The sequence below is a fragment of the Providencia rettgeri genome (genome assembly GCF_013702265.1).
Lineage (GTDB): Bacteria > Pseudomonadota > Gammaproteobacteria > Enterobacterales > Enterobacteriaceae > Providencia > Providencia zhijiangensis.
Window position 1 is genome coordinate 3,746,341 of the sequence record NZ_CP059348.1, and the last position, 115,343, is coordinate 3,861,683.

General features: G+C 43.8%; 100 protein-coding genes, 10 tRNA genes and 3 rRNA genes (1 of these 113 running past the window's edge). 32 read left to right on the forward strand and 81 right to left on the reverse strand.

Annotation, left to right across the window (positions count from 1 at the left end; translation table 11 throughout):
• Positions 1–42: 42 nt before the first annotated feature.
• Positions 43–672, forward strand: coding sequence for a peptide-methionine (S)-S-oxide reductase MsrA (gene msrA, locus H0913_RS17205; RefSeq protein ID WP_154603039.1), 630 nt, complete (start codon positions 43–45; stop codon positions 670–672).
• Positions 673–840: 168 nt separating this feature from the next.
• Positions 841–2,184, forward strand: coding sequence for a hemolysin family protein (locus tag H0913_RS17210; RefSeq protein ID WP_154603040.1), 1,344 nt, complete (start codon positions 841–843; stop codon positions 2,182–2,184).
• Positions 2,185–2,256: 72 nt separating this feature from the next.
• On the opposite strand, the gene H0913_RS17215 is transcribed toward H0913_RS17210, so the two are convergent.
• Positions 2,257–2,463: a DUF1107 domain-containing protein gene (locus H0913_RS17215; protein WP_154603041.1), complete on the reverse strand. Its 207-nt coding sequence runs from the start codon at positions 2,461–2,463 to the stop codon at positions 2,257–2,259.
• Positions 2,464–2,753: 290 nt separating this feature from the next.
• On the opposite strand from H0913_RS17215, the gene H0913_RS17220 reads away from it, so the two are divergent.
• Positions 2,754–3,317: a YtfJ family protein gene (locus H0913_RS17220; protein ID WP_154638086.1), complete on the forward strand. Its 564-nt coding sequence runs from the start codon at positions 2,754–2,756 to the stop codon at positions 3,315–3,317.
• A gap of 242 nt (positions 3,318–3,559) precedes the next feature.
• Here the strand turns inward: H0913_RS17220 and qseC are convergent, their stop codons facing one another.
• The gene (gene qseC, locus H0913_RS17225) at positions 3,560–4,912 is read right to left on the reverse strand and encodes a quorum sensing histidine kinase QseC (RefSeq protein WP_181477673.1); all 1,353 of its coding nucleotides are present in this window, start codon (positions 4,910–4,912) and stop codon (positions 3,560–3,562) included.
• Positions 4,909–5,571: a quorum sensing response regulator transcription factor QseB gene (gene qseB / locus H0913_RS17230; RefSeq protein ID WP_036948983.1), complete on the reverse strand. Its 663-nt coding sequence runs from the start codon at positions 5,569–5,571 to the stop codon at positions 4,909–4,911. The genes qseC and qseB overlap by 4 nt, the downstream gene beginning before the upstream one ends.
• A 177-nt stretch (positions 5,572–5,748) precedes the next feature.
• Here qseB and H0913_RS17235 point away from each other — a divergent pair, with 177 nt between their 5' ends.
• From H0913_RS17235 to mqo, 4 genes are all read left to right on the forward strand, one after another.
• Positions 5,749–6,162 (forward strand): YgiW/YdeI family stress tolerance OB fold protein, encoded by a 414-nt coding sequence (locus tag H0913_RS17235; RefSeq protein ID WP_036948980.1) that lies wholly within the window; start codon positions 5,749–5,751, stop codon positions 6,160–6,162.
• Positions 6,163–6,295: 133 nt separating this feature from the next.
• Positions 6,296–6,889 carry an NUDIX domain-containing protein gene (locus H0913_RS17240; RefSeq protein WP_154603044.1) on the forward strand — a complete coding sequence of 198 codons (594 nt, stop codon included), beginning with the start codon at positions 6,296–6,298 and terminating at the stop codon, positions 6,887–6,889.
• A gap of 490 nt (positions 6,890–7,379) precedes the next feature.
• A complete protein-coding gene (locus H0913_RS17245) occupies positions 7,380–7,769 on the forward strand; it encodes a cupin domain-containing protein (RefSeq protein ID WP_036948974.1) in 390 nt (129 codons plus the stop codon).
• Positions 7,770–7,777: 8 nt separating this feature from the next.
• Positions 7,778–9,271, forward strand: coding sequence for a malate dehydrogenase (quinone) (gene mqo / locus H0913_RS17250; protein WP_154603045.1), 1,494 nt, complete (start codon positions 7,778–7,780; stop codon positions 9,269–9,271).
• A 79-nt stretch (positions 9,272–9,350) separates the two neighbouring features.
• Here the strand turns inward: mqo and cysQ are convergent, their stop codons facing one another.
• Together cysQ and H0913_RS17260 are read right to left on the reverse strand one after the other, a co-directional pair.
• Positions 9,351–10,085: a 3'(2'),5'-bisphosphate nucleotidase CysQ gene (gene cysQ, locus H0913_RS17255; protein ID WP_181477674.1), complete on the reverse strand. Its 735-nt coding sequence runs from the start codon at positions 10,083–10,085 to the stop codon at positions 9,351–9,353.
• Between the two features lie 151 nt (positions 10,086–10,236).
• Complete coding sequence (locus tag H0913_RS17260) at positions 10,237–10,857, reverse strand: peptidylprolyl isomerase (RefSeq protein WP_036949262.1); 621 nt, start codon at positions 10,855–10,857, stop codon at positions 10,237–10,239.
• Between the two features lie 209 nt (positions 10,858–11,066).
• Between H0913_RS17260 and H0913_RS17265 the strand changes: the two genes are divergently transcribed.
• Positions 11,067–11,669, forward strand: coding sequence for a LysM-like peptidoglycan-binding domain-containing protein (locus H0913_RS17265; protein WP_154638085.1), 603 nt, complete (start codon positions 11,067–11,069; stop codon positions 11,667–11,669).
• Positions 11,670–11,838: 169 nt separating this feature from the next.
• Positions 11,839–12,603: a CDP-diacylglycerol diphosphatase gene (locus H0913_RS17270; protein ID WP_154603048.1), complete on the forward strand. Its 765-nt coding sequence runs from the start codon at positions 11,839–11,841 to the stop codon at positions 12,601–12,603.
• A 93-nt stretch (positions 12,604–12,696) separates the two neighbouring features.
• Here the strand turns inward: H0913_RS17270 and rplI are convergent, their stop codons facing one another.
• The 16 genes from rplI to tsaE all read right to left on the reverse strand — a co-directional run bounded on the left by rplI (position 12,697) and on the right by tsaE (position 28,830).
• On the reverse strand, positions 12,697–13,146 hold the full coding sequence (gene rplI / locus H0913_RS17275; protein WP_036948960.1) for a 50S ribosomal protein L9: 450 nt from the start codon (positions 13,144–13,146) through the stop codon (positions 12,697–12,699).
• Between the two features lie 38 nt (positions 13,147–13,184).
• A complete protein-coding gene (gene rpsR / locus H0913_RS17280; RefSeq protein ID WP_000135199.1) occupies positions 13,185–13,412 on the reverse strand; it encodes a 30S ribosomal protein S18 in 228 nt (75 codons plus the stop codon).
• A gap of 4 nt (positions 13,413–13,416) precedes the next feature.
• The gene (gene priB / locus H0913_RS17285) at positions 13,417–13,734 is read right to left on the reverse strand and encodes a primosomal replication protein N (RefSeq protein WP_036948958.1); all 318 of its coding nucleotides are present in this window, start codon (positions 13,732–13,734) and stop codon (positions 13,417–13,419) included.
• An 8-nt stretch (positions 13,735–13,742) separates the two neighbouring features.
• Positions 13,743–14,138, reverse strand: coding sequence for a 30S ribosomal protein S6 (rpsF, locus tag H0913_RS17290; RefSeq protein ID WP_154603049.1), 396 nt, complete (start codon positions 14,136–14,138; stop codon positions 13,743–13,745).
• A gap of 165 nt (positions 14,139–14,303) precedes the next feature.
• Positions 14,304–15,041 (reverse strand): 23S rRNA (guanosine(2251)-2'-O)-methyltransferase RlmB, encoded by a 738-nt coding sequence (rlmB, locus tag H0913_RS17295; protein WP_154603050.1) that lies wholly within the window; start codon positions 15,039–15,041, stop codon positions 14,304–14,306.
• An 83-nt stretch (positions 15,042–15,124) separates the two neighbouring features.
• Positions 15,125–17,605 (reverse strand): ribonuclease R, encoded by a 2,481-nt coding sequence (rnr, locus tag H0913_RS17300; protein ID WP_154603051.1) that lies wholly within the window; start codon positions 17,603–17,605, stop codon positions 15,125–15,127.
• 41 nt (positions 17,606–17,646) lie between these two features.
• On the reverse strand, positions 17,647–18,069 hold the full coding sequence (gene nsrR, locus H0913_RS17305) for a nitric oxide-sensing transcriptional repressor NsrR (protein WP_181477675.1): 423 nt from the start codon (positions 18,067–18,069) through the stop codon (positions 17,647–17,649).
• A gap of 293 nt (positions 18,070–18,362) precedes the next feature.
• On the reverse strand, positions 18,363–19,664 hold the full coding sequence (locus H0913_RS17310) for an adenylosuccinate synthase (protein WP_154603052.1): 1,302 nt from the start codon (positions 19,662–19,664) through the stop codon (positions 18,363–18,365).
• Positions 19,665–19,949: 285 nt separating this feature from the next.
• Entirely contained in the window at positions 19,950–20,951 is a 1,002-nt protein-coding gene (hflC, locus tag H0913_RS17315; RefSeq protein ID WP_154603053.1) for a protease modulator HflC, read from the reverse strand.
• 2 nt (positions 20,952–20,953) lie between these two features.
• Positions 20,954–22,162: an FtsH protease activity modulator HflK gene (gene hflK / locus H0913_RS17320; protein WP_181477676.1), complete on the reverse strand. Its 1,209-nt coding sequence runs from the start codon at positions 22,160–22,162 to the stop codon at positions 20,954–20,956.
• Positions 22,163–22,335: 173 nt separating this feature from the next.
• Positions 22,336–23,616 carry a ribosome rescue GTPase HflX gene (gene hflX / locus H0913_RS17325; RefSeq protein WP_154603055.1) on the reverse strand — a complete coding sequence of 427 codons (1,281 nt, stop codon included), beginning with the start codon at positions 23,614–23,616 and terminating at the stop codon, positions 22,336–22,338.
• A 91-nt stretch (positions 23,617–23,707) separates the two neighbouring features.
• A complete protein-coding gene (hfq, locus tag H0913_RS17330) occupies positions 23,708–24,004 on the reverse strand; it encodes an RNA chaperone Hfq (RefSeq protein WP_006662385.1) in 297 nt (98 codons plus the stop codon).
• Positions 24,005–24,111: 107 nt separating this feature from the next.
• Entirely contained in the window at positions 24,112–25,053 is a 942-nt protein-coding gene (gene miaA / locus H0913_RS17335; RefSeq protein WP_154638083.1) for a tRNA (adenosine(37)-N6)-dimethylallyltransferase MiaA, read from the reverse strand.
• Complete coding sequence (gene mutL / locus H0913_RS17340; RefSeq protein WP_181477677.1) at positions 25,046–27,010, reverse strand: DNA mismatch repair endonuclease MutL; 1,965 nt, start codon at positions 27,008–27,010, stop codon at positions 25,046–25,048. Before mutL ends, miaA begins: the two co-directional genes overlap by 8 nt.
• 12 nt (positions 27,011–27,022) lie before the next feature.
• Complete coding sequence (amiB, locus tag H0913_RS17345) at positions 27,023–28,351, reverse strand: N-acetylmuramoyl-L-alanine amidase AmiB (RefSeq protein ID WP_181477678.1); 1,329 nt, start codon at positions 28,349–28,351, stop codon at positions 27,023–27,025.
• 14 nt (positions 28,352–28,365) lie between these two features.
• Positions 28,366–28,830, reverse strand: coding sequence for a tRNA (adenosine(37)-N6)-threonylcarbamoyltransferase complex ATPase subunit type 1 TsaE (gene tsaE / locus H0913_RS17350; RefSeq protein ID WP_154638081.1), 465 nt, complete (start codon positions 28,828–28,830; stop codon positions 28,366–28,368).
• 214 nt (positions 28,831–29,044) lie between these two features.
• Here tsaE and queG point away from each other — a divergent pair, with 214 nt between their 5' ends.
• Entirely contained in the window at positions 29,045–30,202 is a 1,158-nt protein-coding gene (queG, locus tag H0913_RS17355) for a tRNA epoxyqueuosine(34) reductase QueG (protein WP_181477679.1), read from the forward strand.
• 701 nt (positions 30,203–30,903) lie between these two features.
• Here the strand turns inward: queG and H0913_RS17360 are convergent.
• From H0913_RS17360 to orn, 6 genes are all read right to left on the reverse strand, one after another.
• A tRNA-Gly gene (locus H0913_RS17360) sits at positions 30,904–30,979 on the reverse strand.
• A 40-nt stretch (positions 30,980–31,019) separates the two neighbouring features.
• Positions 31,020–31,095: transfer RNA gene (locus tag H0913_RS17365), tRNA-Gly, on the reverse strand.
• Between the two features lie 40 nt (positions 31,096–31,135).
• Positions 31,136–31,211: transfer RNA gene (locus H0913_RS17370), tRNA-Gly, on the reverse strand.
• A gap of 221 nt (positions 31,212–31,432) precedes the next feature.
• Positions 31,433–31,840, reverse strand: a complete 408-nt coding sequence (vapC, locus tag H0913_RS17375; protein ID WP_154603060.1) for a type II toxin-antitoxin system tRNA(fMet)-specific endonuclease VapC — start codon at positions 31,838–31,840, stop codon at positions 31,433–31,435.
• Positions 31,833–32,075, reverse strand: coding sequence for a type II toxin-antitoxin system VapB family antitoxin (gene vapB, locus H0913_RS17380; protein ID WP_036948919.1), 243 nt, complete (start codon positions 32,073–32,075; stop codon positions 31,833–31,835). Before vapB ends, vapC begins: the two co-directional genes overlap by 8 nt.
• 83 nt (positions 32,076–32,158) lie before the next feature.
• Positions 32,159–32,701, reverse strand: coding sequence for an oligoribonuclease (orn, locus tag H0913_RS17385; RefSeq protein ID WP_036948917.1), 543 nt, complete (start codon positions 32,699–32,701; stop codon positions 32,159–32,161).
• A 137-nt stretch (positions 32,702–32,838) separates the two neighbouring features.
• On the opposite strand from orn, the gene rsgA reads away from it, so the two are divergent.
• From rsgA to H0913_RS17405, 4 genes are all read left to right on the forward strand, one after another.
• Complete coding sequence (gene rsgA, locus H0913_RS17390; protein ID WP_181477680.1) at positions 32,839–33,891, forward strand: small ribosomal subunit biogenesis GTPase RsgA; 1,053 nt, start codon at positions 32,839–32,841, stop codon at positions 33,889–33,891.
• Positions 33,892–34,035: 144 nt separating this feature from the next.
• A complete protein-coding gene (gene asd, locus H0913_RS17395; protein WP_181477681.1) occupies positions 34,036–34,929 on the forward strand; it encodes an archaetidylserine decarboxylase in 894 nt (297 codons plus the stop codon).
• A gap of 49 nt (positions 34,930–34,978) precedes the next feature.
• A complete protein-coding gene (mscM, locus tag H0913_RS17400; protein WP_181477682.1) occupies positions 34,979–38,320 on the forward strand; it encodes a miniconductance mechanosensitive channel MscM in 3,342 nt (1,113 codons plus the stop codon).
• Positions 38,321–38,374: 54 nt separating this feature from the next.
• The gene (locus tag H0913_RS17405) at positions 38,375–38,704 is read left to right on the forward strand and encodes a hypothetical protein (protein ID WP_154603062.1); all 330 of its coding nucleotides are present in this window, start codon (positions 38,375–38,377) and stop codon (positions 38,702–38,704) included.
• Between the two features lie 16 nt (positions 38,705–38,720).
• Here H0913_RS17405 and H0913_RS17410 read toward each other — a convergent pair whose 3' ends face one another.
• The 5 genes from H0913_RS17410 to pldA all read right to left on the reverse strand — a co-directional run bounded on the left by H0913_RS17410 (position 38,721) and on the right by pldA (position 44,430).
• On the reverse strand, positions 38,721–39,518 hold the full coding sequence (locus H0913_RS17410; protein ID WP_154603063.1) for a tetratricopeptide repeat protein: 798 nt from the start codon (positions 39,516–39,518) through the stop codon (positions 38,721–38,723).
• Between the two features lie 262 nt (positions 39,519–39,780).
• On the reverse strand, positions 39,781–40,593 hold the full coding sequence (gene yigL / locus H0913_RS17415; RefSeq protein WP_108478802.1) for a sugar/pyridoxal phosphate phosphatase YigL: 813 nt from the start codon (positions 40,591–40,593) through the stop codon (positions 39,781–39,783).
• A 19-nt stretch (positions 40,594–40,612) separates the two neighbouring features.
• The gene (gene pldB, locus H0913_RS17420) at positions 40,613–41,608 is read right to left on the reverse strand and encodes a lysophospholipase L2 (RefSeq protein WP_154603065.1); all 996 of its coding nucleotides are present in this window, start codon (positions 41,606–41,608) and stop codon (positions 40,613–40,615) included.
• 9 nt (positions 41,609–41,617) lie between these two features.
• Positions 41,618–43,444, reverse strand: a complete 1,827-nt coding sequence (gene recQ, locus H0913_RS17425; RefSeq protein ID WP_132496325.1) for an ATP-dependent DNA helicase RecQ — start codon at positions 43,442–43,444, stop codon at positions 41,618–41,620.
• Between the two features lie 92 nt (positions 43,445–43,536).
• Positions 43,537–44,430 (reverse strand): phospholipase A, encoded by an 894-nt coding sequence (pldA, locus tag H0913_RS17430; protein ID WP_154603066.1) that lies wholly within the window; start codon positions 44,428–44,430, stop codon positions 43,537–43,539.
• A 150-nt stretch (positions 44,431–44,580) separates the two neighbouring features.
• Between pldA and H0913_RS17435 the strand changes: the two genes are divergently transcribed.
• The 6 genes from H0913_RS17435 (at position 44,581) to prfH (ending at position 52,545) form a co-directional block, all read left to right on the forward strand.
• Positions 44,581–45,051: a thioesterase family protein gene (locus tag H0913_RS17435; protein WP_154638075.1), complete on the forward strand. Its 471-nt coding sequence runs from the start codon at positions 44,581–44,583 to the stop codon at positions 45,049–45,051.
• A gap of 167 nt (positions 45,052–45,218) precedes the next feature.
• Positions 45,219–46,112: an EamA family transporter RarD gene (rarD, locus tag H0913_RS17440; RefSeq protein WP_154603067.1), complete on the forward strand. Its 894-nt coding sequence runs from the start codon at positions 45,219–45,221 to the stop codon at positions 46,110–46,112.
• Between the two features lie 682 nt (positions 46,113–46,794).
• Complete coding sequence (locus H0913_RS17445; RefSeq protein WP_132496322.1) at positions 46,795–48,168, forward strand: APC family permease; 1,374 nt, start codon at positions 46,795–46,797, stop codon at positions 48,166–48,168.
• A 95-nt stretch (positions 48,169–48,263) separates the two neighbouring features.
• Positions 48,264–49,985 carry an amidohydrolase gene (locus H0913_RS17450; RefSeq protein WP_181477683.1) on the forward strand — a complete coding sequence of 574 codons (1,722 nt, stop codon included), beginning with the start codon at positions 48,264–48,266 and terminating at the stop codon, positions 49,983–49,985.
• A gap of 815 nt (positions 49,986–50,800) precedes the next feature.
• The gene (locus tag H0913_RS17455; protein ID WP_154638072.1) at positions 50,801–51,934 is read left to right on the forward strand and encodes an RNA ligase RtcB family protein; all 1,134 of its coding nucleotides are present in this window, start codon (positions 50,801–50,803) and stop codon (positions 51,932–51,934) included.
• Positions 51,934–52,545 carry a peptide chain release factor H gene (gene prfH / locus H0913_RS17460; RefSeq protein WP_181477684.1) on the forward strand — a complete coding sequence of 204 codons (612 nt, stop codon included), beginning with the start codon at positions 51,934–51,936 and terminating at the stop codon, positions 52,543–52,545. Before H0913_RS17455 ends, prfH begins: the two co-directional genes overlap by 1 nt.
• Positions 52,546–52,589: 44 nt before the next feature.
• On the opposite strand, the gene H0913_RS17465 is transcribed toward prfH, so the two are convergent.
• From H0913_RS17465 to lptM, 9 genes are all read right to left on the reverse strand, one after another.
• Positions 52,590–53,273 (reverse strand): hypothetical protein, encoded by a 684-nt coding sequence (locus H0913_RS17465; RefSeq protein ID WP_181477685.1) that lies wholly within the window; start codon positions 53,271–53,273, stop codon positions 52,590–52,592.
• 192 nt (positions 53,274–53,465) lie between these two features.
• Positions 53,466–54,050 (reverse strand): 2OG-Fe(II) oxygenase, encoded by a 585-nt coding sequence (locus H0913_RS17470; protein WP_154603073.1) that lies wholly within the window; start codon positions 54,048–54,050, stop codon positions 53,466–53,468.
• 254 nt (positions 54,051–54,304) lie between these two features.
• On the reverse strand, positions 54,305–55,069 hold the full coding sequence (locus H0913_RS17475; RefSeq protein WP_230089132.1) for a hypothetical protein: 765 nt from the start codon (positions 55,067–55,069) through the stop codon (positions 54,305–54,307).
• Between the two features lie 193 nt (positions 55,070–55,262).
• A complete protein-coding gene (gene uvrD / locus H0913_RS17480) occupies positions 55,263–57,425 on the reverse strand; it encodes a DNA helicase II (protein WP_181477686.1) in 2,163 nt (720 codons plus the stop codon).
• Between the two features lie 64 nt (positions 57,426–57,489).
• Positions 57,490–58,206: a 5-amino-6-(5-phospho-D-ribitylamino)uracil phosphatase YigB gene (gene yigB / locus H0913_RS17485; RefSeq protein ID WP_181477687.1), complete on the reverse strand. Its 717-nt coding sequence runs from the start codon at positions 58,204–58,206 to the stop codon at positions 57,490–57,492.
• On the reverse strand, positions 58,206–59,135 hold the full coding sequence (xerC, locus tag H0913_RS17490; protein ID WP_154603077.1) for a tyrosine recombinase XerC: 930 nt from the start codon (positions 59,133–59,135) through the stop codon (positions 58,206–58,208). The genes yigB and xerC overlap by 1 nt, the downstream gene beginning before the upstream one ends.
• Positions 59,117–59,821, reverse strand: coding sequence for a DUF484 family protein (locus H0913_RS17495; RefSeq protein WP_181477688.1), 705 nt, complete (start codon positions 59,819–59,821; stop codon positions 59,117–59,119). The genes xerC and H0913_RS17495 overlap by 19 nt, the downstream gene beginning before the upstream one ends.
• 27 nt (positions 59,822–59,848) lie before the next feature.
• Positions 59,849–60,673, reverse strand: coding sequence for a diaminopimelate epimerase (gene dapF, locus H0913_RS17500; protein ID WP_181478845.1), 825 nt, complete (start codon positions 60,671–60,673; stop codon positions 59,849–59,851).
• Between the two features lie 21 nt (positions 60,674–60,694).
• Positions 60,695–60,874: an LPS translocon maturation chaperone LptM gene (lptM, locus tag H0913_RS17505; protein WP_036948849.1), complete on the reverse strand. Its 180-nt coding sequence runs from the start codon at positions 60,872–60,874 to the stop codon at positions 60,695–60,697.
• 217 nt (positions 60,875–61,091) lie between these two features.
• Here lptM and cyaY point away from each other — a divergent pair, with 217 nt between their 5' ends.
• Positions 61,092–61,409: an iron donor protein CyaY gene (gene cyaY / locus H0913_RS17510; RefSeq protein ID WP_006658190.1), complete on the forward strand. Its 318-nt coding sequence runs from the start codon at positions 61,092–61,094 to the stop codon at positions 61,407–61,409.
• A gap of 66 nt (positions 61,410–61,475) precedes the next feature.
• Here cyaY and H0913_RS17515 read toward each other — a convergent pair whose 3' ends face one another.
• Positions 61,476–64,067, reverse strand: a complete 2,592-nt coding sequence (locus H0913_RS17515; RefSeq protein WP_154603080.1) for a class I adenylate cyclase — start codon at positions 64,065–64,067, stop codon at positions 61,476–61,478.
• A gap of 616 nt (positions 64,068–64,683) precedes the next feature.
• Here H0913_RS17515 and hemC point away from each other — a divergent pair.
• The 5 genes from hemC (at position 64,684) to H0913_RS17540 (ending at position 69,305) form a co-directional block, all read left to right on the forward strand.
• On the forward strand, positions 64,684–65,628 hold the full coding sequence (gene hemC / locus H0913_RS17520; RefSeq protein WP_154603081.1) for a hydroxymethylbilane synthase: 945 nt from the start codon (positions 64,684–64,686) through the stop codon (positions 65,626–65,628).
• The gene (locus H0913_RS17525) at positions 65,625–66,380 is read left to right on the forward strand and encodes a uroporphyrinogen-III synthase (protein WP_154603082.1); all 756 of its coding nucleotides are present in this window, start codon (positions 65,625–65,627) and stop codon (positions 66,378–66,380) included. The genes hemC and H0913_RS17525 overlap by 4 nt, the downstream gene beginning before the upstream one ends.
• Before the next feature lie 3 nt (positions 66,381–66,383).
• Positions 66,384–67,649: a uroporphyrinogen-III C-methyltransferase gene (hemX, locus tag H0913_RS17530; protein ID WP_181477689.1), complete on the forward strand. Its 1,266-nt coding sequence runs from the start codon at positions 66,384–66,386 to the stop codon at positions 67,647–67,649.
• Between the two features lie 2 nt (positions 67,650–67,651).
• Positions 67,652–68,851, forward strand: a complete 1,200-nt coding sequence (hemY, locus tag H0913_RS17535) for a protoheme IX biogenesis protein HemY (protein WP_154603084.1) — start codon at positions 67,652–67,654, stop codon at positions 68,849–68,851.
• A gap of 223 nt (positions 68,852–69,074) precedes the next feature.
• Positions 69,075–69,305 (forward strand): DUF4014 domain-containing protein, encoded by a 231-nt coding sequence (locus tag H0913_RS17540; RefSeq protein ID WP_006658197.1) that lies wholly within the window; start codon positions 69,075–69,077, stop codon positions 69,303–69,305.
• A gap of 799 nt (positions 69,306–70,104) precedes the next feature.
• On the opposite strand, the gene H0913_RS17545 is transcribed toward H0913_RS17540, so the two are convergent.
• From H0913_RS17545 to trxA, 19 genes are all read right to left on the reverse strand, one after another.
• Positions 70,105–70,181: transfer RNA gene (locus H0913_RS17545), tRNA-Pro, on the reverse strand.
• Between the two features lie 43 nt (positions 70,182–70,224).
• Positions 70,225–70,310 (reverse strand) — tRNA-Leu (locus tag H0913_RS17550).
• 16 nt (positions 70,311–70,326) lie between these two features.
• A tRNA-His gene (locus H0913_RS17555) sits at positions 70,327–70,402 on the reverse strand.
• Between the two features lie 79 nt (positions 70,403–70,481).
• Positions 70,482–70,558, reverse strand: a tRNA-Arg gene (locus H0913_RS17560).
• A 164-nt stretch (positions 70,559–70,722) separates the two neighbouring features.
• Positions 70,723–72,102: a bifunctional threonine/serine APC transporter ThrP gene (gene thrP / locus H0913_RS17565; protein ID WP_181478847.1), complete on the reverse strand. Its 1,380-nt coding sequence runs from the start codon at positions 72,100–72,102 to the stop codon at positions 70,723–70,725.
• A gap of 233 nt (positions 72,103–72,335) precedes the next feature.
• Entirely contained in the window at positions 72,336–73,073 is a 738-nt protein-coding gene (gene wecG / locus H0913_RS17570) for a lipopolysaccharide N-acetylmannosaminouronosyltransferase (RefSeq protein WP_036948834.1), read from the reverse strand.
• 10 nt (positions 73,074–73,083) lie between these two features.
• Complete coding sequence (gene wzyE / locus H0913_RS17575; RefSeq protein WP_154603085.1) at positions 73,084–74,439, reverse strand: ECA oligosaccharide polymerase; 1,356 nt, start codon at positions 74,437–74,439, stop codon at positions 73,084–73,086.
• On the reverse strand, positions 74,436–75,518 hold the full coding sequence (locus H0913_RS17580) for a TDP-N-acetylfucosamine:lipid II N-acetylfucosaminyltransferase (RefSeq protein WP_181477690.1): 1,083 nt from the start codon (positions 75,516–75,518) through the stop codon (positions 74,436–74,438). The genes wzyE and H0913_RS17580 overlap by 4 nt, the downstream gene beginning before the upstream one ends.
• Positions 75,515–76,765, reverse strand: coding sequence for a lipid III flippase WzxE (gene wzxE, locus H0913_RS17585; protein WP_181477691.1), 1,251 nt, complete (start codon positions 76,763–76,765; stop codon positions 75,515–75,517). The genes H0913_RS17580 and wzxE overlap by 4 nt, the downstream gene beginning before the upstream one ends.
• Positions 76,765–77,895 carry a dTDP-4-amino-4,6-dideoxygalactose transaminase gene (gene rffA / locus H0913_RS17590; protein WP_181477692.1) on the reverse strand — a complete coding sequence of 377 codons (1,131 nt, stop codon included), beginning with the start codon at positions 77,893–77,895 and terminating at the stop codon, positions 76,765–76,767. Before rffA ends, wzxE begins: the two co-directional genes overlap by 1 nt.
• Positions 77,882–78,622 carry a dTDP-4-amino-4,6-dideoxy-D-galactose acyltransferase gene (rffC, locus tag H0913_RS17595; RefSeq protein ID WP_181477693.1) on the reverse strand — a complete coding sequence of 247 codons (741 nt, stop codon included), beginning with the start codon at positions 78,620–78,622 and terminating at the stop codon, positions 77,882–77,884. Before rffC ends, rffA begins: the two co-directional genes overlap by 14 nt.
• Positions 78,600–79,481 (reverse strand): glucose-1-phosphate thymidylyltransferase RfbA, encoded by an 882-nt coding sequence (rfbA, locus tag H0913_RS17600; protein ID WP_154603089.1) that lies wholly within the window; start codon positions 79,479–79,481, stop codon positions 78,600–78,602. The genes rffC and rfbA overlap by 23 nt, the downstream gene beginning before the upstream one ends.
• Before the next feature lie 8 nt (positions 79,482–79,489).
• Positions 79,490–80,563: a dTDP-glucose 4,6-dehydratase gene (gene rffG, locus H0913_RS17605; protein WP_181477694.1), complete on the reverse strand. Its 1,074-nt coding sequence runs from the start codon at positions 80,561–80,563 to the stop codon at positions 79,490–79,492.
• Positions 80,554–81,816, reverse strand: coding sequence for a UDP-N-acetyl-D-mannosamine dehydrogenase (gene wecC / locus H0913_RS17610; RefSeq protein ID WP_036948818.1), 1,263 nt, complete (start codon positions 81,814–81,816; stop codon positions 80,554–80,556). The genes rffG and wecC overlap by 10 nt, the downstream gene beginning before the upstream one ends.
• Positions 81,813–82,943, reverse strand: coding sequence for a non-hydrolyzing UDP-N-acetylglucosamine 2-epimerase (wecB, locus tag H0913_RS17615; RefSeq protein ID WP_006658208.1), 1,131 nt, complete (start codon positions 82,941–82,943; stop codon positions 81,813–81,815). The genes wecC and wecB overlap by 4 nt, the downstream gene beginning before the upstream one ends.
• A 96-nt stretch (positions 82,944–83,039) precedes the next feature.
• Positions 83,040–84,098 (reverse strand): ECA polysaccharide chain length modulation protein, encoded by a 1,059-nt coding sequence (gene wzzE, locus H0913_RS17620; RefSeq protein ID WP_181477695.1) that lies wholly within the window; start codon positions 84,096–84,098, stop codon positions 83,040–83,042.
• A gap of 29 nt (positions 84,099–84,127) precedes the next feature.
• Entirely contained in the window at positions 84,128–85,213 is a 1,086-nt protein-coding gene (gene wecA / locus H0913_RS17625; RefSeq protein ID WP_181477696.1) for a UDP-N-acetylglucosamine--undecaprenyl-phosphate N-acetylglucosaminephosphotransferase, read from the reverse strand.
• A 517-nt stretch (positions 85,214–85,730) separates the two neighbouring features.
• Entirely contained in the window at positions 85,731–86,990 is a 1,260-nt protein-coding gene (rho, locus tag H0913_RS17630) for a transcription termination factor Rho (protein WP_004915469.1), read from the reverse strand.
• A 581-nt stretch (positions 86,991–87,571) separates the two neighbouring features.
• On the reverse strand, positions 87,572–87,898 hold the full coding sequence (gene trxA, locus H0913_RS17635; protein ID WP_036948804.1) for a thioredoxin TrxA: 327 nt from the start codon (positions 87,896–87,898) through the stop codon (positions 87,572–87,574).
• 117 nt (positions 87,899–88,015) lie between these two features.
• On the opposite strand from trxA, the gene rhlB reads away from it, so the two are divergent.
• Both rhlB and gppA read left to right on the forward strand, forming a co-directional pair.
• Positions 88,016–89,302, forward strand: coding sequence for an ATP-dependent RNA helicase RhlB (rhlB, locus tag H0913_RS17640; RefSeq protein WP_154603091.1), 1,287 nt, complete (start codon positions 88,016–88,018; stop codon positions 89,300–89,302).
• An 11-nt stretch (positions 89,303–89,313) separates the two neighbouring features.
• Positions 89,314–90,816, forward strand: coding sequence for a guanosine-5'-triphosphate,3'-diphosphate diphosphatase (gene gppA / locus H0913_RS17645; protein ID WP_181477697.1), 1,503 nt, complete (start codon positions 89,314–89,316; stop codon positions 90,814–90,816).
• A 66-nt stretch (positions 90,817–90,882) separates the two neighbouring features.
• On the opposite strand, the gene rep is transcribed toward gppA, so the two are convergent.
• Positions 90,883–92,910: a DNA helicase Rep gene (gene rep / locus H0913_RS17650; protein WP_154603093.1), complete on the reverse strand. Its 2,028-nt coding sequence runs from the start codon at positions 92,908–92,910 to the stop codon at positions 90,883–90,885.
• A 384-nt stretch (positions 92,911–93,294) separates the two neighbouring features.
• Entirely contained in the window at positions 93,295–94,770 is a 1,476-nt protein-coding gene (ilvC, locus tag H0913_RS17655; RefSeq protein WP_154638878.1) for a ketol-acid reductoisomerase, read from the reverse strand.
• A 188-nt stretch (positions 94,771–94,958) separates the two neighbouring features.
• On the opposite strand from ilvC, the gene ilvY reads away from it, so the two are divergent.
• Positions 94,959–95,855, forward strand: a complete 897-nt coding sequence (gene ilvY, locus H0913_RS17660) for an HTH-type transcriptional activator IlvY (RefSeq protein ID WP_154603095.1) — start codon at positions 94,959–94,961, stop codon at positions 95,853–95,855.
• Here the strand turns inward: ilvY and ilvA are convergent.
• The 6 genes from ilvA to ilvL all read right to left on the reverse strand — a co-directional run bounded on the left by ilvA (position 95,847) and on the right by ilvL (position 102,421).
• Positions 95,847–97,421, reverse strand: a complete 1,575-nt coding sequence (gene ilvA / locus H0913_RS17665) for a threonine ammonia-lyase, biosynthetic (protein WP_181477698.1) — start codon at positions 97,419–97,421, stop codon at positions 95,847–95,849. The two genes, ilvY and ilvA, sit on opposite strands and share 9 nt — an antisense overlap.
• 2 nt (positions 97,422–97,423) lie before the next feature.
• Positions 97,424–99,274 (reverse strand): dihydroxy-acid dehydratase, encoded by a 1,851-nt coding sequence (gene ilvD, locus H0913_RS17670; protein ID WP_154628884.1) that lies wholly within the window; start codon positions 99,272–99,274, stop codon positions 97,424–97,426.
• A 61-nt stretch (positions 99,275–99,335) separates the two neighbouring features.
• Positions 99,336–100,265, reverse strand: a complete 930-nt coding sequence (locus H0913_RS17675) for a branched-chain amino acid transaminase (protein ID WP_006658220.1) — start codon at positions 100,263–100,265, stop codon at positions 99,336–99,338.
• Between the two features lie 12 nt (positions 100,266–100,277).
• Positions 100,278–100,547: an acetolactate synthase 2 small subunit gene (gene ilvM / locus H0913_RS17680; protein WP_036948778.1), complete on the reverse strand. Its 270-nt coding sequence runs from the start codon at positions 100,545–100,547 to the stop codon at positions 100,278–100,280.
• On the reverse strand, positions 100,544–102,190 hold the full coding sequence (gene ilvG / locus H0913_RS17685) for an acetolactate synthase 2 catalytic subunit (RefSeq protein ID WP_181477699.1): 1,647 nt from the start codon (positions 102,188–102,190) through the stop codon (positions 100,544–100,546). Before ilvG ends, ilvM begins: the two co-directional genes overlap by 4 nt.
• Positions 102,191–102,322: 132 nt before the next feature.
• Positions 102,323–102,421: an ilv operon leader peptide gene (gene ilvL / locus H0913_RS17690; RefSeq protein WP_112837475.1), complete on the reverse strand. Its 99-nt coding sequence runs from the start codon at positions 102,419–102,421 to the stop codon at positions 102,323–102,325.
• Between the two features lie 480 nt (positions 102,422–102,901).
• Here ilvL and H0913_RS17695 point away from each other — a divergent pair, with 480 nt between their 5' ends.
• Entirely contained in the window at positions 102,902–104,428 is a 1,527-nt protein-coding gene (locus H0913_RS17695) for a YifB family Mg chelatase-like AAA ATPase (RefSeq protein ID WP_181477700.1), read from the forward strand.
• A gap of 97 nt (positions 104,429–104,525) precedes the next feature.
• Here H0913_RS17695 and H0913_RS17700 read toward each other — a convergent pair whose 3' ends face one another.
• Positions 104,526–104,864 carry a DUF413 domain-containing protein gene (locus tag H0913_RS17700; protein WP_154603099.1) on the reverse strand — a complete coding sequence of 113 codons (339 nt, stop codon included), beginning with the start codon at positions 104,862–104,864 and terminating at the stop codon, positions 104,526–104,528.
• 111 nt (positions 104,865–104,975) lie between these two features.
• Here H0913_RS17700 and hdfR point away from each other — a divergent pair, with 111 nt between their 5' ends.
• Positions 104,976–105,806, forward strand: a complete 831-nt coding sequence (gene hdfR / locus H0913_RS17705; RefSeq protein ID WP_181478849.1) for an HTH-type transcriptional regulator HdfR — start codon at positions 104,976–104,978, stop codon at positions 105,804–105,806.
• A gap of 281 nt (positions 105,807–106,087) precedes the next feature.
• Here hdfR and H0913_RS17710 read toward each other — a convergent pair.
• The 6 genes from H0913_RS17710 to H0913_RS17735 all read right to left on the reverse strand — a co-directional run bounded on the left by H0913_RS17710 (position 106,088) and on the right by H0913_RS17735 (position 111,397).
• Positions 106,088–106,163 (reverse strand) — tRNA-Trp (locus H0913_RS17710).
• A gap of 8 nt (positions 106,164–106,171) precedes the next feature.
• Positions 106,172–106,248 (reverse strand) — tRNA-Asp (locus H0913_RS17715).
• A gap of 57 nt (positions 106,249–106,305) precedes the next feature.
• Positions 106,306–106,421, reverse strand: a 5S ribosomal RNA gene (gene rrf / locus H0913_RS17720).
• Positions 106,422–106,563: 142 nt separating this feature from the next.
• Positions 106,564–109,469: ribosomal RNA gene (locus H0913_RS17725) — 23S ribosomal RNA — on the reverse strand.
• A gap of 226 nt (positions 109,470–109,695) precedes the next feature.
• Positions 109,696–109,771 (reverse strand) — tRNA-Glu (locus H0913_RS17730).
• An 85-nt stretch (positions 109,772–109,856) separates the two neighbouring features.
• Positions 109,857–111,397, reverse strand: a 16S ribosomal RNA gene (locus H0913_RS17735).
• The 16S, 23S and 5S rRNA genes sit together here with 3 tRNA genes alongside, the layout of an rRNA operon.
• A gap of 572 nt (positions 111,398–111,969) precedes the next feature.
• Here H0913_RS17735 and H0913_RS17740 point away from each other — a divergent pair.
• Positions 111,970–112,515 (forward strand): gamma carbonic anhydrase family protein, encoded by a 546-nt coding sequence (locus H0913_RS17740; protein ID WP_154603120.1) that lies wholly within the window; start codon positions 111,970–111,972, stop codon positions 112,513–112,515.
• Here the strand turns inward: H0913_RS17740 and H0913_RS17745 are convergent.
• The 5 genes in view from H0913_RS17745 to dprA are tightly spaced (at most 31 nt apart) and all read right to left on the reverse strand, a layout consistent with a single transcriptional unit that may run on beyond the window.
• The gene (locus H0913_RS17745; RefSeq protein WP_154603121.1) at positions 112,491–112,751 is read right to left on the reverse strand and encodes a DUF1488 domain-containing protein; all 261 of its coding nucleotides are present in this window, start codon (positions 112,749–112,751) and stop codon (positions 112,491–112,493) included. The two genes, H0913_RS17740 and H0913_RS17745, sit on opposite strands and share 25 nt — an antisense overlap.
• On the reverse strand, positions 112,751–113,566 hold the full coding sequence (gene aroE / locus H0913_RS17750; protein ID WP_181477701.1) for a shikimate dehydrogenase: 816 nt from the start codon (positions 113,564–113,566) through the stop codon (positions 112,751–112,753). The genes H0913_RS17745 and aroE overlap by 1 nt, the downstream gene beginning before the upstream one ends.
• Positions 113,567–113,572: 6 nt before the next feature.
• Positions 113,573–114,142: an L-threonylcarbamoyladenylate synthase type 1 TsaC gene (tsaC, locus tag H0913_RS17755; protein ID WP_154603123.1), complete on the reverse strand. Its 570-nt coding sequence runs from the start codon at positions 114,140–114,142 to the stop codon at positions 113,573–113,575.
• A gap of 9 nt (positions 114,143–114,151) precedes the next feature.
• A complete protein-coding gene (locus tag H0913_RS17760) occupies positions 114,152–114,694 on the reverse strand; it encodes a type I DNA topoisomerase (protein ID WP_154638945.1) in 543 nt (180 codons plus the stop codon).
• Positions 114,695–114,725: 31 nt separating this feature from the next.
• Positions 114,726–115,343 carry the 3' portion of a DNA-processing protein DprA gene (gene dprA / locus H0913_RS17765; RefSeq protein WP_181477702.1) on the reverse strand. The gene runs 462 nt beyond the window's last position, so the window shows 618 of its 1,080 coding nt (coding positions 463–1,080); the start codon falls outside the window, past its right edge; the stop codon is at positions 114,726–114,728.

A 115,343-nucleotide genomic window follows, 5' to 3' on the forward strand; every position in this document is an offset into this window, starting at 1 on the left:
ATTTTTACTTTATTTCTATACTGATTGTATTTAGGAATCGTTATGACTTTTAATCAATTTCAGTCCGATAATGAATTTCAAGCACTTCCGGGCCGCCACACATCAATGGCGTTGTCACCTTACCATGCAGTGACCCATCATTCGATTGAGATTATTCCTAAGAATATGGAAATTGCTTATTTTGCAATGGGTTGCTTCTGGGGTGTGGAACGATTATTTTGGCAACAAACAGGAATTTATACGACATCCGCAGGTTACAGCGGTGGACTCACTCCTAACCCAACCTATGAAGAAGTGTGTACCGGATTAACCGGACATACTGAAGTCGTTCGCGTGGTTTTTGACCCTGAAATCATTTCATTTGCTCAGCTGCTAACACTATTTTGGGAAAACCACGACCCAGCCCAAGGTATGCGCCAAGGTAATGATATTGGTACCCAATATCGCTCAGCAATTTACACCGTGTCAGATGAACAGTATCAACTGGCGATGCAAACCCGTGAAGCTTACCAACTGGCGATGGCTGAAAAACAAGATAATCGCCCGATCACCACCGAAATTCGACCACTCGAAAGCTTCTATTTTGCAGAAGATTATCACCAGCAATATCTGTATAAAAATCCCAACGGCTATTGTGGGCTTGGCGGCATTGGGGTCTGCCTTCCTTCTTGAATAATTTTATAATGACGAATATATAGCCAGATAAAATAGGCTAGTGCTATACTTAGCGCGATACCCCCACCGCGCTAAGGCGCTAATTAATATTGAAATGGAATACCCTTACATTGCCTTTAGGATTTCAAGAAGTGACAATTCACTACCTAGAGGGTTGGATAATTTATGCTAAACAGTTTACTTATCGTACTTTTATTATGTGCAATCAGCGCATTTTTTTCGCTGTCCGAAATTTCATTGGCAGCTTCTCGCCGTATTAAATTGAAGTTAATGGCCGACGAAGGCAACATTAACGCCGCTCGGGTTCTCAAATTACAAGAAATGCCGGGCATGTTCTTCACCGTTGTACAAATTGGCTTAAACGCCGTGGCGATTTTAGCCGGTATTGTAGGTGAATCTGCATTCTCTCCTGCACTGCAAGAGCTATTCATTAAATTCTTATCCCCAGCATGGGCACAGCAAGCTGCTTCCATTGTGTCATTTACCATCGTCACCAGCTTATTTATTCTCGTGGCTGACTTAACGCCAAAACGTATTGGAATGGTAAAACCTGAAGCTATCGCTATACGCATCGTTAACCCAATGCGTTTCTGCTTAGTGGTGTTAAGCCCACTCGTATGGTTCTTTAATGGCTTAGCGAACTTAATTTTTAAACTCTTCAAATTACCCACTGCGCGTAATGAAGACATTACTTCTGATGATATCTTTGCTGTTGTTGAAGCGGGCGCGGTCGCTGGGGTGTTGCGTAAACAAGAGCACGAACTGATTGAAAACGTGTTTGAACTTGAGTCCCGTACCGTTCCATCGGCGATGACACCACGAGAAAACATCATTTTCTTTGATAAAGACGAATCTGAAGAGAGCATCAAACACAAAATCTCCACTCAGCCACATTCGAAATTTTTAGTTTGTGCAGGAGATATCGACCATGTGATTGGTTATGTGGATTCCAAAGAGCTCCTCAACCGCGTATTGAATGGCCAAAGCCTGAGTTTACGTGACGGTGTACATATCCAGAATACCTTAATGCTTCCGGATACTTTATCCCTGTCTGATACCTTAGAAGCCTTTAAAAATAGTGGCGTCGATTTTGCCGTTATCCTGAACGAATATGCCTTAGTGATGGGTGTTATTACCATCAATGATGTGATGATCACCTTAATGGGTGACTTGATCGGGCCGGGACAAGAAGAGCAAATCATTACCCGTGATGAGAATTCATGGCTGGTTGATGGGGGCACGCCAATCGAGGATGTTCAACGTATCCTTGATATCGACGAATTCCCAGATTTCAGCAACTACGAAACCATCGCAGGCTTTATGATGTATCGCTTAAGAAAGATGCCGAAACGCACTGATTATGTGAAATATGCGGGCTACAAATTTGAAGTGGTCGATATTGATAACTACAAGATTGATCAGCTGCTAGTCACGCGTATCACAAACACACCGTCCGCAGTTGTGGTTCAGCCAGGTACTGCGGGTAGTGAAGGTACGTCACAAACCTAAAATAACCACTGATAGCTAATATGAACACGCCACTGTATGTGGCGTTGTTATTCTTAAGGAGATTGAAGGTTGTTAGCCTAACTCAGCTCGCAGTAATACCACTTGTTTGTTCACTTCATTCATCACATTGTAATGAGCTTTATCGGTTACTTTTGGTGGTAAAATCTTCCCATTATTGAATTCGAAAGCCCCAAAATCCTTAATGTAGAGCCTACCTCTGAATAGTGTTTTCACGTATAGAGCAATTTTCGATGGGTTATAATGCTTAAAAATTTTCATTAGAACTGATCTCCATGTTGTTCTGACGATACCTCATTGCATATCGCTCAATAATCATAGACTAGAAAATTTTGTTTTGGTTCGGAAATTGCAATTTTATTCAAAACACTGACACAAAATGACATTGTCAATATACTGTTAAATTACATTTAAACCTCGTATTTATGCTGAATTTTACCAATTTGTTAATTTTCATCTTGCCACTCATCCGATGAGCTATGCTATAACTAGCAGCACCAGAAATCCTCACCCTATACACAACAATGACAATGATTTCTAAAGGTACCTTTATGATAAAAAAACTGCTTTTATTAACCTGCTTGCTAGGTTTATCTTCAACGGGATTTGCCATTAATATTCAATTAAATCAACCTGTACCCGCCGTTACCGTCACAGATAAAGGCGAATTACAGTTAGATAATGCGGGGAAATTCAATTACCAACCGTGGAAAAGCCAGCAACTTGCCGGTAAAGTTCGCACCATTCAACACATCGCAGGGCGCTCTTCGGCCAAAGAGCTTAATGCTCCGCTCATCGAAGCGATTAAACAAGCCAAATTCCCTCACGACAAATACCAAACTACCAGCATTATCAACACGGATGATTCAATTTTTGGTACTGGTGTATTTGTAAAAAACAGCGTGGAAGACAGCAAGAAAGAGTTTCCTTACTCTCAATTTATTGTTGATAGTGATGGTGTGGTGAAGAATGCATGGAGCCTTGCGCCAGAGAGTTCTGCCATTATCATTCTCAACAAGCAAGGTAATGTTTTATTTTATAAAGATGGCGCGCTAACGCCTCAAGAGATTAATAAAGCCATTAGCGTGATTGTCGCCGAGTTAGAAAAGCCGTAATTAACAAGATCATAGTTAACAAGACCAACATTAAAACAAGTAAGAAAAGAGCCATTCCGGCTCTCATTCTCATAAATATAGGCTGTTTTCCTGAGCGTCGACGGCTGTTGACGCTCAGGAATTTGTTTTACCATCATGAGATCCTGCTGAACATAACTGCAAAAATACATCCCAATAAGATGCAAATTCAGCTGATTATTCTGCAACGACCTCATTCAATATTGTGCATAAAATAGACTAAATTATGCATTCCAACGAACAGTGACACAAAAGCCCCCTTCCGTGACATTAGTAAACGTCACGTTGAGATGGTGTAACTGAGCCACGCGTTTAACAATTGATAGTCCTAATCCGCTACCTGTTTTTTCTTGCCCCGGTGGTCGGTAGAAACGCTCCCCTAAACGCGCTAATACTTCAGGGGAAACGCCAGCACCATCATCTTTCACTTCCAGATGATGACGATACAAATTGACTTCAACCTTACCGGCGGCCTTACCATAGCGGATAGCATTGTGAAGAAGGTTTCTTAAGAGTACGGACAATAAAAGTTTTTGCCCCTTAAAAGACGGCGGCGTTTCAACAATCGATATTTTCAACGTTACCTGATTTTGCCGAGCTTCCAGCTCGCTCTCTTTAACGGCTTGCTCAATTAATTCCTGCCAACTCACTTCACTCACATCATCTAACTGATTAGAAGACTCCAAGCGGGATAACGTTAATAACTGATCCACCAGCCGAGTTGCACGATCAATTCCCTCTGAAAGATTAGCCACTGCATGTTGGCGAATTGCCTCGTCACTTCCAGCAATCTGCACCACTTCAGTTTGGACTTTCAGTGCGGCAAGTGGACTACGCAGTTCATGGGCAGCATCAGAGGTAAATTGCCGTTCACGCACAAACATGTGGTTTATTTTGTCGAATAATCCGTTCAGAGAATCTAGGATTGGCTTAGCCTCACTAGGGATCGTGGGCACCACCACTGGGCTCAGTTCCTCCGGCTTCCTCTCTCGCAACTGCTTAGCTACATCCCTCAGGGGTTTTAATGCTCGAGTGAGTAACCATAAAAATACGATTAACATTATCGGCAGCGCCACCAGCCACGGTATGAGCTGAGAAAACATAATGCTGTTAGCCATACTTTGGCGGTATTCCCACTCTTGCCCTACTGCAATAATATATTGATTATCAATAGATTTTAGCCAAACAAAACGCCACTCATCATCACTACCTTTCAACTTGCCTTCACTGAATCCTTCACGATCAAATTGAAATTCAATTTTGCGCCCGTTATCACCATCATTTAGCACCATTTCGCCACTCGGCGTAAAAATCGCAAACGCCAATGCGTCATCGTCTTGGCTTCCCCGATTTTTCCGCAATAACTTTTTGGTTTTACTCAATGATGCTTGAGGCAAGTCGATATCCGTCGGTAACACCGATAAGCGCTTTGCAAATACCATTTGTTGAGTATCAAACAATTCGTTAATGGTTTTATAGGTTTGATACCATGCCAATGAGCTAGCAATTCCCCACGTCATTACAGCGAGGAGCAATAACATCAAAGTCAGTTTGAGCCTTAAGCTGAACGTTTTCATGCTTCATCACCCAGTCGATAACCAACACCATGAACAGTTTGAATAAACTTACTGCCTAATTTGCGGCGTAAATGGTGAATGTGAACTTCAACCGAATTACTGGAGACCTCTTCATCCCAGTTATACAACTTTTCTTCTATCGCACTACGAGACAGCACTTTTTTCGGGTTGTGCAAAAATAATGATAATAGTGCCAGCTCTTTACCCTTTAACTGCACAGGATTTCCTTGGTAAGTGACCGTCATCGCTAAAGGATCCATCTCCACGTCACCATGTACCAACGTGGGTGATAGCTGCCCACTGCGCCGACGGATCAATGCTTGCAAACGCGCCGCAACCTCCGCAAGCGCAAACGGCTTACACAGATAATCATCAGCCCCTTGCTGTAGCCCATTTACCCGTTGTTCAAGGGCATCTCGCGCCGTCAAAATCAAAACAGGCTCATCTCGCCCTTGCTTACGCCAGAACTTCAAAATATCCATACCATCAATATGCGGAAGTGATAAATCCAGCACGACAGCATCATAAGGGGCATCAAACAAAGCCTGTTGACCTTGTTTACCATCCATAAACCAATCAAGGGTAAACCCCAATTGTGTTAGCCCTACTTTTAAGCCATCGCCAATTAACCTGTCATCTTCTATTAATAAAATACGCATATTCAACCTCCGCATCGAATATTGTTATATTTATCTTATTAAATTCATGATGACCAGTGGTGATTGTCCAAATTAAAAATATATTTAATTAATTTGAGTTCTTAAGATCCTGTTAAGATTTACTTGGTTAAATACATCCCATAGACCAAATTTCTGGTTACTTGTGGAGAAACAAAAATGAAAAAATTACCTTTAATCACCTTAATCGCTGCCCTTGCTACCGCCCCTGTTTTTGCTGCTACTGGTGGTTTTTCAGGTCCAGGTGAAGTCGCCAACACCACTAACACTGAAACCATGAAAACCCAAGAAGGTGGTTTTAACGGTCCAAATGCAAGTGAAACAACTGTTGCGAAAGCCCTTGAATTATCTGACAACAGCTGGGTTGTTTTACGCGGTAATCTCGTTAAACAACTGGACAAAAAACATTACGAATTCACCGATGGCACAGGCACCATCACCGTTGAAATTAGCCAAAAACGTTTCAATGGAGTGAACGTCACGCCAAAAGATAAAATCGAAATTCGTGGTGAAGTTGATAAAGACTGGAACTCTAAAGAGATCGACGTTAAACAACTGCAAATCATCAAATAATTAATTTCGACCAAAGGCCAGCAGATTGCCCATTGCTGGCCTTTGGCTATTTAAGTCTGTTCCCTGCCCCCTATTTCCCCTCTCAATTTATAGTGCTAGATTATGCTTACCTTATTTCTTCTCGTACTTATTTATGAAACAGCCTCAAGTTAGGAATATCAGCGAAAAATTACTGTCCGATAACTGGTACATTCTCAAAAAATATACCTATGAATTACAGCGACACGACGGCTCTTGGCAAAAACAAGAGCGAGAAGTGTATGACCGTGGCGATGGCGCTGTCATTTTGCTGTATAACACATCCAAAAATAGCATTATCTTGATCCGTCAATTCCGGATGCCAATGTACGTTTCTGGATATAAACAGTTGCTGATTGAAGCCGCAGCTGGACTACTTGAAGGTTCTTCCCCTGAAGCGAGAATTATTGCTGAAGCCGAAGAAGAAACTGGCTATAAAATCGATAATATTGAAAAGGTGTTTGAAGCCTTTATGAGCCCAGGCTCCGTCACTGAAAAGCTGCATTTTTACATTGCCCAATACAGTGATAAGGACCGCCAAAGTGATGGTGGTGGGCTCGCTGATGAAGGTGAAGATATTGAGGTTATGGAATGGTCATTCCCTGATGCGCTTGCTGCTATCAAAAACGGGGAGATCATGGATGGTAAAACCATTATGCTTATTCAACATCTTGCATTAAACGGAATTCTAAACCCCAAAAATAGTTAATTTTTAAAGGGTGAAAATAGCATTTTTGCCCTTCCACTCTTAATTCGTTCTATATAATCATCATTAAACGATTTCTTTGCTCTTTATTTTTTCTACTCTCTTTTATTTTTCATATTTTATTTAATCATGTTTGATAAATTACATTTTATTACACTTTCCATTACCGAGCATCTAAACTCGATAATAAAAAGAATAAAATAGAGTTTATTCCATCAAAAAAGAATTATCTTTTATCGCTTTGATTTAAATTAAAAAACCAACAAATAAACCCATCTAAAAACAATCATCAATAAAATTAAAAAGCCTATTTTTTTCAATGAAATACTTTCATTTAAAAATATTAACTTTGACCTTGTCACTAAAAAACTTTAGATTTAAAGATAACCTACTTTCTGAATTTCACTATTTTTTCGTTAAGGTAAAAATCGAAACACTGAATATTATCTTAGTTATTAAGCAATATTATTCTTAAGTTAAGGAGCTAAATAAGATGATCCGTTGTATTCGTATGTGGACAGGTGAAGACGGTAACTCTCTGTTTGAAGAAGGCACCATTGAACTGAATGGTGTTGCTCGTGGAGATGACCAAAGCCCTGTCATTGCCGTCAGTGAACTCACCTTTCGCGAAACCGTTTCAGGTGGCTCTTGGGATTGGCACAAAGATCCCGTTCCACGCTATGTTATCACCCTCACCGGTACCTTAGAGTTCGAAACCAAAGATGGCTCCACATTTATTATCAAGCCAGGTGACATTCTGCTTGCTCAAGACAATACAGGAACAGGACATAAATGGCGTTTGATTGGTGATGAACCTTGGAGACGCGCTTATGTGGTGTATCAAGACGGTACAGACTTGTGTTTCACTCCGAATAAAAAATAGGGATTTCCATGACTAAACCCATTGCAGAAAATGTTGATATCGCGCTGATCGGTGCGGGGATCATGAGCGCCACGCTCGGCACATTTCTTAAAGAGCTGGAGCCAAATCTCACTATCGCGATATTCGAAAGATTAAATGATTGTGCCCAAGAAAGTTCCCATCCATGGAATAACGCGGGAACAGGTCACGCGGCAAACTGTGAAATGAACTATACCCCGCCAAATCCTGATGGCACGGTAGATATCAGCAAAGCCCTTGAAGTAAACACTGAATTTGACCTGTCTCGTCAGCTATGGTCTTACTTAGTCACCAAAGGCAAAATCAAAAATCCACGGGACTTTATCCACCCTTGCCCGCACATGAGCTTTGTTTCTGGTGCAGACAACATCAAGTTTTTACAACAACGTTTCCGCCAAATGTCTGCCCATCACTGTTACCACAATATGGAATACAGCGATGACCTAAAACAGATTGATGAGTGGGCGCCATTAGTGGTTGAAGGCCGAGATCCTAATGAAAAAATTGCGGTTACCCGTGTTGTGACTGGGGCTGATGTGGATTACGGTGCCTTAACCCACTTACTGATGGCACAACTGAGCGAGCAGAGTGGATTTTCTCTTCACTATAAACATGAAGTGATTGATGTGACACAGACGCCTGATGGGCGCTGGAATGTGGAAGTGAAGAACCTTCTGACTCACGAAAAAACCATCACGTCCGCAAAATTTGTATTTGTAGGAGCCGGTGGTCGCGCCATTGAGTTACTGCAAAAATCCGGTATTCCTGAAGGTAAAGGCTATGGCGGATTCCCTGTGAGTGGAATTTGGCTACGCTGTGACGATGAAAAAGTGGCGGCTCGCCACCACGCCAAAGTTTACGGAAAAGCCGATAAGGGCTCACCACCGATGTCTGTACCGCATTTAGATACCCGCATCATCGGCGGAAAACGCTCTTTACTGTTTGGACCGTATGCTGGTTTCTCGAGTAAGTTCCTAAAACATGGATCTTATCTGGATCTGTTTGATTCCATCAGACTGAACAATATTGAACCGATGCTTGCCATCGCGAAAGATGATTGGTCATTGGCTGAATATCTTGTGGGACAAGTGCTGCAAACGTCTGCACATCAATTCTCTATGCTGCAAAAATTCTATCCTGATGCGCAGCGTGAAGATTGGAAAGAAGTGGTCGCAGGTCAACGCGTTCAGATCATTAAACCGGATCCAGTGAAAAAAGGCGTATTGGAGTTCGGTACTGAGCTGATTACGAGTGCAGATAAATCGTTCACCGTATTAATGGGCGCATCACCGGGTGCATCGACTGCTGCGTTTATCGCCCTCAACGTACTGAAAACCTGCTTTGCAGATCAACTCTCTGCGGATGGTTGGGAAGCTCGCCTGAAGACTATCATTCCAACTTATGGAATTGATTTAAAACAGGATGCAAAAGCGTGTTTAGATATTCGTACTGCAACAGCTAAAGTGCTGCAATTAGATAACTAAACATTAAGTCATGTTGTTCAAGTCGGGTAAGTGAATCATTAGCTACCCGACTTTTTATTATCTTGCTATTTTCGCTGTCTTAGCGACATTCAAAACCGGAGTTCAAAAAAGACTCTCTCGGTGAATAATCCAGTGTATTTCCCTGCCAATCCACCACGCTCGCCCCTGCCCCTAATGCCACTGCATGTCCCGCTGCTGTATCCCAGATATTAGTCGGTCCAAAACGAGGGTATAACTGCGCGCTACCTTCCGCTACTAAACAGAATTTTAGCGATGAACCTATCTCCGCTGTGCGATGCTCTGGAAGCTTCGCGAGATACGCCATCAATTGGGGGTCTTGATGAGAACGGCTGATCACCACCACAGGCGGCGTCTCAGCTTTGACGTGAATGCGCTGAATTTCCCCGTGCTCTTCTTTCCACGCTTGAGAGCCTTCGGCGTAATACATCAACCCTTTAGCTGGCGCAAAAACCACTCCCATGACTGGAATGCCATTTTCAATTAACGCAATATTGACGGTGAAATCACCATTACGATTAATAAATTCTTTAGTTCCATCCAACGGGTCAATAAGCCAGTAACGTTGCCAGTCACGACGTACAGGCCATTCTGGAGGATCTTCTTCCGAAAGTTGAGGGATATCAGGTGATAAACGTGAAAGCCCCTCTTTGATGATTTGATGGGCCGCAATATCCGCAGCCGTGACAGGGGAATCATCTTGCTTATGTTCAACCTGCAATGGCGCATGCCCATTGTAGATTTTCATGATGGCATCACCCGCCTCTCGGGCAAGTGTACAAAGTTGTTGGCGCATTTTATTTCCCCTAATGACACGAAGCCTTTAAGAGTAACAAGAGCAGAATATTTACGCTAATAAAAAAGCCTCATTAGCTATATCGAAATGGCAAATGACCAAAATGACAAGCTAATAAGGCTATTATTCTTTTCTGTAAGTCAGTCAGAAATTACAAAATTTCCAGTAACTCAACTTCGAAAACAAGAGTGCTGAATGGAGGGATAGATGCACCGGCACCGCGCTCACCGTAAGCTAATTCATGAGGAATGTATAATTCCCATTTTGAACCCACAGGCATTAATGTCAGCGCTTCAATCCAACCTGGGATCACGCCACTCACTGGGAATTCTGCTGGTTGACCGCGCTGTACGGAGCTGTCGAACACAGTACCGTCAATTAAACGGCCTGTATAATGAACGCGAACGCGATCAGAACGCGCTGGGATTGCGCCTTCACCTTGGTTGATCACAGAGAACTGCAAACCAGACTCAGTAGTCGATACGCCGTCTTTCTTCTGGTTCTCATCTAAGAATTTTTGACCTTCTGCAGCCAGTTCTTTTTGACGCTCTTGGCGAACTGCATCTGCACGTTCGTGCATTTCACGCAGTGCTTTATGCAGCGCTTCAACTGGAACTGATGGCATGTTGCCTTCTAAAGAATCAGTCAGACCCGCTAAAATTGCGTCTGGAACTAAGCCTTCTAGTCCTGATTCTAATAATTGCTGTCCAATTTGTAGACCAATGCCATAGCTCGCTTGAGCTTCTACTGAATCAAAGTTTTGGTTTGCCATGAAAATACCCATTTCCATTTTTTGAGAAAAACCAAGGATAGCAGCCCCTTTCCTATGGGTAAACCTAAACCCGATCACGGAAGAATAAAACTGTCTAAATTATTCAGTGTTCTCCTAAATTAGCCTTCAACTTGTTAATTTACGCGTAAATAGTGCTAGTATGCGTTAAAACGTCTGTGATTAATTATTCCTCAAATATAGGAGGGGTCATGTTGAGACTATCCACTTTTCATCGCTATGGAATTGCTATTCTAGCGCTGATCGTTATTGCTGCCTTATTTTGGCCATCTAGCGATAAGCCGAATACCGCGCAGAATAATACGGGCAATATACCGAACCAGCCAATAGTTATCCCACCAACTGCACAGCCAAATCCAATCCCTGATACGGTATTATCGCAGCCAGAACAACCGACAACCAACATCCCAGATACATCAACGTCATTACCAAGTGAGCCTGAAGTTATTCAAGAACCACAAACGTCTCAGCCGACACAGCAGCCAAGTACTAGTGCGCCATCACAGCCGTCAACCACTCCCCCTTCAGCTAATGAATGGCAGAATTATCGCGTTCAAAAAGGGAAAACATTGGCGCAGCTATTTCGTGATAATAACTTGCAGGCGAATGATGCATTTATCATGGCAAAAGTTGAAGGCTCAGAAAAACCCCTTAGCAACTTGCAACAAGGGCAGAAAATCCGATTAAAAGCCAATGGTAAAGGTGAAGTTCAACAGCTGGAAATCACAGCAACCAACGGTCAAACCTATGGCTTTACGCGCTTAAGCGATGGTAGCTATTATCGAACACCTTAGTTTGTCTTTTAACGTCGGGTATTTCATACAATAATCCGACTTTTCTTTTATTTTCAGAATAAAAATTCAATGGAGACGTTATTTGATGACGTCTCTCACCATAAACTACGTATAATCACTGTTCTTTATTACACTTAATGGTTAAACAGGGAAAAGAACAGGAAAATCTATGCAGAAAAACAACAATACCTGCAAAAAGAAGCTCATTAAAATTATTGCCGCCGTAGTTTTACTCCTACTGCTCAGTGTTATTGGCTATATTTCATGGATTAAATACCATGCGGATGGGCTGTGGAATATCATTAGCCAGCAGTGCATTGCTATCAATGATCCCGACCAGCGTAATCCATCTTGCTTGAAAGTGGATTTAGACAATCGCTATGTACTATTTAAAGATAAAAAAGGCCCGGTTCATAATTTGGTGCTACCGACCGATAAAGTCAGCGGTATCGAATCCCCTTTATTACTTGAAGATAATAGCCCTGATTACTTTACGCTTGCCTGGAATGAGCGAGAGAGTGTTAGCCCCGCGGGCCAACCCGCTATTAGCGATGATAAACTCGCCTTAGCGATTAATTCACAATATGGGCGTTCACAAGATCAACTTCATATCCATATTGCTTGCCTAAAACCACAAGTTATTGAGCTAGTTAACCAACATGCGGATGCGATTAAATCTGAATGGCATGTTTTTCCTGTGCCGTTAGAAGGTCATGAATATTGGGTGAAAAAGTTAGATAGCCAACAGAGTCCTTTCAAGCAGTTAAATGAGTATGTTCAAGCACATAATGACAGCATGGGGAACTATGGACTGGCTGTGACGGAGCTGAAAGATGGTTCGATGGTATTATTAGCGAATCGTACGGATGTTTGGCAGTTTAATTTAGGTAGTGCGGGAGAATTGCTGGATTACCAATGTTCAGTTAATCAGTAAGTTTTCCATACCCTAGAAATAAAAAAACACCGGATCCCCGGTGTTTTTTTATTGTGCCACCGCGTTAACAGTGGCAACTATCATCATTATTGATTACTCAGCAACGATGATAACGTTCAGCTCTGCGAAAACATCGCTGTGTAACTGGAAGTGAACTTCGTGGTCACCAGTAGTACGCAGAACGCCGTTTGGCAGGCGAACTTCGCTTTTCGCAACTTTAACGCCAGCCGCAGTGATTGCGTCAGCGATGTCACGAGTACCGATTGAACCGAACAGTTTACCTTCGTCACCAGCTTTAGAAGCCAGAGTAACAGAACCCAGCGCAGTAACAGCTGCTGCACGAGCCTGTGCTGCTGCCAGAACGTCAGCTAATTTAGCTTCCAGTTCAGCGCGGCGAGCTTCGAAGAATTCAACGTTTTTCTTAGTTGCAGGAACAGCTTTGCCCTGTGGTACTAAGAAGTTACGAGCGTAGCCCGATTTAACGTTAACTTGGTCACCCAGGCTACCTAGGTTAGCTACTTTATCAAGCAGAATAACTTGCATTACCTTATCCTCTATTAGTCGTTAATGGACTGTACCAATTACTGATGACGATCAGTGTATGGTAACAGAGACAGGTAGCGAGCGCGCTTGATAGCACGAGCGAGCTGGCGTTGATATTTTGCACGAGTACCGGTGATACGGCTTGGTACAATTTTACCACTTTCAGTGATATAGTTTTTCAGCGTTGCGATATCTTTATAGTCGATCTCTTGAACGCCTTCCGCTGTGAAACGGCAGAACTTGCGACGACGGAAATAACGTGCCATATGGCTAGTCTCCAGAATCTATCAAATCAATCTGCTCGGCATGTAAGACTAATTTACTGATTCCATTACGTCCCTGATGGGTGCTAATGAAACCTGTAACAGTAATCAGACTGCCGACCGTTATACTGTGAGTATGGGTTTGTAAGGCTTGTCCGCTGGCAATGACGGGCATTCTGCACCATGCTTGCCGTGACATTCCAGCTTCCTGTTGTCCAGAACGATGTTCTAAAACAAACTGGCAATGTGGAATGCCGGACGGACTCACTTTTCGAATCAATGCTTTACAGACTGTGCCTGTCAACACTAGACGATTAGTGATCACCTGAGCAATTACTCTTCAGAATCCCCAGTTTCTTCTGCTTCTTCGTCTTGATATTCATCAGACATGTCACGGCCGCGACGTTCGTCTTTGGCTTTGACCATTGGAGAAGCTTCTGTTACTGCGTGTTTTAAGCGCATAACCATGCTGCGGATAACGGCATCGTTGAAGCGGAAGTTAGTTTCCAGCTCATCAATCGCTTCCTGTGGAGCTTCTACGTTCAGCAGAACATAGTGAGCTTTGTGCAGTTTGTTGATTGGGTAAGCCAGTTGACGACGGCCCCAGTCTTCCAGACGGTGAATCTGACCTTGTGCGTTAGTGATAACAGCACTGTAACGCTCGATCATGCCCGGAACCTGTTCGCTTTGGTCAGGATGGACCATAAAAACGATTTCGTAATGACGCATTAGTAGTTGCTCCTTACGGATTATTAGCCTCCTGTCTGGGTTAACCGCGGCCCGCGGAGGCAAGGAACTTGTTGAGTGCGGCTAAAAAATTGACGCGTAACTATACCCATCCCAGATAAAAAACTCAAGAGATGGGGACAAATTAAGCAAAAATTATTTTATGATTTATTTGGCAATGCGTTGGCGAACTGCTTCAAACAGGCACACGCCCGTTGCTACAGAGACGTTCAGTGATGAAACTGAGCCCGCCATTGGGATGCTGATCAACTCGTCGCAATGTTCGCGAGTCAAACGACGCATACCTTCACCTTCCGCGCCCATCACTAATGCGATAGAGCCAGTCAGCTTACTTTGATACAAGTTATGGTCAGCTTCACCGGCGGTGCCAACAATCCACACATTGTATTCTTGCAGTAAACGTAAGGTTCTTGCCAAGTTAGTCACGCGGATCAACGGAACGTTTTCCGCTGCGCCGCAGGCGACTTTCTTCGCGGTTGCATTCAACTGTGCAGATTTGTCTTTCGGGACAATCACCGCATGAACACCAGCTGCGTCTGCGCTACGTAAACACGCGCCTAAGTTGTGTGGGTCAGTCACGCCATCGAGGATCAGTAAAAATGGCGATTCGGTGCTTTCCAGTAAATCCGGGAGATCCCCTTCTTGATACTGCTTGCCGGCTAGCACATTGGCGATAATCCCTTGGTGTACCGCACCTTCAGTTTGTGCGTCCATCCATTGGCGATTTGCCACTTGCACCACAATGCCCAACGCTTCGATTTCATGAACGATAGGCATCAGGCGGCGGTCTTCACGACCTTTTAAAATATAGACTTCTTTAATACGTTGCGGTGAACGCTCAAGCAGGGCTTTCACTGCGTGAATGCCGTAAATAATTTCGCTCATAAATATCTTTTAGGTTGAGAACATTAAATAGGTGGAAAATCAAAAGGTGGCGATTCCCCGCCACCTTGTATCATGAAACGCGCTTATCCCTCTTGTTTTTGGGATTTTTTCGCCACGCGTTTTGCTTTTAACTTGGCACTGATTTTTTTGGTTTTATCGGATGGCTTTTTGCTTTTCGCTTTACCGTTTCCTTTACCTTCAGGTTTTGCGTCCTTGCTGTCTTTCTTGCCTTTTTTCTCTGAACGACGAAATGCAGAATCAGGTTCGAAGTTTTTCTCTTTGCTCACATCGCCTTTTCGACGGGCTGAACGTGTCGCATTTTTAACTTCTTTCTTCATCTTATCCCGTGTGGTTTTACCCGGGTTTTTCGCTTTTCGTGTCGTTGAAATTAAAGCAAAATCAATGGTGCGCTCATCCATATGTACCGCTTCTACACGGATTTCCACTTCATCGCCAAGACGATAAGTTGTACCGGAAGATTCACCAATTAAGCGCTGTCCAACCGCATCATAACGATAATAGTCGTTATCAAGAGTCGAAATATGCACTAAGCCATCAATAAACAGGTCATTTAAGCGAACAAAGAAACCAAAACCTGTCACGCTAGTGATAAGTCCAGTAAACACTTGGCCCACTTGGTCTTGCATGAAGTCACATTTTAACCAATCTGCGACGTCACGGGTAGCTTCATCTGCACGGCGCTCAGTCAGTGAGCAGTGCTCGCCCAATTGCAGCATGCTGTCCATATCGGAGTGCCATCCACCCGTTTCCGTCCAGCGCTTATCTCCATGACCATGCTCTTTTGCCAGTAAGTATTTAATACCACGATGCAAAGTTAAGTCAGGATAACGACGAATTGGCGAGGTAAAGTGGGCATATGATTTCAGACCTAAACCAAAGTGACCGCGGTTTTCTGGATCATAAATTGCTTGCTTCATAGAGCGTAAAATCATGGTCTGTAACAGCTCATGGTCTGGGCGCTCAGCCACTTCGTTCATTACTTGGGCGTAATCTTTTGGCTCTGGCTTCATGCCACCCGGCAGCGTCAAACCTAACTCGCTGAATACTGAGCGTAAGTTCATAACGCTCTCTTCTTTCGGACGGTCATGCACGCGGTATAGGGCAGGCTCTTCGTTTTTCTCAACAAATCGCGCCGCCGCAATATTAGCTAAAATCATGCACTCTTCAATTAATTTGTGTGCATCATTACGTTCTACAGGCTCAATACGCTCAATACGGCGTTCCGCATTGAAGATAAACTTGGCTTCTTCAGATTCAAACGAGATAGCGCCACGTTCAATACGCGCTGCATCTAACGCTTTGTATAATTGATGTAAATGCTCGATATGAGGCACTAATGCTTTGTAATGCTCGCGTAGCTCTTCATCCCCTTGCAGCATTTTCCACACTTTGGTGTAAGTTAAACGCGCGTGGGAGCTCATCACCGCTTCATAGAATTTATATGAAGAGAGTTTTCCGGATGCCGAAACCGTCATTTCACACACCATACACAGACGGTCTACGCCTGGGTTTAGTGAACATAATCCGTTAGACAGTACTTCCGGTAGCATGGGCACAACTTGGGATGGGAAATAGACCGAGTTACCACGGCTATGGGCTTCTGTATCCAGTGCAGTTTGTGGGCGAACATAGTAGCTCACATCGGCAATCGCAACCCATAAACGCCAGCCGCCACCTTTTTTCGGTGCACAGTAAACGGCATCATCGAAGTCACGAGCGTCTTCGCCGTCGATGGTGACGAGAGGAAGATCGCGCAGATCCACACGCCCTTTCTTCGCAGCTTCAGGGACTGTTTCACTGTAATCAGCCACTTGCTTTGTCACTTGTGGCGGCCAAGAGTGCGGAATTTCATGAGTACGTAATGCGATTTCGACCGCCATGCCCGTACCCATGGTTTCACCGAGTACTTCGACAATATTCCCAACAGCTTGAGAGCGGCGTTGTGGGCGAGTTTCTAATTCAACCACCACCACGTTACCCATACGGGCACCACATTGCTTGTCTTTAGGAATTAAAATATCGAAACTTAAACGACTATCATCAGGAACGACAAACCCCATTCCCGCTTCAATAAAATAGCGCCCAACAATTTGGTTATTGCGCGGCTCTAATACACGTACAACACGCACTTCGGTGCGTCCTTTACGGTCTTGGCCATAAGGTTGAGCCAAAATCACATCACCATGTAAAGCGCGCTTCATCTCATCTTGAGATAAGTAGTAATCTTCTTTTTTACCTTCGACACGCAAGAAACCATAGCCATCACGGTGGCCAATAACTTTACCTTTTAATAGGTCAATACGTTCTGGTAATGCATAACATTTGCGGCGAGTGAAAACTAACTGTCCATCACGTTCCATCGCACGTAAGCGACGACGCAATGCTTCCAATTCATCTTCCGTAGAGAGGTTGAGTAGCTGTGCAATTTCTTCACGGTTTGCAGGGGCTGTGCGCTTAGATAAGAGATCTAAAATAAACTCTCTACTCGGAATTGGGGATTCGTATTTTTCTGCTTCTCTTTCCTGAAAAGGATCGTTTGACATTGTTACCTCCATTGTCATCAGAGTGATAAATTACTGAGACATTAATCGAGCAGTAATTGATACAGCGGACTATTATCTTTGACCATGTCCGCTAGCGTATATTGGTCTAGTTCTTGTAAAAATTGTTGTATCGCCTTTTGTAGCACACCTTTTAGGCGGCAGGCTGGCGTAATATGGCAAAATTCGCCACTACAATTGACTAGAGTGAGTGGTTCTAATGCGCGAACGACATCACCGATCAGGATTGATTCCGCCGGTTGACCCAGTGCGATCCCGCCATTTTTACCACGAGTGGCTTTTACATAGCCAAGGTGACTTAGCTGATTGATAATTTTAACCATGTGATTACGAGAAACACCATACACCTCAGTAACTTGTGTAATGCTCGTCATCTGCCCTTTTTCTAGGGCGGCTAAGTAGATTAGGGCTCGTAACCCATAGTCAGTAAAACTTGTCAGCTGCACAATCACCTCAAAAATTTTTTGGCGCTACAAATATGTCATGAAATACTTATCTGCCATTTTCGTTATATTTGTTTTCTGGCTACCATCTAAAGTACATTTTGAACGATTTTCTACAGTATATCGCCTTAGTTTTAGTCTAGCCCATCCTTGCACGTAAAGATGCTTGTAATGGCACATAATGTTCAACTTGATGGATATTATCTGAAAATTTTAGCGTTTTATCAAAAAGGAATTCATCGGAAGGAAAATGGGAGAGATAAAAAAACAGCGCTCAGTGAGCGCTGTTCTGTCTATTACTCAACGTCAAACGGATCACGCAGGATCATCGTTTCTGAACGGTCTGGGCCAGTTGAAATAATATCAACAGGGATACCAGTCAGTTCTTCAATACGTTGGATGTAATCTAAAGCTGCTTGTGGCAGTAACGCTCTTTCTTTAACGCCGAAAGTCGTTTCGCTCCAACCAGGCATGACTTCATACACTGGCTCTAAGCCTTCCCACTCATCAGCGGCTAAAGGTGTAGTTTCTAACACTGTGCCATCTTTACGACGATAACCTACACAGATTTTTACTTCTTTTAAGCCATCTAAAACGTCCAGCTTAGTTAAGCAGAAACCTGACAGAGAGTTAATTTGTACAGCGCGATTAATAGCTACGATGTCTAACCAACCAGTACGACGTTTACGACCCGTGGTTGCACCGAATTCTTGGCCTTTCTCACGCAGGAATTCACCCGTTTCATCGAACAATTCAGTTGGGAATGGACCCGCACCAACACGTGTTGAATAAGCCTTGATGATCCCCAGTACGTAGTTCACGTAACGTGGACCTAAGCCAGAACCTGTTGCAACACCACCCGCTGTTGTGTTTGAAGAGGTTACATACGGATAAGTACCGTGGTCGATATCCAGCAGAGTACCTTGCGCACCTTCAAACATGACTAATTCATTCTTCTGATGTGCTTTATAGAGCAAATCAGAAACATCAATTACCATGCTAGTCAGAAGATCTGCAACAGACATGATGTAATCTAATGTTTCTTGGTAATCAACCGCAGGCTCTTTGTAATAGTTAACCAGTTGGAAGTTATGGTATTCGATGATTTCTTTTAATTTTTCAGCGAAAGTTGCTTTATCGAATAAGTCACCAACACGCAGACCACGACGTGCAACTTTATCTTCGTATGCAGGACCGATACCACGACCAGTTGTACCGATAGCTTTTGCTCCACGCGCTTTTTCACGCGCATTGTCTAATGCGATGTGGTAAGGCAGGATCAGTGGGCATGCTTCAGAGATACGTAAACGCTCACGAACAGGAACACCGCGATCTTCCAGTTCTTTCATCTCTTTCATTAAAGCATCAGGCGCAAGAACAACACCATTAGCAATGATGCTGATGACATTTTCACGAAGAATACCGGATGGAATTAAGTGGAGAACGGTTTTTTCACCGTTTACAACAAGAGTATGGCCAGCATTATGGCCGCCCTGATAGCGAACTACATATTTAGCTCGTTCTGTCAGCAAGTCAACGATCTTGCCCTTCCCTTCGTCACCCCATTGGGTGCCCAGTACGACAACGTTCTTACCCATTTCGAAATACACTCGGTTGCTTAAAAATGAATTCTACCATCAAAAATGAACTGTTCCAGTGATATTTTGGCATTACAAAAATTTTTTTCTAGAAAGCAAGTAAAATGGTAGTTTTATTTCTGTCGTAGACTCAAAGTGAATTTTCTCAACCTGAGCAGCTCAAATTTTCCCTGAAAAATCCATCACTTAAAACGACAGGCGAAAAAAAGCCCACCGAAGCGGGCTTTTCTTTATTAGATTAACAGTAATTTAAGCTCGTTGCACGTAACTTAAGCTGTTTATCATTTAATCCGTTGAACGCAGCTGAGTTGGTGCCTTCATAAAGCGGAAGAAATCTGTATCTGGGCTAAGCACCATTACGTCATCACCACTTTTGAAGCTTTGCTCATAAGCACGCAGGCTACGAATAAAGGCATAGAACTCTGGGTCTTGGTTGAATGCATCAGCAAACAGTTTCGTTGCCATTGCATCACCTTCACCTCGCAGGGTCAGTGCTGTACGCTCTGATTCTGCCAGTGTTTCTGTTACCGTCTTATCCGCTACCGCACGAATCTTGGTTGCTTCTTCTTGACCTTGTGAACGGTGCTGACGCGCTACCGCTTCACGCTCTGCACGCATACGTGCATAGATGGCTTCAGAAACTTCGTTTGGTAATTCAATACGTTTGATACGCACGTCGACAACTTCGATACCTAACGCCGCCATACTGTTTGCATTTACAACCAGTGGCTTCAGGTTGGTTTCTTTTTCAACGCGAGCCGCCGCATCTGCAATTGCAGCATCAGCGTCTTTAGTTGCTTCGTCGGTTGCGGTACCTTTGTTCAGTGCATCACGAACATCAACAGTTAAGCGACCACGAGAGTCAGTGATGATGTCTTTAACACTTAAACGACCAAACTCAGAACGTAAACGGTCACTGAACTTACGTTTTAACAGGGTTTCCGCTTGGAATGGGTTACCGCCGCCAGTCGCTACATAGTAACGGCTGAAGTCAGTGACACGCCATTTCAGGTATGAATCCACCATTAAGTCTTTGTTTTCGCTAGTCAGGTAACGGTCAGCTTGAATTTCTAACGTCTGAATACGTGCATCTAGCATTTTCACAGTTTCAATAAATGGAACTTTGAAATGTAGACCTGGTTCATAAACGATAGGTTTATTCTCAGAATCACGTAAAACCTTACCAAAGCGTAATACAATACCGCGCTCAGTTTGAGGAACAATAAAGATTGATGCGTAGGCAACAGCTAAAACAGCAATCACTACAAAAATAAATGACTTACGCATGATTATTGTCTCCCTACTCTAACTGCATCACCACGCACAGGATTGTTTGGCTGTGCAGGTGCTGAACTCGTAGAAGATGAATTGTTCGTTGAGTTCGTCATTCTTGCTGACTGATTCACTTTTGGTGCCGCAGTCGTATTGCCCGTCGCACCACGCATGATTTGATCCAACGGCAGTACTAACATGCTGTTGCTCTTATCATTAGCAATCACTTTACGTGTATTTGCTAATACGCGCTCCATCGTTTCGATGTATAAACGTTCGCGAGTAATTTCTGGTGCAGCACGATATTCAGGTAGCATTTTCGCAAAGCTTGCGACCTCACCCTCTGCTTTGAAGACGACGCTCGCCTTGTAAGCTTCAGCTTCTTCGATCATACGTTGTGCGTTACCTTTCGCGAGAGGCAGAACTTCGTTTCGGTAAGCGTGCGCTTCACGAATCGTTTTTTGTTCTTCTTCCCTTGCGGAAATTACATCATCAAACGCTGCTTTAACATCTTCAGGCGGACGAGCCGCTTGGAAGTTGACGTCCAGCAGGGTGATACCCATTTTGTATGGTGCAATCGTTGCTTCTAGCTCTTTTTGCGTAACATCACGGATAAAGGCGCGATTCGTAGTCAACACTTGCTCCATGGCAGATTGACCAATAACGCCACGCACCGCACTATCCAGCGCTTGACGCAGACTATTATCAGGATTAGTCACGCTAAACAGGTATTGAGCAGGATCGGTAACACGGTACTGAACGTTCATTTCAACGCGGATAACGTTTTCATCTGATGTCAACATCATACCGTTAGTCGCTTGTTCGCGAACAGTTTCAACGTTCACAGGAACAACTTGATCAATAAACGTTGGTTTCCAGTTCAGACCAGGTCCAACAACACCACTATATTCACCAAAACGTAAGACTACGCCACGGTCACTTTCTTTAATGGTATAGAAGCCTGAGCCCGCCCAAACTACGACAACCGCAGCAAGTGCTAACATACCTAAACGGCCACTCAGTTGTGATGGCTGTTTATTATTGCCTTCACTACCGCCTTTATTACCGCCGCCGCCAAGCTTGCTGCCTATTTTACGAAAGAGATCGTCGAGATCATAAGCCCCAGGTTTCCGACCATCTTTGTTCCCGCCAGAGTTGCTGCCTTTATTGCCGCTTCCCCACGGATCGCGGTCTTGTCCGTCATTACCGGGCTGATTCCACGCCATGTTTTAGCTCCATTCTTTATGATTGATTTTTAGGGCTAAGAGCGATATTTCTCATCATTCATTTCACCCATGGGTGTCTTGAATCAAGTCGAGGATATTGGGCTCTTAATATCAATTCCATTGCCTAACTGTGTTGCGGTTAACTCAGCCAACTGACTGTTTTAACATCATTTTTAAACAACATAGTTAGGTAATTGTTGCTCCTGCTTGCATAAACGTCGCCAATCCACCATTGGCATACGCACCTCAAGTCCAATGGTGCCGTCTTCTTCTTGCCATTCACGTTCGATGGATTGAAGTTGATAAAAACGACTCCGTAAGCGACCTTCATTCGGTGGTAAACGCAATTCAAAATGTGCGATCTCACCTGAAAGGCGTTCCGTTAATGCTTGAAGCAACAAAGGGATACCTTCACCTGTTTGCGCTGAAACCCAGACACGAACTGGCTTGTTATCCTCATCTCTGTCAATACGCGGGACAAAATCGTCGAGCATATCAACTTTGTTCATCACTAAAAGTGTTGGGATTTCATTTGCTTCGATTTCTTCCAGCACACTGTCAACCGCTTGGATATTTTCATCCAGTCGGACATCAACTGCATCAATCACATGGAGCAGTAAAGTGGCTTCACGCGTTTCTTGCAGAGTTGCTTTAAATGCAGCAACCAGATCATGTGGAAGGTGGCGAATAAAACCCACGGTGTCCGCTAAAACGACAGTGCCTACATCATCAACATCGATACGACGTAAAGTAGGATCTAACGTAGCAAACAGTTGGTCTGCTGCGTAAACATCTGCCGACGTCATCCGATTAAATAAACTGGATTTTCCGGCGTTGGTGTAGCCCACCAAGGAAACAGTTGGAATATCTGCTTTACTTCTTGATTGACGACCTTGCTCACGCTGTTTTTCGACTCGTCCAAGACGAGATAAAATCTGTTTGATTTTATCTCTGAGTAATCGACGGTCAGTTTCAAGCTGTGTCTCGCCGGGACCACGTAAACCAATCCCGCCTTTTTGGCGCTCAAGGTGCGTCCATCCTCTCACTAAGCGAGTGGATAAATGCCGTAATTGAGCTAATTCAACTTGAAGTTTACCTTCATGCGTACGCGCACGTTGTGCAAATATATCTAAAATTACCCCTGTACGATCAACGACCTTACATTGGCAAACCCGTTCGAGATTACGTTCTTGAGCAGGGCTAAGTGTGTGGTTAAATAGCACCACATCCGCACCACTAGCTTCGACGGCTTCAGCGATTTCTTCAGCTTTCCCTTCCCCAACGAAAAATTTTGGGTGGGGCGCCTTGCGGCTGCCAGTCACTATTTGTACAGGTTTAACGCCAGCAGACGTCACTAGGGACTCAAATTCTGCTAAATTATCAACGTCTTTTTCTTGATCAAAAAAGACATGGACCAGTACAGCTAGTTCACCGCCTTCATACCTATCAAACAAGGTGTAACCTCTTAGGCTAAACAATAATTGCAAAGGAAAGACACAGGTATAGTCTCCCTACCCATGCTTTCCTTGTTTTTAGCGTACAGTCTTACTCAGCTGATTCGCCATCTTGCCCAGCAGAAGCACCACCGTGGTAGTTGCCATTGCCAGCGCCAGCAGTACCAGTACCGCTATGATGAGAAACAGGGCGTGCTGGAACCACAGTAGAGATAGCGTGTTTATAAACCATCTGGCTAACTGTGTTTTTCAGCAAAATAACAAATTGGTCAAAAGATTCGATTTGACCCTGCAATTTAATACCATTAACTAAATAAATAGAGACCGGAACCCTTTCACGACGTAATGCGTTCAGGAACGGATCTTGCAAAGATTGCCCCTTAGCCATTCTATGTTTTCCTTATTTTGTTGTTTTTTAAATGAGAATCTTACGATTCCTAAAAATTACTACTCAAAAATTACGCTTAACGCTTTAATTGTACACAAAGAATAGCCCTATGCACTAATAACCTGTATAACGGTGTCAAGCGCTTGCTGAGGTTGTTCACTATCTAACCGATGAACATTGTCCCAGCTTCTCAACCAAGTGATCTGCCGTTTAGCCAATTGGCGCGTCGCGCAAATCCCTCGATAAACCATTTCATCATAATCTATTTCACCATCGAGATAAGACCACATTTGCCGATAACCTACGCAACGAATGGAAGGTAAATCAACATGGAGATCGCCTCGTTGGTATAGCGCTTTCACTTCGTCTTCAAACCCTGCTTCTAGCATTAAACGAAAACGTCGTTCGATACGCTCATGTAAAATTTTACGATCTTGTGGCTCAATAGCAAACTGAAACACATTATAAGGCAATTCTGTGCCTGCTGTTTGAGTCATTTCAGTCAAAGTTTGTCCCGAAATGAGATATACCTCTAAAGCTCGGGATAATCTTTGTGGATCATTAGGATGAATACGTGCCGCAGAGACGGGATCGACCTCAGCTAAACGACGATGTACCTCAGCCCAACCTTGTTCTTGTGCTATGTTCTCAATTGCCTCACGCACTTCTGGAGAGGCCGATGGCAGCGGTGACAACCCTTCTAATAAGGCTTTAAAATAAAGCATGGTACCGCCAACCAGTAATGGAATCTTACCTTGAGACGAAATTTCATCCATTACATTTAATGCGTCACGACGAAAATCGGCCGCAGAATAAGGCTGAGATGGATCGAGGATATCTATCAAACGATGCGGAGCTTGGCTCAGCTCTTCTTGATTAGGCTTCGCGGTACCAATATCCATTCCTCGATAAATCAATGCCGAATCGACACTAATGATCTCCACAGGCAAATGCTTGCGTAATTCGATGGCCAATGCCGTTTTGCCCGAAGCCGTTGGCCCCATTAAGAAGATGGCATTTGGTTTTTGTTGAGTTACTAAATCACTCATTTGTCAGTGTAGCTACCACGGGTTGTAAATTAATTAATTGTAATAATGTTGGCGGTGGATTTGCCACCCACTGCGGACAGATCCGCTCAACATCAGCCAGTAATTGAACTGCCTGCGCCAAACTCCAACTTTCTTCGTTTTTTGCCTGAGAAATCGCATTTGCTAGCCATTGCGCGATATTTTCATTCGAGACACTCTCTTTTGCTGACAAAAACACGATTAAATCAGAAAAAAGCTGCGATAAATTTTGCGTTCTTAGCGGTAACGATACCGTATGAATTGTTACTTTTCCATGAAATATCGAGGCATCGATACCAAATAGTGTCAATTGTTCCTTATAACGTTGCAAAACCTCTATTTCGTCACTTTTTAGTGACAATTTTAAGGGAATTAACAACGGTTGAGGTTTTAATCCACCATTTTCTGGCGTTAATTGAGCCAGCTTGAGTAAGTAATTCGCTTCATTCAAGGATAACAGGATTATCCCTAATGAAGACTCAATTAATGCAAAGTTTTTTGCGTAAATTGTCAATACTTTACCGAATTGGTAGTTATCCGCACTTTTCGCTACAGATTGGCTATCTACAGGATTGACACTCAACGGCTTTCTTTCTGGGAATAACGGTTTTTTATCTTCAGGCGCAACGGGAATCGACATCAAACGTTGATACAGCTCTCCCGCTTTGCGCTCATAGCTTGGCTCTGAGCGGTTATAGTTTGATATTGGACTAGACTTGCCTGCGTGGTCTGAAGTAAAAGTGTTGTTTTTACCTGCTACTGACGCATTTCGTGGCTCACCATACGAAAGAGGAGGCTCTTGAGCATGACTCCGTTGAGTGCCTTGTGGTTTCCCTGTTTCCTGTACAGTAGGAGAAGCAAAGTAGTTATCCCCTGCGGATGCCCGATTTTCAACTTCGTTGGATACCGGTTCTATTCCCGGAAGTTCACTTTCAGTTAGCGCATTAAGCAATACAGTGCGTACCGCTTGATAGATAAAATCATGCACTAATCTGGCTTGATGAAAACGCACTTCATGTTTGGCGGGATGGACGTTCACATCCACTTGCTTAGGGTCAATGGTCAAATACAGCACATAAGCGGGTTGTTGATTCTCATCCAGATGGCCTTCATACGCTTGGCGGATCGCATGGTTGATCAGCTTATCGCGCATCATACGACCATTCACGTAGCAATACTGAATATCACTGACTCCGCTCGACGTCGTTGATGGTGCAACCACCCAGCCTTTGATCCCTAAATCACTGTGCTCCCATGAAAGCGCTAACGCGCCTTGCATAAAACCCGTTCCACAAATTGTACCTAAACGGCGCTCTTGCTGATTGGCATCCTGCGCTGCACGATACTGCTTAACTAATTTGCCATTGTGCGACAAATTAATCGCCACATCAGGGCGAGAAAGCGCAATTCGGCGCACGATTTCATCAATATGCCCAAACTCGGTTTTTTCTGTACGCATAAATTTGCGACGAGCGGGCGTATTGTAAAAGAGATCCAGCACTTCGACCGTTGTGCCATTGGGGTGTGCTGCAGGTTTTACCGTCACCTGCATGTCACGACCTTCTGCATAGGATTGCCATGCTTCAGTTTGCTCAGCGGGTTTGGAGGTTAATGTCAGGCGGGAAACAGAGCTAATACTGGCAAGGGCTTCACCGCGGAAACCCATGCTCATAATCGCTTCAAGGTCATCTAATGTGGCAATTTTACTGGTGGCATGGCGCGCTAGAGCGAGGATCAACTCATCTTTGTTGATCCCACAGCCATTATCCCGAATACGGATCAGCTTTTCTCCCCCTCGCTCAATCTCGATATCGATGCGAGTTGCCCCTGAGTCAAGGCTATTTTCGACTAACTCTTTAACCACGGAGGCGGGTCTTTCGACCACTTCACCCGCCGCTATTTGGTTCGCTAATTGAGGAGAAAGGATCTGGATTGCCATAACCTAATTCACTTATTTTGGCGCTGCTTGCAGCGGATTCGCTAAAAAGTACTGACGTAACCCTTGGTGAATACCATCAGCCACTTTTTCTTGATAATCATTGGATTTCAATAGCTGTTCTTCGGATGTATTACTGATAAACCCGGTTTCCACTAAAATAGATGGAATATCGGGAGAACGCAGTACGCCAAGGCTCGCGTGTTCTGGGGTTTTCTTATGAATATTACCAATTTTTCTAAGCTGCTGAATGACATGAACCGCAACATCGTAACCCACACGTTGTGAATGCCCAAACTGTAAATCCAATACCGCTTGGCTTAAATATGGGTCTGCACCACTGAGCGCGTCACCCGCCCCACCAAGAAGTTCAGATTGCTTTTCACGCTGTTCCAACCAGCTACCTAATTCGCTGTTTGCTCGGCGGTTAGATAGCACCCAAACGGATGCCCCACGAGCGCTACTGTTTGGTGCTGAGTCAGCATGAATAGAAACCAGCATGTTGGCGCCTTTCTTACGCGCAACGTCTGAACGACCACTGACGGAAATAAAATAGTCTCCGTCCCTTGTCATTACAGGCTTAAACATCGGATCGGCATCCAATTTTTGATACAGTTTACGCGCTACACTCAGTGTCACATCTTTTTCTTTATAACCGTTTTTACCAATCGCCCCTGGGTCTTTCCCACCATGACCCGCATCAATCGCAATCACCACCTGCTTGGTGCCTTTTGGCAAGGTTTTGGTTGGCGTTGCTGGGGTTGATGGCGTGGTCGATGAAGCCACCGCTGGTACATTCATTTTTAATGGTTTTTCTTGTACCGGCTGAACAGGCTGCGAATTACGTGTGGATGGCGTTGCCGTTGGCTGGGCTGGCATCACGGTATTATTATATGAATTTGATGTCTGTCCTTTACCTGTTGATACCGTAAAGACAACTTGGTATTGACCAGAAACCTGCTGAACAACCGCTTTAGTCTTCGCAGCTTGAGAAAGCTCCAACACAATACGCTTGTGCTGGCTATCAGGCGCTTGGCTAGCGCGAACTTGCTTCACCAAGTCCCCTTTCGGAAGCTTAAGTGGCAAGCCAATAATTTCACCACGTTGCTGAACATCAATCACTAAGCGTTCTGGTGAGTGCAGCGGGAAGTAGGAATAATCAGGCTTTCCATCAACAAATGTTAATGTCACTTGCGCCTGTGAAGGGCTATTACTAACTTGAATATTAGAGAGAGATGCAGCTTTGGCGGTTGATGTCACCAGAGCCAGAGCAAACATCATCAATAATAAGAAAAGAGAAAAAATACCCTTGGTAGTTATTCTGTTCATCGATGCATTCATCATGAGCTATATGTTCCTTAGAATACCGTTAACGCTTCCAATAACGACTCTCCGGTTGTCGAAAAAGCGACAACCCGAGCCTGACGCCCTTCATCTTGATAGGTTAAATGGATCTCCAGATCCGCTTCAGGTAAGAAGCCTTTGCCCTGCTGTGGCCATTCCACTAAACAGACTGAGTTGTCTGAAAAATAGTCGCGGATCCCCATAAACTCAAGTTCTTCAGGATCGGCTAAACGATACAGATCAAAGTGAAAAACGTGTCTATCTGCTAATTCATAAGGCTCAACAAGTGTATAGGTTGGGCTTTTTACATGGCCTTCATGGCCCAATGCTTGTAAAAATCCACGACTAAATGTCGTTTTCCCTGCACCTAAATCGCCATACAGGTTAATGACCGCGCCTTGTTTACAGGCCATAGCGATCGTGCGCCCAAGCGCGACTGTTTGCTCTTCATTAGCAAGTTGTATTGTGCGTTCTTTCATAGTTAGTGAAGCCAATTATAATGATAAAATTTATTCAATATTGATATTAACGCCTATTTTAACTCAAGCAGATCTATTTGTGTTATTTAACATTGTTGGAACATCGAGATCGGAAATTTCCGAGCAAGATCGTGCCAACGCGATCTGTGGATTTTGATAAATCCAATGATCGTGTTAGAGTGCCTGCGAATCCACTTTTACCTAGATATTTCCCATGTCCACACGCCTCGATCTCGACCTTCTTGCCCAAAATATTAAACAATGGGGCATCGATGCTGGCTTTCAACAAGTCGGTATTTGCGATACGGATCTTACCCTTGAAGAACCCAAGCTCCAAGCATGGCTGGATAAACAATATCATGGCGAAATGGAGTGGATGAAGCGCCATGGTATGATGCGGGCGAGACCCCATGAATTACACCCCGGCACACTGCGCGTCATTAGTGTTCGAATGAACTATCTTCCTGCTAAGGCCGCTTTTGCCAGCACGCTAAATAATCCAGAACTAGGCTATGTCAGCCGCTACGCCCTTGGTCGCGATTATCATAAGCTATTAAAAAAACGCTTAAAAGTGCTTAGTGATCGGATCCTCGAGTATTGCAGCCAGTTTGAATGTTCCGATGATTTGAATTTTCGCCCTTTTGTTGACTCGGCACCTATCCTAGAACACCCACTTGCTGTCAAAGCGGGTTTAGGCTGGACGGGTAAGCACTCACTGGTGCTCAACCAACATTCAGGCTCATGGTTTTTCCTTGGCGAATTGCTTGTCAATCTTCCTCTACCCGTTGATCAACCCGTTGAAGAGCAGTGCGGGCGCTGCGTTGCTTGTATGACAACTTGCCCAACAGGCGCAATTGTCGAGCCTTATACTGTTGATGCAAGGCGCTGTATTTCCTATCTAACCATTGAACTCGATAGCGCGATCCCCGAAGAGTTTCGCCCTCTAATGGGTAACCGGATTTATGGCTGTGATGACTGCCAACTTATCTGCCCGTGGAATCGCTTTTCTCAATTGACGGATGAAGAAGATTTTAGCCCTAGAGCCGCATTGCATACGCCGGAACTATTGGATCTTTTTTCATGGGACGAAGAGAAATTTCTCCGTATTACGGAAGGCTCGGCGATTCGCCGTATCGGCTATATAAAATGGCTACGTAATATCAGCGTTGCTTTGGGTAATGCGCCCTATCAAGATAATATTGTTCTCGCATTACAGAGCCGTCTTGGGATCAACTCTATGTTAGACGAGCACTTCCAATGGTCGATTGGCCAACAACTCAAGCGTCGAGAAGAAAACCAAGTCACAATTCAAACTTCGCAACAAAAACGTCTTGTTCGGGCAATTACTAAAGGTTTACCTAGAGACGCCTAAAAAAAGTCCAGCCTTATATCCTAATCTATCAATTGTCAAACTGATGTGAATAAAATAAAAAAGTGCTTACCCGACAATAGGTAAAGGATTTGCAAGTTGTGCTAAGCACATTTTGAAGAAATAGTTTTTTACTTTAATTTCAATGAATTAAAATTAAAATTAATAATATTCATTTTGTGATAATCAAAAATTAACCAATAACTAACCTGTGGATAACTCTGTGCAGCAAAGTATTTCTGTCTAGGATAAATTGAACCTAGACCCACTCAGGTTGTGGATAACTTTCTCATGGAGAGAAGTAATAAAAAAACGCTGAATTTTAGTTAACTAACTAAAGTAAAGTTATCAAAAAGTCAGGTTAATAAGAAATTTTAACTGAACCGGTAAAAATAGGATTTTTTACCTTTCACTCGAACGTTCGCCATTTTGGCTGAAGTTCTTATAGGATGCCCTATTGCTAAGGGGTGGCTATTCTATGGCTCTCCGCCTATGAATGCAAGCAAAAAACTCACTTGGATCCTAAAAAGATCATAAATAATAAAAGGATCGTGAACAAGGAAGATAAAAATTGCTTTTGTGTAAATAATGAACATTAAACGGCTAATAAGTATTAATGCGTAAGCATAGAACTAGCATTTAATAGAATGTTTATTAAGGGGTCATACAGAAAGAAAAATAGAGAAAATTGAGAGGTAAAAATTTGGAGCGGGAAACGAGACTCGAACTCGCGACCCCGACCTTGGCAAGGTCGTGCTCTACCAACTGAGCTATTCCCGCATTTGGTGGGTACTGCTTCTGCTAAAACACTAAGAAAGTTTGGAGCGGGAAACGAGACTCGAACTCGCGACCCCGACCTTGGCAAGGTCGTGCTCTACCAACTGAGCTATTCCCGCATTCCGAAAATAGTGCTCTAGCTAAAACATCAAGAAAGTTTGGAGCGGGAAACGAGACTCGAACTCGCGACCCCGACCTTGGCAAGGTCGTGCTCTACCAACTGAGCTATTCCCGCATAACCAATTCTTGGTGCCTTAATCGTGCCAATAAAATCATAAAAACTTCATCGGTACGGGGAGCGCATTATACGAGAAATTAAGATACTAGCAAGCGTTTGAACTCAAATTTTTTATTTTTTTGTTCGTTTGATGATAAAACAATCATAGTGATGATTTTGTCGTCGCCGTTTGTTAAATAAGCATTTCAAGGTGTTAAGTTTGTTAACCTTAGCCCTTTTTATGATGAAGTGACCCAATCCTCTAATCTTAAACCATCAACCCTTTCAAACTCGCGAGTATTATTTGTGACGACGATAAGCCCTTTGCTTCTAGCGTGAGCCGCTATGTGTAGATCATTTTCCCCGATTTTTTTACCTTGTTTTTCGAGATTTGCTCGAATATCACCGTAATGACAAGCGGCCGCTTCATCATAAGGCAACACGCAAAGCCGAGAAACGAAATCATTAACAACAGCTAAATTTCGTTCTGGATTCATGCTTTTTTCTGCGCCAAAAACCAGCTCTGCTAACGTAATTGTTGAAATTGCCAATTGGTCAGCATGCTGGTTAAACTTTGGTAATAATGCTGCAGGTCGTCGTTTGATGGTGAAAATAATAATATTAGTATCAAGCAAGTATTTAATCATCGAAAGATTCTCTTGGGGTAGGAACTTGCTCTGCTCTCGAAACTAAAAAATCATCCGTGGCCGAAGTTTCCGTTAAAAAGAAGCTATCCCACGTATTTTGCAGTGGTGTAATAATACGCTCTTTACCTTTCATTCTAACGGTGACTTCTTTCACATCATCAGGAAACCGTAACTCTGCGGGTAAACGAACATTTTGAGTCCGATTACTCATAAAAACCTTACTGTGTAGGATCATTATGATTCCTCCCAAATAGTGCCATATAGCTTGAGTATATAGCACCATTAGAGTTGCTGCAATATTGAGCACTTTAGAGCAAGTTATTTAATAAACGTTTCTCGGTAATATACCAGCTCAGCAATTGATTCGCGGATATCATCCAGCGCTTGGTGGGTGTTTTTCTTTGAGAATCCAGCGAGGATCTCAGGCTTCCAGCGGCGAGCTAACTCTTTTAATGTACTCACATCAAGATAGCGGTAATGAAAATAGCTTTCTAACTCTGGCATATAATTAAATAAGAAGCGGCGGTCTTGTCCTACGCTATTTCCACAGATAGGCGATGCACCTTTTGGTACCCATTTTTCTAAAAATTCAATGGTCGCCAGCTCTGCTTCACGCTCACCAATAGAACTTTTACGAATACGCTCGACTAAGCCGCTATTAGTATGGGTGTTTACATTCCACTCATCCATTAATGCCAACTGCTCTTCGGTTTGGTGTACCGCGATAACAGGGCCTTCCGCTAAGATATTCAGGTTACTGTCAGTCACAATCGTAGCGATTTCAATAATACGATCACGAATAGGATCGAGTCCGGTCATTTCTAAATCGATCCAAATTAAATTATTCTCATTCTTTTGCATGATATGCCCTAACTGAATACGGTGGAGTTAAGGTATGATAACACCCTTCGTGCTATCCGTTATAGGTATGTAGTTTTTCAATAATATCCCTATCGGTTATAATATAGACACTAAATTATTTAAGTGAGAGAGGTCAGGTGGCTAAGCAGAAACTTTCGAAAGGCCAACAGCGCCGCGTGCAAGAAAATCATCAAAAAAGACTCAAAAAGCAGAAAACCATTGAGATTGATGATAGCCAATTAGGTGAGGCTCAAGAGGGCTTAGTGATTAGCCGCTTTGGTCAACATGCGGATATTGAAGCCGCAGATGGCACTATACAGCGCTGTAACCTGCGTCGAACCATCTCATCTTTAGTGACTGGGGACAAAGTTGTCTGGCGCCCTGCACTAAACACACAGAGTGATATCAAAGTGAACGGCATTGTCGAAGCCGTTCATGAACGCCACTCCGTCTTAACTCGCCCTGATTATTATGATGGGTTAAAACCTATCGCCGCCAATATCGACCAAATCGTCGTGGTTTCTGCGATTTTACCTGAATTATCGCTCAATATTATCGACCGCTACTTAGTCGCCTGTGAAACGACAGGGATCCAGCCGATTATTGTCTTAAACAAAGTTGACCTACTCGATGAAGAAAATCGCGAGTGGGTCAGTGATTTAATGACAATTTATAGCGACATTGGCTACCAAGTGCTCGAAGTTTCCAGTCATACCGGTGAAGGAATGGAAGCACTCACTAACACGCTATCAGGTAAAGTGTCGGTCTTTGTTGGTCAATCAGGTGTTGGTAAATCCAGTTTGTTGAATACGTTGCTGCCTCAAAATGAAGCTGCAATCTTAGTTAATGATGTCTCTGATACCTCAGGCTTAGGGCAGCATACGACGACCGCATCCAGACTGTACCACTTCCCACAGGGTGGTGATGTCATCGATTCACCGGGCGTACGTGAATTTGGTCTTTGGCATCTGACAAAGGAACAAGTGACCAAAGGATTTGTCGAATTTAAAGATTACCTTGGTGGCTGTAAATTCCGCGATTGTAAACACTTAGATGACCCCGGCTGTTTACTGCGAGACGCAATGGAAGACGGCAAAATTGCCGAATCACGCTTTGAAAACTATCACCGTATTTTAGAAAGTATGGAACAAGTTAAACTGCGTGGTAACTTTACCGCTAAAGATAAATAATCCCCGAAATCAGTCTAAAATAAGTTAGTGAGCGCTCACGTTTATCGTTCATTTTATCCGCTTTCTGAAATAATTCGAAAGCGGATGAGTTTCAGTTACAATAGCGCCCTTTCACTAACTTACCTTTAAAATTCAGAGGTTAACGTGCTAGATAAAATCAAAATTCGCCTGCAATTTATGCTTCCTAAACAAGGGCTTACTCAACTTGCAGGATGGTTTGCTAGTCGCAATGTAGGTTTTGTAACCCAATGGGCAATAAAGCTGTTCGCAAAAGCCTACAAAGTGAACATGAATGAAGCTCAAAAAAGTGAGCTTACCGCGTATTCAACTTTTAACGACTTTTTCATCCGTACATTAAAAGATGGCGCGCGCCCAATTGTTGAAGCCGAACATCAACTTGCACAGCCTGCAGACGGTGCCGTTAGCCAATTAGGCCCTATCGATAATGACCTGATTTTTCAGGCAAAAGGCCATAATTATACAGTTGAAGCTCTACTTGCTGGGCAATATCAGTTAGCCGATAAATTTCGTGATGGTGATTTTATCACAACCTATTTATCCCCAAGTGACTACCACCGTGTACATATGCCATGTGACGGCTTATTAACAGAGATGATTTACGTCCCTGGCGATCTGTTCTCCGTTAATCCATTAACCGCAGCAAATGTGCCGAATTTATTTGCACGTAATGAACGTTTAATCTGCGTGTTTGATACCCCATTTGGCACAATGGTGCAGATTTTAGTTGGTGCAACCATTGTCGGCAGCATTGATACCGTTTGGAGCGGTTGTGTTAACCCACAGCGTGAAGGCGTAATTAAACGGTGGACATATCCAGCACAAGGTGAAGAAGGCGCTATCTTCCTACAAAAAGGGGAAGAAATGGGTCTATTCAAACTCGGTTCCACTGTCATTAACCTGTTTGAACCTAACAAAATTCGCTTTAATGCCTCATTGATCCCCGGCTATGCAACCCGCATGGGTGAGCTATTAGCAGAATCAATCGATGAGCAGCAACGCACTGAAACTGTTAGCTAATCATTTAAACTATAATTAAATTATTCTATCTCTGAAGGAGCTCCTCACTGTGCGTTTGATTATCAGTTTTTTACTTAGCCTGTTAATCGTTTTTTCATCCCACGCGGCGCCAGCCTCCGCACAAGATGAAGCACAGATTACACAGGAGCTCAAACAGCTTGATCCAAGCAAAAACCCCAAGGACGCAGAGATCGCTCAAGCGTTGCAAGGGGCATTAAGCTGGATTAACGAAGCCCGTGATTCAGACAATAAGGCAAAGTCTTACCAAGATGCTATCGATAATTTCCCGAGAATTATCAAAACAATCCGTCAAGCCTTACTCAATGAAACCGATACACCGCCCGCTATCCCTACCAGCATTAGCTTAAGTGAACTAGAGCAGCGTATTACCCAAGTCAGCAGCCAGCTACTTGATCAAGGGCGCTTGATGCAGCAAGAGCAAGACAAAGGGCGCGAAATCAGCGAATCCTTGAATCTCTTGCCACAGCAGTTATCTGAGGCACGACGTCAATTAACGGATGCCTCAACGCGATTCCAATCGCTCAATACGCCAACGACTCCGTTAGCTGAAGCCCAATACACCTTAGCTCAAGCCGAAGTAAGTGCTCGCAAGTCCATTGTGAACGAGCTAGAAATGGCGCAATTATCGGCCAATAACCGTCAAGAAATTTCCCGAATGGCGCTGGAGCTTGAGAAAAAGCGTTATCAGCGCCTAGAATTAGAGCTTCAACAGCTCCGTGATTTCCAAAATACCCAGCGCCAACAAAAAGCAATATTGGCGTTAGAGCATACCGAAATGTTGGCAGAACAGGGTGAATTGACCCCGTTCTTAAAAGAGCAGCTTGATATCAACCGCAAAATGTCCCAAGAGTTGACTGAGCAAGCTCAGCGTATGAGCGAAATCACCACCAACCAAGCCGAAATCTCCACCAGCATTCGAAATGCACGACAAGCACTATCGACTATCCGTGAACAAGCCCAGTGGATCAGCAGTTCAAGTACTTTAGGAGAAGCGCTTCGTACCCAGCTTTCTCGCCTTCCAGATATCCCTAAAAGCCAGCAACTTGACCGTGAAATGGCGGATTTACGTGTTCAGCGCTTAAATTATGAAGATATGCTTGAGCGCTTGTCCAAGCTTGACGTATCAGTACAAGAAAGCGCCAATGACTTAAACCCTTCGCAGTCACAGGTTTATCAGTCACTGATGAAGACCCGCAAAGAGCTATTAACTTCGCTCATTTCGGGATTTGATGGCGAAATGTTAGAACTGACTAAGCTCAATGTTGCAACGGGGCAATTAACGGATGCGCTGAAAGAGGTAAAAGACGCCTCAAACCGTTATCTGTTCTGGGTCGCTGATGTCCCGCCGATTAGCATTAATTATCCGGTGCTTGTGGTTACTGACATGACCCAGTTGCTTTCACTGGATACTCTCTCCCAGCTCGCAGGTGCCCTGCAAGTGATGGTCACTAGCCAAGACACGTTCTTATACCTGCTGGGTTCCATTATCTTAGTCATTTTCAGTGTCAGCACACGCCGCCATTATCAAGCGTTCTTAGACCGTTCAAGTCTGCGCATTGGTAAAGTGACACAAGACCGTTTCTATTTAACCATCCGCACTATTTTCTGGTCGATTATCGTGGCGCTTCCTCTGCCAATGATGTGGTCTGCCATTGGCTATGGCTTACAAAGTGCATGGCAATATCCGATGGCAGCAGCCATCGGCTACGGCGTTAGCGCAACGACCCCGCTGCTCTGGCTGTTTATGATCAGTGAAACATTCTCACGACCTACCGGGTTGTTCATTTCCCACTTTGGTTGGGATAAAGACGCGGTAAAACGCGCAATGCGCCATTACCGATTAGCCATTTTTGTGATTGTGCCGTTAGTGATGGCGATCATCACTTTTGAACATTACAGCGAGAGAGAGTTCTCTGCGACCTTAGGCCGCCTCTGCTTCTTAGTGCTATGTGTCGCATTAAGCTTAATTACCAATAACTTACGCCGTTCTAAAATCCCATTATATTTGGACAGACATGGCTCCGGTGAAAACTTAGTGAACACCGCATTATGGTGGCTCATTTTCATTGCGCCGGTGATTGCCGCATTTTTCTCGGTATTGGGTTATTTCTCCACTTCTCAGGCACTGTTGGCGCGACTCGAGACCTCAGTGGCGATTTGGTTTGTGATTTTAATTATTTATCACACTATCCAGCGCTGGATGTCAATGCAGCGTCGAAAACTTGCCTTCGAGCGAGCAAAACAGCGCCGTGCGGAAATCTTAGCCCAGCGAGCTAAAGGGGAAGAAGATTCTCAACTCCCCAATGCCAGCGGTGAAGGGAATATTGATATTGAAGAGCAGGTTCTTGACCTCGATACTATCAGTACCCAATCGGTTGGATTGGTGCGCTCCATTCTGACTATGATAGCGCTGGTCTCGTTAATTTGGCTGTGGTCTGAATTGCATACCGCATTTTCATTCCTTGAAAATATTCGCCTGTGGGATGTGACCTCATCCATCAATGGTGTGGAAACCGTGCAAGCCATCACTATGGGCTCGATTTTTATCGCCATACTGGTGATTATCGTGACCGCGCAGCTCGTTAGAAACTTACCTGCACTATTAGAACTCGCCGTCCTTCAACATCTCGACTTAACACCGGGTACCGGTTATGCCATCAGTACTTTGACCAAGTACAGCATCACCATCATCGGAACCATTGTCGGGTTCTCCATGCTGGGGATCGACTGGTCAAAACTGCAGTGGCTTATCGCGGCAATGGGGGTCGGGCTAGGGTTTGGTTTACAAGAAATTTTCGCCAATATTATCTCTGGTTTAATGATCCTATTTGAAAAACCGATCCGTATCGGCGATACGGTCACTATCCGTAACTTAACCGGTAGCATCACTAAGATTAATACCCGCGCCACTACCTTAACGGACTGGGACAGAAAAGAGATTATTGTGCCGAACAAGGCATTTATTACTGAACAGTTTATTAACTGGTCTCTGACCGACACCATTACCCGTATCGTGATGACCATCCCTGCTCCAGCGGATGCCGATAGCGAAAAAGTGACAGAGATTATCCTGCGTGCGGCAAAACGCTCGTCCATGATTTTGGATAACCCGAATCCAGAAGTTTATCTCGTGGACTTACAGCAAGGGATCCAAATTTTCGAGCTGCGGGTGTATGCAGGTGAAATGGGGCATCGTTTACCGGCTCGCCACGAAATCCATCAGCATATTTTAGAAGCCTTTGCAGAACAAGGAATTACATTGCCATTCCCACCGTTCCAAGCCCGTGTGGATGTGCGCAGTAATTCGATTCAAAGCGCCACAAATAACCTTTCTGGTCGCAATCCACCTCGTGGTACTGGTGAGCTATAAGTTTATCGAGGGAGCTTTTGCTCCCTCGTTTTTCATCATAGAAAAGGCAGAATAATGACCCAAGCAGTAGAAATCCAAGACGAATCTATCAAATTGAAAATTGCACAGTATGAGCGAATAGGCTCCATTCTGTTTTTTCTGATCCCGTTGGTGATTTTGCTGATTGTCGGAAAGGATTTTGCCTTTAATACGCTCTATCTGTGGCAAGGATTCAGCCTGCTGTATTTGGTGGTTTACCGTTTGAAAGTTCATCAATTGTCGACAAAAACGCTGCAACTGAGTGTACGCCGAGGATGGGGATATAATCGATTTTACCGCTTTTGCTGGGGATATTTGATTCTGTCTGTGATTGGATTAACGGGATACCTGCTGATATCCCGTTAAATTAATATTGGACGAATTAGCTTTCTTCGCTATTACCGTAGGTTTTAATGTAGTTGTCAGCCAGTTTTTGCGCTTGTTTCAGCTCTTCTGCGTTCAACTGCTCTGCGATTTTTTTCTGTAAACGTTGGCTCTCTTTATTGCCACTATAAACCGCGGTAGACAGCCATGCATACGCTTGCTGTAGGTTCTTTTTCACCCCTTTCCCTTCAGAGTACATCACCCCTAAACGGTCTTGGGAATTTGCATCACGCTGTTTTGCGGCTTTTCTGAACCAAAACACGGCTTTTTCATTATCTAATGCGACGCCACTACCAATCGAATACATTTGCCCGATTTTGAACTGTGCAATCACATTGCCACCTTGCGCTGCCTTTCTAAACCAGTATGCGGCTTTTTCCAGATCCTGTTTAACCCCTAAGCCCTGTGCATACATGGTGGCCATGTTGGTTTCTGCGCGAGTATCACCATTTTTAGCGGCTTCTTCGTACCACAGCATCGCTTTATCATAATCTCGGCGAACACCAAAACCATTTACATACATAGTACCAAGGCGGAACTGGGCATCTGAATTACCTTGATCCCCGGCTTTGATAAACCATTCTGCTGCCACTTTGGAGTCTTGGGAAACGCCCTGACCTTTAAAATAACGCTCACCTAACAGGAATTGAGACGCGGGATCACCTTTTTCAGCTAACTGCGTAATTTGCTCTATCGTCGTCTGTTCACTGGCGGTCGTTGGTTTCGCCGGTGTAGCCAATAATAATGAACTATAACAAACAGATCCTAACAACAGCGCTAACGCAATTTTTTTCATCCTAAGTAACCCTCAACAGTGCAGTATGGCAACTGGCGACACAGTAATACCCGTTATTATCGGCTGATTTGGCAGATTATGCAGCCTAAACTCGCTTTTCATCTGAACTAGTTTAAATTTACTCGTCAGAAGACAAAATAGGATAAACACCTTAATTTTGATGAATAGCACTTTTCGTTATCATTCATGGCAAAAGGCAAATAAAAAGCCAGATAGTTTTTTATTCTATCTGGCTTTCTGTTTATACACATAGATAAAATGGTTATTTGTTGTCTAAATATTTACTTCTCAAATAACGAGCAACCGCATCATCTTGGTTAGACCCGATAACTTCCATCTGAGGTAAAGCATCTTTCAGCAGCTGATGAGCATTTTGCATAATGCAGCCCTTGCCTGCTAACTTCAGCATCTCTTTGTCATTCATGCCATCACCAAACGCGATGCAATCATGGGTTCCATAACCATGCAATGCTGTGACTTGTTTCAATGCTTCCCCTTTAGAAACGGAGCCCGCCATCACTTCAAGGCAACTATGCAAGGAGAAAGTAACATGAACCTTGTCCTGCCAACGACGTTGAATACGCTGTTGCAGATCTACCAGTAAATCGTGATCTTCACTGGTGTAGTACACTTTGCAGACTTCTGAGGTTGGAAAATCGCGGTGGTCAAACAGTTGGTAATTAAACACAGACTCTTTGAAAAACTCTTTCTGCTCAGGGCTTTCACGGTTAATAAACCAATCATCACCATGGTAGTAATTGGTGAGAATTTCTGGGTGATCAAACTCCATTAAGCACAGTTCTTTCGCTATCTGCGAGTCAACGTTGTTCGCAAAAATAAGGTCGCCATTGGTGTTATGAATACGCGCCCCATTCGAGGTGATCATATAAGCATCAATACCCAGACCATCACGGATCTGTGCAACATCAATATGATGGCGTCCCGTCGCGAATACAAATCGTACTTCTTCGGTCGCTACAAGCTGCTTAAGAGTGTCTTTGGTATACAGGGTTAAATCATGATTGGGAGATAAAAGTGTTCCGTCCAAATCGGAAGCAACAACCGGATATTTCATACAAGATCCCTAATTATGGCTAATGCTGCTCAAAAAAATCACAAATTGCATTGAGGGCCATGGCTCTCAATGCATCTATTTCAAACAGGATTTCGTGGTGAGCCCCTTCGATAATGAGGGGTAATTTTTCTTCTCGTCCTGTTTGCGCTTTTTGCCGACTTTGACAAAAAGCTTGTAGCTCTCGATTACTGACTACCTTCTCTTCGCTCGCTTCAAGGAGCATCAGAGGGGTTTCAATCTCTCCCGCTTTCGCAACCAGCTCTTTACCAATCGCAAAACTTTCTCGTAACCAGTGGTAAGTTGGACCACCGAGACGTAATTCAGGATAATCCGCATAGTAGCGTAAATAGCGTCGATAACGCTCTTGGCTATGGGTTAACACATTGATTAAATAAGGTAATGGCTGCCATTTCCCCGTAGAAACTGCATAATCATTTCGCACACTGCGGCGCGGCTCTGCACGCTCAACAATAAAGCTCGCAAGCCAATGAGGCATCGGTAAATTAACGCCAATCATGGGAGCGCACAATGCGGCAGCGTCAAATGTCACGCTATCTCGGAGTAAGTACCCAGCAAGGATCGCGCCTCCCATCGAATGAGCCAGCGCATAGCATTTAGGATAGTGACGATCTCTCACTTCTAAATCAATGAATTTTTCAAAATCATCGATGTAATCTGTAAATTTTTCAACATGCCCTTTTTGGGGATCCGCCAGCATACGGCCAGATCTCCCTTGCCCACGATGATCAATAATAAAAACATCGAACCCTAAATGATAAAAATCGTAGGCGACTTCAGGGTATTTAACGTAACTTTCACTGCGACCCGGTGATATAACCACGGCTTTATGGTGCTTTGCATGAATAAAACGCACATAGCGAATAGGAATGTCATCAACGCCAAGAAACTCAGCTTCTTCACGTAATTGCCAAAAATCTAAAAGCGGACCGTTGGTAAAGGCCGAAAACTCAGTTTCTCGATTTAACCAACTGGCCTTTAGACTATCTGGCGACATGGGGTTTCCTCATTCATAACCTTCTAGATGATCTTGGATGAGTGTCATAAACGCCTCACCAAAACGCTCTAACTTTTTCTCACCAACCCCATTTATCAGTAATAATTCAACGGGTTTAGTCGGGCAATGTTCTGCCATTTCAATCAACGTTGCATCGTTGAAAACCACAAAAGGCGGGATATTTTCTTCATCCGCAATGGATTTACGTAATTTACGCAATTTGGCAAACAGCTTCTTATCATAATTGCCATGATAAATTTTGTTTTGTTGATTCCGGCTTTTGGTGACTAAAACACGTGGAACCGCTAACTGTAATGGCATTTCACCACGCAGAATGGGCCTAGCCGCTTCCGTTAACTGTAATGCGGAGAAATGCGCGATATTTTGAGTGATCATGCCTAAATGAATTAATTGACGTAAAACGCTCACCCAATGTTCATTAGTCTGCTCTTTACCAATACCATACACCGGTAGTTTATCGTGCCCTAAGTCGCGAATTCGCTGATTGTTAGCGCCTCGTAGCACCTCAACAATGTAGCCAATACCAAACCGCTGCCCAACGCGATAAATACAAGAGAGTGCTTTTTGCGCATCCATCAGCCCATCATAACGTTTTGGCGGATCAAGGCAGATATCACAGTTACCACAAGGTTTTTGGCGATTTTCGCCGAAATAGTTCAGTAAAACCAGGCGACGACAGGTTTGCGCTTCGGCAAAGGCAGCAATGGCATTTAATTTATGACGTTCAATATCCTGCTGCATTCCCGCTGGTTTTTCTTCTAAACATCGACGGAGCCACGCCATATCAGCAGGATCGTAAAATAGAATGGCTTCGGCTTCGACGCCATCACGCCCTGCTCGTCCCGTTTCTTGGTAATACGCTTCAATGTTACGAGGAATATCAAAGTGCGCCACAAAACGGACGTTGGACTTGTTAATTCCCATTCCAAATGCCACGGTCGCAACCACAATTTGCAGGTTATCTTTCTGGAATGCATCTTGCACCCAGTCACGCTGGGCACTCTCCAAACCAGCATGGTAAGCAGCGACACTCAAGCCACGTTTTTGTAATCTTTCCGCGGTTTCTTCAACTTTACTACGGCTATTACAGTAAACAATCCCTGACTTACCTTTCTGAGCCTTAATAAAAAACCATAATTGATCTAACGGTTTATATTTCTCGACTAAGGTATAGCGGATGTTCGGGCGGTCAAAGCTGCTCACATGAACTAATGGGTCATTAAGCTCGAGTAAGCGAATAATATCAGCGCGCGTGGTTTCATCTGCTGTAGCAGTCAGCGCCATCACGGGCACATTCGGTAAGGAATGGCGTAATTGACCTAATGAACGATATTCAGGACGGAAATCATGGCCCCACTGGGAAATACAGTGCGCTTCATCTACCGCTAATAAGGCGATATCCCAGCTACCAATTTGCTGAATGAAATAGTCAGTCAGTAAACGCTCTGGTGCCACATACAAAAGTTTGATTTTCCCTTGAGCGCATAATTCCATAATTTGGCGCTGCTCTAGAGGGGTTTGTGAGGAATTCAAACAAGCCGCTTCAACACCGTGTAACTTGAGTTGATCAACTTGATCCTTCATTAAGGAGATTAAAGGTGACACCACCAGCGTAATGCCTTGTTTAACCAGCGCAGGCACTTGGTAGCAGAGCGATTTTCCGCCCCCTGTTGGCATCAATACTAAGCAGTCACGACCATCGAGAATACCGCCAATGACAGCATCTTGCCCCGGACGAAAGGATTGGTAACCGAACGTGCTATTGAGCACATTTTCAGCCAGTGAAAGTTGATTGATAACGCAAGCGGTAGACACGAATTCCCTCTAGAGGTTGAAACAAATAGCTGCCCGAAAAGAGCAGCTATTGGCAAGATATTACCCTGAAATGACTGGGATGTCTGCCCAGATCACATGATATCGTTAAGCATCACACCGATACCAAAACGTGTTTGGCGATAGTCATAGTCTATCATCGACTCACCATAACCGCTAAAAAGTTGGGTATACAAGCGCACGTGCTTTGTCATTGGGTAGCTCCAACCCAACTCGGCATTACCATACCCTGAATTCCAGTTATAGTGTCCGGCAGCTGAAATAACGCTATCCCCAAGTGCATACCCCACTTTTACGCGGTAATAGCCGAGATATTTATTAATATCTGGGTTGTCATCGCTGCTTTCACTTTCAGGAATGCGGTACCACGGTTTTAATTCAACTTGCCAGTCACCCTTTTGCGCCATTGCTCGGGCATAAACACGGTTCCAACTACGAGATGTCGGATCGGATCGACCGTTTGATTCATGGTTAAAGCCAGTTTCGAATTCACGTAACGTCCAGCCCGCAAATTGGTTATCTAGCGCCCAACCAACAAAAATCTGTGGCTCATAGTTGGTTTCACGAAATGGCGAAGATTCTTTCTTGTTACTTAATTGCCACCAAGAACGCTGAGTATAAGATGCCGCGAGAACGGAGTTTTCCCCCGCGATACCGCGCCAAATAGGAAATGCCAAGCTCAATTGGAATTTCACTTCATCTTTCAGTGCATCATTACCCCAATCATAACTCGCGATGGCTTTCTTATTTATCGAAGACGTATAGGTATAAATGATGTAATTGGGTTCATAAGGATACAGAACGAATGGGTTATCATAATTTTGCAGTAACCCCGAAATAATACTTCCTCGAACGGGTGTATGATTTTCAGTATCCTGCTGTGCCGGTTCGTTGGTATTGTCAGATGCAAAAAGTGAAACAGACCAGAAACAGAGCACAGAACTCAACAACATTTGTAAAGCGCGCATTTGCCATTCCTATTTCAACTGCGGTGAAAAAATTTGTCTCATTTTACACCGAAAAACGATCAACCGTTGAAAGATTATTCATTTGTTTTCTAGATATTAGCACATACATAATGTTAACTTATCATTAACATCATAGACAAGGATCCTAAAATGAATGACCGCATCTATACCTTCGAAGAAGCCAGCAAATTTATGAGTGATGCATTTATCTATAGAATGCCTTTTAATCAATTACTTGGAATTGAGCTTTTACAAATGACGGATGACTTAGTCCAGCTATCTGTGAAAAATCGCCCTGAGCTTATTGGTAATTTCACCCAAAATATTCTGCATGGTGGCGTGATTGCATCCTTATTAGATGTGGCGGGCGGCATGGTGTGTATTAACCGGATCCTGCAACGCATTGAGCCTCTCGTGCATCAAGACATTGCCGAAAAGATGTCAAAAATGGGCACCATTGACTTGCGCGTTGACTATTTGCGCCCTGGCCGCGGAGAGATGTTTATCGCTAGCGCCAGCTTACTACGCGATGGTAATAAAATCGCAGTGACCCGCTGTGAATTACATAATGAGAAAAATCAGCATATTGCTACTGCGACAGCGACCTATTTGATTGGATAATGTGAACAAATTGCATGAAACAATTTGGTAAATAATTAATAACCTCATTAACTAATAGCTTGTAAAAAAACCTGAGCAATGTCACATTAACGACATCACAAATCGAGCCTCTTACATTCTTGGTTTCGATCTCTCAGTTTGACTTTATATCACTTTCAGAGCTATTCATGAGCCAACAAAATACTACCAAAGGCGTACTGTGTGCCTTAGGCGCTTATTTTATTTGGGGTGTCGCTCCCATTTATTTTAAATCCATCAAAGAAGTGCCAGCTGAAGAAATTTTGACTCACCGTATTATTTGGTCATTCTTCTTTATGCTGTTATTACTGACAGTTACGCGCCATTGGAATTATTTCCGCCAAATATTAAAGCAGCCTAAAAAGATCTTAATTTTAGGTGTGACCGCCGTGACAATTGCGTCTAACTGGCTGATTTATATCTGGGCGGTGAATAATGGGCATATGCTGCAAGCCAGCTTAGGGTATTTTATCAACCCTCTGGTTAACGTCTTGTTTGGCATGATATTTTTACATGAGCGCTTCCGCCGAATGCAATGGGTTGCGGTCGGATTAGCACTCACCGGCGTATTAATTCAACTCTGGCAATTTGGCTCCGTGCCAATCATTGGATTAAGCCTTGCTGTGACGTTTGCCACCTACGGTTTATTACGTAAAAAATTGGGTGTCGATGCACAAATTGGTATGACATTTGAAACCTTATGGTTACTCCCTGTCGGTATTATCTTCCTGCTATTCTTTGCAGATAGCCCGACAAGCAACATGACCATGAACAGCTGGCATTTAAACATTCTCCTGATTGCAGCGGGGATTATTACTACGGTGCCATTGTTACTGTTTACTGAAGCCGCTAACCATTTAAGGCTATCAACATTAGGTTTCTTCCAGTATTTAGGCCCAAGCATCATGTTCTTACTTGCCGTCTTTGTGTATGGTGAAGTGATGACCCAAGAATTGTTAATTACATTTGGTTTTATCTGGGTTGCATTAATTTTATTTACTTTAGATGCTTTATATACACAGCAGAAACTCAGAAGAAAATAGAATTTAATTTTCCCTATTATGGGCATTCGTGCCCATAATATCTGACTTAAATTAATATTAACCTGCATATTATATTACCCATTTAATGCACGTTTCATTTAATGGAACTAAAAAGGTTAAATTATTTAATATAATCAGCTTATTTTTATTAAAATAATTTACCTTTTGGGTGTTTTCTTCTTGTTTTAGTTAATTTCAAAATAAAACATTTTATTGTTAAATTTCAATGCATTACAATATTTTTTATTCCTTGATTTTATCGTAAATTTGATTCATATTTAACTTACGTTAAATTCCACCTTATTAATACACCTTTCAAATATCAACCCATTGAAATAAAACAGTATATTTATTTGTTGAAATAAATGATTGCTTAATAGGAACTTGATAATTATATTGTACGCCGCTTGTATTCACCCCAGCGGATGGTAATGGTCCGATTCATTACTGACGTTTCATTAAAGTGCGCACGATGACAGTGATTTATATTCTGTCCTGGTGCGAGGTTTTCTGAAATTGAATACAAGGCGTCTATCCACATACCTAATTAAATGATTTGTGTATGTAAAAAACAAAACATGTAGTGCTATAGCTCAAGTTATATGGCTGCATTTTAGGTTCACTCGGCCTGTGTATTCAGAAAGAGTTAACGTTGTTAAGGGCTTTTGGGAAGGGCTTCAAAATGCAACAGAATACCGTTCAAATGAAACGTGTACTGACCACCCCTGCGTTAGTATTTTTCGGGCTGGCCTATATGGTGCCACTCGGAATTTTTACCACCTATGGACAAGTGACTGTATTAAGTGAAGGGCATCTGCCTATCGCTTATTTAATTACGCTCGCTGCTGTCTTCTTTACTGCCATGAGCTATTGCCGTATGACCAGTGCACTCCCACTTTCTGGGTCTGCTTATTCGTATGTGCAAAAAACCTTTGGTGGCACTCTTGGATTTCTTGTTGGTTGGGCACAACTGCTGGATTATCTATTTCTGCCGATTATTAACTACATTGCGATTGGGATCTTTGTCCACGAAGCTTTCCCGAACATCCCAATGCCAGTGATAATCTGCTCAACCATCGCTGTTGTCAGCATCATGAACATTTTAGGTATCAAATTGGTATCTTGGATGAATATGCTGATTATTTTGATGCAATTTGTCTTCATCGCCATATTCTTGTACATCTGCTTGCAAAACGCGATGGTACTTGATGTTGAAGCGCTGATGGCACCGCTCACCGTGATGTCATCACAAGTGTCAGGGCTATTTGCGGGTGCTGCGGTACTGTGCTTAGCCTTCTTGGGCTTTGATGCCATTTCGACCATGGCCGAAGAGACAAAAGACGCACGTCGTGCTTTACCGAAAGCGATTTTATATACCGTATTTATTGCGGGAGCCTTGTTTATTGCCATCTCTTACGGCGCACATTTAATGTACCCAGTATGGCAAGATTTTCTCCCTAATACGGATGTCGCCAGTATCGCGGTAATGCAGCAAGTAGGCGATAAAATGAAGTGGATCGGCGCCTCCTTAATGGCATCGAGCTTTATTACCGCTTATGTTATCGGTGTATTTGCCTCTGCGATGACCTCGCAAGCCAGTATTGTGCGTATTTTCTATGCAATGGGTCGTGAAGGTGTGCTGCCTCGCTCTATCTTTGCGTATTTGCACCCGCGCCTGAATACACCTGTATATTCCATTATCTTTGTGGCCGTGGCTTCATTAATGTCGCTGGTGTTATCACTCAGCATGGTTGCGTCGATGATTAGCTTTGGTGCGCTGATAGCCTTTACCTTTGTGAACTTATCAGTCATCAAACATTTCTACATTGACCGCAAAGCTTCCTTGGATAATACCAAGTTGCTCACTTGCCTGATCATGCCATCCATTGGGGTTGTTTTAACCTTGTGGTTATGGACAAGCTTAGATGCAGAAGCCTTCACAGTCGGCTTATGCTGGCTAGCGGCAGGGGCAGGCTACCTCACGCTTCTGACTCATGGTTTTACTCGTCGTCCACCTGCTATCTCTGATGCCGAGACTGAGATGATTATCAATTAATCCTCCAGTACCTTTTGTTGATTATGGGGAAGCTTATCTTCCCCATTGTTTTTTGGTTCTGGCTCCGTAGGAGCCCCTGATACAGACGGTTTACGATGAATAATAAAATTGCTGATGTGATTTATTTCAACGGTTATATCTATACCGCAGACAGTCAAGATAGTGTTGTCGACGCTATCGCCTTGAAAGAAGGTTATATTCTTGCAACAGGGACTTCAGATGAATTACACCAATATGTTGGCCCAGAAACCGAGAGCATCGACCTTGAAGGTAAGATGATGATGCCAGGGATCATTGATGGACATATGCACCCATTTTGGGGCGGCATTCAGCTGTTCGGCTGCCATCTTAATTACGAATCCCTGACTATCGACCAAATTTTACAGCGCGTGCAAGATCACCTCGATAAAGATCCTCGCACGGGTGAAAATGACTGGCTAAAAGTCACTGCATGGTTACGCCAAGGCATGTTACCAGCAGGTATTGATATGTACCGTGAAGATATGGACAAGCTCAATACGAAGCGCCCAGTCGTCCTGTTTTCTAATGACTGCCATACCCTCTTAGCCAATAGCCGCGCCCTTGAATTATTCGGGATCACCAAAGAAACCCCTGAACCACCCGATGGCAAAATCGGTAAATACGAAAATGGCGAACTTAATGGCATTTTAGAAGATGCGCCTGCCATGCGTGCTGCGGATAGCATCCCGTCTATTCGCGATGAACAAGCAGTTGAAGTCGCTGAATTAGTTCAAAAAGTATTGAATCAGCAAGGCGTTACCATGGTGATGGATGCCCGCGTTTCTGAGCAACAATTAGAGGCTTTTCACCAGCTCCAGCAACGTGGCGAACTCACTTTGCGTTTCCAAGCTGCACGCGAAATCACGCCTGATGATACCCCGAATGTGGCTGCCGTGGCTGCTGCTGTGGATAAAGCCGTGGCGTTCGCAAAAAAATGGCACCAAGCGGAGTGGACTCCGACACCGGGTATCGGTCTGCGTAACATCAAAATGTTTGTGGATGGCGTGCTGCAATACCCAACCATGACTGCATCATTATTGCAGCCATACCGCGTGAACAGAGGTACTGATTCAGCACCAAATTGGGTCGAAACCGATAATTACGGCGACCTCTATTTCACAGCTGAAATTCTGGATGAGCTACTCGAAAAAATCGCCGCAGCGGGTTACGATCCTCACTTGCATACCGTCGGTGAAGGTGCCGTCTCTATCGTGCTGGATGCCATTGAAAAAATGCGTGCAGCTCACCCAGAGAAAGATATCCGCCCAGGCCTTGCCCATAATGAGCTGGTTGACGCCAAAGATTATGCTCGCTTTGCACGCCTAAAAACCATTGCGTGCTTATCATTCCAGTGGGCAGCACCAACCCCTGAACTGGCAGCTTTCGAAAAAAATATGCTGGGCGAAACCCGTTTCCAACAGCTAGAGCCGATCGCTAAGTTTATTGATGCGGGTGCAGTAGTGGCCTTTGGTAGTGATTGGCCAATTGATGATTTTGACGAATGGTATGATTTGAAAGTCGCCGCGACCCGTCGTGGCCGCGACATTAATGGTCAGCCAGCCCCAAGACTGGATAACGACCGTGATATGACCGTGATCGAGGTTTTACGTTCGGCAACGATTGATTCTGCTTATGCACAACATCGTGAAGATGTTTTAGGATCACTCGAAGCAGGCAAATTCGCGGATATGATCGTGCTAGATCGCAACGTATTTACCATCCCAGCTGATGATATTGAAAATGTGAAAGTGCTCCGTACCATTGTGGGCGGAAAAACGGTTCATATCGCGTCGTAGTTTTTTAATAAGTTAAAATAGTAAAAAGTGCCACAATTATATTTTGGCACTTTTTATTTAAAATAAAAAAATCATCTGATTGTAAAAAATATCAAAATAAATAACAGATATGTTTAATTCAATTTTTCAATTACTTTCACATCAACAATTTTACAGCCACCACCGCCTTCTAAAGAAATTAAGCTACCTCTTATGAATAAAGTGGTTCCCAATATGACTATGCAAGTAAGTATGACTGCCATCGTTATATATTTTACCATCCCTCATTGACCTCTTATTTTTCTGTTCGGCACACACATGATTCCATTGATTTTAATCACAAATTGTCACTAACGGGGCTTTTTCTTTCCCAGACCAAAAATAAATTCTTAAACTGAGTAAGATCAAGCACCCAGAAAAAGAGTAGCAAAGTTAAAATAGCGAAAATATACCTGTTTGCACTTATCTTAATGAAATATTTTTATAATATTCAAATCTAGAATTAAATATAAATTTGAGTTTGGAATTATTATTTATCATGAAAGTAATTAGTTTCTCATTTATTAATTTCTTTAGGATAAAGATTAATTTTACACTTTTTCTTTTTTCCCTCTTGCAAAAGAAAAAAGTTCCCGTTAATATCCGCCGCGTTTTCATTCATTCAATCAATTCACTGCAAGGAGGTTCATCATGACAACAATTAATCAAACTCTTTGCGGGCAGACTCAGAAATAGTCTTAGACGTTAAAAATCGTTTTAAACGTTAATTCAGCTATCTTCTCAAAACTTGCCTGCTAATCACCTTATTTTTCACATTAAAAATGAGTTAATAGCATATGGGCAATACCCTTCATTCTGTGGGCGAACATATTCGTTATATCGCGACAGAATCTACATGGATTGAAAGTAAAGCAATCCAACAATTACAAACAACCGCTAATTTACCCGACATGGTGTCTGTGGTCGGCATGCCTGACTTACACCCAGGGCGTGGCTATCCAATTGGCGCAGCATTTTTCTCGGCTAAACGCTTCTACCCAGCGTTGGTGGGTAACGATATCGGCTGTGGCATGAGCCTGTTCCAGACGGATATTAAGCGCGCCAAAGTCAACTTGGATAAGCTGGAAAAACAGCTGTCTGAAATGACGGACCATGCCCCGCAAGAGTGGCTAGATGAGCACGTTCCTGAATCCATGAAATCCCATGATTTTATGGCATCACTCAGCTCCATCGGTGGCGGTAACCATTTCGCAGAGTTTCAATCCGTCGATAAAATCATAAACCAAGAACTGTTTGAGCAAAGCGGTCTTGATAAACAAAAATTGTTGTTGCTTGTGCACAGTGGCTCGCGCGGGTTGGGGCAATCCATTCTTCGCAAACATGTTGAGCAACATAGCCATAATGGTCTGGATGAGCAATCTGTTGAGGCTGAGATTTACCTCAATGCACACCAAGATGCGCTACAGTTCGCGCAGATCAATCGCCAGTTGATTGGACTGCGGATGATGCAGCAAGCTAAGGCTTCAGGGGAGCAACGTTTAGACCTCAACCATAATCTTGTTGAGCCATGCCGTATCGACGGGATAGATGGCTGGTTACATCGTAAAGGAGCAACACCTTCAGATAGAGGTTTTGTGGTTATTCCCGGCTCTCGCGGTGATTACAGTTATTTGGTGGCACCGGTTGCCAGTGATTTGAGTTTGAATTCCCTTGCTCATGGCGCTGGGCGAAAATGGATGCGAACGGAATGCAAAGGTCGTTTATCACATAAATATACGCCATTACAGCTATCCCGAACCGCATTGGGCAGTCGCGTTATTTGTGCAAACAAACAATTGATTTATGAAGAAGCACCGCAATCCTATAAATCCATTGAGACCGTTATCGAAAGCATGGTAAATGTCGGCATCATTCAGGTTATTGCTCGCTTAGCGCCAGTGATCACTTATAAAACGAGCGGAGATTGCTAATGGCATTATTACAATTTTCCTCAGCTCAAGGGCCTGATGAATGCTGCATTGCTGTCGAAAAAGCGTTTTCCTGCTTTTTAAAAGAGGCAGCTTTGCAGAATGTTCAAGTGGATGTGTTGGAATCTTTTCCCTCAAAACAGGGGCTAAAGTCCGTATTAGTCTCCTTAGAGGGGAAACAGAGCGAGCAACTGGTCAAGGCGTGGAGTGGAACCGTTCAGTGGCAATGCCAAAGCCTTCTGCGACCACGACATAAACGCAAAAATTGGTTTATTAGCGTGATAGCGTTTTCACCTATCCGCCCTTTAGAAGAGAGTGAAATCGAATATGAATTCACAAAATCTCAAGGTGCTGGTGGCCAACATGTGAATAAAACCTGTTCCGCGGTGCGTGCCAAACATGTCGCTACAGGGATTAGCGTGAAAGTCCAATCGGAACGTAGCCAACATGCGAATAAGAAGCTGGCAAAAGAGCTAATTCATTGGAAGCTCAGTGAATTTCAATCTCAACAGCTGAGCTCTCTAGATAAGCAGCGCCATCTTTCTCACTATCAAATTGAACGAGGAAATGCCGCATTAGTTTTTGCTGGGAAAGAATTTAAGCGGGTTAACTAAGTTATGGGAAGCCACAATAAATCTGTGGCTCCCCAATTTGCTACCTAGTAGCAATACAGGTCACCAAGGATAATTTCACAATTAATAGTTTTTGTCTCAAATGCACTCAACAGATTGTTATCAACCGAGCTACCATCTGTTGAATCTAATACAGCTATTTGCTCAATCATCATCGATTCATTTTCATAGCCATTAAAACAGTCAGAAATTAGCGGCTCATTCATTTTCATTAATGTCTCATTTGCTACCTCACTGAATTGAAGATATTGACCATTTAAATCATAAAATTTCTCATCCATTTCCAATTTATTATTATAAAGTGACCATACGGCTTGCTGAATTAATGGAGTTGACGATAGATTTTTTTTAGGGAAAATAGCAGGTTTTTGAGGTAATGAATCTATAATGGATTGTAATTCATTAATAAAATCCACAGCATTATCTAAATTATCACCATATTCTAAATCATTCATATAGTTATCAATTTTTGTTATTGCTGCTTCATAGCTGGAATATCTTTTCTGGTTAATTCTAATATCTCTTTCCGCTTGTGAAATATATCTGTCTGTAGGATTTTTATCTTTCGTTAAAATTTGACCATTTCTACCAGTAAGCTCTTTTAAATCACTCAGATACTTTTTATGGTTTTCTTCATATTTTTTAAAAGATTCCTTGTACTCTTCAAAATTTAATTTAAATTGGCTAAATGCATTTTTTAAATTAATCATATAATTCATCCTTTATTTATATTTAAATTAATAAAAATTCATTATCTTTATGCCAACCAAGATAATAGATTTAAAATAAAGGCAGATAGTTTAAAAAACAAACTTATTATTTATATGTAAGTTTTAGTTTTATTATTAAGATGATTAATTCACAGCCCGCCCCTTTGCAGAGGCGGCATAGACGAGAAAGGGTTACAGTATTTTTTCGGTCAGGAACCAACCGGCAATACTTTCACGCTTTTTTTGGGTAGGTAGAACTTCATGGGGAAAATCTTCAGACATAAAAAAGACCATGCGGCCCGCTAATGGCTCCAAGGTAAATAGCGCGTTATCCTGCATGTCATACATCACAATTTCACCACCATCCCCCTGCTGCCATGACTCATTCATATACAGCACAGTGGTGACTCGACGGCGCCCTTGCCCACGGAAGTTATCCACATGCTTTTTATAGAATCCACCATTAGGATAACGACAAAAATGGGTTTCAAAGTCTCGTAATCCAAGGAATAACTGACAGTTAAGTTCCTGACGCAAGCTTTCCATCTTATCCAGATAATAAAGGACAGGCGCCCCCATTTCTGGTTCAAGCCACACCGTTTGATCGCCGCGGATGGTTTTGTTGTCTTGTAACGTGTTTTGATAGCCAATACGCGCGTCTTGCAGCGTATCGGGGATACAACTTTTAATAGCCTGAGTTTCTGATAGGTTCAGAAAATCGTCCCACACATACCAGCCCTGTGTGGAAAGTGAATCAATAAGTTGATTGATAGACATGATGAATCTATGAATGGTTATTAGGTAAGATTTTATACTTGATTAGCGGAAAAAATTAAAATAAAAAACGTAAATCTTGATGATTCAACAACCGTATCGATGATTAATCCTAAAAGGAGAAGTTTCTAAATATAGGAGTTCAAGTAAAATCTATCGTATTGATACTAAAGAAAATGAAGATCACTATATGAAATTCATTAAGGATGCTCAACATAACCATCGAGCATCCTCAACCAATCGACAAGACGATATCGTTAGTGTGTTATTCCACACATTGCCGTTCTGCCGATGCAACCTTTAATATGACTGATAGGTTTTTGGTCTAATATTGGTGTATCAATACTCGACGAAGCATTACTCTCATAAGCGGGTTTAAATCCTGCAATTTGCTCAGTGAGTGCACCTGCTGGCTGAAATTGGGTATTTGATGGCATCGATTTCTTCATGCCCTCAAAGAAATCTAATTCAATATTTAAACGTTCCTGATTCATTTCATTTATCAAAACGTTAAGCTCATAAATTTCTTTGGCTAATTCATCGCTTTTTCTATTAAAATTAGCAATAGGTGTGAAAATCATGCCCCTTAATCCACCATGATTAGTGAAGTCTATTTTTTTGAAAGAATATTCTGGTTTATTCCAAGTTTGACTATTCTTTAAATCTTGATTGACTTCTTTAATATAAAAATCAATTTCAACTTGATTATAAGAGCCATTATCTTCCTTCAAATCAGTAAGCATAGATTCTTGCTTTAATAACATATTCGAAATTATTCTTACTTTTTCCATTTGCTCAATCGAGCGCTTATTTATTTCATGCCCAACCTTATTCATGGTTTTTTTCATTGAACCAGCATCACGTCGGCGAGACATGGACAATTTATCACCCGTAGAATTCATATTTTCTATTGCTTTATACGCATTATTATTTGCTTCATCTAATAGATGATTAACCCTTTCCATCTTTAATTTAGCCAAATATAACTTTTCATTTAAACGAGTAAATTTTTCATTTTCCATATGATAAATCTCCATTAATTAATTTAATTAAAATGAAATTAGAGATTATAGTAAGTTAAAATAAAAAACAAATATTTAAATTATATATTTAGAATATAAATATAAAGAATAATTATTTAATATAATATAATGTTTTTAGGATTTATTTTTGACTAGCACCACAATCCTTTGCGGTGCTATATTTTATCGAGATCTACAGCATTTCTAACCGCGCATAAGACGCTACCAGCCACTTAATCCCTTGCCCTTGGAAGGCAATTTGTAGACGGCAATGTTCTCCACTACCTTCGAGATTAATAATCGTGCCTTCACCGAATTTAGGGTGCATCACTCGCTGCCCTAGCGCATAACCAGAATCATTTTGGCTAATCGGTGTGCCAAGACGTTGATGGCTAACAGGACGTGAAACCGTGGCTCTTAATCGAACTTCCTCCACACACTCCGTCGGCAGTTCTCCAATAAAACGTGAAGGACGATGGTAAACTTCCTTACCATATAAACGGCGGCTTTCTGCATAAGTAATTGTCAATTTCACCATGGCGCGAGTGATCCCCACGTAGGCAAGACGGCGCTCCTCTTCTAAGCGCCCACTTTCATCCATCGACATTTGGCTTGGGAACATACCTTCTTCCACCCCCACCATAAATACGACAGGAAATTCCAGACCTTTTGCTGAGTGCAGCGTCATTAATTGCACCGCATCTTGGCTGGCATCCGCTTGACTATCTCCAGATTCCAATGCCGCATGGGATAAAAATGCCTGCAATGGCATCAAATCTTGGTCTTCATCTTGATAGCTAAAATCGCGGGTTGCGTTGACCAACTCTTCCAAGTTTTCAATTCGCGCTTGAGCTTTTTCGCCTTTTTCTTGTTCATACATGGCACGCAAACCAGAATCATTGATCACTCGGTCAGCCTGTACATGCAGTGGCATCTCTTGAGTTTCTTTAGCTAGCGCATCGATTAACTCGAGGAAACGCTCGATAGAGCTTGCCGCGCGTCCACCAAGAACTTGCTCGCGAAGTAAGTACTCACAACTTTCCCATAATGTCAGTTGCTGATCTCGAGCAGTCTGGCGAACGGTATCCAACGTGCGCTCACCAATCCCACGAGTCGGCGTATTCACCACACGTTCAAAAGAGGCGTCGTCGTTACGGTTAGCAATTAATCTTAAATAGGATAAGGCGTCTTTAATTTCTTGGCGTTCAAAGAAGCGTTGACCACCGTAAATACGGTATGCCATCGCGCCTTGAATTAACGCTTCTTCCATCACACGGGATTGGGCGTTGCTACGGTAAAGAATGGCACAATCTTGTAGCGCCCCCCCATTTTCATGCCACTGTTTAATCCGCCCAACCACATAGCGGGCTTCATCCAGCTCATTGAAAGCGCAATAAAGGGAAATTGGCTCACCATCCCCACCTTCCGTCCATAAATTCTTACCAAGACGGTCGCTATTATTGGCGATAAGTGTATTTGCCGCTTTCAAAATATTATTGGTCGAACGGTAGTTTTGCTCGAGTCGAATAGTTTGTGCACCGGGGAAATCATTCAAGAAACGCTGAATATTTTCAACTTGAGCACCACGCCAGCCATAGATTGACTGATCATCATCGCCGACAATCATCACTTTGCCCGTTTCACCCGCTAACACGCGGATCCATGCATATTGAATGCTGTTGGTATCTTGAAACTCATCCACCAAAATATTGGTAAAACGCTCGCGATAATGTTGAAGAACATGAGGCTTATTCAGCCATAGCTCATGAGCACGTAGCAGTAATTCGGCAAAATCCACCAGCCCAGCGCGATCACAGGCTTCTTGATAAGCTTGATAGACTTTCAGCCATGTCGCTTCGACTGGATTACCATAGCTTTCAACATGCTGGGGACGTAGCCCTTCATCTTTTTTGCCGTTGATGTACCACATTCCCTGACGAGGCGGCCACTGCTTCTCATCAAGATTCATGGCTTTAAGCAGACGACGAATCAAGCGGTATTGGTCATCACTGTCTAGAATTTGGAAATCTTGCGGCAGATTCGCATCCAAATAATGCTGGCGAAGTAAACGGTGCGCGAGACCATGGAAAGTACCGATCCACATACCGCCTTCGCTAGTACCCACCAACTGATTGATACGATGACGCATTTCTGCGGCAGCTTTGTTGGTAAACGTCACGGCCATAATTGAAAACGGAGAAGCATTCTCCACTGACATCAGCCACGCAATGCGATGTACCAATACGCGTGTTTTACCACTACCCGCCCCTGCGAGCACCAGTAAATTAGTACGCGGGGCGGCAACCGCTTCGCGCTGTTTGTCATTAAGACCTTCGAGCAGATATGAGACGTCCATAGTTACCATCAAAGCAAGACAGTAGCGGCTATTACCACCACTGTATTTTTATACAGAGAAAGGATTATACCAATGACAAGAGAGAATCCAACCGACAAATTTCCACATGAGGCAATATGCGCCCCTCTTTCTCATCCATTAACGTCATATGATCCACGTTGAACCAGCAAGCTTGCATACCGCTATTAATCGCCCCTTCTACGTCTGTCAGCAGATTATCCCCAACATGTAAAATGGCACTCGGCTCGATATTCAAGCGTGTAGAGGCAAGATGGTACATATCGCAGCATGGCTTAGAACGCCCATCAGGCCCAGCTTTTAATACAAACTGAAAATATTGCCCCAACCCACAGGCTTGCGGCTCTGCGTTTCCATTCGTAATCGCCACCAGCGGTAATTTTTCGGCTAATTTTGCTAGCGTTTCATGGGTGGATTGCGGAACATGAATTTGATTACGCCAGTAGGTAAAGTGCGCCATAATATCGTCTGCACCTTTGAGGGCATCCTCTTTACTATAACCATAGTGGCACAGCATCATTTTCGACGATAACCAGCGCCAGCGGGTAATATCATGGCGAATATCCGGCTCTTGTTCTTCCACAAGATAGCGAAATGCATAAATATCATCGTTCGTAAAATGATCAAAACGCGGGTCATATTCACGAATAAACCGTAAAACTTCTTCTTCCGTTTTATCAATCACGGGATGGTTGTCGTACAACGTATCATCCAAATCAAACGTCATCGCTTTGATGGGTGATAACGGACGGTAAAAGTGCATTAAGATTTCTCCCTCTTCGCTCGCGGATGTGCCACATCATAAACATTAGCGAGATGTTGGAAATCAAGATGGGTATAGATTTGGGTAGTAGAGAGATTAGCATGACCTAATAACTCTTGAACCCCACGTAAATTACCACTTGATTCGAGAATATGAGTTGCAAAAGAGTGACGTAATTTATGGGGATTTATATGGCTATTCACCGCTTGCTTGATACCCCACTGTTCAAACCGCTTTTGCACATTGCGATTCGAGATACGCTTACCACTTTTCGTGGAAATAAATACCGCGCCATCGACAGGCTCGTACAATTCACGCATTTCAAGCCAGCGTTTTAGCCAGCTCACTGCCGTTTTTCCTAGGGGAATTTTGCGTTCTTTGCTGCCTTTCCCCATCACCCAAACCTCACCTAAATTGAGGTCAAGGTGCTTCACATCCAAACCAACCAGTTCAGAAAGACGTAATCCCGCGCCATACATCACTTCCAGCATGGTTCTATCTCGCACCACGAGCGGGTCGCCACTGTCCATATTCAACAATTGGGAAACTTCGTCCACATCCATATTTTTAGGCAGACGTTTTTTTGCTTTAGGAGCATGAATAGTTTTAACTGGGTTTGCTGGTAATTCCCCTTGCTGCACCATCCAATCGCAGAAACTACGTAGCGCGGAAAGTCTTAATGCCATGCTCGCTGCTTGCAAGCCGGTTCGGCGACTTTTTGCGGCAATATTGCGCCCCACCGCCATATCCAGCTGCTGCCATTGGCTCACTTTCAGTTCACCTAAAATTTGGCAAACCGAACCTAATTGGCGGCGATAATTCGTTATCGTGACCGGACTTAACCGGCGCTCAACGCGGAGATAACGTAAGAAGGCTTCCACTTGAATCATCAGCCCTTCGGGCTGAATGTCTACAGGCGTTCTATCCATTGACATAATAACCTCGGTAGAATTTGAGCCACTTTTTCCAGCATTACTGTGCCCATGCCATGTTGATAGTGTTCACGGTCACGGCTGGTAAATATCACCATACCGGATTCCCCATGATGCCCAAACAGCGAAATCGCCACTGAGCCCACATTTTGGGCATCTGGAAGTAAAAGCTGGAGCTCAGGGCCATTTAGTCGACCAAGATAATTGAGGTTATCCCCAAAACGCTGAATACGTACGGGTTCAAAAACGCGGCGTGGGAGCACCAATTCGTAGGCATCCAATGGTGCAGATAATCGCCAGCTATCACTAAACAGGCGTACAGAAGCCCCCGATAGCCCGAGCTTTTTAGCCCAGCGATTCAACACAAACAGCATCTCCCGCAAACTATTTGCGGAAGACATTTCAATGACGAGATAAAGAAGCTCATCGAACAGTTGCCCATTTTCGTGGGCTTGTTCCACCATAAAGCGGATGTCCTGTTCGAGATTTTTGATTTTTTGACGTTGACGACTCATCACCAATTCAGGAAGCGAGATAGCCTCCTGCAAGGCATGAGGAACCTTGATATGTTCAGCAAGAGACACATTGCGAATAAAGAAATAAGGGTTCTGTTTTAAATATTGCACCACATCTTGCTCATCAATTAACTGAGCAATCTCTGGCACCTGTTCACGCTTATCCATTATTCCCCTCTTTACACTCAATCAAGATTAAATTTGGATCACTCCATCATAAACATGGGTCGCGGGCCCTGTCATATACAACGGTGATCCGGGGCCTTCCCAACTAATATCGAGGGAACCGCCCGGTAAATCAACACGAACACGGTTAGCTAATAAGCCCTGTCCTACTCCCACGGCAACCGCGGCACATGCACCACTCCCGCACGCTTGAGTTTCCCCCGCACCACGTTCATAAACACGTAAGCGAATATAGTCCGCGCTAACAATTTCCATAAAACCAATGTTGGCACGTTCAGGGAAGCGTTCGTGGCTTTCTAACGCAGGGCCTAAAACCTCCACTTCAGCGGTTTGCACGCTGTCCACTTGTACCACACAATGCGGGTTACCCATGGAAACAACCCCCGCAAACACTGTACGTTCTTGTGCTCGAATAATATAGGTCTTTTCCGCTTTCACGGCACGAAACGGGACGTTTTGCGGTTCAAAATCAGGCTCGCCCATATTCACACAAACATCATCATTTTCATTAATTGTGAGAGTCATACGCCCAGATTGGGTGCTCACTTTAATTTTCTGCTTGTTTGTCAGACCTTTTAAACGGACAAAACGTGCAAAACAGCGTGCTCCATTGCCACACTGTGCAACTTCACTGCCATCTGCGTTAAAAATACGGTAATGGAAATCGAGATCAGGATCATAAGGGGCTTCGACCAGTAAAAGCTGGTCAAAACCGACGCCAGTATGCCTATCCGCTAAACGGCAAATCAGTTCAGGTGAAAAATAGACGTTCTGAGTGACGCCATCCACCACCATAAAATCATTGCCTAAGCCATGCATTTTTGAGAACTGCAATTCACGTTCCATAACAGAGGCTTACTGTTTGGTCGCTGCAGGCTCTTGGTTCGAGCTGCTTGGAGCTTTAGGTTGCACATCAGATTTAGCAGGCGCTGCTGCGTTGTCTTCAGGCGGAAAATACAACGGCCCTTTTAAGCCACAGCCAGAAAGGGTGAATAAAACGAGAAGTGCGCTAAGTCCAAATAAACTTTTTTTCATTATGATGTTTCGCCTGTAAGACTAAATTTTGCAATTTGATATTTCACACAGTAACAGGTGTCGCTTTTCAAATCACGCCTGTTTATCAAACATATTAATATTATATACGTTAAATAATTCAAATGGCATCTCACAAGTAAGATGTGCGCCGTTTGACCCTTGAACACATTCAACCCTATAATTTCGCCTAAATAAAAGTATAAACAGGAAATACATCATGAACGATAGCGAATTTCATCAGTTAGCAGAGCAATTGCTCAGCTCGATTGAAGAGCATTTAGATAATTACGATGGCGATGCGGATATTGATAGTGAAATTAATGGCGGCGTCATGACCTTAAGCTTTGAAGATGGCAGCAAAATCATCATCAACAAACAAGAAGCCTTCCACCAAATCTGGTTAGCAACCAAACAAGGTGGCTATCATTATGATTATAAAGATGGAAAGTGGATCTGTGACCGCTCCGGTCAAGAATTTTTGTCCATGCTGGGCAATGCGATTACCTTCCAAAGCCACTTCCCATTCTCGTTCTAAACACGCGCATCAAAAATCACAGGCAGAGTCTATAACTTACTCTGTCTGTTTTTTATCATAATAAAATCAATAGTATTGAGCGTGCTGTTTAGAATGGTCTAGCTGTTCAGACTGGTTTAATTGTGGTGCCGAGGGATATTCGTCATCCTCTTCATCTTCAGTAAATGGCCAAGTCGCATCAGAGAAGACAATAACTTGTTTTTTACCGTCTTCTTCCACAATTTGATAAAACTGCGGCAAATTGAAATTGATAAAGTTAGCGCCGTAGGTAAAACGGTCATGGGAGGAAGAGTAGAATTTACTGACATCGCGCACCAGCTCTTCTTTGGAACCTTCACAATGAGAGTAAATTTCCACGCGATTCGCTTCATCCAATACGTAGATATTAAACCCTGTATTATCGGACGTATTCTCAAAGAAAAACTGCACAATCCCTTCACTGGCATAGCCATCCACAACCGCAGGAAGATGATTATCCCCTTTCGCTTGTAATTTTACCGGCCAACCATGCAGCTTGTTATGGGAGATTGCGCCGTAGAACTCAACGGCATTTTCGAGTTTTTGTACAGAGACGTTTAAGCGTTCAAAGAACAGGCCCCATGTTTGCCCTGCAATGCGTAATGCCTTAAAGCGACCAGGTTCATGACGATTGCTGGATAAGCGCAATTCAATGCATTCAGACACTAATTGCTGTACGCGAGTACGAATAAGCCCACGTAAATGCTCGCTATAACAGAATACTTCAACCGCTTCTGGTGGTGCCGCATCTTGATGCATTTTACCGAGGATGGTTTTCAGCGCTTCTAACATGCACTGCTCACCGCTGAAATGTAAGGTACGAACCTCATTCCATGAATTGCGATACAGAAGATCGATGCTGCTTATCAAACACTGCTGAGATTCACCAAAACTGAAAATATCCAGTTTTCTGAAATCCACATGCACCACCTGCTCAGAATAGACCTGTGTCGGGTCTTTTTCTAAGTTAACGATGATGGCTAAGTGGCGGATTTCACACGGGCTATACAGCGCTTTAGGGGTTGGAGCAGGCAATCTTATTGGAAAATGGCTCGATACATCATGCATTAATTCCAGTAACTTACGTTCATCACATTGGGATTTACCATGATGCATATGGACTTGCGTATTTTCAGTCAGTAACCCATTAAAATAGGCCCATGCCACCAGCTTATTCAAATAGCGGTTATATTCTAACGGTTGATGACCGATAATCGTGTCAATTTGCGGCGCTTGGTTATACAGATACCAGCCACTACGATTTGCGCGCCCTTCTGGCACATAAATAAATGTCAGGTGCTCTTCGCTAAGATCCGGTGAAATTTGTGGATTGACTAACGTCACTTTACCCGGTAAAGCTTCAAACGCAGCATATAACTTACGGGTTAATACCCCAATATCTTGTGGGCTAGCACTAACACTTAAATTATTACGACGGGCAAATCGAATTAAGTTACGGTAGCTTTGCATCATCGTATCGAGCAGCTCATTATGCGCTTCACGCACACGCTCAATTTTCCACTGGCTACGCGTATCTAACAACGCCAGACGCTCGGCGCTCCATCCCCACGACTCCACTAACTGGGACAGCACATCACGGCGCCAACCGGAACATTGGTCACCTTCATCTTCAGAAAGTTTTTCACAGACTTTTAAATAGAAACAGCGACGAATTAAATCCAAACGCGTGGAATCATTAATTTCAGTCAGATAACGGGTAACGCGCTCCAACATCAAACAGTATGAATCCAATCCATAACAGACGATTTCACCGGCATGTAAATGGCGTTTAAACTCCAACGCTAACAACTTGCCGTGCGGATAATCCCAAGAGTAGGACTCCAGCAAAATACTTTTCAACACCGCTTTATACGGGGAATCGACGCTTTTATATAGCTGCCACAAACTGGCACCAAAGTATTCCGCGGCTGACAATTCACCGAGGCCGCCTAAATCCAGCCATTCGTTCGGTGTCAGTACCCCTTGAGCATACAGCCCCATGACATATTCGTCATAATGTTGCTCTTCTTCAACAGGCACCATTGTCCATAACAGACGTTTCCCAGCCATACGTACCGCTGTACGGTAAAACTCATCCAGCAATAAAATATGTTGTGTGGAACCACAATCTTCACCACCAAGATGCCCACTCGCATTATGGCGAAAACGATTTTCATCGATTAAAAATACGGTGACATCAATGCCCAGCGAGGCTGCCCACTGTTCAATTAGCGTACACTTTTTCTGTAAAGATCGTTTTTCTTCGTTATCTAACCAAGAAGGATGACAAACCCACACATCAATATCAGAGCAGTGGCTTTGCCCCACAGAGGAGGTACTGCCCATTGAGTAAATGCCTGTAATTGGCAATTCACCATTAGCTTGGTTGTTTGTGGATAAGAAGCGTTCGAAAGGTTGTAACCATTTGAGTTGTTCTGCATCTGGCGAGAAGAAACAGACGCCATGAGGAACGTTGCCTTCAATATAACCCGGCATCATTGGATGATGATAATGAAACAAGACCGGCAGCAAGCTGTAAACCTTCGAAAAGGTTTCACTCATAGAAGCCGTCGCGCGTTCCAACCGTAATTGGTTTATCGCATCAAGTCTTTGCTTTAAAGTTTCAATATAGAGGTACAAAGGTTACGCCTGACTGAAAGAATGTAATGACAAACCTGGGGGAATTTTCCCAGCACCCAACAGATAGAGAAAAACTTAAATTACTTTTCAAAGGGATTGTCGGAAACGTGATCAATTTAACACCTTGGAGCAAAAGGGTAAAGTAGATCACATAATTTTTCCCGTCTATTTTTAGTACAAATTATTTTTCAACATATTGTATAAAAAGACTTTTTATTTTTGCATCGCGGAAATATCCCTTGTTTTTCAATGGAATAATATCACCATCATGGATTGTATAACAAAAAAGCAGCCTTAATCTAAATTCAGCCCAGTGCTGGCAGGGTCTACGCTTACACGCTTCAACAAAATTCCTGCAAAATAATGCCTATTGCAGTCCTAAAAAAGCACGAATAGCTAAAGAAATTTGTTATGTAGATCCTTTTTTAAGTCATTTTTTTCCAAGAAGCTCACAAAAAAGATGTAAAAAAGCGAACTTCACTTGATACATCTCATTCGTTCTTTCTTCTTATATTGCTCATTCTGCGACCAACTGGAAAAATTACCGCTAACATGTTAAAACTAACGCCAATTGTATGGTTAATCTGCGGCGATATTCGCCTGAGAAAACAGTGAAATGACATCAACAAATATCGTGCGTATCGCAACGCGTAAAAGCCCTCTTGCTCTATGGCAAGCTTATTTCGTAAAAGCAGAATTAGAGCAACGCCATCCCGGCTTACAGGTAGAGTTAGTCCCAATGGTCACCAAAGGGGACATTATTTTAGATACCCCATTAGCGAAAGTCGGTGGAAAAGGTTTATTCGTCAAAGAATTAGAGCTAGCTTTACTTGAAGGTCGCGCGGATATTGCCGTTCACTCGATGAAAGACGTGCCTGTAGAGTTCCCAGAAGGGTTAGGCTTAGTCACCATTTGTGAGCGCGAAGACCCACGAGATGCCTTCGTTTCTAACCATTATGCCAATATTGATGCACTCCCAGCGGGCAGCATCGTCGGTACATCCAGCTTACGCCGTCAGTGCCAGTTACGAGAATTACGTCCAGATTTAGTTATCCGTGACCTACGCGGCAACGTCGGTACCCGCCTGTCTAAACTCGACAATGGCGAATACGATGCCATTATCCTTGCGGTGGCAGGTCTAAAACGCTTAGAACTCGATGAGCGTATCAAAGCCGCACTGGAGCCAGAGCAATCTTTACCCGCTGTTGGACAAGGCGCCGTAGGTATCGAATGCCGATTAGATGATAAACGGACCCGTGACTTACTCGCAGCATTGAATCACGATGAAACCTCTGTGTGTGTCCTTGCTGAACGCGCAATGAACATGCGCCTTGAAGGTGGTTGCCAAGTCCCTATTGGGAGCTATGCTATTTGGCAAGAGGATAAAATCTGGTTACGCGCGCTCGTCGGTGCCCCAGATGGTAGCCAAGTCATTCGTGGAGAACGCTTAATCGCGCCTGCCGACGCAATCCAAGCCGGTATTTCTCTCGCGGAAGAGTTGCTTGATAATGGTGCTCGGGAAATTCTCGCGGAAGTCTATAAAGGCAATGCACCCGCATGAGAGTCCTTGTTACTCGCCCAGAGCCATCAGGCTCCGCGTTGATAACAGCCATTAATGCTACAGGGGGGCAGGCTTATCCGGCTCCCTTAATTACGATTGAAGCAGGTGCACAGCTCAACACTTTGTGCTCTCGCTTAGATGGATTATCGGAAAACGACCTCGTCTTTCTTTTATCTAAAAATGCCGTCTGGTATGCAAATTTAGCATTGGAACAAACAGGACGAGACTGGTCAGATAAGTTATCCTACTATGGTATAGGACAATCTACAGGTCACTATTTTCAGCAACTAACAGGACAAACTATCCGTTGGGCTGAAGCAGGAGAAACCAGCGAGGTGTTACTCACCCACCCTGGCCTGCAAAATTTAGTGGGGAAACGAGCCTTACTCTTGCGAGGTAATGGCGGTCGCGAACTCCTTGCCTCAACACTACGCACCCGAGGTGCAGATGTTGATTACTGCGAATGCTACGCAAGGCGACCTGTACACTATGATAAAACTGAGTTTAACCAAACTTGGTTTAACACGGATATCACCGACATTGTGGTTACAAGCGGTGAAATGTTGACCCTACTTAACGATTTGATTGCTGAAGATCTGCAACAATGGTGGTATTCCCGCCGACTACTGGTTGTCAGCGAACGAATTGCAGAAAAAGCCCGCCAAAGTGGGTGGCGTCGAGTCTGTGTGGCAACTAGCGCAGATAATCACGCTTTACTTGAAGCATTAATTTCAACCGATATGGGATGCTAATTTATGACGGAACAAGACAAAATTACCGATACTGTTAATGATGAAGCGGTGACAGAGAAAAAAGAAACTCGTCAGCCGACGCCTTCATCCAAACAGAAACGCCCTGGTCTTGCAGTCAGTGCGATCGCTATCGCCATTATCGTCGTCATGGGCGGCGGGGTGTACTACTTTACTCAGCAAAGCAATGCACAATTGGTTCATGACAATAACCAACTGAAACAACAAGTCAGTGAATTAGTTGAACAACAAAATGCCGATAGGCAACGTGTGGATGCGCTTATCGCGACCAACACAGAGCTGAAAAACCATGCGCGTGATTATGAAGATCAACTCAACCGTCGCATGCAAGAATTACAAGCTCACGTCACGGCACTTTCCAGTTCGGACGTAAAAAACTGGCTGATTGCCCAAGCTGATTTTATGGTGAAAATGGCTGGCCGCAAATTATGGAATGACCATGATCCTGTTACCGCTGCCGTACTACTCAAAAGCGCAGATACCAGTTTAGCGGAAATGAATGACCCGAGTTTGCTGGATATTCGTAAAGCTATCGCCAATGATATGAACAAGCTAGCTGCCATCAACCAAATTGACTATGACGGCATTATTTTGCGTTTGAATCAACTCAGTAATGATGTCGATAACTTACGCCTCGCTGATTTAAATAATGGCGATGCTCCTGAAGATACCGGCACTGATGTCAGTGACGATATTGCAGACTGGAAAGACAACCTCGCACGCAGCTGGAAAAGTTTCACAAGCGATTTTATCACCGTGCGCGCTCGTGATGGATCTGAAGCCCCATTGCTAGCCCCAAACCAAGATATTTATCTGCGTGAAAATATTCGCTCCCAATTGCTCATTGCAGCCCAAGCTGTACCGCGTTATCAAGAAGAGACATATAAACAATCTCTCGAACAAGCTTCTACGTGGGTACGCGCTTACTTCGATGTGGACGCACCAGCCACTAAAGCCTTTTTGACGGAACTCGATGATTTAATTAATCAACCGATTGATGCCGATATGCCTGAAGCTTTAGAAAGCCAAGCGAAGCTGGAAAAAGTGATGCAAACGCGAGTACGTAATTTATTATCTCAAAATCAAGAACCGACTGGCGTTTCCGAGGATGCCGCACTTGAGGCAGTAAAAGAAGCCGATAAAGCCGCCGACGAGACAACGGCTCCTGCAGATACGCAAACTAACAAACCGGACGTTGCCGTCGAAGCTCCCGTAACGGATGCGGCAAACGCCCCTGAGCATAAGGGGTGATCATGATTAAAGTCTTTGTTCTCTTTATCGTCCTGATTGCTGGCATTATCTTGGGTCCTCTATTAGCAGGGCACCAAGGCTATGTATTTATTCGTACCGATAGCTACGATATTACGACCAGCGTCACCAACCTTGTGTTGTGCTTTATCCTGCTGCAATTTGTTCTGTTATTCCTTGGATGGTGCTACCGCCGCTTTATGAGCACCACCTCACGGACAAAAGGCTGGTTCAGTGGCCATAAATATCAGAAAGCACACACTCAAACTCAAAAAGCCTTGCTCAAATTAGCTGAAGGAGATTTAGAGCAAGTTGAGAAATTAATGAGTAAGCACGCTGATTTCTCTCAGCAACCAGTGATTAACTACTTGATGGCCGCAGAAGCCGCCCAGCAACGTGGGGATAGTTATCGTACCCATCAATATTTAGATAGAGCGGCTGAAGCCGCAGGTAAAGATCAACTTCCCGTGGATATTAGCCGTGTTCGCATCCAATTGGCGGAAGGCGAAATTCATGCTGCCCGTAATGGCATCGACAAGCTACTCGACCAAGCACCACGTCACCCAGAGATTTTACGTTTAGCTGAACAAGCATACTTAGGTACTGGAGCATACCAAGCGCTCATTGAGCTGCTGCCGATTATGGCGAAAGTCCAATTACACAATGAAGATGAACTGGAAGCGTTAAAACTCAAATCGTACAAAGGACTCATGAACCAATGTATGGCTGAAGGTGGTAGCGATGGTTTGAAAAATTGGTGGAAAGCTCAGCCGCGTAAAGTTCGCCATGAAGTCCCTTTACAAGCTTTCTTAGCTGAGCATTTAATTGAATGTGGTGATACGCGCAGCGCAGAAAAAATGATCATCGATGGATTGAAGCAGCAATATGACGAACGTCTATTGTTGTTGATCCCGAAATTACAGAGCGAGCAGCCTGAAGCGATTGAAAAAATACTGTTAAGCCTCGTCAAACAATCTGGTGCGACACCATTACTCAATAGCACATTAGGGATCCTTGCACTTCAACATGCCCAATGGGAAAAAGCAGAAACCTACTTTAAAGCCGCATTGGCGCAGCGTTTTGATGCCTATGATGCTGCTTGGTTAGCCGATGCTTATGACAAGCTACACAAACCGAATGAAGCAGCGAAAATTCGCCAAGAGGCGCTCACTCACTCCCTCAAGCAAGAGCGAGCAAAAGGATAAATTTTTAATTCATTCATTAAGCTTTGATCTAAAACGCCTCCTAGTCCGAGGCGTTTTTTATGTCTACAGTTTGGATCTTTACTATTTATCTCAAAAAGATAGTCTCTGAGAGCGTCACTTTTAGCGAATCAAGGCAAACCGCATATTGCTATATTATAAAAGGGTCACATAGTGTATAAATAATCGTATACATTTTCGTTTTGAATGAATTCAGGATAAAGATATGAATGTAGTGAAAACTCTCTGGCGTTGGATTGTAGCGAGCCAAAATCGTTTACAGATCTTTTTTGACCTGCTACTTCTGATTTTATCCCCGTTTATTTTTATTTCGATCATTGGCTTCAATACTGCCGATCTGAATAAAGATATCTTTATTATTACCTTTATTATTATTGCCTATACCTATGTGACTCGCTGGATCAGTAAGTGGTTAAGCAAAGAGAAAAAAGCGTAAGCGAGAAGATAATGTTTCTTTCCTAATGCTCATCTGGTTAGGAAAGAAAATGACAACCCAAGATTGATACAAAAAAAAACACCTGCCGAAGCAGGTGTAAATAACAATCAGGTCTACAGACGGATGGTGCCTCACTCAACGTTTCGCCCGTTCGCTGATGGTAAGAGGATTAACTCTTGATCATCTAAATTGGACAATAGGCACCGATAATCGGCTTTGCGTCATCCCTGGGTTTATGAAGCTAGGCTGTCATAATAAGTGGGATGAGCATCTACATAATAGATAATGCAGAATGCGTGCCAACTTTCAAATCACCCAAAATTTTTCTTTTTTCAACCCGCAACTACCCTGCTTTTAAACGATATTTTTATTTCTTACTTATTGTGATTTTTTAATACCTCATTCTGACTAAATTCCATTCTGTTCGATTCAGCTATTTTGTCTCAATTTAGAGACAGCTTAGAATGCCTATTAATTTATTCATATAAATCAACCATTAAAGTGTCTCTTTTTGACGACATGGAAATAGGGGTTTGTATCGGATCTGCGACAAATATTTTTATTGATTAAAAACATAATGTTATAAACACATTCAGATAAGAACCATTCTTGTTAAAAGCGATACCGGAGATATCAGAATAAAGATAATAAAAAAACAGATTCAAGGATAAAGATAATAAAAAAACAGATTCAAGGATAAAGATAAGAAGATAAGAATATTGAAAGGAAAAAACAGGTTAGAAATGATTACAGTTTTAAAATGCAAAAACCCCGCTCGATTGAGCGGGGTTCTTTAAATTGGTCGGCGAGAGAGGATTCGAACCTCCGACCCACTGGTCCCAAACCAGTTGCGCTACCAAGCTGCGCTACTCGCCGAAATTTAACTGCTTAAGGCAGTAACTCGACATCATTTTTTTCGTGGTGCGAAAGGGGGGACTTGAACCCCCACGTCCATAGGACACTAACACCTGAAGCTAGCGCGTCTACCAATTCCGCCACCCTCGCAATGTCACAAAAAAAATGGGGTGGCTAATGGGACTCGAACCCACGACAACTGGAATCACAATCCAGGGCTCTACCAACTGAGCTATAGCCACCATAACTTCACTTATTTCAAAGTGTTGTCATACTACTACATACAACTTTGTTTTGCCACCGTAGCTTGTCACCTTTTGATGGTGCGCCCGACAGGATTCGAACCTGAGACCTCTGCCTCCGGAGGGCAGCGCTCTATCCAGCTGAGCTACGGGCGCTTAACGCCGTTGCGGGAGAGGATAGTACGGATTTATCCCCCTGCTGTCTAGTCCTTTTTTCAATAAAATTATCGATTGCTTGCCTTTTATCCATTTCGTCGAGAAAGAGAGCATTTTTTCCCTCTCTCTCGTCTATTAGATGAAATTTTACTCACAAAATATTTTTACGATGGGCTTTTATCGTGGCGACTAAAGCTGCGGATCACAAAATAAAGTCCTGAAACCGTCAATAAAAAGATAGCCCCTACAATCAGTGACAAACGCGTTTCTGGGTTAATCCCCATTCCCACCAACACACAGGCTAAAAATAGCAGTGTGGCGTAGTTTACCCATGGAAACAGAATTGATTTAAACGTATGTCCTGCCATCTGCTGCTGGTTCTGCTTACGAAAACGTAGCTGGCTGGTCAAGATCACGAGCCACGGCACCATTCCCGGCAAGACGCTCGCACTATACACATACACAAACACCTGCTCTGGATTTGGAATGATGTAATTCAAGCTCGACCCAGCGACTAAACATAAGATAGTAAAACCGACACAACGCGCTGGAACGCCATTTTTCGTTAGTTTTAATAATCCATTCGGTAACTGCTTATTCTGCGCCAGCGCGTATAGCATACGCCCGCCGCTGTACATGCCGCTATTGCAGCCAGACAATGCTGCAGTGAGCACCACAAAGTTAATGACCGCGGCTGCTGAGACAATCCCCACTTTAGCGAATGTCATCACAAACGGGCTGCCTTGTTGCCCGACTTCCGTCCACGGGAACAGCGTCACCACAATAAAAATGGCGCCGACATAGAAAATAAGAATGCGCCACAGAATATTATTGATGGCTTTTTTCAGTGTCACTTGTGGGTTTTTGGCTTCTCCTGCGGTGATCCCGACGAGCTCAACACCTTGATAAGATGCCACCACGATACACAACGCAAATAAGAAACCTTTCCAGCCGCCAGCAAAGAATCCGCCATGCTCGGTCAAGTTAGCCAATCCAATCGGTTCGAAATTATTGCCAAGACCAAAGAAAATTAGCCCCAAACCAATCAAAATCATCACGACGATCGTGGTCACTTTGATCATCGCAAACCAAAATTCCAGCTCGCCGTATAGCCTCACTGCGGCGAGGTTTGCCAGTGCCACCAACGCAACGGCAACCATCGCAAATATCCACTGAGGCACATCAGGGAACCAATACTTTGCATATTCCCCTATTGCGGTTATCTCTGAAATTCCAACCGCGACCCACATAAACCAATAACCCCACGCGGTTAAACATCCCCAAAAAGGGCTTAAATATTTATAACCAAATGAAGCAAATGAACCAGTGACTGGCTCTAGAAAGAGCATTTCGCCCATAGAACGCATGATGAAGAAGACAAATAGCCCTGCGATAATATACGCCAGTAGTACGGATGGCCCCGCCCACTTCAACGTACTCGCTGAGCCCATAAATAGCCCAACTCCAATTGTTCCGCCCAAAGCAATCAGCTCAATATGACGGGCTTCTAGCCCTCGCTGAAGACCTTGCTGTGGCTTATCCATAATTTCCCCTGTCGATAATAACCATTCGATATTCGCAGCTCTAATAGCCATAACTTTTTAGTCATCGCGGCTGGTTGTCGAAAATAAAATAAAAAATACAATCCCCCAAGATACCGTGAGATCCCTTAGGTTGCATCTATTTTTGAACAATTACAGGTATATTTGAAGCGAGAATGGAGGCGCCAGAAATAAATAAACCCGCATTACGCGGGTCTATTCAGTAAGAAGAAGGCTTAAAGCTTACCACCGTAGTAGTAGCCTAAAAACTTCAGCAATTTAAACTGTCGTTTAATTCGCGTTGGTTGGGAAAGTAAGCGATACAGCCATTCTAGCCCTAAGTTTTGCCAGACTTTAGGCGCACGCTTAACGTGACCGGTAAACACGTCATAAGTCCCACCGACGCCCATATACAGCGCATCAGGATGCACGACACGGCAATCACGCATAAAGATTTCTTGCTTCGGAGAGCCCATCGCCACGGTCACAATCTTGGCACCACTCGCGTGAATACGCTCAAACAGCGCACTGCGATCTTCTGCCGTAAAGTAGCCATCTTGGGAATCCACAATGTTGACATTCCATTGTGCGCGTAGCTTCGCTTTAGTTTGCTCAAGAATTTCTGGCTTACCACCGACTAAAAATACTGGCGTGCCTTCTTTTCCTGCGCGCTCCATCAAGCCTTCCCATAAATCGGCACCTGCCACACGAGAAACCTCGGCTTTCGGGTATTTACGGCGAATAGCACGCACAATGCTGATCCCATCTGCATAAAGATATTCCGCCTGCCCTAATAAGGTATTCAGCGCGGTATCTTGCTCTGCGATCATCACTTTTTCTGCGTTGATAGCCACAAGTGTGCCTGTTTTGGTCTTACCGTCAGCAAACAGATAGTCCAAGAAATGGGCCATGTTTTTAAAGCCCCAAATATTATGACCTCTGATGCTATATTGAGGAATTGACGACTGTTCCATGATGCTCCTTTTAACGGCTTTCCCGTTGACCACTTTTTAAATATGAAGCGGCTTTAATACGAATAAGACCGGCACTTTCAAATAACCAGTACAGTAATTTAGCTAACACTAAACATAGTCCGAAGACTAAACAGAAAAAGACCACGCGCGAGACAAAGGAATCAACCCCTTCGCGAGCTAATACAATCATGTTGAAGATGGCACCGAAACAAAATGCCTGCATAATCGCGGCCTTGTAACGATTGGATTCTTTTAGACTTAAACCATAAATCCAGTCAAACCATTTAATGATCATACCCACCACGATCGCGCCCAGCGGGATAAACAGCACACCCCCCATGACCACCAGAGAGCCAATTAGCGTAGGAGAAATCGCTAACCCAGAATGGTTATTCAGCACTTCCCACGTAAAATAGTTAGCTGAGTTTAATACCGTATCAGGACGTTCAGGCCATACCCATGCAGGAATAAACACATAGAAATCACGGATAATCGGCGCTAAACCTTGAAATTCCATTTGGTCATAATAGCTGAGCAATAATCCTAAGTTTTCCCACGGCGAGAACGTATCACGGGTTAGATACAAGAAAGTGTAAAACGCTTCAGCACCGCTCACATCAAGACCGTAACGCTTGAGAGCTAACCAGAACATCCCAACAATACTTGCCACACCTGCCGCCGCCAGCATCCAAAGCGTGATCCAGCCTCTGACAATCCCGATAAATAGGAACAGGGCAAATGCCAAGATAATATTGGCACGGGTTCCGCCCACAATTACATAGGTTAAGAAACCGAATGAGACCGTGCTGATCAAGAAGAAAATCCAGCGTTTTTGCGTGGGTTTCAAGAAATAGACAATCAGCATTGCAGGGATAAAGAAGTAGAAAAAGCGCTTCAATGCCACGCCCGACACCTGACTGGAAAATATCTGGCTATAGGATTTCAACTTAAACAGCAAGAAGCCGTTATCCATGAAGAAAATACCTACAGTAACCACCGCCACGGCAATTAGTAGCAGACAGGTCAGATTGGTTTCCACCTTATTCATGCTAAATACGGCACGACGCTGGGTATCCACGCGCTTAGTTAAACGCGTTTTGTACGTCACATAGTAAATGGCATAGAAGCTGGTTGACGCCAGCATGGCATACATCAAGTAATCGGCAGGGACTATCGCGACATCAAACTGGAAAACCAATGCGCAAGTCAGTGGGAATCCGAAGTAAAACGTCAGTAAATACAATAAAGTAAAGAAAATATTAAAATTAAAGCGCACGCGTAAAAACTCTTTATACATCAGCGTGCCGATAAAGATAATGGAGATTAGGTAGATAAGCGCTAAGCCACCCAATTCAAGCAATGTCATGCTTTCGCCTCCGCGATGCTGAGGATCTGTTTCCAGGCATCAGTAAAGTTAGGCGCAAAGAATTCAATATGCTGTTTATTAAGCGAATTCATTTGGCGTTGTGCTTCATCCACTAATGGCAGAGTTAGCTCATCACCATAGAAAAAGACCGGGACATTCTGCGCCGTTAAATCTTGCCAGAAGGTATTTTGGCGGCTAATGACAAAAGGAATAGAGAACTGAATAAGTAAACAAACCGTTCCAACCCCTTGTTGGCGATTAAAAATAAAGTAGCCAAGGTCGCAGGTTTTCAGCAAATTCAGGTAATCATCGAACGCCATACGTTCTTTAAGGATATCCACCTGCCCTTGAGGGAATTCGCTCTGTGCTGCTTGCTCAACTTCTGCAATGTAGTTTTGGTTATTCGCTGGGTAGCCCATTGGGACTATCACTTTCACCTTGTCGCCAAATTGCTGTTTAATCGCGCTCAGCGCTTCCACATGACGATTGGAGCGGTCACCCGAGTTACCGAGCAGGATAGTTAGCTGCTCGCCCTCACGAGGCTGACGTTCGTTTAGCGTCAATGCCGGATCCATACGTGTCGGGAAATAGAGAACCGACGATGGCACATTAGGATTCGACTGTTGGAAATGGCACAAATCTCCCCGCGTTGCACAAACGTGCCCCACTTTCTTTTGTGCCAGACGACGAAGAATATAAAATAGTTTAAATTTCAGCGAGCTGGATTCTTCATAGAGATCAGCCCCCCAAATATGCCACCAAAATTGATGGGATTTTATCTTGCCAAAAAGCAGTGCTAACCAAATTGGCGCATTAAATTGCCCATGGAAGAAAAAGCGTGTCCGACGTTCCACTTTCGCGCGACGAATTACGCTATCTGCAATAGATTGTTTGCTGTCAAAAACTTCAATTTCAAGCATCGGATAGGCAGCAGCGAGCTGCGCATCCTGGCTCACCACCATAAAATGCGGCTTTTGTGACGGTGCCATCTCTTGGCAAATAACGTTATTAAAAAACGTTAAAACCGTCTGATTATGATGCGGGAGGTCAGATCCCAGTACATGTATTAAGGTTGTCATGCTCGCCTACGGTAGATCAAAAATACGCAACAACAGAGAGTAAAATATACGATATAGGTCGCCATATAGGCTTGTGTCGCTCCCACGGCGCCATGTTCAGGAATAAACCAATGGGCAAAGCCCGTTAACAGAACAAATTGGCTCACTTCCGTAAGAACATAAAAACGCAGCGCCGCTTTCGCGATGACCAGATAACCAAAGACGTAAGCACCCACTTTCAATACGTCGCCGACCAGCTGCCAAGCGAACAGGTCTCTCATCCCTGTAAACTCTTTTGAGAACAGCAGCCAAATCGCAAAATCACGCAGCAGCCAAACCGTAAAGCTCACGGCGGCAACAGCAGGTAATACAAACTTCAATGCCTTAACAATTTCGGCAGAGATTTCATTTTTATGCTGTAAACGAGATAACGTCGGCAGCAAATAGACCGAAAATGTTGCTGTGATGAATTGTAAATAGGCATCCGAAATCGTGGTGACGCCCGTCCATAATCCCACTTCATCCCAGCTATAGGTTTGTGCCAGTAAATTTCGCATCATAATATAGGCGACTGGCAGCGTAATCGCCGTCAACATCGCCATGATAGTGAATTTACCAAGACTAGTGGCAATGGCTTTATCCCACGCAGGTTTGAGGGATGACAACGCAAACTGTTTACGTCGAATAACCATACCTGCCGCAGGCAACACCACCAATGCAGGAACCAATGCTAACCCTGCAAGTGCGCCATCATAACCCCCCATTAGATAGCATAAATAATAGGCGACTACGCCGATTATGCTACCAAAAATGATGGCCGTCGCATTCCCCGCAGCGTCTCGGTAGCCTTTCAAAATCGCCAAGAAATAGTTCGCGTACGCGATACCCATTTGAATCAAGGCAACCATGCGGATCACGCCACTGTATTGCTCAGTATCAAATAGTGCGGCACTGATCGGGGCACTGCATAGCAAGAAAATAATCGCCAGTAACGTTGAAAATCCGAGGATTATCGTGGAAGACGTTCCCAGCACAGCCCGTAATTTCTGCGGATCTTGATGGTGTTCTGCCACATATTTTGTGACGCCATTGAAGATCCCAGCACCAGACAATACGCCTAGCACCGTAATTAATTGGCGGAAGTTCCCCGCCAGCCCCACACCACTTGGGCCAAATGAGACTGCAAATAATTTGACGATCAACAGGCCCACCCCGATTTTAATCAGGGTAGACCCAGCAGTCCAAACCGATGCTTTAGCGAGTGACATTAGGCAAAGAACGCTTTGATTCGCTCAATAACCACTTGTTGCTCGTCGTCTGTCATGTTGTAGAACATTGGCAGACGCACTAAACGGTCACTTTCAACCGAAGTGTATTTGTCTTCACCGTGGAAATAACCGAATTCCATTCCAGCAGGGCTGGTGTGCAGTGGTACATAGTGGAAAACAGTCAAAATGCCATGAGATTTCATATAGTCATTAAACTCTGTGCGCTCTTCCACATCTTTGAGTTTGATATAGAACATATGGGCATTATGTTTCAAATCTTCCGGCACGGTGGCTAACTCTAAACGACCTGCAGCTACCAGCGATTGTAACGCTTGATAATAGCGATCCCACAGCAGTAAACGGCGTTCGTTGATTTTGTCGGCTTCTTCTAACTGCGCCCATAAATAGGCTGCTTGTAAGTCAGATAACAGGTAGCTTGAGCCGATGTCGCGCCAGGTATATTTGTCCACTTGACCACGGAAGAATTGGCTGCGGTTTGTACCTTTTTCACGGATCACTTCTGCACGGTTAATCAACGCTTTATCATTGATTAAAGTCGCACCACCTTCACCACCTGAAGAGTAGTTTTTGGTTTCATGGAAGCTATAGCAGCCAATATGACCGATGGTACCCAGTGCTTTACCTTTGTAGGTAGACATCACGCCTTGCGCCGCGTCTTCAATCACAAATAAATTGTGTTTCTTCGCGATAGCCATGATGGTGTCCATTTCGCAAGCCACGCCAGCGTAGTGAACAGGAACAATTGCACGTGTGCGATCAGTGATTGCCGCTTCAATTTTGGTTTCATCGATATTCATCGTATCTGGACGAATATCCACGAACACAATTTTGGCACCTCGTAACACGAATGCGTTAGAGGTCGATACGAAGGTAAAGCTTGGCATGATGACTTCATCGCCCGGCTTAATATCAATCAGGATCGCTGCCATTTCTAATGAAGCGGTGCAAGACGGTGTTAACTGGACTTTCGGACAGTTAAAACGTTTCTCCATCCACTCTTCACAACGCTTAGTGAAACCACCATCCCCGCACAGTTTGCCACTAGCCATGGCCTGCTTCATATACTCAACTTCAGTACCTACAACGGGTGGTTTATTAAATGGAATCATGTTGTCCCCTGTATAACCAATATGCTGTGCTGGCGATTGCCGCACCGCTACGTGAATAAAGATTTAACGCCGCAACATTGCTCATTTGCGTGGCAACATTTAACTGTCTTTTTTGGTGTTGCACGCACCACTGATACGCTGCTGACATTAATTTCCGACCGATACCGCGTCCTGCTGCACTTGGCGTTGCCGCTAACAGCCCAATTCTAGCTGTATCTGCATCAAGGCTACGTAGGCTAACGAAACCTAAAATATCACCTGCATTATCTCTAAGGAGTAAACAGGTATGGTCAAAGGTGCCAAGAACGGCTTTTTCTATCCATAATGCATAAAACCGACCGCTGTCCCCTTCATGGTACCAAGGGGTTCTAAAGCGGCTGTTACTAAACACAGAGGCGGCGGTGTCGCGCAGAGAAACAATATCCCCTGTTTGTGCAACAACCACATTATCCGTCTCTGATAACGCTGTGTTTAGATAAGCATTTTCTGTGCCAATAGTTAACGCAAAATCAATTTCGCCTTCAACAAAACTGAACCCCATACTGGCTAGCTCATCGATTTTAGCTGTCTCGGATGCCGCAACTTTCGCTTGCACAATATCAAACTTATCCAATTGATAAGAAAGAATAATTTGTGCATCAGTCGCGGCGAAATCCAGTTTCGCCGTTGAACGTTTGAAAAAATCAGATTCCCAATCTAGGGGATCAATATTGGCGCGGACGGACACGAAGTAAGTCCTCTAAGTATTTGCCATAACCTGTTTTATTCAGGCGAGCGGCGGCTTCTTTAACTTGGTCGTCAGACAACCAACCATTACGCCATGCAATCTCTTCTAAACAAGCCACTTTAAAGCCCTGACGTTTCTCAACGGTCTGAACAAATGTTCCGGCTTCAATTAAGCTGTCATGAGTGCCTGTATCTAACCAAGCGAAGCCACGACCGAGCAGCTCAACGCTAAGCTCACCGCGCTCTAAATACATTTGATTGATGGAGGTAATTTCCAGTTCACCACGTTCGGAAGGTTTTACTTGCTTAGCAAAATCAACCACTTGGTTATCATAGAAATATAAACCCGTCACTGCCCAGTTTGATTTTGGTTTTTTTGGTTTTTCTTCGATAGACAACGCTTTGAAATTGTCATCAAACTCCACCACACCAAAACGCTCAGGATCCATCACTTGATAGCCGAATACCGTCGCGCCCTTTTGACGTGCGGCGACTGACATTAATTTAGGGCTGAATGAGTGACCGAAGAAAATATTGTCTCCGAGCACTAAGCAGCAAGAGTCCCCATTAATGAACTCTTCACCAATGATAAACGCTTGAGCCAGTCCATCTGGAGAAGGCTGTTCCGCGTAGCTCAATTCGATACCAAATTCATGACCATCGCCCAGTAAACGCTGGAACATCGGCAAATCATCTGGCGTTGAAATCACTAAGATTTCGCGGATCCCTGCCAGCATTAACACTGACAGCGGATAGTAGATCATTGGCTTGTCATAAATCGGCAGCAACTGTTTTGAGATGCCGCGAGTAATCGGGTGCAAACGCGTTCCCGAACCACCAGCCAGAATAATACCTTTCATATTGCCTCCTAGCTGCCTAAGCCTAGACGTTCACCGGCATAGGAGCCATCTTGCACACGACGCCACCAAGTTTCATTGTTTAAATACCACAGCACCGTTTTACGGATCCCGGATTCAAACGTCTCTTCTGGTGTCCAGCCTAATTCACGCTCAATTTTATCGGCGTCAATGGCGTAGCGCATATCGTGACCAGGACGGTCTTTCACATACGTGATTAAGTCGCGGTAATGAGCAACCCCTTGAGGTTTCTGCGGGTGCAGCTCTTCAAGTAATTCACAAATTGTTTCAACCACTTGAATATTACGGCGCTCGTTATGGCCACCAATATTGTAGGTTGAACCCGGCTGTGCTTGAGTCGCTACTAAATGCAGCGCTCGCGCATGGTCTTCCACAAACAGCCAATCACGAATTTGCTCACCTTTGCCGTACACTGGCAGCGGCTTACCGGAAATCGCATTCAAAATAATCAATGGGATCAGCTTCTCAGGGAAGTGATAAGGACCATAGTTATTTGAGCAGTTGGTGATCATGGTCGGTAAACCATACGTTCTCTGCCACGCACGCACTAAGTGGTCGCTAGACGCTTTTGAGGCTGAATATGGGCTGCTTGGTGCATACGGTGTAGTTTCCGTAAAGAAGCCATCTGGACCTTCCAAGTCGCCATACACTTCATCAGTTGAAATGTGATGGAAACGGAAAGCCGCTTTTTTACTATCTTCAAGTGCAGACCAGTAATGACGCGCCGCTTCTAACAAGGTGTAAGTACCCACGATGTTAGTTTCGATAAATGCCGCAGGGCCATCAATCGAACGGTCTACGTGGCTTTCTGCCGCTAAATGCATCACGACATCAGGTTTGTGTTCAGCAAACACTTTATCCAATGCTGCACGGTCACAAATGTTCACTTGTTCAAAAGCATAACGCTCGCTATTGGCGACTTCCGCTAATGACTCTAAATTGCCCGCGTAGGTTAAACAGTCAACCACAATCGCGTGGTCTTTTGTGTTTTCAATCACATGACGAACAACAGCTGAGCCGATAAAGCCGGCTCCACCTGTAATTAAAATACGTTTCAACGCCATACTCCTTTTGTATCCACAACCCATTTTTGTGGGATAGCAGAACCTTGGATACCTTTAAATAGGTTATGGTCGACTAACATCAGGATCACATCCGCTTCGCTCACAGCAGTTTCAATAGAAACCAGCTCCGCAATACCTTTCAGTGCCGTTGGTAATTCGTGAATATGTGGTTCAACCGCAAATGTTTTACCTGGGTTCCAGTTCGCAACCATCTTGGTGATGTGCATTGCTGGGCTTTCGCGCAGGTCATCGATGTTTGGTTTGAACGATAAACCGAAACATGCGATTTTGATTTCATTCGCTTTTTTGCCAGTTTCCACTAAGCAATCAGCCACCGCCGCTTTTACTTGATCAACAACCCAAATTGGCTTGCCATCGTTAACTAAACGCGCAGTGTGGATTAAACGAGATTGTTTTGGGCTTTGAGCCACGATAAACCACGGGTCGACCGCGATACAGTGACCACCAACGCCTGGGCCCGGCTGAAGAATGTTCACGCGAGGGTGACGGTTTGCAAGGCTAATCAGTTCCCAAACATTGATATCTTGGTCTGCACAAATCAGCGATAACTCGTTAGCAAATGCGATGTTAACGTCACGGAAGCTGTTTTCCGTTAACTTACACATTTCAGCCGTTCTTGAGTTAGTGATTACACACTCACCTTCTAAGAAGATGTTGTACAGTTCGCTAGCACGCAGTGAAGATTTCGGTGTCATCCCGCCAACAACACGGTCATTTTTGATCAGTTCAACCATCACTTGGCCCGGCAGTACGCGCTCAGGGCAGTATGCCACATCGATATCTGCTTCTTCACCAGCTTGGTGAGGGAAGGTCAAATCAGGGCGAGCGGCGGCTAACCACTGCGCCATTTGCTCAGTCGTACCCACTGGAGACGTAGATTCAAGGATCACTAAGTCGCCTTTTTTCAGGACCGGCGCGATAGACTCAGCTGCCGCTTTCACGTACACCAAATCAGGCTCGTGTTCACCTTTGAATGGTGTAGGAACAGCAATCAGGAATGCGTCTGCGGGTTGTGGCTTGGTGAAGGCTTTTAAGTGACCTTCTTCAACCGCTTTTTTCACCACAACATCCAGCTCAGGTTCCACAATATGGATTTTACCTTGATTGATAGTGTCAACAGCATGCTGGTTGACATCTACGCCGACAACCTGCTTCTTACGAGATGCGAAGGCTGCCGCTGTTGGTAAACCGATATAACCGAGGCCGATAACAGAAATAGTTTCAAAACTCATAATTTCACCTGATTGCTTTTTAATGCTGCAAGAATACGCTGACAAGCATGACCATCACCATACGGGTTATGTGCGCGGCTCATTTCGTGATATTCCGCTTCATCTGTCAGTAACCGATTAACTTCATTTACAATGGTTTGTGTATCTGTTCCCACTAAACGAACTGTCCCTGCATCAACCGCTTCAGGGCGTTCGGTGGTATCTCTCATAACTAAAACAGGTTTGCCTAAAGATGGCGCTTCTTCTTGAATACCACCGGAATCCGTTAAAATCAGATACGCATGGTTCATCAAATAGACGAACGGCAGATATTCTTGAGGACTAATTAAGATAATATTATCAATACCATGCAGAATTCGTTTTACTGGCTCGCTCACATTTGGGTTCAAGTGAACTGGGTAAACCACTTGAACATCAGGGTGCGCTTGAGCGATATCCGCTAATGCATGACAAATACGCTCGAAACCGCCACCAAAACTTTCACGGCGGTGGCCGGTCACAAGCAACATTTTTTTATTTGGATCGATAAATGGGTAATTTCCGGCTAATTCAGCCATCATATTTTGGTTACCCATTACCTTCTCTTTGACCCACAACAGCGCATCAATGACTGTATTGCCAGTCACAGAAATATGGCTATCGGGAATAGATTCATTGAGTAAGTTTTGGCGCGAGTTTTCTGTCGGCGCGAAATGGTATTGAGCAAGGTGTCCCGCAATTTTACGGTTACCTTCTTCTGGCCATGGCGAGTAGAGGTTTCCTGTGCGCAGTCCAGCTTCAACATGCCCAACTGGAATGCGATGGTAGAATGCCGCAAGACTGGTTGCCATTGTTGTGGCGGTATCGCCGTGCACAAGGACAACATCCGGTTGGAAATCCGCAAATACTGCCTTTAATCCTTCCAAAATACGGCAAGTAATATCGGTTAAATCCTGACCTGGCTTCATAATGTTGAGATCATAATCGGGCGTGATCTCAAATAAGTTCAGTACTTGATCTAGCATTTCACGGTGCTGAGCGGTGACACACACTTTCGCTTCAAAGTCTGCATCATCAGCAAGAGCATGAACCAATGGAGCCATTTTAATGGCTTCAGGCCGTGTGCCGAATACAGTCAATACTTTCACAGTGACTCTCTTATATTTTCTTCGCAGTTTACTGCTTTCTTTAGTTTTAATGATGCTATTTCGCCACCGACCTTGCCGCCGGTGGCGAATATGACATTACGATGGGCGACGGCGAGACAGTACCACTCCGGCACCTACTAACATACCAATTGCACCCCACAGAACAGCAATAAATGCTCTGCGCGGACTATCGCGTTTGATTGGATCTTCAGGCGTTCGCAGATAACGATACGCATGGAAATTATCTTGAAGAACAGGTTCAACATTCAGCGTCGATAACATCGCCACATTCTGATCATAATCTGTATCAAAATCTGGACCTGTTGCTTTTAACGTCTCAATTTGAGCTTGCAGTAATGGAACACCTAACATGAACATTTTTGAGTCAGGAATTTCATCCACTGGCGCAGTCGTTTGATTACGTGAAATACCTTGCTTTTCAGCCACTTTAAGAGCTTGTTCAAGGCTATTTAGACGACGGTCATACGCTGCCGTTGCTACCATCGCTTCACGTTTAACTAACGCTTTCATTGATTGGGTTTTGGTTGCCCACGTCCCTTTCAATTCATCATTCAAATTTGTCGTTGCACGCTGATTAGCAAACTCAATATATTCACGTAACAGTTGATTGCTGTCTGTTGCTGTTTCAGCTACTAACTTCACGCTATCTGTTGGGTTTTTGAGTGCATCAGCTGGCGTATATTCGATATTGTTGATCAGCTCGTCCAACAATGCCGCATCCGCTTTCGGGTCATTTTCCAAGCGTTGCTTATAATACTCAGTACCTAACCAAAATTGGCGGCGAGTATCGTAAGAACCTAATTGTTTGGTAAATTCTTCATAAGCTTCTTTGGCAATCGTTGGTAGTTGCCCTTCTTGCCCCACCGCATTAATACGAGAATCAAGGTTGCGCAGAAATTGTTGCTGAGAATAATAACTTCCCAGATTGTTCACAGTCGGTAAATCCGTGATAGCCGTTGTGCTCCACTTCGGCTGCATAAAATAGGATGCTCCCAGTGCAATCGCAGCAAAAATCACTGCACATGCGACGATCCAAATTTTACCCTGCCATAGTGAACGGCATAAATCACGAATATCTAACTCCGCTTCAAGCGAGGTTTGATGTTGATTAGGTTGCGTTTCTGAGTTATTCACTGCACAGAACCTCTATAGTTCGTTTGTCGTTACCGGACCGCACTCTTACGCGCACGACGTCTAATTCGCTTGATAAAACGGGCGACTTTCCATGCTCGCTTGATGCAGTAACCATACATCATAAATACAAGCAAAAATAATGCCAACATTACCCATTCAGGAACGAATGAAAGGCGCTCGCCAATAATACCAATACACGCAAGAATTGCCGCAGCCAATGTGATGATTACAAATGCCCCTTTCGGGGTAAAACCTGAGCGCATAATCAAGTGATGAATATGCTGACGATCCGGTGAGAATGGACTCATACCTTTACGAATACGGCGGTACATAATTGCCACCATATCCATAAGCGGAATAGCAATAATCCATAATGCAGTCACAGGGTTTATTGGATGGACATCTTCTTGTGTTGAAGCAACAAGGATCCAAATAATGGTAAAGCCAATCAACGTACTTCCCGCATCACCCATGAACACTTTAAAGCGACGCCCTAAAACGCCCATATTCATGAGGATATAAGGAAGAATAGCTGCTATAAATGCAAAACACCAAAACGCTAACGCATAGTTACCATTTTGATACAGTAAGAAACCAAGGGCTCCAAAGGAAACCGAGGACAATCCGCCTAATAAACCATCGATGCCATCAACCATGTTGAAGGCATTGATTGCAGCCCAAACGGCAAATAAGGTGACGATATAACCAAATGGCCCAAGTACCAGTTCCCAAGGACCAAATGCATGGCCTAGAGACTCTAACGACAACCCACCAGCTGTCATCATGACGACAGCGACGATAGCTTGAACCCCAGCGCGTAATTTCACGCTGATATCAAACCTATCATCCAGAGCACCAACGAACACTAAGAGCCCCGCACAAGCAATATATAGCCACTTATGGGGAATGTATTCTTCCGTGATCATAAACGCGAAGCAAACGCCAAAGAAAACAGAGATCCCTCCAACGAGAGGAACCAATCCTACGTGTTTCTTCCTGAAATTCGGTTTATCAACCAAGCCAATTTTTTTCGCCACAATACGCGCGACAAAAATAAAAGCTAAGGTAAACAAAAAGACATAGAAGAGATTACTTACAAAGTGTGTGCTATCCACTGTTCTACTCTCTTATATTTCTATCCAACTTTTAAACACTAAAACTTTTGGTTGCTGTGATAAATTACTGCCGCCACATAGTATTCGAACAAAAAATGGTACTCTAAAACAGATTTCCTGCGTTTTGATATGCACAAAACATGCCGGAAATACCAATACGCCGATATAGTTTTGCGTTACAAACTCACCTTAAAGATTTTATCCCTTAACATTGCAAGATGCATGCCATAAAAACAATCTCCAACATATTAACCGACCATCACTATCACTTTTCATATGAATGAGTAAATATCAGTCATTGGATAAATCTAAGTATAAAAATTAATGTAAAAAATACCATCTTATAGAGAATAAGCTAGCATCCGTTGATTATTTCATTTTACTCATCAAGAAAGTAATTCATGCTTATGTTGATAAATAATAAAGACTATTATTTTGTGAATGTTCACTGTTCACTGATAAAAAAATAGGCGCCCTAATTAGAGCGCCTATTTCTATACTCATAATCCTAACGAAACTATGCTCTTTTCATAAAATCAAAGAACTCTTCGTTAGTCTTAGTCATTGCTAATTTGCTGATGAGGAATTCCATTGCATCGATTTCGCCCATTGGGTGAATAATCTTACGCAGGATCCACATTTTTTGCAGCTCATCTTGGGAGGTGAGCAGCTCTTCTTTACGTGTACCAGAGCGGTTGTAATCAATCGCAGGGAAAACACGTTTTTCAGCAATTTTACGGGACAGGTGTAATTCCATGTTACCTGTTCCTTTAAATTCTTCGTAAATCACTTCATCCATTTTCGAACCGGTATCAACTAACGCGGTCGCTATGATAGTCAAGCTACCACCTTCTTCAACGTTACGAGCAGCACCGAAGAAACGTTTTGGACGATGTAATGCGTTTGCGTCCACACCACCGGTCAATACTTTACCTGATGAAGGAACGACGGTGTTGTATGCACGAGCAAGACGAGTAATAGAATCCAGTAAAATGATAACGTCTTTTTTATGCTCAACCAGACGTTTCGCTTTCTCGATAACCATTTCAGCAACTTGGACGTGACGCGCAGCTGGCTCATCAAACGTTGAAGCGATAACTTCACCTTTCACTAAGCGTTGCATCTCAGTAACTTCTTCTGGACGCTCATCGATCAGCAGAACCATCAATACGCAGTCAGGGTAGTTATGGGCAATGTTAGCCGCAATATTTTGCAGTAACATGGTTTTACCCGCTTTCGGTGGTGCAACGATCAAACCACGCTGTCCACGACCGATAGGTGCGGCTAAATCCAATACGCGCGCCGTTAAATCTTCAGTAGAACCGTTACCACGCTCCATGCGCAGACGATTATTGGCATGTAATGGGGTTAAGTTTTCAAAAAGGATTTTGCTGCGGGCATTTTCAGGTTTGTCAAAGTTAACTTCGTTAACTTTCAAGAGTGCAAAATAGCGTTCACCTTCTTTCGGGGGACGAATTTTTCCTGAAATGGTGTCGCCGGTGCGTAGGTTAAAGCGGCGAATTTGGCTAGGGGAAACATAGATATCATCAGGGCCTGCGAGGTAAGAACTGTCTGCTGAACGGAGGAAACCAAATCCATCCTGCAATATTTCCAGTACGCCATCGCCGAAAATATCTTCTCCACTTTTAGCATGCTGCTTCAAAATTGAGAAAATAATATCCTGCTTTCTCATACGGGCTAAGTTCTCTAGCCCCATGTTTTCGCCTAACGTAATCAGTTCTGATACAGGCGTATTTTTTAATTCGGTAAGATTCATAATGGTGGGTTCTTTAACTCGGGGTATTTCTCGAACTATGAACGTAAATTGGAGGCAACTTTTATAGTGAACCTATTTAGTATAGTGAACCTATGAAGCGCCAGTTTAACTTTATAGTGCCCTGTTGATAGATATGGACTTATAACCAACAACAATGCATTAAAATTTGTGCTAGCTACAACTAATATTGCTGTGAAGGTGTTGTGACTAACGAAAGCGTTGTAATCATCAAGATGACATGCCGCATATTATTAGAAACGTAATCAATATTAGCAATAGTTTTTTATACATTTTAGGACAACATCTTATCCCTAATACAGCCCATTTATTTACTCAAGACTCAAGTCACAGTGATACAACCATGAATTATCAACTTTAGATTAATAGTCAGTAACTAAAATTGGCATTGAACAGAACTGCAAGCTAGACGTTTCAGAAAAGAGCAAAGGAAAACAAGGTAATTCTTATGGGTACTCTATGAGGAATGCGGATAACTTATCATGCTTAAATGGGGACGTCTAGCGACTCTCTATATAAAATAAATGCGCCGCTAAACGTTTTGGCTTATATAAAGCTATAACTTACAGATTTTCGTCTAGAAATTCTTTCAGTTGAGTTTTAGATAAAGCACCAACTTTAGTTGCAGCTACACTGCCGTTTTTGAATAATAACAGTGTAGGGATACCGCGAATACCAAATTTTGGGGCAGTCGCTGGATTATCATCAATATTCAGTTTTGCGATAGTCACTTTGCCTGTATATTCTTCAGCAACTTCATCAAGGATTGGCGCGATCATTTTACAAGGTCCACACCATGCAGCCCAGAAGTCGACTAAAACAGGTGAACTTGCATTTAGAACGTCTGACTCAAAACTTGCATCAGTAATATGTTTAATTTTGTCGCTCATGTTGTACTCCAAAGGATCATTTTTACAGACATAGTGTAACATTAATTGGCAGCAGTATGCTTTATTTCAAAAGATACGCTTTCGTAAACCAACCGATAACTGATATTCTAACATACTATGAGTAAAGCACACTTGACAGAAAAGAAGTTTTCCGACTTCGCATTGCACCCAAAAGTCATTGAAGCACTTAATAAAAAAGGCTTCAACTTTTGCACGCCTATTCAGGCGTCTACCCTGCCTTATACTGTCGAAGGCAAAGATGTTGCGGGGCAAGCACAAACAGGTACAGGTAAAACGTTAGCATTCCTAACGTCTACATTTCATTTTCTCTTAACTCACCCGGCAATCGAGGGGAAAAAAACCAATCAGCCACGTGCGCTGATCATGGCTCCTACTCGTGAATTAGCCGTACAGATTTACTCAGATGCTAAAGAGCTGGCTGAGTACACTGGTTTGAAAATGGGTCTAGCCTATGGTGGTGATGGCTATGACGAGCAGTTACGCGTATTACAAAACGGCGTTGATATCCTTATTGGAACAACCGGTCGTCTTATTGATTATGCAAAACAAGGTCACGTTGATTTAGCGGCTATCCAAGTTGTTGTTTTGGATGAAGCTGACCGTATGTACGACCTCGGTTTTATTAAAGATATTCGTTGGTTATTCCGCCGTATGCCTGGCGCAGCAGACCGACTCAACTTACTATTCTCCGCAACACTCTCTTACCGCGTTAGAGAATTAGCGTTTGAACAAATGAACAGCCCGGAATATGTGGAAGTTGAACCACTACAAAAAACCGGTCACCGTATTAAAGAAGAGCTATTTTATCCATCCAACGAAGAAAAAATGCGCCTACTGCAAACGCTACTCGAAGAAGAGTGGCCAGAGCGCTGCATTATTTTCGCCAATACGAAGCATCGTTGTGATGATATCTGGGCTCACCTTGCTGCCGATGGCCACCGTGTCGGGTTATTAACTGGCGATGTCGCACAGAAAAAACGTCTGCGCATTTTAGAACAGTTCACCCAAGGTCAAATTGATATCTTGGTTGCGACTGACGTTGCTGCTCGTGGATTACATATTCCATCAGTAACTCATGTATTTAACTATGATTTACCTGACGATTGCGAAGACTATGTGCACCGTATTGGACGTACAGGTCGTGCAGGTGAAAGCGGAAATTCTATCAGCTTAGCATGTGAAGAATACGCACTAAACTTACCTGCAATCGAAGAGTATATTCAGCACTCCATCCCTGTCAGTAAATATAACAGTGATGCACTGCTGAGCGACCTGCCGGCACCAAAACGCCGTCACCGTCCGCGCCCTAGTGGTCCACGCCGCAATTCTAATGCGCCGCGTCGCCATAATGGCCCACGTAATAACCATAAACGTGCAGGCTGAGTAAATACCCTATGCTGAAATCTTCTTCTCTGTATGCCGCTATCGATTTGGGTTCCAACAGCTTTCATATGCTGGTTGTTCGCGAAACTGCAGGTAGCATTCAGATTATTTCTCGGGTTAAACGGAAAGTTCGTCTGGCAGCGGGTTTAGATAAAGATAATATTTTATCTGCGCAAGCCATGGAACGAGGCTGGCAATGCCTGCGTCTCTTCTCAGAACATCTGCAAGATATTCCTAACTCGCAAATTCGAGTTGTGGCAACCGCGACATTACGCCTTGCCAAAAATGCCGATGCCTTTATTGAGAAAGCCAGCCAAATCCTCGGAAATCCCGTAAAAATAATCCAAGGAGAAGAAGAAGCTCGCTTGATTTATCAAGGCGTCGCCCATACAACTGGCGGGCCAGAGCAACGCTTAGTGGTCGATATCGGGGGCGGCAGCACCGAACTTGTCACCGGTACAGGCGCTAAAGCTCAGCTACTTTATAGCCTAGAAATGGGCTGTGTGACTTGGCTTGAACGCTACTTTAGCGACAGAACGCTAACAGAAGAAAACTTCGCTCAAGCCGAAGCGGCAGCTCAACACGTCATTGCGCCTATCGCAGATGCCCTTAAAAACCATGGGTGGAAAATTTGTGTCGGTGCATCGGGTACTGTACAAGCGATTCAGGAAATCATGATTGCTCAAGGGATGGATGAACTCATCACTCTGAGTAAATTACAGCAACTGAAACATAAAGCTATCCAGTGCCATAAATTAGAAGAGCTTGAAATCGAGGGCCTCACGTTTGAACGTGCCCTCGTTTTCCCAAGTGGCTTATCGATCCTGATCGCAATTTTCAAAGCTCTGAATATCGAAAATATGACATTAGCCGGCGGCGCTCTTCGCGAAGGCTTAGTGTATGGCATGCTTGAACTGCCTATTGAGCAAGATATTCGCGCACGCACGCTACGCAATATTCAGCGTCGCTTCCTTGTGGATATTGAACAGGCTAGCCGCGTGCGCCAGCTTGCTGAACATTTCTACCTGCAAGTTGCCAAAGAGTGGGAATTAGATAGCCGTTGCCGTGATTTATTATCCAGCGCTTGTGCATTACATGAGATTGGGCTGAGTGTTGATTTTCGCAAAGGCCCAGAGCACGCAAGTTATTTAATCACTCACCTTGATTTACCAGGCTTCACGCCAGCGCAAAAACGCTTTCTCGCGGTTCTTCTCAAGAACCAGCAAGGTCAAATCGACCTCGCTTCGCTGAGCCAACAAAATGCATTACCTATTCAGCAAACTTACGCATTATGTCGTTTATTGCGCCTAGCCATTATTTTTGCCAGCCGTAGACGTGACGATACATTACCAGCATTGCGCCTTAACGCTAATGGGCAAGATTTAACCATCGCACTGCCATACCGCTGGCTTGAGGAACACCCTTTACGAGCTGAAAATTTACAGCAAGAAGTTCAGTGGCAAGGGTATGTGAATTGGCAACTGGCCTTAGAAGAGCGTAATAGCTCCAATTGATATCGCTCTAAATTGATCATGATAGGTTCCCACCTCGTCGTGGGAACTCTCTCTTAAACTCTTTTGCTACTGATCAGTTTTCTTATTTAACCCCAAGCGTGCCTTGATATCCGCTAAAGCGGACTGCCCTTTTTGCATTCGCTCTTCAGCGGTAACCACTTTTCGTTGTTGTTCCCACACCAAATCATCTTGCGGTAATTCCATCAAAAAGCGGCTCAGTTCAGGGCGGATCAGTTCGCCGTATTGGCGACGCTCACGGCTATGAGTAAAGAATAACTCTCGCTGCGCTCGCGTAATTCCCACGTAAGCCAGTCGACGCTCTTCATCAATATTATTTTCATCAATACTACTTTGATGAGGCAATAATCCCTCTTCCATTCCAACTAAGAAAACATAAGGAAATTCAAGACCTTTAGATGCGTGCAATGTCATCAACTGAACCTGATCTGAATCTTCATCATCTTCCCCACGTTCCATCATATCGCGCAGCGTAAAGCGAGTGACAACCTGATTGAGCGTCATTGGATCATTTAGCTCATCCCCTTCAATCATTTCGCTCATCCATGTAAACAATTGATTGACGTTTTTCATTCGCATTTCGGCGGCTTTGGCACTGGCCGAGGTTTCATACAACCAACTCTCGTAGTCCATTTCCCGTAAAAGATCCCGTACCGCTATCAATGGTTCACGCTCCGAAATCCGGACTATCCCTTCCATCCAATGAGTGAAACGCTGCAACGCTTCCAAGCCTTTCCCTGTTAAAGTCTGTTCCAGACCTAAATCAAAGCTGGCGTGATATAAGCTTTTGCCTCGCTGATTCGCCCATTCTCCCAATTTTTGGATAGTTTTAGGGCCAATTTCTCGGCGCGGCGTATTCACAATACGTAAAAAAGCACTGTCATCTTCAGGGTTAGTCAGCACCCGCAAATAAGCTAAAAGATCTTTAATTTCAGGACGTGAGAAAAAGGATGTCCCTCCCGAAATTCGGTAAGGAATACGGTTTTGCATCAGCATTTTTTCAAAAATACGTGACTGATGATTGCCACGATACAAAATCGCATAGTCTTTATATTGGGTTTTATTAATAAAGTGGTGAGCAATTAATTCACCAATCACACGTTCCGCTTCATGGTCTTCATTATTTGCTGTCAGCACCTTTAATGGCGCCCCATAACCCAACTCAGAAAATAATTTTTTCTCGAAGACATGGGGGTTATTGGCAATCAAAATGTTGGCCGCTTTCAAAATACGGCCTGATGAGCGGTAATTTTGCTCCAGCTTAATCACATTCAGTTTTGGAAAATCTTGGCTGAGTAACACTAAGTTTTGAGGCCTCGCACCACGCCAAGAATAAATAGACTGGTCATCATCACCAACGACGGTAAAGCGGGCACGGCTGCCCACGAGTAATTTCACTAGCTGATACTGACTGGTGTTCGTATCTTGGTATTCATCCACCAGCAAATAACGAATTTTTTGCTGCCAACGCTCACGGACTTCTTCATTATGATAAAGCAGCAATGTTGGTTTGCTGATTAAGTCATCAAAATCCAAGACATTACAACTTTTTAAATGCAGCTCATAGCGGCGATAGCACTCAGCAAAATGGTGCTCTTTTTCCGTTCTCGCTTGCCCAACCACTTGCTGCGGAGAGATCAGATCGTTTTTCCAATTTGAGATCGCCGAGATCAGCTGTTGAAGAAGATCTTTATCTTCCTCAAGCAGATCAAATGTGAGTTCTTTGAGTAACGCCATTTGGTCTTGGTCATCAAACAAAGAAAAATTAGCTTTGATCCCTAACGCTTTATATTCGCGTTTGATAATTTCCAGTCCCAAAGTATGGAATGTGGAAATGATTAGCCCTCGGGCTTCTTTTTTACCTAATGTTTGTCCCACACGCTCTTTCATTTCGCGCGCGGCTTTATTGGTAAATGTCACCGCCGCAATTTGCCGAGGCTGATAACCACAATGGCGGATCAGATGCGCAATTTTATTGGTAATAACCCGTGTTTTACCTGAGCCTGCCCCTGCCAAAACAAGGCACGGACCATCTACATATTCAACTGCCTGTTGCTGGCTAGGATTTAATCGCATGGTTTCTCTGCATCACTTAGTTATTCAAAAAGGAATTCGCTACAGATTGTAGCAGAAACCCACCCAACTCTTGAGCAACGATCCTGCCTATTTATAAAAAACAAAAAACCACATCATTCAGCAGAGCGATGTGGTTTTGTTTGCTTTCTGTTTTTTTTGACAGCCATACATTTTTCTAAACTATTCGCGTTAGAGGAAGGCGGCAAAGGAGGTTATCCCAAGGAGCATACATTAGTATGTGACTTGGGTAACCGAGCGCAGCCAACGCGCCTATCACGCGAAGAGTGACGAAAAATTAGGTTATCTCAAGGAGCATACATTGAGTATGTGACTTGGGTAACCGAGCGCAGCCAACGCACCTATCACGCGAAGAGTGACGAAAAATTATTGTGCGCTAGAAATCTTCTTCATATCCGTCATATACCCCCGCAACGTCTTCCCGATCTTCTCAATAGGATGATTACGGATAGCTTCGTTGATATCACGTAATTGCGCGTTATCGGTACCATTATCTGCAACTGGTTTCGCTAAATCACCCGCTTGTAACTTGGTCATAAACTCTTTCAGCATTGGAACTGCAGCGAATGAGAACAGGTAGTTACCGTACTCCGCAGTATCCGAGATAACGACGTTCATTTCATATAAGCGCTTACGTGCAATTGTGTTCGCGATCAGCGGCAGCTCATGCAGTGATTCATAGTATGCTGATTCTTCTAAGATACCTGCTTCTAACATAGTATCGAACGCTAACTCAACACCCGCTTTAACCATCGCAACTAACAGAACGCCATGGTCGAAATATTCTTGCTCTGCAATTTTACCTGCAAATTCTGGGTAGTTTTCAAAAGACGATTTACCGGTCTCTTCGCGCCATGCCAGTAAGTTTTTATCATTATTCGCCCAGTCCGCCATCATTGTTGATGAAAACTCACCAGAAATAATGTCATCCATATGTTTTTGGAACAGTGGCGCTAAAATGGTTTTCAGCTGCTCTGATAAAGCATAAGCACGGATTTTTGCTGGATTAGACAAACGATCCATCATCAGAGTGATGCCGCCCTGCTTCAGTGCTTCAGTGATTGTTTCCCAACCAAACTGAATTAATTTCCCTGCATAGCCTGGCTCTACGCCATCGGCAACCATTTTGTCATAGCTCAGTAACGCACCTGCCTGCAACATACCGCACAGAATTGTTTGCTCACCCATTAAGTCAGACTTAACTTCAGCAACGAAAGAGGACTCCAGAACGCCCGCACGATGGCCACCCGTTGCTGCTGCCCATGCTTTCGCAATCGCCATACCCTCACCTTTCGGATCATTTTCAGGGTGAACTGCGATCAGTGTTGGAACACCGAAGCCACGCTTATACTCTTCACGAACTTCGGTACCCGGACATTTTGGAGCAACCATCACAACCGTGATGTCTTTGCGGATTTCTTCACCAACTTCAACGATGTTAAAACCGTGAGAATAACCTAACGCAGCACCTTGTTTCATCATTGGCTGAACCGCGCGAACAACGGTAGAGTGTTGTTTGTCTGGCGTTAAGTTAACAACTAAATCTGCTTCAGGGATCAGTTCTTCATAAGTCCCAACTTTGAAGCCATTTTCTGTCGCTTTACGCCATGATGCACGTTTTTCTGCGATCGCTTCTGGACGCAAAGCATAAGCGATATCTAAACCAGAGTCGCGCATGTTCAAACCTTGGTTCAGACCTTGAGCACCACAACCGACGATGACGATTTTTTTACCTTTCAGATAGCCCGCTTCATCCGCAAATTCTTCGCGTTTCATGAAACGACACTTGCCTAATTGCGCTAACTGCTCACGTAAATTCAATGTATTAAAATAATTCGCCATGGTCTTACTCCATTATTCGGTCAGTGTTCTGTTGTGTTCGTATTATCAGGTAACGTCGTTACCTGTTGCTCATTATTGAGCAGTTATGGATTTACTATATGCGATGATGAGCATTGCTTAAATTGATATATTAACAATATAATGTTGCAATATTTGCAACGTCAATCAAGGTATCATCAGAGGGCAAAATGGATATTCGTGATCTACAACTGTTTTTGCACTTAGCTGAAAGTTGCCACTTTGGTCGCACATCAAAAGCCATGCATGTCAGTCCATCCACACTATCAAGACAAATTCAGCGTTTGGAAGATCAACTGGGTCATCCACTATTCATTCGTGATAACCGCTCGGTGAAACTGACCCAAGCGGGTGAGCATCTCAAACAGTTTGCCCAACAAACATTGTTGCAATATCAGCAGCTAAAGCATGCGCTTAATCAGCAAAGCCCATCACTAAGTGGCGAATTACGCCTATTCTGCTCGGTCACTGCGGCATATAGTCATTTACCTCAAGTGCTTGATAAATTTCGTGCTTTGCATCCGCTCGTTGAAATAAAACTCACCACGGGCGATGCCGCAGATGCCGTTGAAAAAGTCGAAACCAAAGAGGCGGATTTAGGCATCGCAGGTAAACCTGAAAAATTGCCAGATAACGTGCGATTCGCCAAAATTGGGGAAATCCCCCTCGTACTTATTGCCCCATCACTACCTTGCGCAGTACGGAGTATGGTGACTGAAGAGGAGCCGGATTGGTCTACGGTACCGTTCATTCTTCCTGAACATGGCCCTTCTCGTAAACGTATTGAATTATGGTTTAAGCGTCATCGAATCCATAACCCGGTAATTTATGCGACGGTTTCGGGTCATGAAGCCATTGTGTCTATGGTGGCATTGGGCTGTGGTATTGCATTAATACCAAGTGTCGTCGTTGATAATAGCCCCGAGCCTGTCCGTAGCCGTGTATCTCAACTCGATAATATTTCGATGGTAGAACCATTTGAACTTGGCGTTTGCCTGCTCAGCAAACGCCTAAGTGAACCATTAATTAAAGCATTCTGGGAATTGCTCCCAGAACACTCAATCTAATGTTCTTTTGCTATCTTGCGGCGCTAGGAAGAAACGGAAGGATGGATTTCCCGTTTCATCATGATATTCATATCCTAGTGCATCAAGGTGGCGATCAAAGCGTACTTCTGGACCAGAAAGCTCAAAGGCCGCCAGCACTCTCCCATAGTCTGTTCCGTGACTACGATAATGAAATAGCGTGATATTCCAGTGAGTTCCCAGTGTTTCTAGGAACTTCAATAATGCCCCTGGAGATTCAGGAAACTCAAAGCTATACAATTTTTCATCTAATGGCTTCGATGGTCGCCCACCGATCATATAGCGCACATGCAGCTTCGCCATTTCATCATCCGATAAATCAGCCACTTCATAACCATTATTTTGCAGCCCTTGAATGATGTCATGCCGCTCTTGCTCACCACCATTTAAGCGAACACCCACAAAAATGCAGGCTCGCTCTGGATCAGCATCTGTATAACGATAATTAAACTCAGTGATTGAGCGGTTACCAAGCAATTGGCAGAATCGCAAAAAACTGCCTTTCTGTTCAGGAATAGTCACTGCAAGAAGCGCTTCTCGTTGTTCACCTAATTCACAACGCTCGGATACATAACGTAAACCATGGAAGTTCATGTTGGCGCCTGACAGAATATGCGCCAGCCTTTCACCTTTAATGTTATGTTGCTGAACATATTTTTTCAGTCCCGCCAGCGCTAGCGCCCCCGACGGTTCTGCAATCGCTCTCACATCTTCAAAAATATCCTTCAGTGCCGCACAAATGGCATCACTATCTACGGTGATCACATCATCGACATACTGCTGGCATAGTCGAAAGGTTTCGTCGCCAATACGTTTAACAGCAACGCCTTCCGCAAATAAACCAACACGAGGGAGATCAACGGGATGACCAGCTTCTAATGCCGATTTTAAGCAAGCAGCATCTTCAGCTTCTACACCGATAATCTTAATTTCAGGCATCAACTGCTTGATTAATACAGCGACGCCGGCAATCAATCCACCGCCCCCAACAGGCACAAAAATACGGTCGAGGTGAGCATCCTGCTGAAGGAGTTCTAGTGCAATAGTTGCTTGACCTGCTATCACAGACGGATGATCAAACGGCGGTACAAAGGTATATCCTTCGCGTTTTGCCATCTCAATTGCGTGAGCTTTGGCTTCATCAAAATTTGCGCCGTATAAAATGGCCTCTCCACCAAAGCTGCGAACAGCATCCACTTTGATATCTGCGGTTGCTACTGGCATAACAATTTTGGCCTTAATACCAACACGATTAGCCGACAACGCTACGCCCTGTGCATGATTTCCCGCTGATGCAGTGACAACACCTTTAGCTTTTTGCTCTTCGGTCAAGCCCGCAATCATGGCGTAAGCGCCACGTAATTTAAAACTGTGTACTGGCTGCCTATCTTCACGTTTGACTAAAATCGTATTACCCAGACGTGAAGAGAGCTTGCTCATTTCTTGAAGTGGCGTCACTTGTGCCGCTTCATAAACAGGCGCACTGAGCGCCGCCTTCAGATAATCGGCACCTGTCGGTGCCGCTGGTAATGGTTTTGCGGCTGCCACAATTAGCCTCCTAATTTAGACTTATCGCGTACAGCGCCTTTATCCGCACTCGTCGCCAAAGAAGCATAAGCGCGTAAAGCGAAAGAAACCTCACGTTGACGGTTACGCGGAGTATAAGCTTTATCTCCACGCGCTAATTCCGCTTCACGACGTTTTGCCAGCTCACTGTCGTTAACATCTAGGGACATGGTACGTTTTGGAATATTGATATCGATAATATCCCCATCTTGTACCAGAGCCAGTAATCCACCGCTTGCCGCTTCAGGAGAGATATGGCCGATTGATAAACCTGAACTTCCACCGGAGAAACGCCCATCGGTGATCAGTGCACAATCTTTGCCTAATCCCATCGATTTCAGATAGGAAGTTGGGTACAACATTTCTTGCATACCCGGTCCGCCTTTAGGGCCTTCATAGCGGATGACGACAACATCACCAGCGACAACTTTTCCACCTAAAATTGCCTCTACCGCATCATCTTGGCTTTCAAACACTTTCGCAGGCCCACGAAAAGTTAAGCTACCTTCATCAACCCCTGCTGTTTTCACGATACAACCATCTTCAGCGATATTTCCTGCAAGTACCGCCAAACCACCATCCAAGCTATAAGCATGTTCGAGGTTACGGATACAACCATTTTCACGGTCAGTATCCAGTGATGGCCAACGGCAATTCTGAGAAAATGCTTGGGTGGTACGAATACCCGCAGGTCCCGCTGAGAACATAGACCTTACAGACTCATCATTCGTCAACATAACATCGTACTGAGCCAATGTTTCTGGTAATGAAAGACCTAAAATATTCTTCACATCTTCCTGCAATAAACCTGCACGACTCAGCTCCCCAAGAATACCAATCACGCCACCAGCACGGTGTACATCTTCCATATGATATTTTTGGGTGCTAGGTGCAACTTTACATAAATGAGGGACTTGGCGAGATAAGCGGTCGATATCATCCATGGTGAAATCCACTTCCGCTTCTTGCGCAGCCGCCAGCAAATGCAGAACGGTATTTGTGGAGCCACCCATCGCGATATCTAATGTCATCGCATTTTCAAACGCGGCTTTTGTTGCGATATTACGCGGTAATGCGCTCTCATCATTCTGCTCATAATAACGTTTAGTCAGCTCAACAATTCGCTTACCTGCATTGATAAATAACGTTTTACGATCAGCGTGAGTCGCAAGTAATGAACCATTTCCTGGCTGAGAAAGACCTAATGCCTCAGTTAAACAGTTCATTGAATTCGCAGTAAACATTCCTGAGCATGACCCACACGTTGGACATGCTGAACGTTCAATTTTTTCACTATCTTCATCACTGACATTTGGGTTTGCACCTTGGATCATCGCATCCACAAGGTCAAGTTTGATGATTTGATCTGAAAGCTTGGTTTTTCCTGCTTCCATTGGTCCGCCGGAAACAAAGATCACGGGAATGTTCAGGCGCAAAGACGCCATTAACATGCCTGGGGTAATTTTGTCACAGTTGGAGATACAGACCATGGCATCTGCACAGTGCGCATTCACCATATATTCCACAGAATCAGCAATTAGCTCTCGGGAAGGTAAGGAATACAGCATACCGCCATGCCCCATCGCAATCCCGTCATCCACAGCAATAGTGTTAAACTCTTTCGCGACGCCGCCTGCTTGTTCTATTTGTTCTGCGACGAGTTTACCTAAATCACGTAAATGTACATGACCCGGAACAAACTGAGTAAATGAGTTTACAACGGCAATAATTGGCTTACCAAAATCATCATCGGTCATACCTGTCGCGCGCCATAATGCTCGCGCACCTGCCATATTACGGCCATGAGTGGTTGTTGCTGAACGGTACTTAGGCATATCTTAACTCCCGAGTTTTAAAACAGGCGGGGAACGACCGCCTGTAATTTATAGTATTTAATTATTGAGGGTTTACTGGATCTAACCAGCCCCATTTATCTTCTGTTGTACCGTTAAATAAACCAAAGAATGCTTGCTGAATTTTCTTCGTCACAGGACCACAACGACCGATACCAACTTGGATACCATCAACACTGCGAACTGGAGTGATTTCAGCAGCTGTTCCTGTCATAAAGACTTCATCCGCTAAGTACAGAGATTCACGAGACAGCGTTTGTTCACGCACTTCGATTCCCATATCTTTCGCCAATGTCAAAATGGCATCGCGGGTGATCCCCGGTAATGCTGATGAAGTAAACGGTGGGGTGTACAGAATGCCATCTTTCACTTCAAAGATATTCTCGCCTGCGCCTTCAGAAAGATAACCATGAACATCCAGCGCGATACCTTCTTGGTAACCATGACGACGCGCTTCGCTACCAACCAATAATGAAGATAGGTAGTTACCACCTGCTTTTGCACCAGTAGGAATAGTATTTGGTGCAACACGATTCCATGAAGAGACCATTGCATCAATTCCTTGGTCTAATGCCTCTTCACCTAAATACGCCCCCCAAGGGAATGCGGCTAAAATGACATCAGTACTGTAGCCATCTGGTGGATTCACGCCCATGCCCACATCACCAATGAAAACTAATGGACGAATATAGGCACTGACTAAGTTATTTTTACGCAGAGTTGCACGACAAGCTTCCATTAACTCATCGACGCTGTAGCTGACTGGCATACGGTAAATTTTCGCAGAATCATGTAAACGCTGCATGTGTTCACGATGACGGAAAACAACGGGTCCTTTGTGTGAATCATAGCAACGGACGCCTTCAAATACGGAGGTACCGTAATGCAGAGCGTGAGACATTACATGAACTTTAGCATCTGCCCATGGCGTCATTTCACCGTTAAACCAAATAAAGTCAGCTTTCTTAGTCATTTTATCTATTCCTTACATTGCACTTTGTGTGCGTAATAGTCGTGATTCTTGTTGTTTTATTTCAACTTCAGTGATGTCAGCCAACTTCGTTAACTGTGCACATAACTGTGCTAATGGTCTTTGGCTGCTGACAGTCAGTTCGATACTTACATTATCACTATCTGATAATTGATCCACATTCATAGAACTAATCCGAAATCCACGATGGCGAGTCACTCGCAAAATACGCTCTAAAACCTCGGGGCGGAAACGGGCTAATATCGAGAGTTGATGCTGCATCATAACGGTTTCTCCATCATTTTTTCGTTACTAGCCCCTGGTGGAACCAATGGCCAGACATTTTCTAATTCATTAATTGATACCTGTAATAAAAACGCACCTTCACTTGTCAGTAGCTCATCGAGTGCTGCGTCTACTTCTGATTTACATGTAATACGGCGACCTTGAATGCCAAAAGCACTCGCTAATGCAACAAAGTCTGGGTTGTCAGTCAAAATGGTTTCACTGTAGCGTTGCTCGAAAAACAGCTCTTGCCATTGACGAACCATTCCTAAGCGTTGGTTATCTAACAATAAAATCTTAACGGGTAACTGTTTGCGTTTAATCGTTCCTAGCTCTTGGACATTCATCATGAAAGAACCATCGCCAGATACACAAACAACAGTATCTTCAGGTCGAGCGACTTGAGCACCCACTGCTGCCGGGATCCCAAAACCCATCGTTCCTAACCCGCTTGAAGTTAAAAAGTTCTCTGGTCCATCAACAACAATATGTTGAGCAGACCACATTTGGTGCTGACCAACATCTGTTGTAACAACGGTATTGGGTTTCATTTTGTCTGACAGTTGTTTCAACAATAATGGGGCGTAGATGGGTTCACCTGGGTGGTCATAACGCCAACCAAACTCCTGCTTAAGCTGTTGAACTTCTTCCTGCCAACTCGTGATGTTTTTTGTCACCATCAATTGAGGCAATAACGCTTTCGCATCACCCAATAGTGCAACATGAGTTTGACGTAATTTATCCAATTCAACGTGATCGATATCGATATGAATAACTTTCGCATTCGGAGCAAACGTGTTTAATTTTCCTGTGACTCTATCGTCAAAACGCGCACCAACTGCGATGAGTAAATCACAACGTTGCACTGAAATATTAGCCGCTTTCGTACCGTGCATCCCCAACATACCGAGATAGTTTTTGTCTGATCGATGTACGGCACCTAAACCTTTCAAGGTGACAACTGATGGGATCTTTGTCTGTTCGATAAAGGCTCTCAATTCAGTTACAGCCCCAGACATCCCGACTCCACCACCAATGTACAACATTGGTTTTTCTGACTGCTCTAACAGCATTCTTGCTTGCTGAATTGCATCCTCAGAAGTTGAGTCTGGTTGCTCTACAGGCATTAAATAGGGGGATAAATCTGCATGTTGCAGCTGAATATCTTTCGGAATATCAATCAGTACTGGCCCTGGACGCCCACTATTTGCGATTGCGAAAGCTTCAGCGAGAATACGAGGTAAGTCCTCTATGGATTCCACCAAAAAACTATGTTTTGTACAGGCCAGAGATAACCCTAAAACATCAATTTCCTGAAAGGCATCTGTACCAATAAACTCTGAAGCTACCTGCCCTGTGATAGCAACAACAGGGACGGAGTCGAGCAATGCGTCAGCCAACCCTGTAATCACGTTTGTTGCTCCAGGGCCTGAGGTCGCAATGCAAACACCTGTTTTTCCTGTCGAACGAGCATATCCGATGGCTGCGATAACTGCGCCTTGCTCATGGCGACACAACAAATGTTCCACGCCACCATCGTACAGTGCGTCATAAACAGGCATGATAGCGCCACCTGGATATCCAAAAACAGTATCAACGCCTTGTGTCCTTAATGCTTGAACTAACCACTGTGCTCCGTTCATGTTTATCACCTATCTGCCTTTGTTTATTTACTTGTATTTCTTATGTTTTTATTATCTTTGTTGGTTTGCATAAATTTTATGTCAAAAAAAACCCCGCGCCTTTCGGTGCGGGGTTCTCGTAAGATTTGGCTACTATTTCAGCCTTCGTCGTCCAAGTGCAGCCCCGCACGGTGGGATAATAATCACCACCACGCTAATAATTAGGCTAATCACTTGGATGAATTTGTTCATGTGTTTAATCTTTTCAACTTTAATCGTTATCTTTATTAAAGAGTTATCATTTTAAAATTACTTTGACAACCCTTATTTATTTTTTTAATGATTAAGTTTTTTATCTCATTTAAATTCAATGAATTACAAAAAATTCAGACTAAACAACCATTAATAAAGTAAAAACCCAGCGATTAGCAATAATATTCACCCATGATTCAGCTCAACTCTCTGCCTTTGATTTAGCGAAATGTACGCCATCATGCCTATCCAAAAAATTAACTTAACTTAATCAATTTGCTGTTGAAACTATTATTATTCAAAAAATAAAATGAATGTAACTAGCTAAATTAAAGGCTTCAAAGCGCTTCGAAAAAAAATGAAACACTGTGCAATTAAACAATTTAATTATCGAGTCGCTTCGCAAATATCGGAATCTCAATAGGAAAATACGTCTAATCCATAACAGCATATTATGCTAGCCAATCAAGGAGATGATTTATGACGTTAGCGATTGTTTACACTCGAGCATCTATTGGATTAGACGCTCCACTTGTCACTGTTGAAGCGCATATTAGTAATGGACTACCGGGGTTAACTTTAGTTGGGTTACCAGAAACGGCAGTTAAAGAAGCGCGAGATAGAGTACGGAGTGCTATGGTTAATAACGGCTTTGAATATCCTGTAAAAAAGATGACGGTAAACTTAGCGCCAGCAGATTTACCGAAGGAAAGTGGTCGCTATGATTTAGCTATTGCGATTGCAATACTTGCTGCATCCGGACAAATTCCTGATCAATTATTAGAGCGCCATGAGTTTCTTGGTGAATTAGCTCTCTCCGGAGATATACGTTATGTCAACGGCGGGATCCCTGCCGCTCAAGCGGCAATAAGTCAAAATAGGCAATTAATTCTATCGAAAGATAATCAATATCAACTCAGTTTATTAGCTGATAGCAGCGTCAGTTTTGCCACATCTTTACTGGAACTTTGCCATTACTTGCATCAAAAAAGTACACTATCGACTAATCAACAAGTTATTCAACATGCTTATCCCTCTGACTATGAAAACGATATTTGCGATATCATAGGCCAAGAGCAAGGAAAGCGAGCATTAGAAATCAGCGCAGCAGGTGGGCACAATTTATTATTGCTAGGTCCTCCCGGTACAGGTAAAACTATGTTAGCCCACCGGTTGATAACTTTACTGCCGTCCTTAACGCCTCAAGAAGCTCTAGAAGTCACAGCATTACATAGCCTTAGCCAAACCATGGAAACCATAGATAAGTGGCCTACACGACCATTTAGATGCCCTCACCACAATACATCAATGACCGCTTTGATTGGTGGTGGTTCATTACCTAAGCCAGGAGAGATATCCCTCGCCCATCACGGTATATTATTTTTAGATGAATTACCTGAATTCACACGCTCTGTATTAGACTCTTTACGAGAACCACTAGAATCTCATCAAATTATCATTTCAAGAGCAAAGGCTAAGGTATGTTTCCCTGCTAACTTCCAATTAATCGCCGCCCTGAACCCTAGCCCCACAGGGCATTACCAAGGAGAAATGAGTCGTTCCTCTCCAGCGAAAGTACTACGTTACTTATCACGCGTTTCAGGGCCATTCTTAGATAGGTTTGATCTCTCTATTGAGATACCTTTACTCCCTCTAGGTACTTTAAGCCAGCAAACGCATCAAGGTGAAACTAGCAAACAAATTCGCTTACGAGTTATTGAAGCAAGAAACCAACAAATCAATCGAGCTGGTAAAATTAATAGTCAGCTAACCGCAAGTGAAACAACAAAAACCTGCCTACTGGCCACTGAAGATGCACTATTCTTAGAGAATGCACTTAATAAACTAGGGCTATCTATTCGTGCTTGGCACAGAATTCTTAGAGTTTCTAGAACAATTGCAGATCTTAATTATTCATCGAATATACAACGGGAACATTTACTAGAGGCGCTAGGGTATCGAGCAATGGATAAGTTATTGCTTCATTTGCAAAAACAAGTAAGCTGAAGGAATTAAGGTAAAAGTTAATGATTAGACATAAACAACAAAAGGGACCTAAGTCCCTATTTGTTTTAATGCTTATACTGTTTTAATACTAATGAAATTAATCATCCGTATCGGTATAGTCTTCTGTTGGATCTATCTGTGGTTTACCACCTGATAGTGTATGGAAGCGCTTCGGACGATTAATTCTGCTAGAATATTTCACCCATACCTTTTCTTCAAGGGTTGTAGGTTCGCGCTCTCCACGGCAAACAGCGACGAATAATTTTTCTTCTTCTGTTTGCGCTGCGCGTTTTCCTGTATCAAGCTCATTGAAAGCTTGGCCATGACGTTCTAGCAACTGAGCTTCTTTGATGGTGAAATCACCATGACGAGAAAAGCCACGTGGGTAATGTTTATTATCAAAAAAACGATTAGTCGTGATGAAGCTATCTGCCATCTGACACACTCCTAACTGATTACGGTCAACTCTATATGGCGCGGAGTATTAGACAGCATTGACAATCTGTAAAACAAAACATTTAAATCATCACGACAAAAATTATTGGAGATACGTGTGGACAGCGAGTTATTAAGAACTTTTTTAGAAGTCAGTAGAACCAGACACTTCGGCAGAGCCGCAGAATCTCTCTACTTAACCCAGTCTGCCGTTAGCTTTCGTATCAGACAGTTAGAAACACAATTAGGCACAAGCCTATTCACACGACACCGTAATAATATTCGTTTAACTGCTGCTGGAGAACGTTTAGTTCCCTATGCTGAATCTCTAATGAATACATGGCTTCAAGCCAAAAAAGAGATCACACACGCATCCCAACATACAGAACTGTCTATTGGCGCTACGTCATCATTATGGGAAAGCTATCTCACTGGCTGGTTAGAGGTTCTATATAGCCAACATGATGAACTACGATTAGAAGCACGCGTTTCCACACGTCAATCACTCGTAAAACAGTTACATTCTAGAGAATTAGACTTACTGATAGCGATCGAACCACCAAAAATGGATGAATTTGAAAGTACCATCATTGGTTCTATTCAACTTCAATTAATGGCTTCTCAAAAGAACATAGCCCTTACTCAATATAATTTTATCAAGTTAGAATGGGGAGCTGATTTTCACCCCAAAAATGAGCCAACTCTACTGCAAGATGATTCCCCTGTAATGATTACGACGTCTGCAGAAATTACGCGTCAATTATTGCCTGTATCGCTTTCAGCGGCATTTTTACCAGCACATTGGCTCCAACATTATCCAACGTTAAAAACACTCTCAAATAACGTTATTACTAAGCCTTTATATGCCATTTGGCTGAAAAAAAATGATCAGCAAGTCCTAATTAATCAACTTATTAAAACACCAATACCAAACACACAATAGGCATTAAAAAATTCAAAAATAGGGCGAGCTATCGCCCTTTTTTATTGCAAATATATGTCTCTTAGATGGAATAATACTTAAAAGTAGATATGAAGATATGAAGATATGAAGATATGAAGATATGAAGATATGAAGATATGAAGATATGAAGATATGAAGATATGAAAAATACTAAGAAATTTCACAGTTAGGAAGAAAATTAAGGGATACAAAAAGAAAAACCCGATTAATATAATCGGGTTATCAATAGATACTTCTTTTATTATTACTTAATTGGTAACTGGCAGGGGCGGAGAGACTCGAACTCCCAACACCCGGTTTTGGAGACCGGTGCTCTACCAATTGAACTACGCCCCTAAATTAAGTGGCGGAACGGACGGGACTCGAACCCGCGACCCCCTGCGTGACAGGCAGGTATTCTAACCAACTGAACTACCGCTCCACTTATTCTTTTTTGCCTTTCGGCAACTTATCGCTTCGCAATAAGTTTTAAATTAATGTCTGGCAGTTCCCTACTCTCACATGGGGAGACCCCACACTACCATCGGCGCTACGGCGTTTCACTACTGAGTTCGGCATGGGGTCAGGTGGGACCACCGCGCTATTGCCGCCAGACAAATTCTGTTTATTCCCGTTTAGTCTTTAATCCACTAAACCAGAATATCAATCCTGAACAAGCTGTTGTGTCCACCTCTCGGCGTCCCACTTCATTGAATCAACTTTAATCTCTCAATCTCGAAAACACCTTCGGTGTTGTCAGGTTAAGCCTCACGGTTCATTAGTATTGGTTAGCTCAACGTATCGCTACGCTTACACACCCAACCTATCAACGTCTTAGTCTTAAACGTTCCTTTAGGACCCTTAAAGAGTCAGGGAAGACTCATCTCAAGGCAAGTTTCCCGCTTAGATGCTTTCAGCGGTTATCTCTTCCGCACTTAGCTACCGGGCAATGCCATTGGCATGACAACCCGAACACCAGTGGTGCGTCCACTCCGGTCCTCTCGTACTAGGAGCAGCCCCTTTCAATCTTCCAACGCCCACGGCAGATAGGGACCGAACTGTCTCACGACGTTCTAAACCCAGCTCGCGTACCACTTTAAACGGCGAACAGCCGTACCCTTGGGACCTACTTCAGCCCCAGGATGTGATGAGCCGACATCGAGGTGCCAAACACCGCCGTCGATATGAACTCTTGGGCGGTATCAGCCTGTTATCCCCGGAGTACCTTTTATCCGTTGAGCGATGGCCCTTCCATACAGAACCACCGGATCACTAAGACCTACTTTCGTACCTGCTCGAGCCGTCACTCTCGCAGTCAAGCTGGCTTATGCCTTTGCACTAACCGCATGATGTCCGACCATGCTTAGCCAACCTTCGTGCTCCTCCGTTACTCTTTGGGAGGAGACCGCCCCAGTCAAACTACCCACCAGACACTGTCCGCACCCCAGATAATGGGGCTACGTTAGAACATCAAACATTAAAGGGTGGTATTTCAAGGTTGGCTCCACGCAGACTGGCGTCCACGCTTCAAAGCCTCCCACCTATCCTACACATCAAGGCTCAATGTTCAGTGTCAAGCTATAGTAAAGGTTCACGGGGTCTTTCCGTCTTGCCGCGGGTACACTGCATCTTCACAGCGAGTTCAATTTCACTGAGTCTCGGGTGGAGACAGCCTGGCCATCATTACGCCATTCGTGCAGGTCGGAACTTACCCGACAAGGAATTTCGCTACCTTAGGACCGTTATAGTTACGGCCGCCGTTTACTGGGGCTTCGATCAAGAGCTTCTCCTTACGGATAACCCCATCAATTAACCTTCCAGCACCGGGCAGGCGTCACACCGTATACGTCCACTTTCGTGTTTGCACAGTGCTGTGTTTTTAATAAACAGTTGCAGCCAGCTGGTATCTGCGACTGGCTTCAGCTCCATGAGTAAATCACTTCACCTAATGCCAGCGTGCCTTCTCCCGAAGTTACGGCACCATTTTGCCTAGTTCCTTCACCCGAGTTCTCTCAAGCGCCTGAGTATTCTCTACCTGACCACCTGTGTCGGTTTGGGGTACGATTAATGATAATCTAGAGCTTAGAGGCTTTTCCTGGAAGCGGGGTATGAGCTACTTCGCCACCGTAGTGACTCGTCATCAGACCTCAGCATATAGTGAACCGGATTTGCCTAATTCACCTGCCTACATCCTTAAACCGGGACAACCGTCGCCCGGCCAGCCTAACCTTCTCCGTCCCCCCATCGCAATTATCACCAGTACGGGAATATTAACCCGTTTCCCATCGACTACGCATTTCTGCCTCGCCTTAGGGGTCGACTCACCCTGCCCCGATTAACGTTGGACAGGAACCCTTGGTCTTCCGGCGTGCGGGTTTTTCACCCGCATTATCGTTACTTATGTCAGCATTCGCACTTCTGATACCTCCAGCATGCCTCACAGCACACCTTCACAGGCTTACAGAACGCTCCCCTACCCAACAATATTTACATATCGCTGCCGCAGCTTCGGTGCATAGTTTAGCCCCGTTACATCTTCCGCGCAGGCCGACTCGACCAGTGAGCTATTACGCTTTCTTTAAATGATGGCTGCTTCTAAGCCAACATCCTGGCTGTCTGAGCCTTCCCACTTCGTTTCCCACTTAACTATGACTTTGGGACCTTAGCTGGCGGTCTGGGTTGTTTCCCTCTTCACGACGAACGTTAGCACCCGCCGTGTGTCTCCCGTGATAACATTCTTCGGTATTCGTAGTTTGCATCGAGTTGGTAAGTCGGGATGACCCCCTAGTCGAAACAGTGCTCTACCCCCGAAGATGAGTTCACGAGGCGCTACCTAAATAGCTTTCGGGGAGAACCAGCTATCTCCCGGTTTGATTGGCCTTTCACCCCCAGCCACAAGTCATCCGCTAATTTTTCAACATTAGTCGGTTCGGTCCTCCAGTTAGTGTTACCCAACCTTCAACCTGCCCATGGCTAGATCACCGGGTTTCGGGTCTATACCCTGCAACTCATTCGCCCAGTTAAGACTCGGTTTCCCTACGGCTCCCCTATACGGTTAACCTTGCTACAGAATATAAGTCGCTGACCCATTATACAAAAGGTACGCAGTCACACCACAAGGGTGCTCCCACTGCTTGTACGTACACGGTTTCAGGTTCTATTTCACTCCCCTCGCCGGGGTTCTTTTCGCCTTTCCCTCACGGTACTGGTTCACTATCGGTCAATCAGGAGTATTTAGCCTTGGAGGATGGTCCCCCCATATTCAGACAGGATAACACGTGTCCCGCCCTACTCGTCGAGTTCACAACACTAACACCTTCGGATACGGGGCTATCACCCTTTACTGCCGGCCTTTCCAGACCGTTCTCCTGATGCTAATGCTGATTAAGACTCTGGGCTGCTCCCCGTTCGCTCGCCGCTACTAGGGGAATCTCGGTTGATTTCTTTTCCTCGAGGTACTGAGATGTTTCAGTTCCCTCGGTTCGCTTCGTTTGACTATGTATTCATCAAACGATAGTGCAACGAATTGCACTGGGTTTCCCCATTCGGAAATCGTCGGTTATAACGGTTCATATCACCTTACCGACGCTTATCGCAGATTAGCACGTCCTTCATCGCCTCTGATTGCCTAGGCATCCACCGTGTACGCTTAGTCGCTTAACCTCACAACCCGAAGGTGTCTTTATCAACTGACCCGACGGCCAATTGAACACGTTCAAGTTGAGATTTTTGAGAGACTCTCACATTGTTTAAGCGATAAACAATGTGCGTTGTTTTCAATTTTCAGCTTGTTCCAGATTGTTAAAGAGCATAATTGTTAAACCAACTACAACGTAATTGGCTTAATCATTATTTGTGGGGAACGTCTTTCACTCATTCTCCGCGCAATTGGCGTCCCCTAGGGGATTCGAACCCCTGTTACCGCCGTGAAAGGGCGGTGTCCTAGGCCTCTAGACGAAGGGGACACTACAGTCAGCTTCGCAGACGCGCTTTTTGCTCTACTTTCTATCAGACAATCTGTGTGAGCACTTCACAAGTACACTTCAATGGTAAGGAGGTGATCCAACCGCAGGTTCCCCTACGGTTACCTTGTTACGACTTCACCCCAGTCATGAATCACAAAGTGGTAAGCGCCCTCCCGAAGGTTAAGCTACCTACTTCTTTTGCAACCCACTCCCATGGTGTGACGGGCGGTGTGTACAAGGCCCGGGAACGTATTCACCGTAGCATTCTGATCTACGATTACTAGCGATTCCGACTTCATGGAGTCGAGTTGCAGACTCCAATCCGGACTACGACGTACTTTATGAGTTCCGCTTGCTCTCGCGAGGTCGCTTCTCTTTGTATACGCCATTGTAGCACGTGTGTAGCCCTACTCGTAAGGGCCATGATGACTTGACGTCATCCCCACCTTCCTCCGGTTTATCACCGGCAGTCTCCTTTGAGTTCCCACCATCACGTGCTGGCAACAAAGGATAAGGGTTGCGCTCGTTGCGGGACTTAACCCAACATTTCACAACACGAGCTGACGACAGCCATGCAGCACCTGTCTCAGAGTTCCCGAAGGCACTAAAGCATCTCTGCTAAATTCTCTGGATGTCAAGAGTAGGTAAGGTTCTTCGCGTTGCATCGAATTAAACCACATGCTCCACCGCTTGTGCGGGCCCCCGTCAATTCATTTGAGTTTTAACCTTGCGGCCGTACTCCCCAGGCGGTCGATTTAACGCGTTAGCTCCGGAAGCCACTCCTCAAGGGAACAACCTCCAAATCGACATCGTTTACAGCGTGGACTACCAGGGTATCTAATCCTGTTTGCTCCCCACGCTTTCGCACCTGAGCGTCAGTCTTTGTCCAGGGGGCCGCCTTCGCCACCGGTATTCCTCCACATCTCTACGCATTTCACCGCTACACATGGAATTCTACCCCCCTCTACAAGACTCTAGCTGACCAGTCTTAGATGCCATTCCCAGGTTAAGCCCGGGGATTTCACATCTAACTTAATCAACCGCCTGCGTGCGCTTTACGCCCAGTAATTCCGATTAACGCTTGCACCCTCCGTATTACCGCGGCTGCTGGCACGGAGTTAGCCGGTGCTTCTTCTGTTGGTAACGTCAATCGCTGATGATATTAGCATCAACGCCTTCCTCCCAACTGAAAGTACTTTACAACCCTAAGGCCTTCTTCATACACGCGGCATGGCTGCATCAGGCTTGCGCCCATTGTGCAATATTCCCCACTGCTGCCTCCCGTAGGAGTCTGGGCCGTGTCTCAGTCCCAGTGTGGCTGATCATCCTCTCAGACCAGCTAGGGATCGTCGCCTTGGTGAGCCATTACCTCACCAACTAGCTAATCCCATATGGGTTCATCCGATAGCGCAAGGACCGAAGTTCCCCTGCTTTGCTCCTTAGAGATTATGCGGTATTAGCTACCGTTTCCAGTAGTTATCCCCCTCTATCGGGCAGATCCCCATACATTACTCACCCGTCCGCCGCTCGTCAGCGAGAAGCAAGCTTCCCCTGTTACCGCTCGACTTGCATGTGTTAGGCCTGCCGCCAGCGTTCAATCTGAGCCATGATCAAACTCTTCAATTAAAAAGCTTGATGCTCAAAGAATGTTTACTGTCGTTTGATTTCCGAAGAAACCAAATTACCTATTAGTTCATATATATGAATTAACGTGTTAGTCACTCTTCAAGACTTAAAATCAAATATTTTTTTGATAGTGTCCTGTGAGTGCCCACACAGATTGTCTGATAAATTGTTAAAGAGCGGTGCGACTTAATCTTTTGATTATCGACTTCAGGTCGTTGTCGCGAGGTGTCGTATACTACGTTTTTTATTTAGAAAGTCAAGCGATTATTTTCAACTATTTTCTTTCTTCACCTCTGTTATCACGGGGCTTCGAGGTTTTCTTCGAGCCGGTTTGTCGTGACAACGGATGCGCATTATAGGGAGCTCGAAAAATTACACAACCTTTTTTTTAAAAAAAAACATCGTTTGCAGATAATTTCATCATTATGCTTTTTTTACTATCACTATGGTTATAAAAACAGCTATTTTGCCGTATAATTCTATTCATATTGTCCTCTCTTAATTATTTGATTCTTAATTAAGAGCTTCCTTATTGTTACCTTTATATCCATCTACGTTTTATGGCTAAGAATATGAATACATCTTTAAGACCTTATTTAGAAACCTTCCCTTCTGTCGCTGCTACTGTTTTTATTGATCCATCTTCTATCGTCATTGGAGATGTTCGCTTAGCCGAAGATGTAAGTATCTGGCCATTATCAGTACTACGTGGTGATGTGAATTATATCTCTATAGGTGCACGAACAAATATTCAGGATGGTTCCGTACTACATGTCACCCACAAGTCCACCAGCAATCCTGATGGAAATCCGTTAATCATTGGGGAAGATGTCACTGTTGGGCATAAAGTCATGCTGCACGGATGCACGATCGGTAACCGAGTTCTTGTCGGTATGGGATCTATCGTGATCGATGGGGCTATTATTGAAGATGATGTAGTGGTCGGCGCTAATAGCCTCGTCACTCAAGGAAAAAAATTGGAGTCTGGCTACTTATATATGGGAAGCCCAGCCAAAGCGATTCGAAAACTCACCGAAGCTGAACTTAACCATTTACGTTATTCAGCTAATAATTATGTTGAGTGGAAAAATAATTACTTATCGTCCAGCAATTCATAGAAGCCATGTTCATTGTCGAGTCCTTGCTCAATCAAGGCCTCGAACTCTTCTTCTATATCCCAGCGATAATGCTGAAAAAGCGCCAGTGGAGTTTCATTCTGACCATATCGTTTAATAAGTAGGGTTTGTGAAACAACACACTCTGAAAGTAGTCCATTAACTAAAACAGGAAAACGCACCTTACTAATAGCTGTGTCCCACATTTCCCTATCTGGAAATTGAATCGCCTGATTCATTATTCAAGTTCCTTTTTTAACTCTTTTAATACTGGCTCAATCTCTGGTATCACTCCATGCCAAAGTTTAAAAGCAAATGCCGCTTGCCCAACCAGCATACCTAAGCCATCCGCTAGCTTATTCACTTGATGCTGCTTAGCGAATAACAAAAAGGGGGTTAAACCTCGTTGATAAAACATGTCATAACATGCGGTCTGTTGAGAAAATAGTTCAGGACTGATTTTAGGGATCTCGCCAGTCACTCCAGAAGAAGTACCATTAATGATCAGATCAAACTCTGCTGAAATGAGCTGCTCCATTGGTCTACTCTGTATTTTCCCAAGAACCGAAAACTGGTGAGCTAAAGATTCTGCTTTTATAAAGGTTCGGTTAGTCAACGTAATATCGCAGCCGTACTCAAGTAGAGGCAATAGAGCGCCGCGAGTTGCACCACCAGCTCCAATAACCAATATTTTGCTTGAAGGCGATACAAACCCAAGGCGCTGTAAATCAAGCAATAATCCCGCACCATCCGTATTGTCACCCAACAAACGATGATTATCGAGTTTTCTAATCGTATTTACGGCACCACAGGTTTGAGCTCTTTCCGTCAATTCTGAAACGAATTGAAATGCCCTTTCTTTAAACGGTAATGTAATGTTTGCACCCTGCCCGCCTTTTTCAAAAAAGTCTGATAAATAAGCTTCAAAATCCTCTACGGGAGCAAGTATTTTCTGGTATTCAAGATCAATGCCTGTCTGCTTGGCAAACATTTGATGTATTGACGGTGATTTACTGTGTTGAATCGGGTTACCAAAAACTGCAAACATTCCCATTAATCATTATCCTTTACGATATAATTGCCCAGTCAAAGCATCTCGAATTTCTGATGGATTCAATCTTCCACCAACAGCCCCATCAAGAACGGGGATCGTTTCTTTAAACTGTGCAATCACTTCTTCTGTGGTTCGACATGGTTCTAATCCACTCAAATTTGCACTCGTTGATACGATTGGTTTGCCATATTCACTGCAAAGCTCTTTCACTAACTCATGGTTTGTGACACGAACAGCTAAAGTATCAAATTGACCCGTTAACCATTTTGGTGTTGTTTTCTTTGCAGGAATTACCCAAGTGACAGGTCCTGGCCACGTAGCAAACATCGCTTGACGCTGTTGCTCATTAAGTTTGCTGTCATCGACATAATTTTTGAGTTGCTCATAGTTATCAGCGATCAAAATTAACCCTTTTTCCCAAGGGCGCTGTTTCAATTCAAGTAATTTATTTACCGCAACCTCACTATCAGGGTCACATCCTAAGCCAAAAACAGCTTCAGTGGGATAAGCGATAACTTGTTGTTGTTTCAGTGCTTCAATAATATTTTTAATTGCAGGTGTAGATTGATTTTGCATAGTTTTAACTCATGATTCTTCTTGTAACTTACCGCAGCGTTTGCTGGCACAGAACAATCTTACTCCCTGTCCAACCTTTTTTTCCATAAGTAATGGGTATTCACAAGACTGACATTTTCCCACTACAGGCTTATTATTCAGGATAAACTGACAGTTAGGATAATTATCGCAAGCATAAAAAGTTTTACCAAAACGGGATTTTCTTTGTAGCAAATTGCCTGTTTGGCATTGAGGACAAGGAACCTTAGTTTCATCCGGTTTATCGATGAGCTCTGTATGTTCACATTCAGGATAGTGGCTACAACCGATAAACATCCCAAAACGCCCTTGTTTTAATACCAAATCATACCCGCATTTAGGACAGCTTTGACCTTCCAATACTTTAACAATGTGAGTCTCTGCAACAGCTCTTAATGGCTTAATATAATGACATTGAGGGTAACCAGAACATGCTAAAAAAGGCCCATGAGCTCCGTTACGGATAACGAGCAAAGAGTTACATTCAGGACAGTATTCATTTTTATCTGTATCAAAAGGCAATTGCTTCGACATGTTTTTGTTTAATCCACTCTTTTTTCAATGACTAGTTTACTCTGATATATCCACCAGCCACTGATATAATTGCGCCATTAATCTCTAATTCAGTTAAGGCTGAAATCACTTGCGTGATAGGTAACTGTAATTCAGTAGCGATGATATCTGCAGGGGTCGATTGGTACCCTACCATACCTAAAATCCGACTTTCTGTCAGATTTAACTCTGGCTGCGCAGAGGTTTCAATCTCCAATTCTGGTTGTATCCAATTTGGTGAGCATTCTAGATGCAATAGTATGTCTTCGGGTTCTACCAGCAGATATGCTCCTTGTTGTATCAACCAGTGATTACCGCTAAATGCGGAGTTACCTAATGGTGCCGGTAGTGTAAATAGATCCCGATTTTGTTCAATTGCATATCGGGCTGTAATCAACGATCCACTTTTCATACCCGCTTCGATAACCAATACTGCTTTACTTAGCCCACTAATGATACGGTTTCTTCGAGGAAACTGTTTTGGTAATGGGGGAGCATCAGGAAAATACTCTGAAACTAATACACCTTCAGACCTAATTCGTTCTGCTAAATCGAAATGTTGTTTCGGATAAATATAGGAAAGCCCACTTCCTAGTACAGCGACTGTTTTCCCTTGATTATCTATCGCTGT

Excerpts from the sequence above, each read along its gene's own strand:
- yigL (WP_108478802.1), bottom strand. The coding sequence starts at position 40,593 with ATGAAATATCCGGTTGTTGCTTCCGATTTGGACGGAACACTTTTATCT.
- H0913_RS17215 (WP_154603041.1), bottom strand. The coding sequence starts at position 2,463 with ATGAAAATTTTTAAGCATTATAACCCATCGAAAATTGCTCTATACGTG.
- trxA (WP_036948804.1), bottom strand. The coding sequence starts at position 87,898 with ATGAGCGACAAAATTAAACATATTACTGATGCAAGTTTTGAGTCAGAC.
- gppA (WP_181477697.1), top strand. The coding sequence starts at position 89,314 with ATGCTGAAATCTTCTTCTCTGTATGCCGCTATCGATTTGGGTTCCAAC.
- rfbA (WP_154603089.1), bottom strand. The coding sequence starts at position 79,481 with ATGAAAGGTATTATTCTGGCTGGTGGTTCGGGAACGCGTTTGCACCCG.
- wecG (WP_036948834.1), bottom strand. The coding sequence starts at position 73,073 with ATGGAACAGTCGTCAATTCCTCAATATAGCATCAGAGGTCATAATATT.
- pldA (WP_154603066.1), bottom strand. The coding sequence starts at position 44,430 with ATGCGCGCTTTACAAATGTTGTTGAGTTCTGTGCTCTGTTTCTGGTCT.
- H0913_RS17465 (WP_181477685.1), bottom strand. The coding sequence starts at position 53,273 with ATGATTAATTTAAAAAATGCATTTAGCCAATTTAAATTAAATTTTGAA.
- msrA (WP_154603039.1), top strand. The coding sequence starts at position 43 with ATGACTTTTAATCAATTTCAGTCCGATAATGAATTTCAAGCACTTCCG.
- H0913_RS17265 (WP_154638085.1), top strand. The coding sequence starts at position 11,067 with ATGTTGAGACTATCCACTTTTCATCGCTATGGAATTGCTATTCTAGCG.
- H0913_RS17700 (WP_154603099.1), bottom strand. The coding sequence starts at position 104,864 with ATGGCAGATAGCTTCATCACGACTAATCGTTTTTTTGATAATAAACAT.
- H0913_RS17580 (WP_181477690.1), bottom strand. The coding sequence starts at position 75,518 with ATGACAACCTTAATACATGTACTGGGATCTGACCTCCCGCATCATAAT.
- rho (WP_004915469.1), bottom strand. The coding sequence starts at position 86,990 with ATGAATCTTACCGAATTAAAAAATACGCCTGTATCAGAACTGATTACG.
- H0913_RS17220 (WP_154638086.1), top strand. The coding sequence starts at position 2,754 with ATGATAAAAAAACTGCTTTTATTAACCTGCTTGCTAGGTTTATCTTCA.
- rarD (WP_154603067.1), top strand. The coding sequence starts at position 45,219 with ATGAGCCAACAAAATACTACCAAAGGCGTACTGTGTGCCTTAGGCGCT.
- ilvM (WP_036948778.1), bottom strand. The coding sequence starts at position 100,547 with ATGATGCAGCATCAACTCTCGATATTAGCCCGTTTCCGCCCCGAGGTT.
- rnr (WP_154603051.1), bottom strand. The coding sequence starts at position 17,605 with ATGTCAAACGATCCTTTTCAGGAAAGAGAAGCAGAAAAATACGAATCC.
- uvrD (WP_181477686.1), bottom strand. The coding sequence starts at position 57,425 with ATGGACGTCTCATATCTGCTCGAAGGTCTTAATGACAAACAGCGCGAA.
- tsaE (WP_154638081.1), bottom strand. The coding sequence starts at position 28,830 with ATGAAAGAACGCACAATACAACTTGCTAATGAAGAGCAAACAGTCGCG.
- rffG (WP_181477694.1), bottom strand. The coding sequence starts at position 80,563 with ATGGCGTTGAAACGTATTTTAATTACAGGTGGAGCCGGCTTTATCGGC.
- H0913_RS17540 (WP_006658197.1), top strand. The coding sequence starts at position 69,075 with ATGAATGTAGTGAAAACTCTCTGGCGTTGGATTGTAGCGAGCCAAAAT.
- xerC (WP_154603077.1), bottom strand. The coding sequence starts at position 59,135 with ATGGATAGAACGCCTGTAGACATTCAGCCCGAAGGGCTGATGATTCAA.
- hemY (WP_154603084.1), top strand. The coding sequence starts at position 67,652 with ATGATTAAAGTCTTTGTTCTCTTTATCGTCCTGATTGCTGGCATTATC.
- H0913_RS17240 (WP_154603044.1), top strand. The coding sequence starts at position 6,296 with ATGAAACAGCCTCAAGTTAGGAATATCAGCGAAAAATTACTGTCCGAT.
- lptM (WP_036948849.1), bottom strand. The coding sequence starts at position 60,874 with ATGAAAAAAAGTTTATTTGGACTTAGCGCACTTCTCGTTTTATTCACC.
- amiB (WP_181477678.1), bottom strand. The coding sequence starts at position 28,351 with ATGATGAATGCATCGATGAACAGAATAACTACCAAGGGTATTTTTTCT.
- wzyE (WP_154603085.1), bottom strand. The coding sequence starts at position 74,439 with ATGACATTGCTTGAATTGGGTGGCTTAGCGCTTATCTACCTAATCTCC.
- rhlB (WP_154603091.1), top strand. The coding sequence starts at position 88,016 with ATGAGTAAAGCACACTTGACAGAAAAGAAGTTTTCCGACTTCGCATTG.
- wzxE (WP_181477691.1), bottom strand. The coding sequence starts at position 76,765 with ATGTCACTCGCTAAAGCATCGGTTTGGACTGCTGGGTCTACCCTGATT.
- H0913_RS17450 (WP_181477683.1), top strand. The coding sequence starts at position 48,264 with ATGAATAATAAAATTGCTGATGTGATTTATTTCAACGGTTATATCTAT.
- vapB (WP_036948919.1), bottom strand. The coding sequence starts at position 32,075 with ATGATCCTACACAGTAAGGTTTTTATGAGTAATCGGACTCAAAATGTT.
- H0913_RS17470 (WP_154603073.1), bottom strand. The coding sequence starts at position 54,050 with ATGTCTATCAATCAACTTATTGATTCACTTTCCACACAGGGCTGGTAT.
- rpsF (WP_154603049.1), bottom strand. The coding sequence starts at position 14,138 with ATGCGTCATTACGAAATCGTTTTTATGGTCCATCCTGACCAAAGCGAA.
- H0913_RS17405 (WP_154603062.1), top strand. The coding sequence starts at position 38,375 with ATGACCCAAGCAGTAGAAATCCAAGACGAATCTATCAAATTGAAAATT.
- H0913_RS17235 (WP_036948980.1), top strand. The coding sequence starts at position 5,749 with ATGAAAAAATTACCTTTAATCACCTTAATCGCTGCCCTTGCTACCGCC.
- ilvD (WP_154628884.1), bottom strand. The coding sequence starts at position 99,274 with ATGCCTAAGTACCGTTCAGCAACAACCACTCATGGCCGTAATATGGCA.
- H0913_RS17435 (WP_154638075.1), top strand. The coding sequence starts at position 44,581 with ATGAATGACCGCATCTATACCTTCGAAGAAGCCAGCAAATTTATGAGT.
- H0913_RS17445 (WP_132496322.1), top strand. The coding sequence starts at position 46,795 with ATGCAACAGAATACCGTTCAAATGAAACGTGTACTGACCACCCCTGCG.
- qseC (WP_181477673.1), bottom strand. The coding sequence starts at position 4,912 with ATGAAAACGTTCAGCTTAAGGCTCAAACTGACTTTGATGTTATTGCTC.
- aroE (WP_181477701.1), bottom strand. The coding sequence starts at position 113,566 with ATGGGAATGTTTGCAGTTTTTGGTAACCCGATTCAACACAGTAAATCA.
- tsaC (WP_154603123.1), bottom strand. The coding sequence starts at position 114,142 with ATGCAAAATCAATCTACACCTGCAATTAAAAATATTATTGAAGCACTG.
- ilvG (WP_181477699.1), bottom strand. The coding sequence starts at position 102,190 with ATGAACGGAGCACAGTGGTTAGTTCAAGCATTAAGGACACAAGGCGTT.
- miaA (WP_154638083.1), bottom strand. The coding sequence starts at position 25,053 with ATGAGTGATTTAGTAACTCAACAAAAACCAAATGCCATCTTCTTAATG.
- yigB (WP_181477687.1), bottom strand. The coding sequence starts at position 58,206 with ATGCACTTTTACCGTCCGTTATCACCCATCAAAGCGATGACGTTTGAT.
- H0913_RS17310 (WP_154603052.1), bottom strand. The coding sequence starts at position 19,664 with ATGGGTAAGAACGTTGTCGTACTGGGCACCCAATGGGGTGACGAAGGG.
- vapC (WP_154603060.1), bottom strand. The coding sequence starts at position 31,840 with ATGATTAAATACTTGCTTGATACTAATATTATTATTTTCACCATCAAA.
- thrP (WP_181478847.1), bottom strand. The coding sequence starts at position 72,102 with ATGGATAAGCCACAGCAAGGTCTTCAGCGAGGGCTAGAAGCCCGTCAT.
- cyaY (WP_006658190.1), top strand. The coding sequence starts at position 61,092 with ATGAACGATAGCGAATTTCATCAGTTAGCAGAGCAATTGCTCAGCTCG.
- H0913_RS17260 (WP_036949262.1), bottom strand. The coding sequence starts at position 10,857 with ATGGCAAACCAAAACTTTGATTCAGTAGAAGCTCAAGCGAGCTATGGC.
- mqo (WP_154603045.1), top strand. The coding sequence starts at position 7,778 with ATGACTAAACCCATTGCAGAAAATGTTGATATCGCGCTGATCGGTGCG.
- rplI (WP_036948960.1), bottom strand. The coding sequence starts at position 13,146 with ATGCAAGTTATTCTGCTTGATAAAGTAGCTAACCTAGGTAGCCTGGGT.
- cysQ (WP_181477674.1), bottom strand. The coding sequence starts at position 10,085 with ATGCGCCAACAACTTTGTACACTTGCCCGAGAGGCGGGTGATGCCATC.
- hflK (WP_181477676.1), bottom strand. The coding sequence starts at position 22,162 with ATGGCGTGGAATCAGCCCGGTAATGACGGACAAGACCGCGATCCGTGG.
- hflC (WP_154603053.1), bottom strand. The coding sequence starts at position 20,951 with ATGCGTAAGTCATTTATTTTTGTAGTGATTGCTGTTTTAGCTGTTGCC.
- ilvY (WP_154603095.1), top strand. The coding sequence starts at position 94,959 with ATGGATATTCGTGATCTACAACTGTTTTTGCACTTAGCTGAAAGTTGC.
- rep (WP_154603093.1), bottom strand. The coding sequence starts at position 92,910 with ATGCGATTAAATCCTAGCCAGCAACAGGCAGTTGAATATGTAGATGGT.
- pldB (WP_154603065.1), bottom strand. The coding sequence starts at position 41,608 with ATGTCGCCAGATAGTCTAAAGGCCAGTTGGTTAAATCGAGAAACTGAG.
- H0913_RS17455 (WP_154638072.1), top strand. The coding sequence starts at position 50,801 with ATGGGCAATACCCTTCATTCTGTGGGCGAACATATTCGTTATATCGCG.
- rlmB (WP_154603050.1), bottom strand. The coding sequence starts at position 15,041 with ATGAGCGAAATTATTTACGGCATTCACGCAGTGAAAGCCCTGCTTGAG.
- rffA (WP_181477692.1), bottom strand. The coding sequence starts at position 77,895 with ATGATTCCATTTAATAAACCACCCGTTGTAGGTACTGAAGTTGAGTAT.
- qseB (WP_036948983.1), bottom strand. The coding sequence starts at position 5,571 with ATGCGTATTTTATTAATAGAAGATGACAGGTTAATTGGCGATGGCTTA.
- hfq (WP_006662385.1), bottom strand. The coding sequence starts at position 24,004 with ATGGCTAAGGGGCAATCTTTGCAAGATCCGTTCCTGAACGCATTACGT.
- hemX (WP_181477689.1), top strand. The coding sequence starts at position 66,384 with ATGACGGAACAAGACAAAATTACCGATACTGTTAATGATGAAGCGGTG.
- H0913_RS17760 (WP_154638945.1), bottom strand. The coding sequence starts at position 114,694 with ATGTCGAAGCAATTGCCTTTTGATACAGATAAAAATGAATACTGTCCT.
- mutL (WP_181477677.1), bottom strand. The coding sequence starts at position 27,010 with ATGGCAATCCAGATCCTTTCTCCTCAATTAGCGAACCAAATAGCGGCG.
- H0913_RS17740 (WP_154603120.1), top strand. The coding sequence starts at position 111,970 with ATGAATACATCTTTAAGACCTTATTTAGAAACCTTCCCTTCTGTCGCT.
- H0913_RS17495 (WP_181477688.1), bottom strand. The coding sequence starts at position 59,821 with ATGGATAAGCGTGAACAGGTGCCAGAGATTGCTCAGTTAATTGATGAG.
- H0913_RS17475 (WP_230089132.1), bottom strand. The coding sequence starts at position 55,069 with ATGGAAAATGAAAAATTTACTCGTTTAAATGAAAAGTTATATTTGGCT.
- hemC (WP_154603081.1), top strand. The coding sequence starts at position 64,684 with ATGACATCAACAAATATCGTGCGTATCGCAACGCGTAAAAGCCCTCTT.
- H0913_RS17270 (WP_154603048.1), top strand. The coding sequence starts at position 11,839 with ATGCAGAAAAACAACAATACCTGCAAAAAGAAGCTCATTAAAATTATT.
- prfH (WP_181477684.1), top strand. The coding sequence starts at position 51,934 with ATGGCATTATTACAATTTTCCTCAGCTCAAGGGCCTGATGAATGCTGC.
- H0913_RS17695 (WP_181477700.1), top strand. The coding sequence starts at position 102,902 with ATGACGTTAGCGATTGTTTACACTCGAGCATCTATTGGATTAGACGCT.
- H0913_RS17745 (WP_154603121.1), bottom strand. The coding sequence starts at position 112,751 with ATGAATCAGGCGATTCAATTTCCAGATAGGGAAATGTGGGACACAGCT.
- wecC (WP_036948818.1), bottom strand. The coding sequence starts at position 81,816 with ATGAGTTTTGAAACTATTTCTGTTATCGGCCTCGGTTATATCGGTTTA.
- H0913_RS17210 (WP_154603040.1), top strand. The coding sequence starts at position 841 with ATGCTAAACAGTTTACTTATCGTACTTTTATTATGTGCAATCAGCGCA.
- rpsR (WP_000135199.1), bottom strand. The coding sequence starts at position 13,412 with ATGGCACGTTATTTCCGTCGTCGCAAGTTCTGCCGTTTCACAGCGGAA.
- H0913_RS17525 (WP_154603082.1), top strand. The coding sequence starts at position 65,625 with ATGAGAGTCCTTGTTACTCGCCCAGAGCCATCAGGCTCCGCGTTGATA.
- H0913_RS17410 (WP_154603063.1), bottom strand. The coding sequence starts at position 39,518 with ATGAAAAAAATTGCGTTAGCGCTGTTGTTAGGATCTGTTTGTTATAGT.
- H0913_RS17675 (WP_006658220.1), bottom strand. The coding sequence starts at position 100,265 with ATGACTAAGAAAGCTGACTTTATTTGGTTTAACGGTGAAATGACGCCA.
- orn (WP_036948917.1), bottom strand. The coding sequence starts at position 32,701 with ATGCAAAAGAATGAGAATAATTTAATTTGGATCGATTTAGAAATGACC.
- ilvL (WP_112837475.1), bottom strand. The coding sequence starts at position 102,421 with ATGAACAAATTCATCCAAGTGATTAGCCTAATTATTAGCGTGGTGGTG.
- queG (WP_181477679.1), top strand. The coding sequence starts at position 29,045 with ATGTCCACACGCCTCGATCTCGACCTTCTTGCCCAAAATATTAAACAA.
- H0913_RS17245 (WP_036948974.1), top strand. The coding sequence starts at position 7,380 with ATGATCCGTTGTATTCGTATGTGGACAGGTGAAGACGGTAACTCTCTG.
- ilvC (WP_154638878.1), bottom strand. The coding sequence starts at position 94,770 with ATGGCGAATTATTTTAATACATTGAATTTACGTGAGCAGTTAGCGCAA.